Origin of the sequence: Epilithonimonas xixisoli, assembly GCF_004365655.1 — a bacterium.
Taxonomy (GTDB): domain Bacteria; phylum Bacteroidota; class Bacteroidia; order Flavobacteriales; family Weeksellaceae; genus Epilithonimonas; species Epilithonimonas xixisoli.
Genome location: NZ_SOEO01000001.1, coordinates 629,556 through 744,898 on the forward strand (window position 1 = coordinate 629,556; position 115,343 = coordinate 744,898).

Below are 115,343 nucleotides of genomic sequence, written 5' to 3' on the forward strand. Positions count from 1 at the left end.
GCTAAGAAAATTGCTGAAGATAAAGGGGTAGATTTCAAAGCCATCAAAGGTTCTGGGGAGAATGGAAGAATCGTGAAGAAAGATGTTGAAAATTATCAGCCGTCTGCAAAACCAGCAGCTGAAGCTTCAGCTCCGAAAGCAGTTTCTGCTCAGCCAAGTGTAGCATTCACACCGGGAGAAGATTCTGAAACTGTGAATTCTCAAATGAGAAACATCATCGCTAAGAGATTGGGTGAAAGTAAATTTACTGCGCCACATTATTATCTGACTGTTGAAATCAACATGGATAAAGCAATCGAAGCGAGAAAAGAAATGAACGCTGTGCCAGACACCAAAGTATCTTTCAATGATATGGTGATCAAGGCGGTTGCAGTAGCACTTAGAAAACATCCACAAGTGAATTCTTCTTGGGCAGGTGATAAGATCATCCACCACGGGAACATCAACGTTGGGGTAGCAGTAGCTGTTCCAGACGGATTGGTGGTTCCAGTATTGAAGAATACAGACTTTATGTCTTACAACGACATCTCTGCATCTGTAAAAGATATGGCTGGAAGAGCGAAAACAAAAGCGCTTAAAGCTAACGAAATGGAAGGTTCTACTTTCTCTGTTTCAAATCTTGGAATGTTCGGAATCGAGACGTTTACATCGATCATCAATCAACCGAATTCTGCAATTTTATCTGTAGGAGCAATCGTTGAAAAACCAATCGTGAAAAACGGACAGATCGTTGTTGGAAACACAATGAAATTATCATTGGCTTGTGACCACAGAGTAATTGATGGCGCAACAGGAGCTCAGTTCTTGCAAACATTGAGAACTTATCTTGAAAGCCCATTGACGCTTTTATTAGGATAAAAACTTGTTCGAAATATTTTATAAAACCTTTCAATTTTATTGAAAGGTTTTTTTTGTTGACCAACCCCACGTAAGGGATGGTAGTGGTTATCCTTTTTGTCTTTGGATTAATGTCAATTTGGAGAAGAAATGTTCTGGACAAAAAGATAATAGCGGACAGCCCGACCCGCTTGTTTTTTGCTGATTGGAGAATTTCGATAGAATAGCAAAACGTCTGAGCAAAAACAAAGGGATACGCCCAAATATTTATTTTTATCAATTCGGGATTTGATTATATTTGTGACGTGAAAAAGTTAGCGTTTTTATTGGTTCTTTCAGGAAGTTTGGTTTTCGGGCAAGATCATCTTTCTGGTTTTAATATGATGTCTCTGACGTATAAAATTTCTCCGAAATTAATGCTTTATGGGGAAGGACAAATACGTGCGAGAAAGGATTATACCGTGATTGATTACTATGAAACGAAAGGTGGAGTGGGATACAATTATATCAAAAACCATCAGATTTTTGTGGGTGCGGGAAGATATGGAACTTATGAAGAGCGGAAGATTTCACAAGAAGAATTCCGAATTTGGTTGCAATATACTTTTTCTCACAAGATAGGTGATTTGAAATTGGATCACCGAGGAAGAGCGGAAAAACGCTTTTTCTACGCTAGCCAGACGGGAACCAATACAGAAGCTGTGCGCTACAGATACCGATTGAGTGGAACTTTACCAATCAATAATTCCAAAGTGCAAGAGGGAACTTTTTTTTTGAATGCTTTTGAAGAATTGTTTTTTGGTGCGGTAGAACCAAACTTCAAACGGAACAGAAGTTTTGCTGGTTTTGGTTATCAGTTCAACAATTCTTTGTCGGCTACTACGGGCTATATGTTCCAGAGGGAATTCACGCAGAAGCGAAACGAGAACTATCATTTTCTATATTTTGCTTTGAACTTTACGATAGATCCTTCTGATGATGAAAGGGATTTTTCTATTCCGATGGTGGATTAATACTGAAATAATAACATAAAAAAGGTCAAGTAGAAACAATCTGCTTGACCTTTTTGGTTTTAATATTTTTCTATCAGATAAAGATAGGCTTTCAGATATTTGTTGAATCTTTTTAAATCTTTTTCTTCCAGCAATGTGGTGCATCTTGTGAGATCCATATTATCTCGAAGGTCATTTAGTTTTACGGCAATTGCCAATGGACTTTTCTCGATTCTTGCAACGAATGCATCATAATCCAAATGTTCTTCTTCGCGTTTTGTAAGGCTTTCTACAGCTTCCAAAATATAGTCTGGAAATCCTTTTTCTTTTAGATATTCAAAAGAAAATTCTGGATGATCCTCTACGACGTCGTGCAGAACGCCAACGATTTTTTCGTCAATGGTTTTTCCGGCGTTCATCACTCGGAAAACGTGACCGAGATAAGGTGCATCGTATTTGTCGGTTTGTTTTTTGTGTGCTTTGGTAGCGATTTTTATGGCTTTGTAGAGGAGTTCGTGGGTGGACATTTATTTACCTTGAGGTTTTATTTTGTTTAAATTTTGAATTGTGTCAACTTTTAAAGTCTCTACATTTTGTGTTTGATAATTATAGGAAGGTATTATCTTTTTCAGCATTTTGTATTGAGAAGCTTTTTCGTCAGATAGATTTTTGTAAAAGCGACTGTTGGAATCTTCCTTCTTCAAGTCTAAGACTTTTGTTGTGTCAATTTTTGCACTAATATGTGGTGATAGAGGTCTTGTCGGGAGAACTTCAGCCTTTAGTTTTTTTTCTTCTTTTTTAGTTTGTGAAAATAAGCATCCAAAAGAAAATAGGGTAGTAATTAAAAATAATTTTCTCATCTGATAAAATTTTAAATGAAATTACGAAAAGAAATGTAAATAGCGACTAAGTTGATTTGAATTAATATTAAGCACAAACAAAAAAACGCTAAATTAATTTAGCGTTTATATTAAGTTTATCTCCCTTTCAACTCATCAAACAACCGTTCCAAAGAACCAAGGTCAGAGATCAAAACCTCTCTCGCTTTCGCACCATTAAAACCGCCAACTACACCTGCCGCTTCCAGCTGATCCATAATTCTTCCGGCTCTGTTGTAACCTAATTTAAGTTGTCTTTGAAGCATAGATGTTGATCCTTGTTGTGTAGAAATTACGATTCTCGCTGCATCTTCAAAAAGTTGATCTTTCTCGTTCGGGTCAAAAGCACCAACTGTTGAACTTCCTTCGTCACCAGAATATTCTGGAAGAAGGTAAGCGTCAGGATAACCTTTTTGCTCGCCAACAAATTCTGCAATTCTTTCCACTTCTGGCGTATCTACAAAGGCACATTGTAAACGTGTCAAATCATTTCCGTTGAAGTAAAGCATATCACCACGTCCAACCAATTGTTCCGCTCCTGGCGAATCCAAAATTGTCTTGGAGTCAACTCCCGAAATTACACGGAATGCAATCCTCGCAGGGAAGTTGGCTTTGATCATACCGGTAATTACGTTGACTGATGGTCTTTGTGTTGCAACAATCAAGTGGATTCCAATTGCTCTTGCCAACTGAGCCAAACGTGCAATCGGATGTTCAACTTCTTTTCCTGCAGTCATAATCAAGTCAGCGAACTCATCAACAACCAAAACGATGTAAGGCAAATATCGGTGTCCATTTTCTGGATTCAGTTTTCTTTGAGCGAATTTCGCGTTGTATTCCTTGATGTTTTTACAGAAAGCATTTTTCAAAAGATCATAACGCTGATCCATTTCGATACAAAGCGAGTTCAAAGTATTGATTACTTTTGCATTGTCTGTGATGATCGCATCTTCTGTATCAGGCAATTTTGCCAAATAATGTCTTTCAATTTTCGAATATAAAGAAAGCTCAACCTTCTTCGGATCCACCATTACGAATTTCAATTCGCTTGGGTGTTTTTTGTAAATTAATGAAGTCAAGATGGCGTTAATTCCAACCGATTTTCCTTGTCCAGTTGCACCAGCCATCAAAAGGTGAGGCATTTTTGCAAGATCGGCAACGAAAACTTCGTTGGAAATAGTTCTACCAAAAACGATTGGCAAATCCATATCAGCTGACTGGAATTTCGGAGAAGCTACAACCGAACGCATAGAAACCATTGTCGGATTTTTTCTTGGAACCTCAATTCCAATCGTTCCTTTTCCTGGCATTGGAGCGATGATACGGATTCCAAGTGCGGAAAGATTCAAAGCAATATCGTCTTGTAATTTTTTGATTGCAGAAACTCGGATTCCCGCTTCTGGTACAATTTCGTAAAGTGTAACTGTTGGACCAATCGTAGCTTTGATTTCAGAAATTCCAACGTTGAAGGTTTTCAATAAACCAACAATTCTGTTTTTATTTTCTTCGAGTTCGTCTTTATTAATAGTAATTTCCTCGTTTCCGTAATCTTTCAGCAATTCGACAGATGGCATTTGGAATTTAGCCAAATCCAATTTGTGATCGTACAAACCGTGTTTACTAACGAGGTCATCAGATTTTTGTTGCTCGGACGTTACTGGAAAATCTTCATCTTTTTTAATTTCTACATTGAAGGCAAAATCATCTTCAACTTTAGCAACTGGAGTTTGCACCATCGGTTTTTGAGGTTCCGATGGAGTAGAAGAGAGAACGATTGGCTCAGGAATGATTTCCTTGATTGGTTCTATGATTTCTTCTTTGAAAGACGTTTGATTTGGTGTTTTGATTGGTTCAAATTCCTGAGTGACTTTGATATTACTAAAATCATTTTCAGTTTTAGCCGGCGTTTCCTTTACGACTAATTTCTCAGGAACAATTTCTTTTTCAAGTTCTTCGTCTGCGTCAAATTCTTCTTCGGAATTTGGCATCAGACCTTTCAGTTTCCCGAAAGTGTTATCATTAATGTCGTTCAGTTTATTTTTGATAGAGCTTGGTCTTAGATTGAATTCCAAAACAAAATACAAAGCAAAACTCACCAAAAGTACCATCCAAAGACCAACGGAACCAATGTAAGATTTGAGATAATCCATAATCTGATAACCGTAAACACCGCCCAAAACGCCTTCACCATTCGTAACAGCACCAAAGAAAATTGGCGTCCAGCAAATGAAAAACAAACTGTGCGAAATGGTTTTCCAAGGTTTGAAATAATTCTTCTTGAAAACCAATGTTCCGAAAACAAAAAACAAAAATGCCACCACAAATGCCGCAACACCAATACTTTCAAAAATGAAAAGATTACCCAGCCAATCACCGATTTTCCCAAACAGATTGGAAGATTCTACCGTTTTGTCTGCCATAGTTCCGGCCTGGCTTTGGTCAGCTTTCCAATTCATCAGATAAGAAACGAAAGAAAGCGTCAAAACGATTGATAATATAATGAGCGTAACGCCCGAAATAATTCTCGGTTTCGATATGATTTTGCTGGAATTTTGGGTTGTATTTTGTTCGTTGTTCATTTTCAAAAAAGGTCAATAGATGCAAATTTAATGTTTTTTCTCACTGATATAAATTGTTGAGACTTATTTTTATTTTTTTTGAAACATCTTGAATTTTAGAACTCTAATTTTCAGTAAAAAACTCTTTATTAAGAACGATTCAAAATAACGTTTCAGTCTTCCAAAATGACAAATAACAGTTTTTTTTGATGCCGTTGTGGTTTATCATTCTTATTTTTGTGAACTATAAATTTAAGAATGAAAAAGATTCAAGATATTCTCATTTCTACGCGAACGATGGCGGTTTTGCTCTTGGCTTTCGCAATTTCTATGGCGGTTGCCACTTTTATTGAGAACGATTACGGAACACCCACTGCAAAAGCGCTGATTTATGAAGCGAAATGGTTTGAAGCCATTATGTTTTTATTGATTCTCAACTTCATAGGAAACATCGGAAGATATAGACTTTATAAAAAAGAAAAGTGGCCACTTTTGGTTTTTCACTTAGCTTTTGTATTGATTTTCATTGGTGGAGCCATCACACGTTACATCAGTTTTGAAGGGACAATGCACATCCGCGAAGGCGAAACTTCCAACGAAATCATCACAGACAAACATTTCTTCAAAATCAAAATAGAAGAAAAAGGCGAACAGCAAAATTACCACGATGTTCCGTATCTGATGTCGCCACTTCACCACGATTTCCAAGCGACTTATGATTTCCTTGGAAAAGAAAAAATTGTGATTAAGGCATTGGATTATATTCAAAGAAAAAAAGACAGTTTGGTTGCAGGAAAAGCAGGAAAAGAATTCTTGCATTTGGTTTCTACAAGTGATATGGGCGGACGTCAAAATATTTATTTGGCAGAAGGTGACGTTCAAAACATCAACGGAACTTTGGTGAGTTACAACAGAACTGCTATAGAAGGCGCTGTAGAATTCCAGAAGAAGGATGGACAACTTTACATCAAAACACCAACTGATGCCGCTTTTATGACAATGGCAACTCAAGCAACAGGAACAACTAAGAAAGATGAATTTCAACCGTTGGTTTTGAGAAGTCTTTACACGATTGACCAATTAAAATTGGTAATTCCGGAAGGAACAAAGCAAGGAAAACTAATCGCTTACGAAGGCGACAAACAAAAAGACAAAGATGTTCCGGATATGCTGAAAGTTGAAGTTTCGGGACCTAAAACAAAACAAATCGTTGACTTGGTCGTAGAAAGAGGAAATCCGAACAACTACAAACAAATCAAAGTGGATGGATTGGATGTGATGCTTGGATTTGGACCAAAAGTTTATTACACGCAACCTTTCTCTCTCAAATTGGATAAATTTGTGATGGAAACTTACCCAGGAAGTTCTTCGCCATCTGCGTACGAATCTCACGTCAGCATTGTGGACGAAGGTAAGCTAACGCCTTACAAAATCTATATGAATCACGTTCTAAATTATAAAGGTTACAGATTCTTCCAGGCAAGTTTTGACCCGGATAGAAAAGGAACTGTACTTTCTGTAAACCACGATTTCTGGGGAACTCTCATCAGTTATATCGGTTACGGATTCTTGTTTGTTGGATTGTTTGTGACGTTGTTCTGGAAAGGTTCTAGATTCGATAGTCTAAACAAAATGCTGAAAACCATCAGCAAGAAAAAAGCGACTGCTGTCCTTTTGATTCTACTAAGTTTCGGAGTTAATGCTCAGGAAATTGATATGCACGGAAAAGATGGAAGCAACGAAGGACATTCTCATTCAACTGAAGCAAAACCTGCCACTCCCAATAAGAATCCAATGGTTTTGGATGCGGATGAGATGGTGAAAAATATTACAATCAGTAAAGAGCACGCAGATAAATTCGCTTATTTATTAGTTCAGAATTACGAAGGTCGTATTGTTCCTGCCAACACACAGGCTCTTGATATTCTTCATAAACTGACGGGCAAAAGCAAGTTTCAGGATTTGGATGCCAATCAATGGTTTTTGGCAGCGACTATCGATCCGATGTTTTGGGCTCAGGTCAATATCATTAAAATTGAAACCAAAGGCAAAGTTGGAAAAGACCTTAGAGTTAAAACTAAAGCTACAGAAGAAGGTTTTACAAGCTTAATCAAACTATTCCCTGCTGATAAAAATGGAAATCTTCGTTTCGTTTTGGAAGATGATTATAATGAAGCTTTCAGGAAAAAAGCCTCTGATAGAACAAGATACGACGAAGCTGTCATCAAATTAAATGATAAAGTTCAAGTATTGAACGGGATTATGTCTTACCAATATTTCCGAACAATTCCCGTGAAGAATGACTCCAATCACACGTGGAATTCTGTGATGACGCCAACTTTTGAACCAGACGCAGAGGCGCAAGCGGTTTTAGGTCCATATCTATCGAGTGTTTTGTTGGCAACGCAAGGCGGAAGCTGGGCAAAAGCAGATGCAGAACTGAAAAAAGTAGAAGCATATCAACAAAAGTGGGGCAAGAATGTCGTGCCTTCGGAAGCAAAGGTGAACATAGAAGTTTTGATGAACAAGCTGGACATCAACTTAAAATTATTGATGTTCTACACCGTGATCGGAAGTTTATCTTTGATATTAGGTTTTGTAGAATTGTTCCGACCTAGCAGAGTTCTTAATAAGGTTATCAAAGCCATTATTTACATCGGAGCAATTGGTTATATTTTACATTTCCTAGGATTGGCTGCGAGATGGTACGTCTCAGGACACGCACCGTGGAGTAATGGTTATGAAGCGATTGTGTTTATTTCCTGGGTTGGTATTACGGCTGGATATGCATTGTACCGAAACTCGAATGCTTTGATTCCGGCTGCCGGATTTATGGTTGCTGTGATTATGATGGGATTTGCGCACGGTGGATCGGCATTAGATCCGCAGATTACACCATTGGTTCCGGTTCTTAAATCTTATTGGTTAATCGTTCACGTGGCAATCATCACGTCCACGTATGGATTCTTCGGATTATCGATGATTATTGCGATGATTTCCTTATTTTTCTACATCATTGCAAACAAAAAGACTTTCTTAAAACATAATGATACTACATTGAAGGAACTTGTAATCGTGAGCGAAATGTCCTTAAATATAGGATTGTTGACGTGGACGATTGGAAACTTCCTCGGTGGAATTTGGGCAAATGAATCTTGGGGACGCTACTGGAGCTGGGATCCGAAGGAAACTTGGGCATTCATATCATTGATGGTTTATGCTTTTGTAATTCACATGAGATTGGTTCCAGGACTTAGAGGTAGATACACTTTCCACGTGGTGACGATGTTTGCATTTTGCTCAATGGTAATGACTTATTTTGGTGTGAATTATTACTTATCCGGACTGCATTCTTATGCTAAAGGAGATCCAATTCCTTTGCCACTTTGGGTTTACATCAGCATTGGTTATATGATTTTATTGTCAGTTTTGGCTTGGTTCAAGTACAAAAAACTGAATGAAAAACAAGAAAAAAGGACTCAAGTAGAGCCTTAATATATTTGATTATTCAAAATAAAAAAGATCAGTCGGAAGTTAAGACTGATCTTTTTTTTATGTGCAATTTTGATAAACTTAATTCCTAAAATCGGTTCTGCTCATCGGTTTTGTTTCCGGATTTTGCATCTTTCACTTTTTGATTTCCGAAGTTGTATTTCAAATTAATAATAAAATAACGCGTGTCTCGATAATCCTTAAAATATTGATTTTGATTCGCATAATTGGTAGAAATAGTATTCCTGTCTGTCCTGAAGATATCATTGAAAACCAAACCAGCTTCCAATCTCTTGTTGAACATTTTTTTATTAATAATAATATTCGTATTCTGAGAATCGGAAATATTGAAAGATCCCTGGATTGTCTTGGAATTGTAAACGTAACTGATGTTCAAATCCCAGGTTTTCGCTTTGTCCAGCGTGATTTGTGTTGAAAGATTGGCGTGGTAGAAGAAGACATCATTTTTGTAAAGAATGTTGTCCGTTCCCATAAAATAGTTTTGTTGGTATTCTCCCATCGCAAAAATGTTCAGCTTCCAGAAAGATTTGATTGAAAAGCTTTTGGAAAGATTGGCTCCCAAATTTTGCCCGTGATCTATGTTGGTATAGTTGTAAACGGTTTCAAAAGTCTCAGGATTCTGAACCGAGATTTCCATCGATGGATCTTTGATGTAAGTATAATACGTTTCAAAATTCCAATTTTTCACTGTGTAAGTCAAACTTAGATTATGAATAATCGTTGATTTCAAATATGCATCACCCTGAAAATAGGAATACAGATTATAATAAGATTTCGATGGATTCAGAAAATCATAATTCGGTCTGTCGATTCTTTTGCCGTAGGAAAATCCGATTTGCTGATTGTCTTTCAAATTGTACATCAGATAGACAGTAGGGAAGATTCCGGTTCTTGTCGTCTGGTTTTCCACCGCTGGATTGTCTGAATTGGTTTTGATAATGGTAGTTTCGGATCGCAAACCGCCCTTCATTTCCCATTTTCCCCATTTGTATTCGGAAGAAACGTAAGCTGCGAAAATATTTTCTTTATAATTGAAAAGATTGCTTTTCGATAGATCCGGAATTAATTCTCCGCTGGTTCCGTTGAAGAAATTGAGATCATTTTGATTCTTTACAAAACTGTATTTCAAACCACTTTCCAGCGTCAGTTTGTCATTGGAAAAACGATAATCCAATTGCGATGAATAAAGCGAAATATTCTGAATATTGTAGTTCGCAAATCGATTGTTGGTTTCTGGTTGGTCGGCAAAATTGAGCAAAGTCGCAATTTCCTGATTCTCTTTGAATTTTTTCGTGCTGAAATTATTGGTCCAAGTCAAATCATTGTTTCCAAATTTTTTATCAAAAACCAAATAAGAATTAAAACTATTGTTGAACTGGTTTTTCTGATTCGAAGTCAGATAATTGGACTGCAGCTGATTGTTTTCTGTGTTGTAAATATTCGTTGGAATCTTGTAATGTCCGTTGTTGTTTGGCGCATTGTAACCATCAAAACCAAACTGAACGGTAGATAAACTGTCCACAGCATATTGCCCGGAAAAATTGTAAATATGCTGTTCGTGCGCGTGCGTTTTTCTCGTCATATCACTTTCCCAGCGGGTTTTGTCATTTTCAAAAGTCACCACGTCAAAGTTTTTCCGCACATAATCGCCGGTCACAAAATTGTAATTCCCGCTCAACTGCCATTTTCCCGTGTTGTAAGACTGCGAAGTCCCAATCATTCCTTTCGCATAAATCGACTGGTGATATCTGGTCGAGATTCTGCCTTTGTATCCGGACAAAATATTTTTTTTCATTTTGATATTGATGATCGCACTTCCCTCAGCCTCGTATTTCGCTGGCGGATTTGTGATCACTTCTACAGAAGAAACGTTGTTGCCATCGGTGTTTTCCAGAAGTTGTTTCAATTGTTCTTGGGTCATCAAAGTTTTTTTATCATTGATGGTGACGATGATTTGAGAATTTCCGCGCACGCTCAATTCTTCATTTTTCACCAAAACATTCGGGGTGCTTTTCAGAATATCCCAAGCGTTCAGATTTTGAAGTGGCGTGTTGTCGATATTGAACTCCAATCGATCGATTTTCCTTTTCAATAGAGGTTTATTAGCTTTGATTGTCACCGCTTCTATCGATTTAAGAGTATCTTTTTTTAGAATGATATTCAGAGATAAATCGCTTTCTTCTAGCGTCAATTCGTAATCCTGAAAACCAGATTTTTTGATGATTAATGAAACTGGAAAAGTTGCAATGTCATTAATGATAAAATTTCCATTCTTATCCGATTGATAAAGATTTTTGTTATCATTAATCTGAATAATACCTTCAGAAATTGGTTCCTGTTTTTCGTTCTCAATATGACCTTTAATATTCTGGCTCCAGATAAAAATGGGGAACATTAGTAAGATAGTCGTGTAAAATTTCATCTAATTAATTTTCTCCAAAATTGAGACACTTTGGACTCAGGTTTTGTTAATGAACGGTTAATGGAAGGTTAATGGCATTTTTGAAAGAAAATTGATTGTATTTTTGACTTATGAATCGGAAGAGAAACATCACGGTTATTTTGTTTACGTTCAGCCTTATGGTTTTGGTGGCGTTGCAGGCGTATTACATTTACAATTCTTACCGCTTGCAAGAGAAAGAACTTAATAGACAGGCCAGAGCAATCGCAGATTCGGTTTTGGAAGAGATGGAAAAGTTTGAAACCGATGACAACGAGGAAAAATTAGTCGGCGACTTCAAAAGGCTCAAAACCGGAATTACCATCCAAAAAGAAAAAATCACACATCCCGAAAGATTGTACAGTTCCGAAGCTATTTACAACAAAAAATTAGAGAATTTTCTCAAGGAAAAAATTGCAGATTCTGGTTTTGAAATCGCTATGAAAAGTGAGATCTATTCGATTTTTGATGACGTTCAGAAGAAAGAACTTTTGCCAGAAAAACGAACTCTTATTTTGTATCAGACTTTGCAAAAGATGACAAATCCGCTGACAATCAACGAGGGAAAATGGGCCAGCCGACATTCCCGAGAAGATACAGATTTGAAAATTGATGAAAAGGATTATTACATTGTAAAATCAAAATCAACTTTCCAATTATTAAATCTTGATTTTTTGGTTTTCAAAAAAGTAATTCCGTTGATTATCATCAGCTTGTTGATCGTTGTTTTGATTATTTTATTATTCAGAAACAGCATCCGAAATGTAAACCGCCAGGAGAAGAAAATTTCTCAACTTCACACCACCATAGATTCCATTGCCCACGAGCTGAATACGCCGATCACCACCTTGAAGTTTTCTGTCGCCCAATCCTCTGATACAGAAAGCAGGGCATTGCTGGAACGCCAGATCAAACGTCTGGAAAACATTGTTTCATCCATTCATACCTATGATTCTGACGATGATTTGATTAGTAAAGAGGAACTGGAAAATTATTTCTCAGAAATCAGGAAAACTTTTGATCGCATTAATTTTAGAATAAATATTGATTTTACAGAGAATAAAATTTTGTCAAAAAATGACTTCCAACAAATGATGAATAATCTCGTCGATAATTCTTGTAAATATGGCGCAAATCAAATAGATGTTTCTGTTAAAATAAACCAATCTATAGAAATAGAAGTTTCTGACAACGGAATTGGTATTCCGAATGAGGAAAAAAATCACATTTTTGAGAAGTATTACAGAATTACCCGAGGTGAAAATCTCAATGTAAATGGTCTTGGAGTTGGACTTTTTTTGGTGAAGAAAATTGTAGAAAAATACAAAGGCAATATCGAAGTTCATTCGAAAATAAAAGGGGTCTCATTTAAAATCAATATGCCAAATGAAAACTAAAATCCTTTTGGTAGAAGATGATCCGGATCTTGGAATGGTTCTGAAACAATATCTGGAATTCTCAGATTTCGAAGTCACTTGGATCTCAAATCCCGAAGAAATTTTGAAAGATAAAAAATGCGTGGAGAATTTTCAGTTGGCAATTCTGGACGTTATGCTTCCCGTGATGGATGGTTTTGAACTATCCAAAGAAATCAGGAAAATATCTAATATTCCTTTTCTCTTTTTAACGGCAAAAGGTCAAAGTATCGATAGAATCTTGGGTCTGAAATTGGGTGCGGACGATTACATCACCAAACCTTGCGAGCCAGAAGAACTGATTTTAAGAATTAAAAACATTCTCAAAAGAAATGAAACTTCTGAAAAATCTGCCATTCAGATCGGGAATTATTCTTTTATTCCGTCGCAGTTTCAATTGAGTTTTGGAAATGAGATCATTCAACTGACAGAGAAGGAATCGGAACTTTTGCTTTTGCTTTCAAAAAGCAATCAGAAAATCATCAATCGCAAAGAAATTTTGGAAACCCTCTGGGGAGAAAATGATTATTTTCTTGGCAGAAGTCTGGATGTTTTTATGTCAAGATTGAGAAAGTATTTTCAAAAAGATGACCGCATAAAATTTGATTCCATCAGAGGCATCGGTTTCAAAGTTGAGTTTCCTGCGTAAACAATAATTCCCGCTTATTTCTAAACGGGAATTATTTTTTTTAATGATTGAATTATTGTTTTACAATTTTCTGAGTCGATGTTTTCCCATCAGCAAAATCTATTTTCAGAAGATAAACGCCTGCCGGCAATTTTGAAACATTGATTTTGGAAGAAGAATCTTCTAGCAACTGTTTTCCATCTGTAGAATAAACAGTGGTTTTGCTCACTTTGGAATTGGTATTAATATTAATAAAATCTTTCGCAGGATTTGGATAGACTGCTACTTTTTCCAAAGAAGTTTCGCCTGTTGCTAAGATTTGGTTTGTGAAAATTGGACCCGTCCAAAGACTATTTAACTCATTTGTACACTTAGATTTTACATACATTTCGTACGTCCAGTTGTTTGTAAGGTCATTTCTCGTAGCAGTCGGATCGTTACTTAATTGTTGATAAAATTCGCTTGAAAGAGCATAGTTGTTTTTTCTTCCCCACAGAACTTCCCAATCGTTGGCATTTCCTTTTTCAGTCCATTTTAGTTTCACAGTTTTTCCTTGCTGACTTTCTATTGCAAAGTCGCCAGGATTTGCACAAATGATCTGTCCGCTGTCCGCATTTTGAATATACATCGATAGTGGGAAATAGCCTTTTTGGCCATAAAATACGGCATCCGGAACATCTAATTTTATTGTGTGAGTTCCGGCTGAGAGATTACCCAACTTTACCTCTCGATTAGGAATAGCATCACCAGGACACCAGTTGTTCCAAGACAACCAGCGGCGAAGAAGTTGAGGAGCTCCTTGATAGATTCCATTTGCTTGCGTGTTGTATTTTCTAAAATCTTCACAGCTTTTCCCGCCCGGTTTGTATTGATGAACCAATTGATTATCAAAATAAACGAAATGCTCTCTTCTTACATACTCCTCACCATTTTCATCCGCACCGTGGTTTGAAGTTGAAAGATGGAGAACGGCATTTTCAACTGGTTGATCTAGATTAAAAGTGACAATTCTTGTCGTTTGTCCCGGAACGTCTGTTGCATTATAATTATTTAAATTGTCTCGATACGAAATAGGTAGGAAAAAATTTTGCGCAGGAGTTGCAGTTCCGGTCGTTACAAATTCCAGATTTCCGCGAAAAACATCGGTTCTGTCTGCGCAACCAGCAATCTGAGTTCTGGCTGCTTCAGAATAACCATCTGCACGGAACTCAATCCAAAAATCATAGGTTGCAGAGAGTGAACTGTCGTGCAATATTTTCGAGATATTATCAATCTGAAAACTGTACGGAACTTCTTTCAATGTCGCATTTTTGTTCATAAAAGGCGTAATGAAGCGTCCGATTTCGATTCTCTTGATGTCCGATTGATTAAATGTATAAGTCGTGCTACCTTTCGGAACCAACACCAAATTGACACCCGCAATTCTGTCGTAGTTGTCACAAGCAGCTTTTAGCACGATATTCATTTTTACGCTGCTCCCGATAGATGCGATTTCCGTTTCCGTCAGTTTTCGGGAGATGATGTCTTGCTCGTACGCGTGAAGTCTAATGGCACCAACAGGAATTTGGGAAAATGCTTCGGGAGGCATCGTCTGTCCTTCTCCCAAATAGTGGTACATGCTGTAAAAAGGAACATCGTCGAAAACAGAAACATTCTGAGCCAGGAACAATGAATTTGTTAAAAGTCCGGCTGCGACAAAAAGTAGTTTTTTCTTCATATATAGATTTATTATCAGAACAAATTTATAAAATGTTTACTAATAAATCGATTTCGATATGATATTTCTAAAATTAAGTTTTAAAGATTGAATATTGATTAAATTAAAATTCCACTTTGAATTCTCCTGTGAAAAACTTATCTTTAGAAAAATTTACAAATTATGATATTTATTTGGATAACCGCTTTTTTTGGACTTATTGTACTTTTTGCTTCGTTTTTCACGGTAAAGCAGGAGACAGCAGCTTTGGTGGAACGATTGGGAAAATTCCATTCTGCGAGACACGCAGGTTTGCATTTGAAAATCCCTTTCATCGATCAGATCTCTAAAAGAATGAATCTTAGAATCCAACAATTGGATGTCTTGATTGATACCAAAACATTAGACAACGTTTTCGTGAAAATGAAAATCTCTGTTCAGTTTCAAGTCATTAGAAATCAAGTTGCTGACGCTTATTACCGTTTGGAAAGTCCACACGATCAGATTACATCCTACGTTTTTGATGTGGTGCGAGCAGAAGTTCCAAAGTTGAAATTGGATGATGTTTTCCTTAAAAAAGATGATATTGCGGTGGCGGTAAAAGCTGAACTTCAGGAAGCGATGCAAAGTTATGGTTATGACATCATCAAAGCGTTGGTGACAGATATAGATCCGGACGATCAGGTGAAACATGCGATGAACAGAATCAACGCGGCAGAACGTGAAAAAACCGCTGCAGAATACGAATCTGAAGCACAAAGAATCAGAATTGTTGCGGTTGCAAAAGCGGAAGCTGAATCTAAAAAATTGCAGGGACAAGGTATTGCAGACCAAAGACGAGAGATTGCCAAAGGTCTGGAGGAATCTGTGAAAATGCTGAACAGCGTACAAATCGATGCGCACGAGGCCTCTGCATTGATTGTTGTGACGCAACATTATGACACGTTGCAATCCATTGGTGCCAACAACAGATCGAATCTTGTTTTGTTGCCCAACACGCCAACTGCAGCAAGTTCTATGTTGAATGATTTGGTGGCATCTATGGCCGTTTCCAAGCAATTGGATTTGGATGATAAGCCAAGAAAATAATCAATCAAAACCATAAATTAAAGTCCGAGCAATCGGATTTTTTTTATTTTAATCTGTCATTGTAACTTAAATTCGATTTCAAAGACTATTAATAAAAATAATCAGATGGAAAAAATTCTGGAAGTAAAAAACTTAACCAAAAAATTCAAGCAAATTGCTGTGAATAATATTTCCTTCGATGTAGAAAGAGGAAATGTGTACGGACTTTTAGGTCCCAATGGAAGTGGTAAATCTACAACGTTTGGGATGCTGCTTTCTACCATCAATCCAACTTCCGGATCTTGGAAATGGTTTGGAAAAGATGGAACGGATACAGATACGCTCAAAAAAATTGGAGCCATCATAGAGCAACCGAATTTCTATCCGTACCTGTCTGCGGAAAAAAATCTTGAAATTGTTGCGACAATCAAAGGCGTTCCCAATTCCAGAATTGACGAAGTTTTGGAAACAGTCAACCTTTTGGCAAGAAAAAAAGATGCTTTCAAAACCTATTCTTTGGGAATGAAACAGCGTTTGTCCATCGCGTCTGCATTGTTGGCAAATCCACAAGTTTTGATTTTGGACGAACCTACAAATGGATTGGATCCGGAAGGCATTATTCAAATCCGTGATATTATTAATTCTATTGCAAAATCTGGAACTACAATTATCGTTGCGAGTCACCTTTTGGACGAGATCGAGAAAATCTGTTCTCACGTAATCGTCTTGAAACATGGAACTGCAATCTATTCTGGTTCTGTAGATGCGATGAGCAATACGAAAGGTTTCTTTGAATTGAAATCTGACAATTCGGAATTATTGATCTCCGCTTTGACTCAATTAAATGTTTTCTCCAGCGTGAAAGAAAAAGATCAGCTGGTGATTGCTCAGATTTCGGAAGATATTTCTGCTTCGGAACTCAATAGAAGGTTATTCGAAAAAGGAATTTCATTATCTCATCTTCAAAAGAAAAAAGAAAGCCTCGAAACCCAATTCCTAGAACTTGTAAAACAAACCAACTCATGATAAGATTATTAAAATTAGAATATCTCAAGAATCTGAATTACAATCCATTCAGGATATTTGCCGGATTATATTTTGTTGTTTTGACTTTGCTTCTGTTTATCGGTTTGGTAGATTTTGAGTTGGCAGGTTTAAAAGTAAATTTGAAAGAACAAGGAATGTATGATTTTCCAGGCGTTTGGAATTTCACCACTTACATTGTCGGATTGCTCAAGATTTTTCTTGGTTGTATTATTGTTTTCTCCATTTGTCAGGAGTTTAGCAATCGGATGTTCAAACAGAATTTGATTGATGGATTGAGTAGGGAAGAGTTCATTATTTCCAAGCTTTTGACGATTTTTGTTTTCACAGGCGTTTCTACTTTATTTGTATTTGTGATTGGATTTTTCTTGGGCAAAACTTACTCTGCATCGCAAGACAGTGATTTGATTTTCAAAGAAATATACTTCATTGGGAATTACTTTTTGAAGTTGTTTACATTCTTTACTTTCCTGATGTTCTTATCCATTTTGCTCAGAAAATCGATTTTTGTTTTCCTTGCATTTTTTATGGTTTGGTTTGGAGAAGGGATTTTGGCTGGAGTCGAAAAATTTACAATGATGAAAAATTTTGATCCAAAAGATAAAACGACAATTGCGATAGACAAAACTTACATCACAGATTTTCTCCCGTTGGAAAGTATGTCTCAACTGATTCCGAATCCACTTATTAGAACAAAAATGGCAGAAATGTTTGGCATGCAATTCAAGTTCGAATATCCTTGGGAAAGTTTCGTCGCCTGTTTGATTTGGTCAACAGTTTTCGTGACGGGAAGTTTTTGGATTCTGAAAAAGAAAGATTGGTAATCCATTTGAAAAATTATACTTAATTAAAAAATATTCAGTTATTTTTTTGATAACAGAAAAAATAAAAAATCACCACTCGGTTATTTCCGGTGGTGATTTTTATTTTGTAGATTTAAATCTACAAAAAAGCCTTATGAATAAGCAATTTAGCGCCAATTTTTTTAACCCAACTTTAACATTTTGAGTGTTCGTTTTAACAATAAATCGGATAATTTTGTAACAATGAATTTTAGATTTACCACAACCATATTTTGTCTCTTAGTTTCTGCTCAGTTTCTCTTGGCACAAGCAAGTCACAATGCCTTGGTTTATGAAGGTAATAAGAGATTTGATGCTAAGGAATATGATGCTTCGTCCAGCAAATATCTCGAAGCTATCGCTGTAAAAAATGACAGCTACACCGCTCACTACAATCTTGGAAACGCGCTTTACAAAAGCAAAAAATACGAAGAGGCAAGCGCGGAGTACAGCAAAGCGCAGAAATATACCAAAAGCAAATTCGAAAAAGCAGCAGCGCTCTACAATATGGGAAATGTGGCAATCCAGTCCAACAATCCCGAGAAAGCAGCTGATTTTTATAAGCAAGCTTTGAAACAAGATCCTTACAACGAGGCTATTCGTAAAAATTATGAAATCGCGATGCTGAAGGACAAAGAGAAAAAAGAAAAAGAGAAGAAGCAAAATCAGGGGAAAGGCGGCGATAAAGATCAAAAAGAAAAAGACCAGTCCGGCAAAGGAAATCAGAAAAAAGATCAGCAAAATGGACAAGGCGACAACCAAAAGGGGGAAAGCCAAGGGAAACCAAACCAGCCCAAGAAGCAAGAAAATAAAATACCAGAAGAAGCAGAGCGGGAAATCTTGAGAGATATAGAAAATCGGGAGAGAGAAACTGCAAGAAGAATTTTAAATAAAAAATCCAATTCGATGCCCCAAAGCAAAGAAAAGGATTGGTAAATGATAAAGAAAAATTTATACATATTATTAACGCTAGCATCGGTTTTTTCCTTTGCTCAGGTCAATCTTTACTCAGAAGTTAATACCAATGAGGCAAAGATGAACAGCCCTATTATCTTCACCGTAGTGCTGGAGATTTTTGGTGAAGACTTGGTTCAGGAAACGCCCATCAAACTTCCTGATTTTTCAAAATTCAATTACGATTATGCTTCGGAGCAAAATACGTTTATAGATCCTGTAAAAAAAATCCGGATCAATCAACTTGTTTATCAGTTTGCTTTGGATCCCAAACAGGCCGGAAATGTAAAAATTGGTTCGGCTTTGGTAAAGGTAAATGGGAAAATGTACAAAACAGACCCCATAGATATTATGGTGAAGGAGGCTGATAAAAAACCTGCCGTAGCTTATAATCCTGCCAAAAATATGTACCTCAATATGCAGGTAGAGGAGAAAGAAGTTTATAAATATGAACCAGCAGTAGTTGTTCTGAAAGCCTTTTCCAGAAATATTGCCAACTTCCGCCATCTGGAACCTGCAAAGTTTGAACCTGCGAAAAATCTCAGCATTCGTTCCATCGTCAACTTTGACGAGTCAATAGAAGATTCTGAAAATAATTACTCGTCACAAATTGTCGGGATGTTTGTAATCGTTCCAAAAACCACGGGATTGATGGAAGTTCCGCCCGTAGAAGTTCCGTTTACAAACCACAAAAGCGTTTTGGTTTCCAACAAGGTAAAACTAAATGTGAAAAAATTGCCCGAAGGCGCACCGGAAAATTTCAATAATGCAGTCGGCAAATATGATGTGAAAATCGAAATGATAGATAAAGGCAAAGAGAATTTTGAAATCAACAAAGCCTTTAATATCGCGGTGAAAGTTTCTGGAAATGGGAATCTTTCGCCATCAATAGTTCCAAAAATTCTGCCTTCGCCGGATTATGAGTTTTTCGAACCAAAGATTGTGAATAGTTCTACCGCAACTCCCAAAGGTATAGAAGGTGAGATCGAAGCGCAATACGTCATTATCCCAAAAAAAAGAGGCGATTTGAAAATCTCGACCGAGGCATTTTCATATTTTGATCCCAAGGAAGAAAAATATGTGGATCTTGGTTCGCAAGTTTTGACCTTAAATGCCGTGAATGCCCAAGACATTGCCAATGCAAAAACCACTTTGCAAAAAGTGAACGAATACACCAATACCGTTCTGGAAAAAGTTGATTCTCCCGTGATGAGCACAGAGAAACTGAAAGTGAAGCAACACAAAAAAATCAATTGGCTGGTAATTTTTGGAAATCTATTGATTATTGGCGTTGGTGCGGTGATTTTTGTTTATTTTAATAAGCGTTACAGAGATAAAAAAGCACAAAACTTAGAAAAGAAAAAACTGACTTCTCAGCCAATTGTGACGATTGCAGAAACTGAATCATTGTTGCGAAACAGCCAGACATTTGACATCCAATCTCATCTTAATTATCTGCAAAGAACGATCGATGATGGCAATACTGCTGGTTTTTTCCAAGCTTTCGAAGAATTGAAACTGCAGGCAAATCAATATTACAAGAATAAAAATTCACTGGATTTTTCAGATTATCTGAAAACCAATTTTGGATTGAGAGCCGTCGAAAAATACAATCAATTGATAACTAAAATCAATATTGAAAAGTATTCTCCTTTTTCATCTGTAGAAAAACTATCAGAAATTTTAAAAGAAATAGAAGAAGTCTATGATTTGAATTAAGAAATTGTCAAAAATAATTTATATTTTTGCGAAATCTTTAAAACTAGAATTATGGAATTTTTAGAAGAATTTTCTTTCAAAGAAACAATGACCACTTTTATGGTTTTGTTTGCCGTTATTGATATTTTGGGTTCAGTTCCCATTATTGTGTCATTGAGACAAAAATTTGGAAAGATTGAATCTGAAAAAGCGGCGATTGTTGCCGGTTTGTTGATGATTTCATTTTTGTTTATTGGAAATAATATCTTGAAATTCATTGGTGTAGATGTCAATTCCTTCGCAATTGCGGGAGCTTTTGTCATTTTCATTATCGCTGTAGAAATGATTCTTGGAATCGAAATTCATAAAACCAATCAACCGCAGGCGGCTTCCATTGTTCCGATCGCATTTCCATTGATTGCAGGTGCAGGAACACTTACAACCACTTTGTCCCTAAGAGCGGAATATCACGATATCAACATCATTTGTGGCATTGTTCTCAATACGATTTTGGTGTATGTTGTTTTAAGATTAGCGCCTTGGATCGAAAGAAAAATGGGCGAAGGATCGCTACAAGTGTTGCAAAAAGTTTTCGGAATTGTGCTTTTGGCTATCTCTATTAAATTATTTACCGCTAACTTTGCACAACTGTTTCAGAATTATGTTCACTTTTAAATCTTAATAGAAAAATGAAGACATTTTATAAAGTATTTTTAATCCTTTTCATCGTTTTTATCGCGATCAATTTATATGCGATCGATTGGTATTTAGGTTTTCTGAATGATGAAAATACACAATTCATATTCTCTATCTCAGCGGGAGTCCTAGGAATCATCGTTGTTTACATTCTCCATTCGTGGAGCAAGTTGGCAGAGAGAAAATAAAAAAACGTCCCGAAAATATCGGGACGTTTTTTTTAGTTTAATTTTTCCAGTGCATTTTTCAAATTTTCAATACTGGTTTTATTGATTTTATGTTGCAAATGCACATCGTCCCACTGAGACAATATTTCTTCCACCAGTTCGTCTTCGCATTCGTATTTGTTTTCCTCGTCAAACATCACAGTCTTTGCAAACTGCATCAATTCTTCTTTGCTGAGGTCATCGGTAAGAAATCTTTCACAGATTTTTATCAATTCGGTTTGGGTAATAATCATAGATTTTTCTTTATGTGACGTCAATGCATTTCGTTTATTCTGGCTTCAAAGTATTTATGGATAAGCTTTGAAAACGCAAAAACGACTTCAACTTGACAATGCTCCGAAAACTAATTCTCCATATATTTGAGAAATAACTTAATTTGAACGGAAAGCAAAAGTACTAAACGAAAATTTTGAAAGCGTAATTTTTTGCACAAAATTCATAAATAAAACTTTATAGTACGGTATTTGCTTACTCTAAAAATAAAAAATAAACTAGGTTTGAAAAAAATCAACAAAGGAAAAATTCTCAGACGTTTTGTCAGAACCATCATTAGCATTGTGGTTTTTTTTATTTTGCTCATCTTCAGTTTGAGATTGCCGTTTGTTCAGAATCTTATTAAGGACAGAGCCATCACTTATCTCGAAGGTAAAATCAAGACAAAAGTAAGTCTGGAAAAGATTTATATCGGTTTTCCAAGCAGTGTGGTTATTGAAAATCTGCATTTGAAAGGTCAAAATATCGATACACTTTTGGCGGTGAAAAAGTTTGATGTCGGCTTAGATATGTGGCAATTGATGAAGTCGAAAGCAGATTTGACTTCGATAGATTTGGAAGGCGTTCGCGCAAATGTTGTCCGTGATCCAAAAGGAAGATTCAACTTTGATTATATTTTAGATGCATTCGCCACTTCCGAAAAAGAGGAAAGTCCGTCCAAACCGTTTATCATTTCTCTTGATAAAATTAATCTGAAAGACATCGGCGTTACTTTCAACGACCAGCAATCTAAAAATGACATCAAGGTTTATTTTAATTCATTCGATACGCGCGTAAAAACTTTCGACCTTCAAAATAACAAATATGCGGTCAACGACATCAATCTTGATGGTTTAAAATTAAAACTGAAACAAGATTTAATAGAAGAAGTTTCCAAAAATGTTGAAGAAAAAGTAGATTCTCTCAATCAGAAAAAACCAATGCAGTTGGGATTGAGCGGAATCAAACTGACGAATTTCAATATCGATTACGGCGATGATAATTCCAAGACTTTTGCTAAAGTTTTGTTTAAAGAATTAAGCACAAAAATAAATAATCTTGATTTACAAAATAATGCTTTTGACGTTGGAAACGTTTATTTGACGGGCGCAAAAATCAACGCCAACTTATTTCTTCCAGCTTCAAATGCGAATCCGAAAGAAGAAAAAACAACAGAAGTTTCAAAAAATACAACGCAGGAAAAAGCGATGAAAGTACTTCTCGGAAAATTGATTTTCGAAGATGTAAAAGTCGCTTACAACAATACAGCCGTTGCGCCAACCAGAAGCGGAATGGATTTCAACCATCTGAATTTTGGAAAAATGAATATCGACGTTCGTGATTTCAAAATGGAAAACAATGGTTTTGTGGGAAGTGTAAAATCGGCTGAAATTCAGGAATCTCGAGGTTTGGATATTCAAAAATTCAATACGGATTTTGTTTATTCTGACAAAGAAGCTTATCTGAAAGACCTTTATCTACAAACGCCAAAAACGATTTTGAGAGATGAAGTGGTTCTTAATTATAACTCAATCGAACAATTATCTTCGAATCTTGGCGCAGTCAAAATATCGGCAAGCATCAAAGATTCAAAAATCGGTTTTACTGATATTTTGAATTTGGTTCCAACGCTCAGAAACACAGCGCCGTTTAACAAATATCCAAACTCAACATTGAATGTCAATGCCAATGTGAGAGGAACCGTAAACGACCTTTTCATCAATGAACTGAAAGTTTCCGGTCTGGATCAACTTCGAGTGAACGCTTCGGGAAGAATCCGAAATGCTATGAATCCTGACCAATTGTATTACGATTTGAAGATTGGCGAATTGGCCTCATCTGGAAAGACCATTTTCAATTTGGTTCCGAAAGGCACGATTCCATCCAATATTTCTTTGCCTTCGCATTTCAGCATCAAAGGTTTTGCGAAAGGAACGACGAAAGTGGTGAACACGAATTTGAATCTCCACTCAACGCTTGGAAACGCTGGAATCAGCGCTCAAGTTGATATGCGAAGAAAAAACCGTGAGTTGTACGATGTGAAAGCCAACTTGCAGAATCTTCAAATCGGGAAGATGATTCAGAACAAAGATTTGGGCGCAATCACAGCTCAGATTTCTGCAAAAGGCGAAAGTTTCGATTTCAAAAACGCGAATGCAAATCTTGTCGGAAACGTACAATCTGCGACGTACAAGGGTTACCGCTATCAAAATATGAATTTGGTCGGCAAGATCAATCGTGGCGCTTACAATATTGTTCTCAATTCCAAAGACCCGAACGCGAATCTTAATCTGACCGCTTCTGGCGTTTATGATGAGAAAAATCCGACGGTAAAAGTCAATGGAACTATCAATAAATTAGATTTAAATAAACTTGGATTCTACAGCTCGCCAATGATTTTGGCTGGCGCAATTGATGGTGATTTTACAAGTCTTGACCCAGATAACTTAAATGGTTATTTGAATTTGAAAAACTTTGCCATTTCCGATGAAAAGGAAGTTTATCCGATTCAGGAAATGAACTTGTTGGCGGTTTCTACGCCAGATTCTAATCAGATTAAATTTAATTCGCAAATTGCTGACGTAGAACTCAACGGGAAATATAAATTGACTCAGATTTTCGGAGCATTATCGCAAACTGTCAATCAATATTATCAATTCCAAAAACCGAGCAAAGAGAAGATTGATGAAGGACAGTTTTTTACGCTTAATGCAAACATCAAAAATGATGACTTGATCAGAAAATTTGTTCCGGATTTGAAAAGTTTTGAAACCATCAACATCGTAGGAAATTACAACGCAGATTCTCAGAAAATAGAGTTGGACGCAAAGATTCCACAGGTTTTGTATGGCACGAATACACTCGAAAATACAAACATTAAAATCACAAATGAAAACCAGGCTTTGCAATACAATCTGGACGTCGCTTCTTTGAAAAGTGAAAGTTTTGCATTGAACAAAGTCAATATCAACGGCGATGTGGCGGAGAATATCATTAATTATAACATCACGACAAAAGACGATAAAGATGCCACGCAATTTCTGATTGCCGGAAATGCCAAATCGATGAATGACATTACCGAAATCTCTTTAAATCCAAACGGTTTGAAATTAAACTATATGGATTGGACGGTTGCGGAAAACAACAAAATCCAAATCGGAGGTCAGGGAATTTTTGCAGATAATTTCAGATTGTCGAATGCTGGAAGTGAGATTTTGGTTCAGTCCGAAAATTCGTCGCCAAACAGTCCGCTGAATGTTTCGCTTAAAGATTTTAAAATTGAAACCATCACGGAAATCATCAAAAAAGATTCTCTTCTGGCGAAAGGAACGATCAACGGAACAGCACAACTGCGAGATTTAAATAAAAATATGACGTTTATGTCGGACATCGATGTTTCGGATTTGTTCGTTTTCGGAAGTCCGGTTGGAAATCTCGATATCAAAGTTGATAACCAAACGCCCGACGTTCTGAATGCCAATATCGCACTTTCCGGAAACAATAACGATGTGAAAATCACTGGAAATTACAACACATCGGCAAGCAGTTTTGATTTGAATCTGGCAATGAATCAACTTCAAATGCAGACTTTGCAAGGCTTCACGATGAATGCGATTACGAATACGGAAGGTTTTCTGTCCGGCGATTTAAAAATTACGGGAACGACGACTGCACCGAAGATTTTGGGCGATGTAAAGATGAATAATGTCGGATTGATGATTGCGCAAACTGGAAGTGATTTTAGAAATATCAATGATAAAATTGGATTTACAAACCGTGGGATTGAATTTGATAATTTCAAAATCAATGACAAAGACGGCAATTCTCTAAGAATCAATGGTCAGGTTTTAACGCAGACGTATAAAGATTTTGCCTTCAATTTGGACCTTGACGCGAAGGATTTCAAAGTGGTAAATTCTGAGAAATCAAACGATGCAATGATGTACGGAATCTTGGCAATCGACGCAGGATTGAAAGTTCGCGGAAATCTCGATCTACCGAAAGTGGACGGAAGATTGGCGGTTTCTGAAAATACAGATTTTACGTTTGTACTTCCTCAGTCAAGCCCATCGTTGCAGGAAAGAGACGGAATTGTGGAGTTCATAGACCAAGACCAGATTGCATTGAACAAAACGATTAAAACAGATTCTCTGGATTCTCAAACCAACTTCAAAGGAATGGATGTGAGCGTGAATATTGAAGTGAGTAAAGAAGCAAAAATGTCCATCATCATTGATAAAGCGAACGGCGATTTTGTGAAACTCCAAGGTGAAGCAGATTTGACGGGCGGAATTGACCCTTCTGGAAAAACCACTTTGGTCGGTGTTTATCAAGTAGAGAAAGGAAGTTATGATATGTCAGTGAGCCTATTGAAAAGGAAATTTGACATTCAGAAAGGTAGCACCATTACTTGGACAGGCGAACCAACAACTGCAACGCTTGACATTACGGCGGTTTACAAGTCGAATGTTGCGCCAATCGATTTGGTGGAACAGCAGATGACCGATACAGAACTGAACCAATTCAAACAAAGAATTCCGTTCAATACTTTATTGATTTTGAAAGGCGAATTGATGAAACCTCAAATCAGTTTTGATATTACCACAGACGAAAAAAATAACTCGGTTTCATCTTTGGTGACCGAAACGATTGACGGTAAATTGGCGCAACTGCGAGAGGATGAAAACGAAATGAACAAACAGGTTTTTGCGATGCTTTTGCTTAACAGATTCATCGGAGAAAATCCTTTCCAAAGTAATTCTGGCGTTTCTGCGGAGACGATGGCGAGACAAAGTGTGAGTAAGATTTTGTCTCAACAGATTAATAATTTAGCTTCAGATTTGATCAAAGGTGTTGATCTTAATTTTGACCTTGAATCTTCCGAAGATTATTCCACCGGAACTCAAAACACAAGAACAGATTTGAATATCGATGTCAGTAAAAAATTATTGAATGATCGTTTGAAAGTGTCTGTAGGAAGTAACTTCGGAGTGGAAGGCGAAGCAAGACAAAATGAAAACACAACCAATATCGCCGGTGATGTGACCGTAGATTACAGCCTTTCCCGAGACGGACGATATATGCTCCGCGCTTATCGAAAAAATGATTACCAAGTGGCTTTGCAAGGGCAAATCGTGGAAACGGGCGTTGGTTTCATCATCACTTTGGATTATAACAAATTCTCTGATATTTTCCGAAAATCAAGAAGAAACAACAGAGACAGTAAGAAAAAACAAGACAAGGAAGTCGTGGAATTTAAATAATGAAATTGCTGAGAAATAGCGATAACATTTGATTAAAAACAGTTAAGAACTACAAATGAAGATCAATCTAAATACATATTGTAAATATTTTTTAGCATCGGGAATTACGGCATTTGTGATGTCTTGTAGCAACACCAAGTTCCTGAAAGAAGGCGAAATGCTGTATACTGGAGGCGAAGTGAAAGTGGAAAATGACAGCATTTCCAAAAAGGAAAAGAAGGCTTTGAAAAGTGCTTTGGAAGAAAATCTGACACCCAAACCGAACTCATCTTTTTTTGGATTGAGACCAAAATTGTACGCTTACAACGCAACCAAAGAACCTGAAAAGGAAAAAGGATTGAAATATTGGCTCAAGTACAAATTTGGTGAAGAGCCTGTTTTGTTGGGCGATGTTGATAGAGAATTCAACAAAGATATCATCGTCAATTATTCTGAAAACAAAGGTTATTTCAATGCGAAAGCAAAGTACGACACGGTTTCGAAGAACAAAAAGGCGCAAGTCATTTATACCTTGAATCCTGGTAATCAGTATTTGATTAATAAGGTTAATTTTCTTCAAGACTCAACCTTAATCAATCAGGAAATTCAGGCAATTAAAGATAAAAGTTTGTTGAAACCTGGAAATCCTTTTGACCTGGAAGTCATCAAATCTGAAAGACAAAGAATTGATGATGCGATGAAGGACAAAGGTTTTTATTATTTCAGTCCGGATAATATCATTGTTCAAGCCGACAGCACGGTCAGTAAAAATCACAAAGTTGAGTTGAATGTCAAACTGAAAGACAACACGCCAAAACTCGCAACCGAGCAATACACGATTGATAAAGTGGTGGTTTTTCCAAACTACAATCTTCGCGATGCCAAGCGTGGAAAGTACAGCATTCCGATGAATCCAGATTCTCTGAAAGGCTATGAATACAATGACATTTATGTAGTCGATCCAGATAAAAAGTTCAAACCAAGAATTTTTGACCGGGCTTTGTATTTTGATAAAGGCGATGTTTACAACAGAAAAGACCATAATTTATCACTCAATAGATTGATTAGTTTAGGCGTCTTCAAATTCGTTAAAAATGAATTCATCGTATCAGATTCTTTGAATCACAAGTTTGATGCTTATTATGTTTTGACGCCGAGAGAGTTACAATCGTTGCGTTTGGAAGCTTTAGGCAGAACCAACTCTGCAAATTACGCCGGAAGCGAACTGAATCTCAACTGGACCCAACGAAACTTTTTCCGAGGGGCAGAACAATTCAAAGCGTCTGTTTATGGTGCTTTTGATGTTCAGATTGGCGGGCCTGCAGATGCGGAAAATATCTTCCGAGCTGGAACCAATGCGCAATTGTCGATTCCGAGAATTGTGGCGCCATTCAGATTTAATTCGTCAAGTGCGTTTGTGCCTCGAACCAATATTCAGATTGGATATGAGTTCCAAAACAGAACGACTTTGTACACTTTGAATACCTTCAATGCATCATTTGGTTATCAATGGAAAGAAAATGTAAGGAAAGAACACGAGCTGAAATTGATTGATGTTTCATTAATTTCTCCGGCTAATATAACGCCGAAATTTGAAGATTTAAAGAGAAACAATCCATATCTCCAAAGAGTAACGGATAGACAATTGATTTTCGGACCAACGTATTCTTTTACATATTCCACGACGATGCTTCCTCAGAAAAATACTTTCTATTACAAAGGAATGTTGGATTTGGCGGGAAATATCACGGGACTTTTGACTGGCGCAAATTATAAAAATGGAGACATCAAAAATATCTTCGGTGTTCCATTCAGTCAATATGCGAAGATGGAAAATGACTTTAGATTTTATCATAAATTCTCTGAGAAAACTTCCTTTGCTTCGAGGTTCATCGGAGGCGTGGCAATTCCTTACGGAAACTCAGAACACATTCCTTTTTCAAGACAGTTTTTTGTTGGTGGAAGTAACAGTATCAGGGCTTTCCGTGCGAGAACTTTGGGACCTGGAAGTTATGATCCAAGAACTGCCGAAAATACGAGAGCACTTTTTGATCAAGCAGGTGACATTAAACTGGAACTGAATGCAGAATACCGTGTGAACCTCTACAAATTCTTGAATGTCGCCGTGTTTGCAGATGCTGGAAATATTTGGTTGATGAACGATGATATCGACGAAAATGGAATCAACAGCAGACCAGGCGCAAAGTTTACCAGTGATTTTATGAGTGAAATTGCAGTGGGAGCGGGCGTCGGTTTGCGTTTGGATTTCTCAATCTTGGTTTTGAGATTGGATTTGGCGATGCCTCTCAGAGTTCCTTACTATGCAAAAGATGAACGTTGGGTTTTGGATAAAGTTAAATTTGGAGACGGCAGTTGGAGAAAAGACAATTTGATTTTGAATATTGCGATCGGCTATCCTTTTTAATTGTACAATCAGTTTAAATAATACAAGAGTGAACCATTTGGCTCACTCTTTTTTGTTCTTAAATTGTTTATATTAATGAAAAATGGCCGGAACTTTTCCGACCATTCTTGTTACCCGAAAGTAACTTTTAACAAAAAATAACTTAAACTTTATTTATTTCCATCCGCCTCCAAGAGCTCTGTAAAGATCAACAATACTGCTGAGTCTTTGTCTCTTGATGGAAGCCAGATTCAATTCTGCTTGGAGTGAATTTGCCTGAGCTGTTATCACTTCCAGGTAATTTGCCATTCCGCCTTTGTAAAGGAGTTCGGCACTTTTGATTCCGTCTTTCAGCGTCGTCACTTGTTCCGAAGCTTTCACTTCCTGAGCTTTTAAACTTTCATTGGAAACTAATGCGTCAGAAACTTCGCCAACAGCATTCAGAACAGATTGACGGAAAGCCAAAACATTTTTTTCTCTTTGGATTTTCGCGACATTCAAGTCGGTTTTCAATTGCCTTTTTTGGAAAATCGGTTGCGTGATTCCTCCCAAAACAGAACCGAACAACGAAGCCGGAATCTGAAACCAGTTATCAATTTTAAATGAATTCACACCACCATTTGCCGTGATTTTCAACGCTGGATACATACTTGCCTGCGCAATTCCTACCAGAGAATTGGATTCCAACAAAACCAATTCTTGCTGACGAACATCCGGACGACGACTCACCATCGCTGCTGGAATTCCGGTCGAAATATTTTGTGGTAATGATGAATCGGACATTTCAATCGTTCTGCTGATTCTATCTGGATTTTCACCCACCAAAATACTTAATGCATTTTCCTGAATGGCAATATTTTGTTCCAGTTGCGTGATCAAAAGTTCAGTTGATTCTGTTCTGGCTTTCGCCTGCTGAACGCCCAAAGAAGTCGTTTCGCCACCTTTCCAGATTTTCTCTGTGACATCCAAAGTATTTTTGCTGAGTTCCAAGTTAGATTTCGCAACATTCATTTGTTTGTCAAGCATCAGCAAATTGTAATAGCCTTGCGCAATCGCTGCGACAACTTGAGTTTGGATTGCTTTTGAAGCTTCGTAAGTTTGCAGATATTGAACTCTGGAAACTTCCTGCTGCTTTTTAATCTTTCCCCAAATGTCAGCTTCCCAACTTAAATTGAAAGCCGCATTATAATCTTCAACGTGGCTTTGTCCTAAAAATAAGTTAAGACTTTGCCCATTCATACTATTTTTGGAAGGCTTCGAGATTTGTCCCGAAACGCCAAAAGTGATGTCCGGATATTGCAGATATTTTGCCTGAAGTAATCGTTCCTGTGAAGAAGCCACTTGTTTCAAAGCGATTTGCAAATCGTAATTATTTTTGATTCCTTTCTCGATCAAGTTTTGCAAGATCGGATCTTTAAAGAATTGCCTCCATTCCAAATCTGCAACGCTTGCTGTGTCCGCTGTAGCCGTATATTGAAACTGTTCTGGCACATCGGGTTTTACTTTTTCTAAAGCTAATTTTGGCATACAGGAAACTGCACCTCCTGCGACGATGATGGCCACCAAAATATCTTTTATCTTATTTATTGTGTTCATTTATTTTCTTTTATATAATTATTTAGAGCATTGTTTTGAACATAGAATCTCACGCAGCCCGACTTGAACGGAAATCCTTTTTTTGCTTGGGCATTAGCGTTGGCTAAAAAGATTGGGAGTGGAAGGCGGAAAAGCTGCCCAAAACAATGCTACAAATTTTATCAGTTTAAATATAATTCAAAGCTGCTTTTTCCTTTCTAAGTTTACGTTTCTTTCTACTGGGCATTTTCTCGTGCAGATATTGGAAGATCACGTACATCACCGGGATGATGAAAATCCCGAAAACTACTCCTGTAAACATCCCACCAACTGTACTGATTCCAATGGAGTGATTTCCTTTTGCAGCCGCACCTTGCGTCCAAACCAACGGCAACATCCCAATGATAAAAGCAAATGATGTCATCAAAATTGGTCTTAATCTTAACCTCGAAGCTTGAAGCGCAGATTCAATCAAAGTTTTGCCTGCTTTTCGTCTTTGAACCGCGAATTCCACAATCAGAATCGCATTTTTCGCAAGCAATCCAACGAGCATAATCAATCCAACCTGAACGTAAATATTATTATCGATTCCAGCCAAACCTGTGAAAGCATACACTCCGAAAATACCTGTAGGAATCGTTAAAATAATTGCAAAAGGAAGGATGTAACTTTCGTACTGCGCCGCCAACAGGAAGTACACGAACAAAATACTTAGAAGGAAAATGAATCCGGTTTGTCCACCCGTTTTGATCTCTTCACGCGTGATTCCTGTCCATTCGTAACCGTAACCTCTTGGCAATGATTGTTTCGCAGTTTCCTCAACTGCTTTGATCGCATCTCCCGTACTGTAACCAGGTTTCGGCGTTCCATTGATTGTCACGGCGTTGAAAAGGTTATTTCGAGTCACCGTTTCTGGTCCGAAAGTTCTTTTCAAGGTCACCAAAGTTTTCACTGGAACCATTTCGCTTTGGTTATTTTTTACATAGATTCCCTCAAGTGAATTGGCGTCGGTTCTGTAAGGAACATCGGCTTGAGCCATCACACGGTAGTATTTTCCAAACCTGTTGAAATCGGAAACGAAACTACTTCCGTAATAGATTTGCATCGTTTGCATCAGGTCGGTTACAGAAACACCTAATTGATTGGCTTTATCAGAATCAACTTCAATCGTATATTGAGGATTTCCTGCGGCATAAGTTGTGAAAGCAAACGCAATCTCCGGACGTTTCATCAATTCGCCAATGAAAGCCTGAGTTGTAGTTCCCAATTGTTCAAAAGAACCGTTGGTCTTGTCCTGAAGCATAAACTCAAATCCTGAAACGTTACCAAAACCTTGAACAGTAGGGAAGTTGAAGAAGAAGGTACTCGCGTCTTTCACTTGAGAAACTTTCCCTGTTAATGCCGCAGCAATCTGATCTGGATCACTCATTGCGCCTCTTTTGTCCTGATCTTTTAGCTTGATAAAACCTGCAGCGTAAGGCGATGCGTTGGCATTACTGATGAAATTTAAACCGTCTGCTACCCAAAGATGTTTTGTGGATTCTTCTTTGTTGATGATCTTGTCAATTTCTGCAGTGGCTTTGTGCGTTCTTTCCAATGAACTTCCTGGAGGCGTATTCACAGCGAACAAAACAAAACCTTGATCTTCCGTTGGGATAAATCCTGTAGGCGCTTTATTAATTAAGAAAATTGTAAACGCCGTTATCAAGACAAGTCCGCCAACACCGACCCATTTATTTTTAATTAAAAATTTAAGACTGTAAATATATTTTCGAGTCATATTATTGAAGGCCGCATTGAAAGCGTTGAAAAACCTCGCTCCAAAACCTTTTTTCTGACCGTGCTCGCCGTGTTCACCTTGAGGATTACTTAGTAAAAGAGCACATAAAGCTGGACTTAATGTCAATGCATTGACTGCAGAAATTAAAATCGCAATCGCTAATGTAAATGCAAACTGTCTGTAGAAAACTCCTGCTGGACCTTGCATAAAGCCAACCGGAACGAAAACCGCTGACATTACCAAAGTGATGGAGATGATTGCTCCCGAAATCTCACTCATCGATTCTCTTGTGGCTTGCTCAACTGGCAAACCTGTGTGTTCCATCTTGGAATGGACAGCCTCGACAACCACAATCGCATCATCGACGACAATACCAATGGCCAGAACCAACGCAAACAAGGTTAACATATTGATACTGAATCCGAATAAATTAAGGAAGAAAAATGTTCCGATAATCGCGACTGGAACCGCAATTGCCGGAATCAAAGTCGATCTAAAATCCTGAAGGAAAATATAAACCACAATGAAAACAAGTATAAAAGCAATCACCAAAGTTTCCACAACCTGATGGATCGAAGCGTCCAAAAAGTCTTTGGAATTGTACATAATGATCGGCTCCACACCTTTAGGAAGCGTTGTTTTCATTTCTTCAACTTGCTTCTCAATCTCCGTAATGATCTCGTTGGAATTGGAACCAGCCGTTTGTAGAATTGCGAAACCAGCAACTGGTTTTCCATCAACTCTGTTGGATGCGGTGTAGCTGTAAGAACCAAATTCAACTCTTGCTACATCTTTCAATCTCAAAAATGAACCGTCATTGTTGGATTTGATCACGATGTTTTCGTAATCTGTATTTTGGTTAAGTTTTCCTTTGTATTTTAAAATGTATTCGTAAGTTTCCTTACTACCTTGTCCCAATCGTCCAGGCGCCGCTTCAAGATTGCTATTTTTGATGGCAGCAAGAACTTCCTGAGGCGAAAGATTGTTATCAGCTAATCGGTCTGGTTTCAGCCAAACTCTCATCGAGTAATCTCTGGCGCCGAAAACCTGAGCCTGCGCAACTCCGGGAATACGCTGGATTTGTGGAATGACATTGATTTTCAGATAATTCTGTAGGAATAATTCGTCATATTGTTTAGGATCACTACTTGAAAGTCCCATAAACATAATCATACTGTTCTGAACTTTCTGAGTCGAGATCCCAGCCTGAACAACCTCTTGTGGAAGCTGGCTCATGGCTTTGGAAACTCTGTTTTGAACGTTCACCGCAGCATTATCCGGATCTGAACCTTGTTTGAAAAAGATACTCAAAGTCATCGATCCGTCATTACTGGAATTCGATGTCATGTAAGTCATATTCTCCACACCATTCACAGCTTCCTCGATTGGATTGGCAACAGAACGTGCGACAACTTCGGCATTTGCACCAGGATATGATGCAGTTACCTGAACGCTTGGTGGCGCAATGTCGGGGAACAATGTGATCGGCAATTGAAACACCGAAAGTGCTCCCAATAATAATAAGATGATCGAAATAACCGTTGAGAGTACTGGTCTTTCTATGAATTTTTGTAGCATAAGAAGTTTAGTTTTTGTTGAGCCGTTAAACTGTGAATTTGTAAAATCGTTTTTGGATTCAACGATTCAACAGTTTTACAAATCGACAATTTAACGTACTATAAAGGTGTTGCTGTCAATAAGCTGTCAGAAGAGATCATTTTTGGTTTGATGGATACGCCATCTTTTAAGCTACCCAAACCAGTGAAGACAATCTGATCGCCTTTTTTAAGTCCTTCGGAAATGAAGTAATAATTGTCAGTTTTTCCAGAAATTGTGATTGGTTTACTGGTTACTTTTTTGTCTTTTCCAAGAACGTAAACGTAAGTTTTATCTTGAATTTCAAATGTTGATTCTTGCGGAATGACAACTGCATCTGATAATAATTGAGGCATTCTCACTTTTCCGGTGTTTCCACTTCTCAAAGTTCCGTTAGGATTTGGGAAAGTCGCACGAACTGTGATGGCACCAGTACTTTTATCAAATTGACCATCAATCATTTTCATTTTTCCTTTTTCAGAATAGGTCGTGTTATCAGCAATAACCAAATCCACCAAAGGCATATTTCTCATTTTTTCTTCCAGCGTTGCGCCAACATATTTCTTTTGAAATGCAATAAAATCGATTTCACTGATGGAAAAGTAGGCATAAATCTCGCTAATATCAGATACGAAAGCCAGTGGAGTAGCATCAGTTCTGGAAATCAGGCTTCCTTTTTTGTAAGGAATTCTACCAAGATATCCGCTGACAGGCGCTGTAATAGTGGTAAAACCATTAGTAATTCTGGAACCGCTCAAAGATGCTTTTGCCTGAGCTGCTGTCGCCACTGCTACTGCGTAATTGGCTTTAGCCGTTTTTAGCTGAACGTCAGAAACTACTTTTTCAGCAACCAAGGTTGTGAGTCTGTCAACTTCAACTTTCATTTTTTGAATGTTGGCGTTTGCCGCTTGCAAATTCGCGCTTGCCATATTGACTTGTTCGCCGTAAGATCTGGAATCGATTTTGAACAAAGGCTGTCCCGCTCTTACGAAAGCACCTTCCTCAACAAATATTTTATCAAGATATCCATCGACTTGAGATCTGATTTCGACATTGTTTTTTCCTTCCAAAGCGGTTGGGAATTCCTGAAAAGTTGAAGTGTTGGAAGTAATCACCGTATAAACAGGCAATTCCGGAGCTGGTGGTAATGCGCCTGCACCTTCAGCTGCTTTTGTGCAGTTTTGTAAAAGTATGATACCCGATAGAAGTATGATAAATTTTATTTTTGTAATAGTTTTCATTTTGGAGTTTGAATTATAGATTAAGTTAGATATGTTCTTAATAGTTTTGTAGTTATTTTTCCTAACAGTGTTAATAGTTTGTTCAAAAAAATATAACATTCGGTGGCGTTTAAATTTTAGTTTCCATAATAGTTTATTTTAATATTGATTTTTGCTTAAGCTTAAAAATGTTAGTATAACTAACGGTGTTAATATTTTGTGAAAGTAGTTTGATTCATTAATGATTAAAACTACAATAGTTCTAGATTAATTTAATGTTAATTTTCCTAACGGTGTTAATTATAAAGTCAAAAAAAAATTACAATGATTTTATAAACGCAGAAACAGTTTCGTCCAGCGTCGTTTTGTTCATTGTAGAAGGAATATCTGCATTTCTCATCATCATAATAGAAATCAATCCATGAACGGCTGAAAACAAAGCGTGAGAAGAGTGGCAGGCATTATCTGGATTTGAACCTTTTTTATTGATGATTTCCAATGTGCATTCGTAAAGCATATCTTGAAAGGACGAGAATTCTTCCTTCATCATTCCTTTTCCGCTGCATTGCATCCCAAGTCCAAACATCAATTGATAATATTCTTTATTTTTGAAAGCAAATTTCCAGTAAGCATCTACAATTGCTGTAATCTGATCTTCCGGTTCAGAGTGTTTTTTCTGAGCTTTCAGTAATTCGATGTGTAATTGGTGAAAACCATTTAAAGAAATTTCATACAAAATAGCTTCCTTGTTTTCGAAATAATCATAAACTACCGGTGCGCTATATTCAATCGCATCAGCAATCTTGCGGATAGAAAGTGCGGCCCAACCCTCAGTCTTGGCCAAAGTAAAAGCCGCATCCAATATATTGGCGCGTGTAGATTCTTTTTCTCTTTGACGACGTTCGTGTAAGCCCATTATTTTATTTTTCTAACAGCGTTAGCAAAACTACAACTAAAATTTATTAAGTACCAAATAATTTGACAGTTATTTGATTGCAAATCATAATCGTTTTCAGAAAAACGTTTATTAATAGTAAAAATGAGATTTAAATTTATCATTAATTTAATACAGAAAAAAGGATGAACCATTTGATTCATCCTTTAATTTTATACTAAAATATTTATTAAGCCTCAATAAACGCCAAAAGATCTCGATTGATTGTTTCGTCTTCCGTAGTCGGCATTCCGTGAGGGAAACCTGGATAGGTAATCATTTTACCGTTTTTCAACAATTTAATTGATTTCAACGCTGCGTTTGCAATTGGCACAATTTGGTCATCTTCACCGTGAAGTACCAAAACCGGAATATCCACCGCCTTCAAATCTTCTGTCAAATCAGTCTCAGAAAATGCTTTGATGCCGTCATAGTGCGCTACGATGCCACCCATCAAACCTTGTCTCCACCAGTTTCTCTGTACGCCTTCTTTCACGTCTGCACCTTCTCTGTTGTAGCCGTAGAAAGGGAAAGTCAAATCAAAATAAAATTGGTTTCTGTTGTTCAAAGTCTGCTCTCTGATGCCATCAAAAACTGACATCGGAACGCCATCCGGATTCGTCTCACTTTGCACCATCACTGGCGGAATAGCACTTATCAACACTGCTTTTTTTGCTCTTCCGTTCGCATATTTATTCACATAACGGATCACTTCGCCACCACCTGTTGAGTGACCAATGTGGATAACGTCCGTCAATCCAAGGAAATCTACCAATTCCGCTGCATCAGAAGCATATTGCTCAATCGTGTGATTATAAATATCCTGACTAGAACGGCCGTGACCTCTTCTGTCGTGCGTCACCACTCTGTAACCTCTTTGCAAGAAGAAAATAACCTGTGCATCCCAATCGTCTGATGACAATGGCCATCCGTGGTGAAACATCAAAGTTGGTCCCTCGCCTTGGTCTTTGTAAAAAATCTCTGTTCCGTCTTTTAATTTTAGTGTGCTCATAATTTAATTTTTAATGTCATTAATTTATTGTAATATTTTGTTGTCTTAATTCTTTAGCAAATGTAAGGATGGTTCAATTCGATTCTCGTTAATCTAGTTTAATATCGTACATTATTTATAATTTTATTTTTTGGGCAGCTTTATCCGCCTACCACTCCCGCTATTTTTTCCCGAGCTAAATCCTCCTGCAAAAAAAATGAGCTCCGTTCAAGTCGGGCTGCAGATTCAGTGTAAAACAAGGTTCAACCTCAAAAAAAAACTTATGTGTTCTTATATACGCTATAAAAGAAACTTAAAAATAATTGAGTGTCAAAAATCTTTTGTGCCTTTTGTGGTTTCAATTCCCAGTATTCTCCCTCAAAAGCTCAAACAAATCTTTCGCGCCACCATCAAATTTTTTCCCATTCACGAAGAAAGAAGGCGTTCCATTCACGCCGCTCATAATCCCACTTTCAAAATCTGAATCCACTTTTTCTGCCAACTCAGTACTTTCCAAATCCTTTTCAAACTGAGGAATGTTCAGTTTTAATTGTTCCGCCAACTTCATCAGTAAATTTTCATTCAAATCTCTCTGATTTTCATAAATCGCATCGTGCATTTCCCAGAATTTCCCTTGAAGATTGGCCGCTTCTGCTGCGATGGCCGCTGGCCTTGCATATTGGTGCATTTCAGACAATGGAAAGTTTCTGAAAACAAATTTGATTTGACTTCCAAATTCTTTCATCAATTCTTTCAGAACCGGATAAGCAGCGCCACAATAAGGACATTGATAATCTCCGTATTCTACAATCACAAGGTCGGCTTCTAAGTTGCCTTGCGCGTGGTCAGCTTGGCTGATGTTTGGTTTTAGTGACATAATTTATTTTGTGTTAAGGTTTTCTAAAGCGTCTAAAATTCCGTCTGCGCCGGGATTGATGGCGGTTGGTGACAGATAACTCCATTCTATGATTCCGTTTTTGTTGATGACGAAAAGTGCACGTTTACATTCACCTTCTTCATCGTCATAAACACCATATTGTTTTGCGATTTCGCCTTTAGCTTCAAAATCTGCCAACAAAGGAAAATGTAAATTTCGTGATTGCGAAAATGCCAGATGACACCATTTGCTGTCCACAGAAATTCCGAAAATCTCTGCATCGTATTTCTTGAAAAACTTCAAAGTTTCATTGTACAAAGCCATCTGGTCGCTGCAAACCGGACTCCAGTCTGCTGGATAAAAGGCAAGTATGACATTCTTTCCTTTGAATTCTGATAATGTAATTTTCTGGTCTGGCGTTGCGTACAAAGTGAAATCTGGAGCAACATCGTTTTTCTGTAACATAATATTAGTTTTTAGCGTTAATTTTTGAAATCAATATGCCGCAAATCATCAGTAATAATCCTGGAATCATCAAAGTCCATTTTCCAAAATAACCGAGTAGGAAGGGAGCGATAAATGCACCGGATAAAAAACCAATCCACAAAAGCAAAAGATGAATGGCGTTGGATTGATATTCCTTTTTTTCTGCTTTATCTTTGGTCATCGTCAGCATTGCGGTGTTTCTTGCCAAGCTGTTCAGAGTTCCTGTCACGAAATCTGTATTCACTTTTTGCTTTCCTACTGAAGTCACAATCGTGTTCATTATTCCCATTGAAAATCCGACGATTCCGATGGATAATAGAGTATTGATATTTAAGAAATAAGCAAGGATGGTGTATAAAATCAGAATTCCGGAAACCAAATAAAATATCAGTGTTTGGTTCTTTATTCTCTTTGATAATGACAAACACGTTCCTGTATAAATTCCAACTAAAAAACAACTTAGAACGGTGACTGACGTTATGACAATTCCAAAGTTGTCCGTTGAAAGTGACGCTCCCAGTGAAGTGGTATTTCCACTCATAAAAGAGACATAGGTTTTCCATTTTATCAAACCTGTTGCATCAATATATCCTGCAATCAAAGCTAATAATATCGCCAATCTCTCTTGCATCTTAATCGAATCAGATGAAGCGGAAGGGCTTGTTTTGATGACAGAATTATCCATTATTTAGAGAGATTTAATTCTAATCTTATTTCTTAGGCTGAATGAAAACTTTCTCAGTCGGGAATTTTTCTATTTCACCTTCCTTCAAACCAAAGTTCGTTACACCAACATCTTTTGGATTTCCAGCCAGCCATTCGCTTAAATCAATCGATTCATATTTTCCGCTGTTGAAGCCAATCAGAATTCTGCAAACCGTGTCGCCTGTATTTTTAATGTAATGTCCGGCTCCCATTGGAACATAACCAACATCTCCGGCACTGAATTGTTCTGTAACACAAGTAGATTCTGCTAAGAAAACTGACATTTCTGCCTGTCCTGAAATAAAATATTGCCATTCGTCTGCATTCGGATGCCAGTGCATTTCTCTTAAAGCGCCCGGCTGCAATTCCAAAATAGAACCCGACATTGTACTGCTGATGGGAAATTCTTTACTTGTAACCAATCTTTGTAAACCGCCACCCGGAACAATTCTCGGCTGTTGTGAATGCAAAGGATAACGGTGAAAACTCGTTAGTTCAATATCAGATTCATTCGGACGAGCTTCAGCAACGAAAGACATCTCATCCGGAACAATTCCCGCTGCGAAGTAGGCTTCTTTTTGAGGCAAAGCTGCTACTTCTTCTAAAGTTAATCCTAAATTCTGAGCAACAATTTCAGGTGGCACAGACGAAACAAAATCAGTTACGCTAAAAGTATGGTCTTCGGAAAAATTACCGTTATCAAAAATCAAAATAAAATGACATTCTTCTGTTCCTGTTGCCTGAATCGAGTGACCGTAACCTTTTGGGAAATACCAAACATCACCGGGTTCGAAATTATCCGTATAACTTTTTCCATCAGGATGAATAATCGTCGTACGTACCGTTCCCGAAATCACATACGCCCATTCTGCAGCGTTGGCGTGCCAGTGCAATTCTCTCATACTTCCCGGTTGCAATCTCATCGAAACTCCCGCAATACCGATAGAAGCTGGGAAATCTTTTACAGATGCGCCTCTTGTAGTTCCACCGTCATTGGTGCGAGGTGTTTGTTTTTCTAATTCGTATTTGAAACTCAAAGATTCTGTGTTCATAATATTATTTTTTAGTGATTATTAATATGTGTTTGTCTTTATTTCTATTGTAAAATTAGTCCTGAATCAGCGGTTTTTCAGACCTAATTCGATGAACGGGCAAAATGAGTCGTTGAGTTTTATGATGGAGTAGATGATGAATATTTTTAAACCAAAATGAAAATTTTTTAGAGTTACTTAAATCTTATTGAATAGTTATTTTTGTCATTGACTTCGCCGGTTCTTCGATTTCTGAATGGAATTTTGCGAAGCATTATGAATGAATAATCTTTTAAAATCCAAATATTTGAGATTTTTCGACTCCACTTCAGAACTTCGTTCGTTGACTTTCAGTCAATGCTCAAAATGACATCCTTAGAAAATTGAAATTCAAAATTTAAGACGCTCTTGGTCTCAAACAAACTGCATAAAACAAAACAAAAAAATCACTGGAAAACTCCAATGATTTAATAAAATATAATGTGTCGATTCTTTAAAAAGGCTGATTGTATTTGCCTGTCAATGCTTTATTTTCGATGCTTTTTGCAAAGTTGGGCGTTTCTTCGTGGTTGTGAGCATCAGAAGCGGCTTGTCTGGAAGCAGCAGCATCAGCAAGATTCACGTTGTGTTCTTTTAAATATTCGAACATTTCGGGAGTGGCTGTTGCTTGAATTTCGTTGGTGTACAAAGTCGTGTTGTCGTCAATTTTTGTGGCTTTCAGTTCCCATAAAACCTGAACTTTGGTACGGCCGCCTTTGGTGATAGAATCTGAGATGGATAACATTCTGCAGCAATCCGGACGGTGTTCAACGGCAACATAATGCTGAACCATCAAAGCATCTCCGATTGTTTCGACATTTAAAGAAACCGGTTCGCCATCATAAGTTGTAGAAATAGCTGCTCCGATGTGCTGCGTTGAGCATCTTTGATATTCCGCATCGGGAAGATTAAGTAACCAATCTGCGATGTTAACTTTTTCGATTGGGGCGTTGATAATCGCTGTAACTGTAGTGTGAGACAATGCATTTTCTGGTGTTTGTAGAATTTCCATAATTTTTGGTTTAATTGTTTGTATTAATTTGATGATGTAAAGCTACAAGCAACTAAAGTCAGAATCAATTGGTGTTCGATGAACAGGCGGAAACTGTCGTTAAATAAGTGTTGAAATTTATTAATGAATAGAGAGAAATAATAATGACTTTAATACGCATCAAGTTTGTCATTGACTTCGTCGAATCTTCGATTTCCTTAGGAATCAAAATTATTATTTTAAATTCTATGTTGAGATTCCTACGGAATGACAAAAGCGAAAAAATCATCAGTATAAACAAAAAAATCACTGCATTTTACAGTGATTTATAATTATAAAAATTGATACTAATTCAAATCTTAAATTGATTTCATAAACAATTTAGTTTCAAAAAAAGATTTCAGCAAAACATCTTTTACTTCTTCTAAAGCCAGTTGCGATGCAGTATTTTCTTCGGTTGTTAATTCTAAAATATCTAATTTTTCCTCTAATAAAGTGAGTAATCCCATTATCGCCACACTCGATTTCAAATCGTGGGCTCTTAACTTCAGTAATTTAAAATCCTTGTTTTCATAAGCCATTTTCAGTTCCTGCAAATGGGTTGGGACTTTATCTAAAAACTGTTGCGTTACAGTTTTTTCAAAATCCTTGTCTTCATTACTGATAGACTTCAAATAAGTCAGGTCGATGAACTCGTAATTAGAAACGATTTCTTCAGCTTTTGTCTCCGCTTTTTCGTTTTCTTTTAATCCGAAATTAGAAATTAATTTAAACAATTCGTCTTCTTTTATCGGTTTGGAAATGTATTCGTTCATTCCACGGCTCATACATCTTTCGCGTTCGCCTGCCAAAGCGTGTGCGGTCATTGCGATGATTGGCGTATTCAGTTTCAGTTCTTCACGGATGGTTTGCGTGGCGACATAACCATCCATTTGTGGCATTTGAATATCCATTAAAACCAAATCACAATCATTATTTTTGAGAAATTCTACCGCTTCCAAACCGTTGTTTGCAGTTTCAAAATCGATGTTCCATTGTGAAAGGAGATGTTTCATCAGACTTTGATTGATAGCGTTATCATCCACGATTAACACTTTCAAAGGCGCATTTGTTTTATCTTTAAAATAATCAGTATCAACTTTCGGAACTACATTCAGCTGTTCTTTGGCAATCGCATAAGGAATATAAAAATGGAAAGTCGTGCCTTTTCCCTGTTCGCTAATGACTTCGATATCGCCGTTCTGCAACTGAATCAGACTTTTGACAATCGACAGACCAAGTCCGGTTCCTCCGTAATTTCGGGTCGTTGAATCTTCACCCTGATTGAATCTTTCAAAAACTTCAATGAGTTTTTCTTTATCAATTCCGATTCCTGTGTCAGAAACTTTGAAGCCAACAACGAACTCATTTTCTGTCTGTTGTTTATTGTAAATTTCGATATTAATGTTTCCCTGATGTGTAAATTTGATGGCATTTCCGATGAGGTTGACCAAAATTTGAGTCAGTCTCGTAGCATCGCCATTCAAAGTATCAGGAATGGACGAATCTATTTTGCTTGTAATCGTCAATCCTTTTTCTTTCGCCCGTTCCACGAAAAAAGTTTCGACAGAATTCACCAATCCATTGATGCTGAATATGCCTTTGGTAATGCGCATCATTCCGGCTTCGATTTTTGATAAGTCTAAAATGTCATTGATAATCGCCATCAGATTTTCTCCCGAACGTTGAATGGATGAGACAAATTCCTTCGAAGTGTCATCCAAAGGTCTTTTCTGTAAAAGGTTGGTGAAGCCCAAAATTCCGCTCAATGGCGTTCTGATTTCGTGGCTCATATTGGCGAGGAAATTTTCTTTGGTTTGCGCTGCGACCGAAGCTTTTTTCTCCGCAACATCCAACTCCTGAATCAGTAATCGCTGACGTTTGAACTGACGAAGAATATGATAACCAACGATGGAACCGCTTAGAATCAGTAGAATCAAAAGGGAAATATCATAAAATCTGGCTTTTTGTCCCATTTCCTCACTTTGTTTGCTGAGGTTGACCATATCGACTCTGCGTTTTTCATAAATTTTGGCTGTGATATTGGTAATTTCATTCGAGATTTTTCTGGCTCTTGGATTCGCAATCGAAGTTTGGTCATCCATATCACCAATTGTTTTGTGACGCAGAAGAAGTTTCTCTTTCACAAGCTTTTTCTCTAAAGCCAAAACGCTGAGTCTTCGAATCAGTTTTTGTTCCTCAATATCTGCATTGTCTTTGGAGAGGGAATCGAGGAAGTTTTCTACTTCGTCAATTTTCTGGTCAACTCCGTTAAGATGTGTCGTATCATTTGTTGCAATGGAAGCTCGGATTCTGCTTTCAACGCCCAAAATATCACGGTCGATTTCACGCAAATGATTGCTGGAACGCAATTCATTGAGAAGTCGGTTGTTGTTTTGAATGAGCTCTTTGGTATTTTTAGCCGAGTTGATTTGGACTGCTATCAATAGGAGAGAACCCGCAATAAATGTGAGGATGATGAAATAATTGAACCGTCTATTTCCCATTACTGAGGATATTTTTTTCATAAATGTTTTTCTTTGTTTTTAACGCAAAGTCCGCAAAGATTAAAATATTAAGTTTGTCATTCCGTAGGAATCTCAACAAAGTATTTAAAAGAATAATTTAGATTCCTACAGAATGACAAAATACTGTTTTTATGTTGGCACTTCTTTTACGCTGAATCTGCAGCCCGGCTTGAACGGAGCTCTTTTTTGTCATTGCGATTGCTGTAAAATTCAACGAATTCTAAAGTTTGTTCGCAATGACAAAAAAAGCGGGAGTGGAAGACGGATTAAGCTGCCCAAATCATTAATAGTCAATTAGAAAACATTCATTCTCGTGTTGAGTGCTTTTCTGTACGCATCTGCGACGGGAATGAATTTTCCGTTGATCATAATTCCGCCGTCCTGAAGTGTGTCTATCTTGCCGACAGAAACGATGTAAGACCGATGAACCCTGATAAAATCATCTTTTGGCAAACGTTCTTCAGCTGTTTTCATCTTGCCGTGAATGGCGAACATTTTTTCTCTCGTATAAAACTTGACATAATCGCCCATTGCTTCCGCATAAAAAATATCATCGAGCTTCAAACGCCTTGTGATATTGGAATCTCTCACGAAAAGGAATTCGTCTTTGGTGACTTCCACATCTTCTTTTCGGCTTTCCAGAATCGATTGCGCTTTGCTCACGGCTTGTAAAAATCTTGCTGGCATCACGGGTTTCAGGATGTAATCTGCGATGTTCAGTTCGAAAGCTTCGAGTGCGTAATCTTTTTTGGATGAAGTGAAAATGATGATGGTTTCTTTCCCTGATAAAGCTTTTGTGAGCTCGATTCCAGTCATTTCAGGCATTTCAATGTCCAAAAATATGAGGTCAACGTGATTGTTTTGCAGGTGGTTGTAAGCCTCCACCGCATTGTCGTATTCCTTCACAATCGTCAGATTCGGAACTTGTTTTGCCAAATGTGCCAATGTGGTTCTAGCAATATCATTATCATCAACGATTAAGGCTTTCATAGTGATAGTTTATTATGGTTGACACAAATATAATTATTCCTTTTCTTATTTTCTTTAATTTCTGAAGTAAGAACGTATCATCCACGCCATTTCTTCGTGTGTTTCTATCAGGCTTGTGATGAAGTCGCTGGAACCGTAATCTTTGTATTTTTCAGCAAAAGGCGTCACGTTTCCTCTTAGAAAATCGATAATACTTTCGTGGTCTTTTAATAAATCTTTCATATAACCCAAACCGTCATTGGTTCTGTCGCTGTATTCTGTAAGATGCGTCAATTCAAGATAGATTTTCATTGTGGCGGGTGCGTAATGACCGATTTTTCGAAGACGTTCTGCAACGCTGTCAATCAAGTCATCAATCTGTTTGTACTGCTCTTCAAAGAAAATATGATTGGCGTGAAAGTTGTCTCCGGTCACGTTCCAGTGGGCATTTCTGGTTTTGATGTAAAGTAAAGTTTCGTCTGCCAAAAGTTTTGCCAATTGTTCCGCAACAGCTTCTGCGTTTTGCTCTCTAAGTCCGATGTTTGTTTTCATAATTTTAAGATTTAAGTGGAGCGGTATTGCTCTTATTTCTGATGTAAAGTTCAGGATGAATCTTAAAAAAATGATGGATTTTTCGGTGAATGGGCAAAAGGAGTCGGTGAAATTGTTCTGACGATACTTTAAAGTTAATTTACGGGAGGTGGAGGTACAGTCGTCGTTTGCTGTAATTTTTTAGGTTCATTTTGATCTTCGTATTCTGTGAAGCCATTGTATTTGTAAGACTTTTCCGAACCTTCACCACAAGTTGTAAAGAATAAGCTTTTGCTCGAAAGATTGTTTTTGTTAAAGCTTTTATCTATGTTGGTTTGACCTTCCACTTTCATATATTTTCGCAAATACCGATTGTCATTGTATTCATCGTTTCGGAAATAAGCCTCGTTGTCTTTGGCGTTTTTGCTAATGTATTGATTGGATTTCTTGTCCAAACTGTAAGCTGAACTTTCTGGCGCTGGAAAATTGTGGTAATGTTTGTTGAAGAAAATGCCGTTTTTGCTGTCTTGTTTCGCTTGGTCATATTCCGATTTCATTGCGAGGATTTCTTTCCAATTGTTGTCATTTTTGTCCTCGTTGCTTTTCGTGAAATATCGGTCGTACATCGAGATGTTTAGGATTTTCGATTTCCCTTCGGATTTTACCATTCCGGTGAAGTTTTCCTCATATCGGCTTGGTTTGTTATGGACTATGGCGAGGTCGTTATATTCTTTTGGAATTGCAAATTTGCTTTGATGCAAAGTGCCATCAATCAAACCTGAAAGGATAATTTGCGTTGGTTTTGCCTTGGTTTCATAAACGTATGGCGAAGCAAAACAATTGGCATCGTCATTGAAAACTGGTTGTGCTTTTTGATTGTCAAACTGCACAAAACTTTCATCCCGCTCAAATCCCGAAAAATAGAGTCGTGTCGAATTGCCAATCGTCGGATTCTGACTTCCGAAAATCATAAATAATTCCTGTTGGTCGGGATAAAAATTAATATAATCTTTCTCAAAAGTATAGGTTCCAAAAATCGCTGTTGCATAGCCGTAAAGCATATATTTTCCATCTTCGAACAGGCAGATGCCGTCGTTTCCACCATATCTTCCAGCGATTTCCTTATACCGTTTATCCGAGTTTTGTTGACCAAACAGAAAAGTACTGGCAAACATTATCAGCATCAAATATTTTTTCATAATTATTTTTTTTAAATTAATCTGGAGAATGGTTAACATTCACTTTTACATTATCTTTTTCTTTCTTAAAATTAATGATGGTCACGCCACCGGGAAACAAGATTTCAACCTCCAGAATAGTCTGTTTAGGATAAGTGTAAGTTACAGAAATTGGATAATCATTAAAACCGGCGGTATGTTTATCGATAGGCATTTCCTTTTCCAAAAATTTCCCATCGTCATTGGCTTTGTTCTTTTCTCGGAAAGCTTTGTAAGCCTTTTCCAAATTATGGTTTTTATAAAGACATTCAGTCACGAAACCATTTTCCATATTGCCACCTTTGTCTTTGCATTCCAGATACTTTGGCGGAAAACAATTGATGATATTATCTGGTGTTTCTGGTATTTTGACAGGAATTATAACTTGAGGTTTTGGCGCCTTTACAGAATCACCAGTTGATTTTTTTATCTCGCGAGTTGTAAGGTTTTCTTTAGCTTGAATAGTTTGGTTTTGTTGAGCGACATTAGTTTTCACTTGCTTTTCTTCGCAGGAAAACATCAGAATAATCAAACCTAAAAGCAATATTTTTTTCATCGATTCAAATTTTATTGTTTAATGAAATTGCTGTTCAACGCATCGCTGAATTCGTAGCGCTTGTCATTGGGATTGAGAATCCGTTTCAAAGTCTCGTCGGTTTTCTGAAATTTGAGGCCTGTAAAATCTGCAAAACCCCAATAAACTCTCGTGAAAAAGTGGAAAGATGAGTAAGGGATTTTGTTAAAATCAAAAAGGAAACTTTCACTTCTCAAACCTGTGATTAGCAATTGATTATTCGCCGGTTTTTCAATAATCAAGTAATGAAAGAGAAAGAAATTACCATCTTTGGTTGTCACCAATTTCGATTCTTCCAACTCTTTTCGCTCGATTATTTTTAATGATTTTAATTGATTGTTGATGATGGTGAAAGCTTTGTAATCTTCAATGTCTGCAATATTGTCAAAGTAGATTTTCACCTGATTTTGATTCGCTTTTTCATCAATCGGATAGATGTAGGAGAATTTGTTTTTCGATATTTCCTCGGGCGTCAGTCTGTGCGTGTCATAATCCAATTGAGAATTGTCTGGCATATCCGAATATAAAATCAAAGTGTCCTTGTCCATTTTGAATCGACCTTTGGATTCTGTTTCATAACCTACGTCATCGCCTGGCTTCATAATGTATTTCTCGTGATACGTGTAAGTAGAATCTTTGTAATCGAGTTTTAGATGCGTGTTGGTTCTTTTATCCTCGCTTTTGTAAGTTTCTGATTTTGAAAATATTTTTGTTAGCTCAGGAGTTGGATTGCCGGAATTTGTTTCGGAAAGCAAAGCCGTGTAAGACAACGCGCCAATTAGAATCAGCACAAGAATAATGAATGTAAATAACGTGAGTTTCTTTCTCATTTTGTTTTATTTATTTGTATTCCTTTCCGTTGAATTTCAAGTACTTGATGCTGTTTTTAGTCGTCACTTTCTCTTCACAATTGTCACCGATCAGAAAACTTTTTGTGTGTTTTATTTTACTTTTAATGATTAGATTTTTAAAACCATTCGTTGTGTTTTTATCAAGATCAATACTTCCAGTGCTTTCATCAAATTCGCCTGCACATCTTGTGTCCCATTCACCACCGGCTCTGTCGATCTGGTAATTTTTCAAGACTCTTTTCATTAGATTATTCTGAACGATAAACAAAGATAAATCCGAGTAATAATAAGGATTCGGATTACTGCTTCCTCTGTAACTCACACGGATTCCAAAGGCTCTATCTTTTTCATTAAGCTGATAAAGTCCTGTATCAATCGTGATTTCCGAGAGAACCATTGCGTCAGAAGTCCACGCTTCTTTTTCTACATATTTGCTGAGAATTTTTCCCGTTGCATTGTCAGCCACAACGATGTAAGCATCAAAAACAAAGAAATTATGTCCGTATTCATTAGTTTCATTAATGTTATATTTGGGAATGACCAAAACGCTATTGGAATTTTTATTAGGCAAAACCTTAGACCTAAACAACGGCTCGTGAATATCTTTTTTATTAAGTTTCAGTTGCGTCAAAACTTTATTCAGCAGAAACTCATTTTGCTCCTGAGAATAAGCATTAACAAAGAAAAATATGAATAATAGAAAAGCAAATAGTTTTCTCATAATTTGGTTTTTAATTTAAAATAATTGATTACAAATAATGACCATCAAATTCCAAAGAGTAGATATCGAAAGTTTCAATATTGGGCAAATTCATCGGTTTTTTAATGCCTTCCTTTTTGTTGGATTTTGGTAGATCTTTATTATTGTCCCAATTCTCATAAGTTGAGATGTATTTCCCCGTACTCAGATTGTAATCGATGCCGGAATAATAGGATGCGTCACCCGTTCTGCTTTCCACACCAATCAAATAAAAGCCACCATTTTGATAGCGGTATTTGTGCACAGATCCACCGCGGATATAGTCGTGGTTGATGATGAGCAAACCTTTTTTGATTTCCAAGCCAGAGAAATAGATATTGTTCATACTTTCGCCTGCCACAGCGCCTTTGCTTTCTGCCACCAACTGATAATTTCCGTCACTTTGTTTTAATAAAATTCTCAAAGTTCTTTCCGGACTGTTCTCTTTTTTCAAGAGTTTTTCTGGTTGATAGACCATCACGAGGTCTTCCAATCCGTCTTTGTTGAGGTCGCCAGTCGTGATGGTGTCAGATTTTTGTCCTTTTGGCAAGAAATCTTTCCAATTTTTGGAGTGCAATTCCCGGTAATTGGTTTTGTCCGTCGGCGCATTTTCTTTTTTAGATTTTGCCAGATTGTAATTCTGAAATTGCTTTTCTGCAACAGCTTTGTAGGCTCTCAGTTCTTGCAAATATTGATCGTAAACGGTTTCCGACAGTGAGTTTTTCAGTTCAGATTCTCCTGGTTTATAATAAGTGAAACTACGTTTGATCGTGCTTCCAGAACCGTCTTCGTACAGAGACGTTTGGCTCGTCCAGTTTTTATTGTCGTCGTAGGTGTATTTGAAATGGGTGATGTAAGTTTTACCACGATCGCTATCTTCCGTTCTTTTGATGCAGTCGCCATTATCGTTGTACGTGTAGAGATTCCTTTGCAGAAATTGATTGGGCAATTGATTGAAGTAGCCATAATGGTCGCTTTTCAGCTTTCCATCGGCATTGTAAACATAGCGGTGCCCAAAATCTGAAATGTCATTGACTCTATAAATATAGCGTTCCTCAATCTTTTTACCATCTTCAAACCGATGCCAATAGCCTTTTCCGGCATCATAAACATCAGCACCGTTGTACTGGAAAGTGACGCGGTTTTTCGGATTGTTTTTCTCTACAAATTCAAAAACGACATTGTGTTCGTATTGATTGGATGTGTAATCTCTGCTTTTTTTAATGATGCCAGACGAGCGGTTTCGGTCCCAGTCAAAAGGGACAAATCCTGCTGGAATATTGTATTTGCTCAGATCCATCGTTTCCTCCGTTTTCTCCAGATAGATCTCGCCATCGTTGAACCATCTGATTTTGTGAAGTTTTGCTGTGTAATCGTGGATGTAATAATAAAGCCAGTTTCCATCTTTGTAGTTCCCACTCAGAAGCATTTGTCCAGCCTTGTTTTTATCTTCGATCTCGATGCTTTGTTCTTTGGAATTGTCAGTTCGGTACCATTTTTTTAAAGCTGGTTTTTGGTCAGATTTGATGAGGTAGAAGTAATCGGTGTTGGAGTTGTAAGGCGAAATTTCCTTCAGTTTTCTCTGATTTTGATCGTATTCGTAAACGCTTTTTAGTTTTTTATTTTTATCGCTGGCGTTCTTTTTTTCCACCGTCATCGTCTTCACCTTGCCTTTGAAAGCAAGCTCCTGATCATAAGCCTGAGCCTTCACAAAGCTTGAAAAGGTAAACATTAAAATAAATCCAATCCGTAAAAATCGTTTGTGTTTTTTCATCATAAAAATCGTTTATTTTCAAACTTAATGGAACTTGAAATCAAAGTATTAAGGGCTCTAGAGTGACTTAAGTATTAAATCTTACAAAACCTCATTCTTAAAATAATCTGCCGTAAACACATTATCTTGTACTTTCTCTGTATATTTTTTCACCCACTCGGGATAGTAATAAGTCGCCTGCAGAACGTTATTTCTCAGCGTGAACTTTGCAAATGGCTTGCCAATCACAGGCACTTTTTTCAGTCCAAAAGTTTCGTTTGTCCCGTTATCAAATTTACAGTCCATTTCTCGCGCCCAAATCATCTCAAATTCCGTCTCACTGATTTTGCGAATCGGGTAGAAGTACATACATTGCCCGTGGTATTCGAACGCAAGACCGTCATCGCTAATATGCAAAATGACCATCCCATTGTTCCAATTTCCGGGAATGGTTTTCGAAACCGCTGGCGATTCTTCCCGATTGATGAATTGGATGTCGATGATTTTCCAATGGTTGTTTTCTTTCTGCAAAATGACTTTGGAAAGTGGTTCATCTTTTCCTCCATAATTCAGATAAATGTCAATTGAAGCATTATTTTCATCAATTTGCTTGATGTTTTTTACCGAGAAATTGTTTGGTCTTTCCTGACTTTTAATCCAGTACATATAATACAAATCCGGACAGTAATCAGCAAAGTCATAAGCGTCGGCAGAATTATAGTCGTCATAATATTTGGTCGCCAAAAACTTGGAGCAAGTCAAAAGTCTTTCTTTTTCTTTATGGATGAATTTCTCCGAGATTGTTCCAATACTTCTCAATTTTTTGAAATAAGTTGCAGTGTCCAAAAGTGCTTTTCCATCTTTGTTTTTGACGATGTCATACTCATCAAATTCGTTTTTAAAATACCAATCGTAGAAGGAAGAACCGACTTTTTTGATGGTTTCTAAGTCGTCCTTAGTTTCAATTTTGATTGAATCTTTCTTTTCAGACTTCGGCGTTTCTACCGGCTCTGGTTTGTCTTTGCAACTGAAAATTGTGCTTGCTGTGATGATTAAAATGAATAAGATTCTCATTGTGTTTTTATTTAAATTTTTAGCCCGACTAAATTTCTCCCTTTAGGGCTGGGGAAAAATTTTAACCTGCAATCACCAATCGTATGAATTCCAGTCGCTTGTTTTTCAATTCAAATTGCCAGTTGTACATAAACTCAGTTTCCGAATGATAGTCCGAGAACTCGTCAAAACCCTCAATGATTTTGGAATGCGTCATATAGTTGTAGTACAGATTCACGGATTGATCTTCCAAAGACACTTCATAAAGGATTTGCACAAAGCCGTTGTCCACTTTTACGGAATGCAGGCCTTTGTTTTTGTAATAATTAACATCATCCAGATTAATTTTCGAAAACACTTCCTTCAAAAGCTTTGAATTTTCTTTTCCATCTTGAGGATTATATGTAAAGTTGAATTGTGTTTTCAGCTCATTGGTTTTGTCGGCAAGAACCAAAGCTTTAAAAGATTTTAATTGATTGATGATGAGATCTTTTTCCGCTTTCAGGATTTTGGTTCTGGATTGGAGCAATGTGGTATTTTGCTTTTCGATGGCGTTGAGACTGATGCTTTTGTTGTTTTTCTTGTTGCTGTACCAAGGTTTGGATTCGAAGTATTCTTGGAATCTTCCATTCTCAAATTCGTAGCCGTTTCGGGCGTAGATTTCGTTGGTCAGGATGCGGATTTCTTCCAGATTCAGTTCACTGATTTGTTCTGGTTTAATGAGCCTTGTAGCGCAATCGGAGCAGTTTTTCAAGGTCTGAGCTTTATGAAATGGCGCAAAAAGCATTAGAATTAAACTTATTAAAATCGTGTTTTTCATCATTGATCAAATTATTTCTAAGTGTTTTTTAATTTAAAATACAAGATATTAATTAAAATCATAACCAACGAGATTCCGCCCGCAATCATCGAAAACATCTGAAAAAACGCTTCCGAAAAAGCCCTTGATTCCGCATCACAGTCAATTGTACTTCCCCAAATATCAATTCCTTTTTCGCCCTCAAACATCGCATCATTACAAGCAGAATATTCCGGAATGATGAGCAACAAGTAAATCAACAGAATCGGAATCAAAAAGATAACCAACAGAATATTGATGAATTTTAGGATTTTAAGTTTCTGCGCAACAGTCATATTTTAATACAATTGATTTTCAAACGGCACAAAACCCTGAAGTTTCGGTAACGGCTTCACCATTATTTTTTTCTTTTCCAAGACTGTGACTTCATCAGAACCCAATTGCTGAGATTCCACAGAATAATTTCCTGTGACCAAATCAAACTTGGTTTCCGTCGTCGTGTTTTTTCCATCCCAGATCACATTAAAATAATGAATCAGTTCAAAATTCCCACTCTGAAATTTGAATTGATGTTGCGAATGATTACCGTTTCGTTCGGTTAATATTTTCAAAATGCCATTATCGATTTCAATGTCTGGAATCACATTCCCAGCGTATTTCCCATCCTTGTGATATTGTGGCGTTAGAAGTTTTGTAGAGGAAGTTACTAACTTGTACTTCGAATCCTTTTGCTGAAAGAAAATCTCCAGTTGCAAAGGTCTGGTGACGTTAGCGGTATCCATTGTGATGGTAACTTTATCCGCCAATCCATCGCCATTCAAATCCCCATTTTCTTCCCGAACCAAAGCCGTGAATGAACTCTTCGAAGTTTGGGTTTGCGCATTGGCAAAAATGGAAAATCCCATTAAACTAATAATGATAAACTTTCTAATCATCGGAAATATGGTTGTGTGAATCTTCTTCATTATTTAATTTTCTTCAGCGTCACCAAACCATAGTGAAGCCAAATCCCAAAGATGCCACTTTCCGTTTTAAAAGGTTTCTCGCCTTTCGGTTCAACGGTAGAGTTGGGTTCTGTTTGGCAGATGAAGAAATGCCCGCCGTCGATGCAGTTCATTTTGCCTGCTTTGTGAAGCGCAGTCCATCCGAATTCCTTGTACTCATAATCTTCCTCACTCTGCAAAAACCGTCTGACCAGGATCTCATCTTTCTTCGCGTCCCTTTTGGAACCAATAGTCCATCTCGCCAAGTCTGCTTCAAGCTTTGCAGGCACATCATCTGGCTTCAAATCTTTAGAACGTGAAATCACCAATGTATCTTGTATCACTGCATCGTTGTTGGGATGCACGCTGTAATTCCCAGACCAAATATCAGCTTCTTTCTTTTGGGAAAATGCATTGATGGAAATTAAGATTAAAATAAATAAAAAAGAGATTCTCATTGTTTGAGTTTTAAATTTTATAATAAAGGATTCTAGAATTATGTTTCTATTTGGTTTCATATATTGCCCCAATCCGCTTCCGAAACACTAAAAATTGAACCCCGTTAAAAATCAAATAAACAACTGCACAAACAAGAAACGTCGTAAAAATATGACTCCCCGCAGAATACAAATCTAAGCTTGCCATCAAAGCAAAAACCACCACACCAATTGGAATTGCGACAAAACTCAACAGTGATAAATAATATCGGTTTCTAATCTCATCAATCAAATTAAGAAAAAAGGTGAGCGAACCAATCAACATTCCAATGAGAAAAGCGAGCGAATAACCAAGATTGATAAGAATGTCTAGGATATTCATCACCGTGTCAAACCAAGTGTCGCTGTCATAATCTCTTTCAGAAATCACCAAACGATAAATTATGAATAGAACGATGCTGAACAAAACATTCGCTCCCCAGAATTTAAAGATTAGTTTTTTCATAAGGAAAGATTTGGGGTATTGTTTTTACTAATGATTTCAGTAGTTTGAAGTTTTTTACATACTAATCATCGGTTCCAGACATTTCCCTTTTTTGTAGAGGTGATTCTGTTCGTCTTTCAGATGGAGAAGGGTCTGCGTTTTCGTCTTGTTCACAAGCTTGAATCGGCGGGGCTCAAATTGATCCTTTTTGTTGGGTGTCATCGTCAAAGTTCCTTTTTCAATGGTGTATTTTCCTTCTATGAACTGCAATTGCTGGGTTTGCGCAAGCGTTTCGCCAGAGCCACTCAATTTCTTTTTTACTTCGGGATCGTACTGGTAGGTGGTGATGACCATTCGGGCATTGCTTCCAGAAGGAAAATATTCCAGCAGATTCTCCGTCACATTCACCATCGAATCTTTCGTGACTTCATTCACATACACAAAACACTTTTTGGCATCGTCTTGTATGGCTAGACTTTGTGGTGGTTCAACTTTTTTAGGCATTACGATAGGTGGTGGCGGGAGAATTTTGGCAGGTTTCTTTTTTTGACCATATCCAAGACCACTGCTTGCAACAGCAAGCACAACGAGCAGATTTCTCATAGTTTTATAATTTGTACCAATAATCCAGCAAATTCACCGCCAATGTCATCCATCTCATTCAATTTCCCAAAACATTCACTGATTAATCAATAAAAACACATTACACTTTCTGAATAAATTAAAATCAAATTCCCACCACATTGTCCTGCTGAGGCTCTCGAAGCACCACAAAACAAACCAAAATCGTCAGATTTTACCTTAATAAATCGACAGAGCCACAATTTCACAAATCCCCAATAAATTTTGGCAACCCCTTTGCTACCCTCAAACCAACTAATAACTTCCACTATGCTCTACAAATTTCGTTACCTGTTTTACGGATTGTTTCTTTTTGTTTTCGTGATGATGTTTGCGGTGATGTTCATCTCGCTTTCAGACAAGGGCGATCCCATAGGCTACGGTGCCGACAAAACCGACCTCAACGGTGTTTTCACCCGCTTCGAGGGAAAGATCTACGCCTCGGTGCCGAGCAATGGTGATTATGAAGTCATAGACGCCGATCCCGCCAGTTTCAAGACCATTCCAGACACTTATGCAGATGCTCACATCGGCTATGACCGCAAGCACGTCTATGCCGGGAATATGATTTTGGAAGGTTTAGACCCTGCCAAGCTGAGAGTCATTGGTAACAATTATTACACCGATGGCAACACCACTTACTACTGTGCCCGCAACTCTGAGAAAAATGAATCTCTCAGCGCCGTCGGCTTTATCATCCGGTTGGGCGCGCAGGGTCTGGGACTTGCGGGCAAACCACAAAATTACTGGTATCCATTCAAGAAACTTCCTGATGGCAGGGCATACCGTTCCGGGCAGGGCTTTGCCATCGCCGTCAATGATGAAGTTGCTTTTTTCAAAGGCCAGGAACTGAACGCTTCCAATCCCAACACCATCCGCCCAATCAAAACCCAGTATTGGGATGGCGATGTGCGGGACAGCGATGCCTATTTCACAGACGGCAAAAATGTCTATTATCAGAATGATCAACTGCCATTGAATTATAATGACAAGATCCATCAGCTGGGCATTGAGGGCGATATGCCGTCCCGAAGTGCCTATCTCATCAATCCTCAAAACGGAATGGTCTATGTGGATGGGCAAGCGTTTGACGAATCCAAAGCGCCCTACCGACAGTTGGGAATCAATCTGGAACATGCCTACCAAGCCCTATTCGTGTCCAAAGACGGACTTTATTTCTACGACACCGAAGCTGAAAAAGTGGTGCGGGCAGGCGATAACCCGTTTGCAGACAACCAGTTTAAGGAGCTGGCACCCGATGTGTGGAGCAGTGGCAACAAAGTTTATTTTTTGAAGGCCACCGAACAGTGGGGCAGAAAGAGCGGTTTGCAGAGCAGAACCACCCACCTCTTGGCGCTCAAAGGTGTGCAGGCTTCTAGTCTCAGAAAGATCAGCCACCCCGATTCTTACAAAGGCAGTGTTTGGCAGGCTGGTAACCGCTATTTCTATTTTGATGACCTCGGCAGTTCCCAGTTGATGCCTACCTCGATTTATGAAATCAAAGATACCAATGCCCTCAAATCTTTGGCGGGTACTGACCCCTTGGGGACAGACGCCATCAGAGCGCTTAGCAGAAACAACAAGATCACCGAGGCAGAGGGCGACACCATCCTAAAAGCCGTGACCGACAGCAACAATGAATGGTACAAGTCCTATTGGATGATCTTCGGTGCGGTGATTCTGGTGTATGCCCTCTCATTTTTATTCCGCAATGTGAAGGTGCATCCATTCCTCATCAAAGACGGTTACCTCATCGTGAACAATTTGCTTTTTAAAAAATACAAAATAGAAGACATCGAAAAAGTGGTCTTTCGCTCGGTGAAATCCAATCCCAAAGTCGGTGGCTACGGTGGTACGATGCGCATTGACCTGAAAAATGGAACATCCAGTCGCAACAGCCTCTTCACCACCCGAATGACCTTTGTTTCCGAAACTGACACGCAGGTCATCACCTACATCCGCGAATTGCAAAAGATTTTGAAAGAGGCAGGGATTGAGAGTGAGTTGGCGAATTAGAAGTGCCATTAAACATTAAATATAGAGTGATCCAGATTGGGATGTGTGAATCAATGCCTCGATTTCTGAACATAAAAAAGACAAAAGCACAGAGTGTTCTGTGCTTTTGTTTTGATTTTAAATGCTTCCCAGGTAGAGGGAGTTGCAAGCGTTTGTTTCATCTTCGTTTTTGAAAGCCAGCCATACATGGAGCTGTTTGCCCTGCAGATGCGCGGGGAGTGTGACTTGGTATGTCGCATCCTGTCGCATACACGCATTTTCTATAAACAAAGTGTTGAGATCATCCTCTGCGGCAATGAGAATCTGAGCCAGATCCGCTTCGCGCAGAACGTTGCCACCTGAATTGTCCTGCCAAGAAATGTCCAATGTTGCCGCTGTAGGAAGTGCCAAGGGATTGCCAATGACTCCGAGCAAATTCCCTTTTGAGAAGAATATGCCCGGATAGTGTGGCGTGATGGTATTTGCCACATAATCAATGTTGAAGTTGCTCAGCAGATTGGTCATTGCCAAATTGTATGACGACTTCATTCCCATGCGGTGTCCGAAATAATGACAAGCATAGCTTCGGTACGACTGCATAAATGTTGCGCAGTTGATCATCCTGTCTTGAATGAGCTTCTGTTTTGCACTCGGCTCTTTGGTTCTTTTTCTTGGTCGAATCTTGGTGTACTCGTTTCCAAAGACATTGGCTACCACTATACGTCCTGTGCGTCCTGAGGTGCCTGAAAGTAGGGAGTCATAAAGTTTACCCATGGTATTTATTTTTAAGGGTTAATGATGTAAAGTTGGGTAGAATTTTGATCCATACGACCTATATGACCGACTTTGCCAAACAATACCTAATTATTCTTGTAGTAGCATTTTATTGATCCTATATTGCCATCATTTGCAGATTGCTGCAACGATTCTTTGTTACAGAATAGTTGTTAATGATTATTTTTAAGATTGTTGTTTATCTGTTTTTTGACTTTTGTAAATGTTTTGTTTATGCTGTGTATATGGTATGTTCGATGACTGTTCGATGGGTGAGGTGTCGGTGGGAATTAACCACCCCCGTCAATTCGCTATGGCGAATTGCCTCCCCTCCAGAGGAGGGGAATAGGTTTCAGGAAAGCGGTGGATGAGGTTGAGTAGGTGAATTGATGTGTGTTGGAATTAAAAAAAGCAGACTCTGTAGTCTGCTTGGAGGGTGGTTACATTTTAATCGTTGTAGATTTTTAGGATGTCGAGCATCAAAATTTTTTTGAGGTATAAGGTTTTGCTTCCCATTTTGAAGTAGGAGATCAGACCTTTCTTCCTGTGGTTTACCAGCGTTCGGTAGGAGATTCTGAAAATCTCGGCTACCTGCTTGTCATCATAGACATCTTTTGTGAGGTCTATGTCTTCCAAATTAATTGGATGTCCATAATCTAAACTGGAAAGTGCTATTTTTTTAGCCTCTTCCGATTGTAGTTGTTTTTTCATACTATTTGATTTTTGGAGAAATAAAGTTAATAATTAAATTTAAAACAAAGAATAATTTTGGTTTTAATTTTATTTCAAAAGATTATATTTTTTATAAATGTTCTAGTTAAAGGCATTTTGACGTATAAAATTATTTGATGTTATTTAAATAGTTATTTTATTTGAATTATTTTTTTTAAAACTATTGTATCAATGGATATTTTTTTAAATTTATATCAATTAAATAGGGCTTAACCGATAATTTCAACTTATGTTTTGGAAGGGGTGCCAATGGTCAACTGATTGAATTAGATTACAAGAACTTTTTAAACTCAAAAAGTCATGATATATCAACATAATGGTCTTGCGGTTAATCTTTACAGCCTGAAAGTCATCAGGATAGAAAAGACAGAAGAAGGTGGTTATCTGGTCTTCGAGTTTGACAACGCCATCATTGCTGTCCTTAAGGATGAAACCGATGAATTGTTGGATGGCTCTTATCGAAATGAGCCTTTTTCGCAATATTACGAAGATATTGGAGCTTTGGAAGCGGATTTCAAAATCTGGGTTGATGCATGGAATGAAGCTGTTGTCTCTTAATTCTCCTTAATTTTTCTAATTATCTATTCATTTTTTAAACTTAACGTTATGGTCTATGAACATGGTGGTCTTGCACTCAATCTTTTTAAGCTGAAAGCTATTAAGATGGAAAAGGATAAGCATGGCGGGTATCTGGTTTTTGAATTTCATAATTTTGTAAGAGAAATCGAAGTGAAGAAGGGCAGTGGGATCTGGGAAGACCGTTCTTATGAAAATTCGCCCGTCAGCCAGTATTTTGACAACTGGGCAGATCTTGAACTTCATTATCATGAATGGACAGGGCTTTGGTTTGAGTGGACGGGCTATATCCAGCGTGGAGACGAAGCTCTGTGGCGAAAACAAAATGGATTTGAAGATGGGTGGTGGGATGAAGCCCAAGAGGAAGAAAGGAAAAAGAGGCAATAACAAAGAATCAAGAGGGAAGAGGCGAGAATCAAGATTACTCTCATTAAATAAAGATTTGTTATTGGAGTACGGAAAACCGTATTATTGGGATGTGGTTTTTTGGCTATATTTGGAATTGAAAAACTAATAATATGGCTACACAACGATTTTTAGATATCCTTGAAGATATTAATAAAAATGATTCTCAATATGAAATGACTCCTAAGGAACTTTTAAATTATTTTAATTGTGAGAAAAGAACAAGTGGTAATACTTGGTATATCAATAGTTTTTTGGATAAGAATAATTTAGAAGTAATACCACATTACGAAGATGTATATTTGTACTCAACGGTTGTGCTCAAACATAAGGTAAAGGCAAGAATTCATAAAGATGATAAAAATCTAAAGAATTATGATCCTGTCAATAGAATCAGTTTTTTACCTTCAGCTAATACTAAACCTTTGATAATAAAACGAGATGCTGATTTATCTGAAGCTATAACAGTAATGATGATAAATGATTACTCTCAATTGCCTGTAATGAATAATGATAGAGATATTGATGGAATGTTAACATGGAAATCAATTGGCGAAGCATTAATTCATAAGCAGAATGGAAAAACGGTGAAAGACTTTATGTCCAAGAATTATGAAGTCATTGAATATGATAAACCTTTATTTGAAGCAATAAAAAAAGTGATTGAAAGTGAGGTTGTAATTATAAGAAATAATGAAAAATGTATATGTGGCATTGTAACCGCAACAGATATTAATCAGCATTATTTAAAATTGACAGAACCATTTTTATTATTAAAAGAAATTGAAAATCATATAAGAATTATTTTAGATGGTAAGTTTACCTTAGATGAACTTCGAAAATTTGCAAGCTCTCCTGATAATAACACAGATATAAATTCTATTTCAGATTTGACTTTTGGAGAATATACAAGAATAATTGAGAATCCTACAAAATGGGAAAAATTAAAACTTAAAATTGATAGAACTACTTTTGCAAAAAGATTACACGAAGTAAGAGGTATAAGAAATAATGTTATGCATTTTCACCCAGATGGTATAACTGAAAATGAAGAAAGAACTTTAAGAGACACCGCCTTATTTTTTAAAAGAATAAGCGAATTATCATAATTAATTAAAAATATTAAATGGCAAAAACCGATAACAGTACTTTTGAACAAAAACTGTTTAAAGCCGCAGACAAATTGCGTAAGAATATAGATGCAGCAGAATACAAGCACGTTGTATTGGGGCTTATCTTTCTAAAATATATTTCAGAATCTTTTACCGAGTTACACGACAAATTGAGAGCGGACGAATATTCCGATCCCGAAGATCGAGACGAATATATTGCTGCTAATATTTTCTTTGTTCCAAAAGAAGCTCGATGGAGTCACATCCACGCCAATGCTAAGTTGCCAAATGTAGGACAAACTATTGATGAGGCAATGGACGCCATAGAGCGTGAAAATAAAGAATTAAAAAACGTCTTGCCACAGGTGTATGGAAAAGCCAATCTTGACAAAACATCTCTAGGCGAATTGATTGACTTGATTTCTAATACTGAGTTGCAGGCAGAAAACCAAAAGTCAAAAGATCTTTTTGGTAGAGTCTACGAATATTTCTTAGGAGAATTTGCCAATGCTGAAGGTAAAAAAGGCGGACAGTTCTATACCCCAAAATCAATTGTTAAATTGATGGTAGAAATGATAGAACCTTACAAAGGCAGAGTCTACGATCCGGCAAGTGGCAGTGGTGGAATGTTTGTAATGAGTGAGAAGTTTGTTACAGAACATCGTGGGAATATTCAGGATATTACTGTTTATGGGCAGGAAAGTAACCAAACAACTTGGAAGCTATCTAAAATGAACTTGGCGATACGCAACATCAACTCTAAGTTTGTAGCTTGGAATACAGAAGGAACTTTCCTGAAAGATGTACACCCAGATTTGAAAGCCGACTTTATTCTTGCCAACCCACCTTTTAACCAAAGTGAGTGGGGTGTAAATATCTTGCAGGAAGATGGTCGTTGGAAATATGGTGTACCTCCAAGCGGGAATGCCAACTACGGTTGGTTGCAACATATGCTGTATCACCTATCGCCTCGTGGCGTAATGGCAACTGTGTTATCTAACGGTTCGCTTAGCAGTAATACTTCTGGCGAAGGCGAGATTAGAAAAAACCTGATTACCAATGATTTGGTAGAATGTATTGTAGCGCTCCCAAAGCAACTGTTTTACAACACAGGCATACCCGCTTGTATATGGATTATGCGTCGTGAGAAAACTCAACATCACAGAGAAGTATTGTTTATTGATGCCAGTGAAATGGGCTTTATGAAAGACCGTGTGCACCGTGATTTGGCAGATGAGGATATTGACTTAATTACAGAAACTTACCATAATTGGCGCAAAGGTGAAAATTATGAAAACAGAAAGGGCTTCTGCATGAGTGCTACGCTTGACGAAATAGAAAAGCACAGCCACGTATTGACCCCAGGGCGATATGTAGGCATTACTGATGTAGAAGATGATGGTGTTTTGTTTGCCGACAAAATGCAGGAATTAACCACTACGCTTAAGGAACAAATGGACAAAGAAGTGCAACTGAATGATGAGATTGCAAAACAGTTGGCTAAAATTGGGTTTGCATTATGATGGAAGTGAAAAAGATACCGGAAGGTTGGATAGAGACTACTTTAGGTAATGTAATTAATATTTCAAGTGGAAAATCAAGACCTAAGAAACAAGGTTTGTTTCCTGTATATGGAGGAAATGGTATTTTAGATTATGCCGATAGTTACAATTATGAAAATGCAACAGTAATTGTTGGTAGAGTTGGTGCTTATTGTGGGTGTGTTTATTATGAAGAGAATAAATTTTGGCTTTCAGATAATGCGTTAGGAATAAAATCAAATGAAAATTCTGAAATTAGATTTCTTTATTATTTTTTATTAAATGAAAATTTAAATAGAATTGCTATTGGAGGAGCGCAACCACTGTTAACACAAGGGCTTTTAAATCAAATTGAAATAATAGTTCCTTCTGATATAAAAGAACAAAAATCCATCGCCCAAATCCTTACTTCTTTTGATGATAAAATAGAATTGCTACAAGCACAAAACAAAACTCTTGAAGCTTTGGCGCAAACGGTTTTTAAAGAATGGTTTGGGAAATATCAGGTTGGGGATGAGTTGCCTGAAGGGTGGAAAACTGCAAAGATAAATGATTTTATAGAAATTTCATTAGGAGGAGACTACGGCAAGGAAGATATTGAGGATGAATTTGACCAAAAAACACTTTGTTTAAGAGGAACCGATTTACCAGATATGAAAATGGGAACTCCTGAAAAAGCACCTATCAGATTTTTAAAAAAATCAAAATTGGAAAAATGCAAGCTTATCAATGGAGATATTGTAATAGAAATTAGTGGCGGAACAGAAAATCAATCTACAGGCAGAGTAATGTATATCAACGATATCATTATTCAAAACTCAAAATTACCAATGACTTGTGTCAATTTTTGCAGAATAATTAGACCAAGTAAGATTGAATATACTTATTTTTTGTATTCTCTTTTTGACAATTTATACAATAGAAGAATTTTCTTTAATTGGGAAAATGGTACTACAGGTATAAAAAATCTAAATCTTAATGCGTTTCTTAATGGTTTCGAATTAATTATTCCTGCAGATAAAAATAAAATCATAAAATTTGATGAGTTGGTTAAAAGTAAATTTGTTAAAATACAAACTAATAACATTCAGATACAAACCCTCACAAAAACCCGTGATGAATTATTGCCAAAACTGATGAGTGGTGAGATAAGACTTGAAGAATTTAAAAACTAAAGTATGAAAGAGAAAGTAATCTTTGATACAAACACAATTAGAAATACTGATATTAATAACTTTTTTGGAGGCAGAAAAGAGTTAGAGCAATTTGAAAATGATGCAGATATCATTGTTCCATACACAGTGATAGAAGAAATAAAAAGACAGAAAAAAGTAATTTTAAAAAGTAAAAAAGATAGTTTCTTATCTAATCCGCTTCATAGGATTATGGGAATAGATGAAGACAATACGAAAGCCTTTGATGTAGAAGCCTATATTAAAAAATTAGAAGATGATGAAACAATAGTATTTGAAGTTATAGATTTAAAGGCTAATGATGTTTTACCACAAATAAAAGAATTAGCATTGCTAAAAAAACCACCATTTGTAGAAGCTGATGATAGTGATAAAGGTTTTAAAGATGCATTGATTTATTTTTCAGTATTAGAATATGTTCAAGAAATACCAAATAAATATGTATTTGTTTGTACAAAGGATAACTTATTAAAAAGAGCATTTCTAGCGCACTCAAATATTGTTGTTGTTGAATCTTACACAGAATTTAAAGAGCATAGTGTTTCGCAGTTTTTTGACGATTACTTTATTCAAAAAGTAAATGCAGAACTTGGAGTTGAAATATCTAAAGAAAATATTAAAGAATATTGGTACAACATTAACGACAACAAAGTAGTACTTGTTGGATTAGAGGAACAAGAGTATGTCATAGAAACGGATTCGGGAGAAATTATCAGCACTTGTAATCGCAGTCAATTTCAAATTAACACTCTTATCAACTCTTCGAGTTTTAGGATGACACATCGGAGTATAAATGAACTTGAAAATTACACACATTTTTTGTCTAATGATGAAGTCAAAATAATTCTTGAGGCATCGTATAGTAACCAAGAAATTAGACTAATAATAAATGATAGTGATGTAAAAGAATTTTTAGCTAGTTTGTATAATACAAATATGATTGAGGATAATGATGCAAAAAACTTTTTGAAAGAAATATTCGAGTAGTGGAAAATTAACAAGTAAGAAATAAAGGTGACTATGAGAAAAATCGGATTGTTTTTTTTATCAATGTGGTTGTTTTTTGCATTAACAATAATCATAACTGGTCATATACCGCTTTACTATAAAAGTGATTGGGCATTTATTGGTTGGGAGGAATTACTATGCAAAAACATTATACCATTACTTTGTCTGGCAGGTATTCTAATTGGTATTTATTCCTATTTTGATTTTAGATTTTCTTTAAAAGACGCAACTAATATGCCTTTTACCATAAAGAAAATTGAAGGTATTAATTATGAGCATCTCACATTTCTAACAACTTATATTGTTCCTTTAGTCTGCTTTAATTTTGATAACACAAGGTATCAAATTGTTCTTTTGTTTTTATTAATTGTCATTTGTGCAATATACGTGAAGACAGATCTTTTCTATGCCAACCCAACCCTAGCATTGTTAGGATTCAAAATTTATAAGATAGATGGAAATTTTGAAGATGGCGCAAGAGAAGGAATAATATTAATCAGTAAAGAAAACTTATCAAAGGATATACGATGTGATTATATAAAACTTGACGAAAGAATATATTATGCTAAAATAAAACAAAATGACCAGAACACAACTAATTAACTCTTTAAACACTGTATTAAACCAGGGCAATCAACTTTCTACTGTTGTATTTGCTGTGATGAAAGAATCATTTGAAATTAAAAAATTAAACATTGATAATAATGAAATCTCTACCATTCAAGAAATGTTCCTCCGAAGTATAAGAGAAAAAATTATTAATGTTGAAGAGCAAACAATCATAAAAGTTTCAGAAGCTGACAATAGAGCAAATACTGTTTTTCATTATGATCTTGATTTACCTACAGGATTGGACTTCTACAGCTCACCACTAACCGATGGTATTGCTAATTTTTCTTTTGCAAATGATGATTTGGGAAAAATAGATTCATTAATTATAAAGATTGGTACAGAAACAAATCAAATCAAAATTTTCAAAAAACTGTCACCTGTTGAGGTATTAGGTAGAGGTGGTTTTTTACTTAGAAAAGCCCGTACTCAACTAGAAAGATTCACTGAGAAAATTTTAAATCTGACACCAAGTTTTAATGCTGTTTTTGTTGGGGATACGTATATTTTTCTTGATCTGAAACTTTTGGAAAACAGCTACGGTTTTCACGATGTTATTGTGAGGGAAGCTAATAATAGTGTTCAACTTATACAAGCATTACAGATTTTAACTACAACAGAAGGAATCGTAGAGCTATTGGGAAAAACTAGCTTCGCCAGAAAAGTAGTTAAAATAAAGAATTCACCAGTAATTCTTAAACAAATACCTAACGCTCAAATTATTACCTTTACCCAACGTCATCCATCATTAGCTAATAAGATGAGGTATAGTGATGATGGCACACAAATAATTTTACATACTAAAAAATCGAGAGAACTTTTTATAAAGATGCTTGATGATGCTTATTTGACATCAGAGCTTACAGAGCAATACTACGAAAGTTCTGCTAAAGATGTCGTAGAAGGAGAAGAAGATGCAAGTAATAATCAAGAAGAAACTCAGAATTAATAATCATAAAAACTAATATGGCAATAGAAGTAACAGGTAAGCAAATAGCAAGCGATAAAATAACAATAAAAGATGTTTTTGGTGAGGATATGTGGTTTACAATACCAGATTATCAAAGACCTTACGTTTGGGGAGAAGATCAGATAAGTACATTATTGGATGATGTTTCACACGCTGCTGTTAATACTCCTGAAAGTCAATACTTTTTAGGTTCTTTGGTTCTACACTGCCAGCCAAAGTCATTAAATGGTACTGTTTATCAGGAAAACAGTGTTTTGGACGGGCAACAAAGACTGACTACTTTGTATATTCTGCAAGCAGTTATCAGAGATATTACAACGGTTGAAAAAAGAAAAAAAACTTGTGCTGAAGCTATTTTTCAAGAAGGAGATCCTGATGATGGAATCCCAGAACGCTTGAGAATTGAGTTTGCTATCCGTAAAGAAGTTGAAGTTTTTATAAACAACTACATCAAAAAAAATGGTGGAACACAACAGTCTAATGAATTACAAGCGTTGGCGAGTAATTCTGATAATGTTTCTATCAGAAATATGGCAAATGCTATCCTTATTATTTCGAAATGGTTTGCTAATGATGATAATTTGGATATTGATACTTTGTTTCCCTATCTGCGTCAATATGTCATCTTAGTATATGTTGCAAGTAGTGAATTGGAAGATGCTTTTCGTCTATTTACAGTTTTAAATGATAGAGGAATTAAATTAAGAAACAGTGACATTTTAAAGGCGCAAAATCTTAAAGAAGTTAGCACAGAACAAAAGCAAAGTGAATATGCAAAATATTGGGAAGAGCTTGAAGGCGAATTAGGAGAGGATTTTGACTTGTTTCTTTCCTATATCAGAACAATATTAGTAAAAGAAAAAGCAAGACATAATCTTTTAAAAGAATTTGAAGATAATATTTATAATCCTACCAAATTTAATTACAGTACTAAAAAACAAGAAAGTGCGACTCCACTTCTAAAAAAGGGTGATGAAACTTTTGATTTGATTAAAGCCTATAAAGTTCACTACGATTCAGTCTTTAGCGGGAATAATTATCACATCAACAACAATTGGGCTTTTGATAATCTGATAAGTGTGTTGAATGATACTGCATTATCCGATATTTGGATTCCACCATTATTGGTTTATCGCCATCATTTTGGAGATTATAAAATCTTTGATTTTTTAAAATTATTAGACAACAAGTTTTCTGGTGATTGGATTGGAAGAGAAACACCCACTACAAGAATTGAAGCAATGAATACAATAATTAAAAAAATTGAAGAGTATTCAAAAAAAGAAGAACTAAGTAAAGATCAAAAATTGATTCAATTGTTTTCAGACAATGCTTTCATATTTAATTCTGCATTCTTCTTGTCAGACTTAGATGAAAGTTCAATCTATGGACGAAGATTTGCCCGTTACAAATTAAGAAAAGTTGACTTTTTATTAGATGCTCCATTATATTCAGAAAAACGCAATTCCTATAATGAAATGACTGTTGAGCATATTCTTCCACAAAATCCGCAAGAAGGAAGCCAATGGACAAAAGACTTTGCACAAGAGGAAAGAGAAGAATGGACACATAAATTAGGTAATTTGGTTCTTATCAGCCGTAGAAAAAATTCAGGACAAGGTAGATTAGATTTTACGGATAAAAAAATAAAGTATTTTACATCCAGCATAGAGTCTTTCCCTAATTCATTAAGAATAATGCTGAAACCGCAATGGACAATGACTGAGTTGAAAGCTAATCATAACGATTTGATTGATAAAATTAAATTACACTATAATATATAAAGTATGTTATCGGAAAATACCATCGAACAATCACTTGTTGAACAACTCGTATCCCAAGGTTATACCTATCATTTCGGACCATCGATAGCGCCTTACAGCGACAACCCTCAGAGAGAAAATTTTAGTTCGGTTATTTTGGAAAGTCATTTTAAAGAATCTTTAAAACGACTAAATCCAACTTTGCCAGAATCGGCAAGAGCTGAAGCTTTTCAAAAAGTTATCAATTTAGGTACAGAAGATATTATGGAAAACAATGAACGTTTTCATACTTATATTACTGATGGTGTCACTATTGAATACAACAAAGACGGCAACACAATTGGCATTCCAGTGACTTTGTTGGATGTTGAAAAACCTGAGAATAATAGTTTTTGGGTTGTCAATCAATTGGTTGTTAAGGAAAGTAATAGTGAGAAACGTTTCGATGTTGTTATCTACATCAACGGTTTACCATTAGTTTTTATAGAACTTAAAAACGCTACTGACGATAAAGCTACCTTACAAAAAGCTTATCAACAGATACAGAATTATAAAAAAGCAGTGCCAACTGTTTTTTATTATAATTCGCTTTGTATTATTTCTGATGGTATTGATGCAAAAACCTCAAGTGTTTCGGCACCACTTTCAAGATATCTTGCGTGGAAAGCACCAAAAGAGGCAGATACTGCAGTACAGACAGATTTACAGATTCTAACAGAATATATGTTAGACAAGAAAACATTGGTAGAGTTGATTCGTTATTGCACCGTTTTTGAAAAAGAAGAAAAGAAAGATTCTGAGACAGGACTAATCTCACAGGTTAAAATAAAGAAAGTTGGGGCTTATCATCAGTATTATGCGGTTCAAAAAGCCGTAACAGAAACCATCAGAGCAACGCATTCTACAGATGGGGATAGAAAAGTAGGTGTGGTTTGGCATACACAAGGTAGTGGAAAATCACTTTCTATGGTCTTTTACAGCGGTCAAATTATTACGCATCCCCAGATGGAAAATCCGACCATTGTCATCTTAACCGACCGTAATGATCTTGACGACCAATTGTTTAGTACTTTTGGTAACTGCGTAGGATTATTGCGTCAAAAGCCGGTGCAAGCAGAAAATAGAGAACATATTAAAGAGCTTTTGAAAGTTTCTGGCGGTGGTGTTATTTTTACGACCATTCAAAAGTTTTCTCCAGAAAGCGGGAATGTTTATGATACATTATCTGAAAGAACCAATATTGTGGTAGTTGCTGATGAAGCCCACCGAAGCCAATATGGTTTTACAGGTAGAGAAGTAGAGACAGAAGAAGGTTCGGAGATAAGATACGGAAACGCAAAATATTTGCGTGATGCATTGCCAAATGCTTCTTACATTGGTTTTACAGGAACACCCATTGAAAAAGAAGATAAATCTACACCAGCAGTTTTCGGAAATTATATTGATGTTTATGACATCAAACAAGCTGTAGATGATGGAGCAACAGTTCCTATCAGCTATGAATCTCGTCTAGTTAAAATAAAATTGGATGGGGAAATAGCAGCCACTATTGATGCAGAGATTAATGCCATTTCAGATGTTACAGAAGAACAGCTAGAAAAGGCTAAAAAGAAAACAACCACCATTGACGCGGTTGTTGGGCAAAAAGACCGATTACAGGATATAGCAAAGGATATTGTTTTTCATTTTGAAGAAAAGCAGAAAGTAATTGAAGGCAAAGCAATGATTGTCTGTATGACACGTACAATCTGTGCAAAGCTGTATGATGAACTCATTAGTTTACGACCAGATTGGCATCATACTGATCTTGATAAAGGAAAGCTGAAAGTGATTATGACCAGTTCATCAGATGACGATGCTTTGCTCCAACCACATCATACCACTAAAAAACAGAGAAAAGAATTAGCGATAAGAATGAAGGACGCTAATGATGAATTGCAAATCGTTATCGTACGAGATATGTGGCTTACAGGTTTTGATGCACCGAGTATGAATACAATGTACATTGATAAAAAAATGCAAGGTGCAAATCTGATGCAGGCTATTGCAAGAGTGAACAGGGTTTACAAAGAAAAACCAGGTGGATTGATTGTAGATTATATAGGGATTGGACAAGACTTGCGAAACGCAATGGCAGTTTATTTACAGAGCGGAGGTGAAGGCAAGCCTATCTTAGATATTAGTGAAGCCATAGCAGGAATGGTGGAAAAGTTTGAAATCATAGAGCAAATGTTTAATGGATATGATTTTAGAAAATATTTTTCATCTGAAACGGCTCAGAAATTACAAGTACTCTTAGGTGCACAAAACTTTATTTTGTCAACCGAAACTTTAAAAGATCGATTTTTAAAAGAAGTAACCTTACTATCAAGATTGTTTGCTTTGTCAATTCCAAGTAAAGAAGCAGAAATGATTAAAGATGGAGTTGCCTTTTTTCAAGCAGTAAAATCGAGAATTAATAAATTTTCAAATAACGGAGTAAAATCTGATTATGAAGTAGAAACAGCAATAAAACAAATTGTAGACAAAGCTTTATCAAGTGATGGCGTAATTGATATTTTTGAAGCAGCAGGCATAAAAGCTCCATCTGTCAGTATTTTATCGGATGAATTTTTGTTGGAAGTGAAAAATATGCAACAAAAAAATCTTGCGTTTGAATTACTCAAAAAATTATTAAGTGACGAAGTAAAAGTTCGTAAAACGAAAAATCTAGCTCAAGCTAAAAAGTTCTCTGAAATGCTGGAATCTGTAGTTACAAGGTATCACAACAATCAAATAGATTCTGCTCAAGTATTACAGGAATTATCTGAGATTGCAAAGGAAATGCGCTTGGATGATAAAAAATCGGCTGAGTTGGGATTAAGCCCAGAAGAATATGCATTTTACAGTGTACTTAAAGAAAACGATTCAACGACATTTTTAGCTGATGATAAAATGAAAGAATTAATTCATACGATTGTAGACGTTGTTAGAAAAAATGCTACAGTGGACTGGAGTAAGAGAGACGATGTGAGAGCACAGCTAAGATTGACTGTTAAAAAGATTTTAATACGTTATGGTTATCCTCCAGATGTAGCAAAAATGGAAGCAGATAGGGTTCTTGCTCAGAGTGAGTCTCTTGCTAATGTTTTTTCTAAAGAATAAAATGATTTATGAAAAAAACTAATATTACCGAAATTACTTTTTCTCAATTTTTATCTGATGTAGAATCTCTGGCAGAATTTAACAGTATAACAGGAAGAAATTATAGAGTATTATTTTTAGAAGATGAGATTCTTCATTTTGTAAGAATGTCTAGTGATAAGAATTGGAAAATGGATCTAAGAAAAGTTTATCAAGCTTATCAAGAATTATCTGATTTTAAAGTTGCAAATTTCAAAAACTATTTACCTCGAACACAATCTCCTGCATTAGGTTTGCTTATATCATTAAATCTGATAATTAATTAATGACTCACACCTACCGCATCGCCCTCCTAGAAGACAACTTCAAGCAACTTGATAAGCTGGAATCCTATCTCAGTCAAATCCCAAATGTTCAAATCGTATTGAAAAGCAGAGATTCTGATCATTTTTTCCAAGAGCTTCCCAATATTAATGTAGATATATTAGTGGCAGACCTAGATCTCGGCAATGACAGTATGACAGGCATGGAGGTGGCGCAGGAAGTGAAGATTCCGGTTTTCTTTGCCAGCGTAAACACGGCTGATTACATAGAGGATATCGAAAATCTGAAACGGGATGCCGAGATTTGTGTTGACCATATTACCAAACCGTACAAAGAAGAACAGTTTGTAAAGAGTTTCAAACGCTTTTTGCAGGAGGTGAATTTCTTTTCGCCCCCGCAATATGTGTCTTTGGACTTCAACAAAAAGAAGAACAGGATCCTTATCGATGATATCGTGTATCTCTGTGCCAATAAGAATGAGTCTAATAACAAGCAAATCTATTTCATCAACAGGGCACCTGCCAGTCTGATTGATTTTTCATTTACCAGAATGGAAGAGAGTGGCCTGCTGAAGTCACAGTTTATTACGGTTCATAAATCTTTTCGTGTGAACAAGAAACATATCAAATGCTACGATCCCAAAACTGAAAAGATAGAGGTCAGCATTTTTGACGGACATAGCAAAACGAAGTCCGACTACATAAAAGTGGCAGAAAACTACCAGCCTGTCATTAGAAAAACTTTTGGCTAACCGCTTTTGGTGCTCCATAAAAAGCTTTTGTTCCTGCGCTTCCGATGTTGTTTTCGGAAGCGCATTTTTTTTGATTTTTGGATTTGAGTTTGATGGATAATTAATGTCGACAAATTAAAATGCGGAATCCGAAAAGCAGAGAGAGTAGGTAATTAAAAAACAATTAAAAAAACAATTAAAAAAATGAGTAATTCAAAATCTGATTTAGACAACCATTCAAATCAATTAAATCCTAACAATGATTCTTATTGGCAATCAAGAGGTCTGGATGAAAGGCCAGATGATTGGGATGACAATGATTCAAATTCTAACAATTCCAATTATGATAATTCCGATGATTATTGGGATGATGATGCATATGAACCTTTCGGAGATTCGGGTGATTATGATTGATGAAGTTCTTATACTAATAAAATGGAATTTAGGAATATAGTAAGCTTATTTTGAGTGTAGATGTCGAACTCAATTACAATTATCAGAATTTTATAAATAGGAAAGGACTTTACAACTGGAAATAGTAACCATTATTAACCAATTAAAATAAAAACAATGAAAAACAAAATCACACCTGCGCAGAACCAGGCAAACATTCAGAACTCAAACAGGGGAACATCTGGAACCAACAGACAGTATGACCAGAACCAAGGTAACCGGGGCAAACAGCTGAACCCTAATAACAAAAAATAATCTATTAGAATAAGCCTGACCAATTGTCAGGCTTTTACTATTTTGAACTTTAACTAAGCTCCAGCAAGGATGTGAAACATTGTGACAAGCAAAAATCAATTCAAAAACCCACCACCAATCCTCACACAACTCTCACTCCCCAAATAAAGCGGATTCCCATGCTTCTCCGACCAAAATCCATCCAAAGTATCCTTATTAATACAACGGTAAACTGCCACACCTTTGTAAACCATCTGGTCATCACCTTTATAATTAAAATTGATGACCAGAATCTGATCTTTAAAAAAGCCCGTCCCGTTCTGGATATGATCGCCAATAATCCATTGCGCAATAATCCGTCTGTTCTCATCCAAAGTCAAGTGGAGCACCCCATGATAAGCCACGCCAAGCCCATCCTGATTACTGCCTTCCACACTATAACTACCCACCAAATCCTCTATTGTCATTTGTAATTGTTTTAAACTCCACAAAATTAAGAAATCATTCCCTCAACTTACATTAACCGCTTTCTCAAATTTTCTCCAACCACAGTACCTGCAACGCATAACAGAAAACCTTACACCTTTAACAAACTTTATCATCTCAATTCCCTGCACGGCATCATATTTTCTTAGCATTAGGCATACTAATCACAAAAATAAAATCTTATGTCAAAGAAAATTGCAATATTAGCCACCCACGGCTTCGAAGAAAGCGAATTGAGTTCTCCCAAAGAACATTTGGAACAGCAAGGCTGGACAGCACATATTGTCAGCCCTCAGGACGGCAGCATCAAGTCTTGGTCTGGAAAAGACTGGGGCAAAGAATACCAAGTAGATGTGACGCTGGATGAAGTGTCGGCAAGCGACTATGATGCGCTGGTGTTGCCAGGCGGTGTTATCAATCCCGATAAACTGAGGATCAACCACGCTGCTTTGTCGTTCGTACAGGATTTTTTCAAACAACACAAGCCTGTGGCTGCCATTTGTCACGGTCCTCAAATCCTCATCAGTGCAGGTGCTACGGAAGGCAGAAAGATGACTTCGGTAGAATCCATCAGTATCGACCTGCAAAACGCGGGCGCCATATGGGAAGACAGTGAAGTAGTGGTGGACAATGGCCTGGTGACAAGTCGAACACCAGAAGATTTGCCAGCTTTCAATGCCAAATTGGTAGAGGAAATCAACGAAGGAAAACACGAAGATCAGAATCTGTAAACCAATCCTCACTAAATAAAAACAAGACCTAAGAATTCCTTAGGTCTTGTTTTTTTTATTGAATGCGCCATTAATCTATTGATTAAAATACATCTAAGTCACAAATATTGGAAAGCGAATCTGAACCGTAGTTCCTACATTTTCTTTAGAATTCACAATCAATTCGCCATTGTGTATCTTAATAATATTTCGAGCCAAAGGTAGTCCGATGCCGTAGCCCTCGTAATTCTTGGTGTTGGATGCCCGGAAAAAAGGATCGTAGATTTTATCGAACTCAGAGTCCGGAATCCCAATGCCATTATCCTTGACTATGATGTAAACGTGATTGTCTGTGGCGCCAAGGGAAACCTTCACCTGCTGGAAATTGGAGTATTTGCAAGCGTTGTTGACAATATTGGCCATTGCAAGGTGCAAAAGCTGCTCATTACCCTGGACTTTCAGTTTCTTTGGATTATCCGGAAGCATGCTGATGTCCATATAGACATTGTTTTTAGAATTAATTCGGGTTGCCGTTTCTATCACATCCCAAAGTAGCTGATCCATCCGTACTTTGTCCATTTTCTGGATTTTTCCGTCGAAACCGGTTTGGGCAATCATCAGTAGTGCTTTGATTTTTTTATCCAGTTTTTCGGCTTCGTTTAAGATGATTTGAAGCGTCTCCTGATAATGCTCTTCCGATCGTCTGATAGAGAGCGCCACATCTGCCTCTCCCATAATCGACGTGAGCGGTGTGCGAAGCTCGTGCGAGACATTCCCAATCAAATGATTCTGCGTTTCAAACGAAGTCTCTACACGGTTTAGCATATCGTTGAAGGTTTCCACCAGCTCATTCAGTTCCTTGTTTCCGGGCTGAGGTTCCAATCGCAGGTGCAGGTTTTCCGAACTGATTTCTTTTACTTTGCTCGTGATTTTTAAGATCGGCTTAAAAAGTGTTTTCGAGAGATAAAAAGAAAAGATCATTGAAAAGAAAAGTGCCAAAATCATACAGGTAATCAACGTTCTTTTGAGATACCCCAAATAATAAACCACATAATGGTTTTTTGCCGAGGCTATGGCAATGTAATCTCTGTTGTTGGATCGGAACGTCTGGCCAATGTAGTAATCCTCTTTGTCCTTATAATTGGATTCTCCATTCTTCACAAGACTTCTGAAAAACGATTCTGGAAGATGGATTTGATGTGATATCTTTTTATAATTGGAATCTTTCGGAATTTCAAATACGTAGTCTTTTTCCAACGGCAATTCCTCTGCCTGATTGAGGTTGCTGATGATTTCGGTCGTAGAATCATTGATTTGTGATTTGCTTTTCTCAATCTGTACAATCGTTGTCGCCCGGATTTTCAGCAATTCGTAAAAACGCTGGTGGGAAAAATTAACAATAGAAAAATAAACCAAACCACTGAAAAGCAATATGACAACGGAGAAAACCAGCATCAAAAGAAGCATCGTTTTGGTTTGATTGGTAGAAATTTTACTCAGCATAGTTTAAGGTTTTTTGAGGACGTAGCCCATCCCGATGACGGTGTGAATAATTTTGGAATCATCCTGACTGTCGAGTTTTTTGCGGAGATAATTCACATAGACATCCACCACATTGGTTCCCAATTCATAATTCACACCCCAAACGGCTTCCAGAATTTCTGATCTGGAAATGACCTTTTCGGGATTATTAAGGAAATAAAGAAGCAACTTATATTCCGTGGAGGTCAAGGATATTTCGTTTCCGTTTCGGACAACTTTTTTCGTGTAATCGTTCACGGTAAGGTCAGCAAACTGATAGGTGTTCTCGTCATTTTCAACTTCGTTGAGGTCTGTGCCGTTGCTGTGTCCGCTTCTTCTAAGCAAAGATTTGATTCTCGCCACCAACTCAATAAATTTGAATGGCTTTACCAGATAGTCATCGCCGCCACTTTCCAATCCCAAAACAATGTTTTCTGAAGAATCCAAAGCCGTGAGAAAGAGAATGGGAACTGTCTTGTTTTTCTTCCGGATCTCCTTACAAACCTCCAAACCATTGATGTCTGGCAGCATAATATCGAGAATAATCATATCAAAATCGTTGTTTTCCACCAGTTTGATTCCTGTAGATCCGTCCAAAGCAACCGAGATCTCGTAATCCAGTTCCTGCAGACCTTTTTTGATGAAGGATACGACGCTGGACTCATCTTCAATCAGAACAATTTTTTTCATAGATAGTAAAATTCAGAATATATGTAGATTTTCAAAAATAACAATTTAAAATTGAAGTCTGATAGCTTATTTTCATAATTTAGCGTTGTGAGAAACTTGATTTATATTTTCATAGGCGGTGGTTTTGGCAGTGTGATGCGCTTTCTGATTTCGGAGTACACACAGAAGTTTTGGAAGATGAATGCTTTCCCGATGGGAACTTTTGTGGTCAATATCACGGGTTGTTTTCTGATAGGACTGCTTGCTGCTTATTTTCTTAAGATTGATAATTCTCTCAAATACTTATTCATAACCGGTGTTTGCGGTGGCTACACTACCTTTTCAACATTCTCGGCAGAAAATTTTTCACTTTGGCAGAATGGCAATTATTTCATTCTGATTTTATATGCATTTCTGAGTCTGATTGTGGGGTTATTAATGGTTTTTCTTGGATTTAATTTGGTTCGGAATTAATTTTTCTCTTTGATAATTAAAGTTTTAAAATAAATTGTAAAAAATAATTTGGTCATAAGCCAAAAGCTTTCTATATTTGCACCACTGAAAACGAGAGATCGTAGCAAGTAAGGAGAAATGGCAGAGTGGTCGATTGCGATAGTCTTGAAAACTATTGACTGTAACAGGTCCGGGGGTTCGAATCCCTCTTTCTCCGCAAACGGAAAGATTTTAAAAGCTGTAATTCAATTACAGCTTTTTTTTGTTTTGTATTCTCTCATAAATTAGATTTCTTTTGTAAATCAACAGATGTAATTCTCGATGATTATTAAACAAAAAAAAGACAGCTTAAAAGCTGTCCCTTCTCATCATTAGCATTTGGTGTATTATTATTTTTTGATCACTTTAAACGTTTTAGCTGTCCCATCATTCAGTTTGATGTTTACAATGTAAACGCCTTGGGAAAGTGAAGATAGATCAAGAACTTTCGCTGGTTTCAGTGTTTTTATCAATTTTCCAGAGTTGTCATTAATGCAAACCGAAGTTACAGAATCCACATTCGAAATATTGATCACATTCACAAAAGGATTAGGATAGACGTTGATTGTGTTTTTACTGAAATTAGCTACAGCCAAAGTTGATCCTGTTGTAAAAGATGATTCTGCGCAGCCAATCGCTGTATCTGTAGAACTGTCCGGAACTATCTTTACATAATAGGTCGTGTTCTCTGATAATCCTTCTAGTGCAAAACTTGTAGTAGAGACATAGGTCGAAGTTACAACATCATAATTTCCGGGAGAAGTACCTACAAAAACTTTGTAAGCATCGGCGCCATTAACGGCTGACCAGCTTGCTTTGAGTTCCTCGGAGAGTGGTGTTCCATTGCTTGGTAAAGTAACTGTAGCACAGGATATTGGCGAAACATATTGTGGACAAGAATTCCCCGTTACGATTGGCGAAGATAGTAGCCAATTGGATTGGGTGCCCGTCAGAGCAAAGTTGTTCAAAGTGACAGAAGTACTGTTTCCTGTTTCATCTGTCAATGTCGTAACAGCATTATTATCCGCTTCATTATTTCCTTGGTTGAATTTGAAATAACTCACGAGTCCATCTTGAGATCCTGGATTTGCCACTTCACAACTTGTGCTGTTTTTTAGCTCATTTTCGCTTAGTGCTCTGTTCCAAACTCTGATTTCATCGATATCGCCTTCAAATAGTTCATCCATACTATATCGATAACTGGCTCCGATATGAAATTGTGACCCGACAATATTAAGATTGTTAAGTACATCTTGTTTTACAAGTGTGCCATCTGCATATATTTTTATGAGATTATTTTTATAGGTTATAGCAAGGTGGTGCCATTTGTTGTCATTTAACTGAACATCGCTTACAACGCCGTGTCCATCTCCCATAAATGTTAGTTTACCACCAAAAGATAACATACAAAATCTGTTGAATGGAGAAAAGCTGCCAAAATCGAATATTGAGCCTGTTTTATCAGAAGATGTTTTTACCACGGCTTCTATCGTCACTTCGCTAGTGCCTTGCGGTAATTGGCTGTTGGTTCCTGAGATATAATCATCTATCCCGTCAAAATTAAGAGATGTTGCGGCAGGTGCGTCAAGATATCGGATTTTTCCTCCCCAAGCGTCAGAAATTAGGATGCGACCGTTTTTCGTAACAAAGGTTGATGTCGGCGCATTAAGGATGGTGCCTGGAAAAGTTGTTAGCACTTGTCTATCAGCAGATAGTTTTTTGATTGTATTCCCTTGTGCGTCTGCAATGTACAGGTTGCGAGAAGCGTCTAATCTCAAATTGTGTGGATTGTTGAAGCCTGTGGCTAATGTTTTTTTGTCTGTCCCATCTTTCTTTAAAGAAAAAACATGGTCAGAACCCATCTCTGCGTAGTAAAAGATGTCTAAAATTGGATCGTGAGTAATTCCCATTGGGAGGCTTAATCCTGTGATAACTACAGAATGATCTGTGCCATCTTCTTTTACTCTTTGGATGTTGTTGCCACTCTGGCTTGTGTAATAGATATATCCATCATTGGCAGCTGTAATATAATAAGATCCGCTAGCCGGTGCTATTATTGTAGCATCTGATCCATCAAGATTCATTCTGTGCAAACTTCCTCCTGACAAAGCAAAAAGATAATTAGCATTGATTAAAATACCATAAACTGGATTTCCAAAATTTTTAACCGTGGTAAGATTATTTCCGGTGTAATCTGTTTTTACAATTTTGTTATTTAAAGTCTCACTTACATAGACATCGCCCTGCTCATCTGCAATTACATCGTAAGGAGAATTCATATTCTCGATCAATACAGTTTGTGAAGACATCAAGGTGCTCATAAATAATGCCAGAGACCCCAATGCAAATTGGATAAAGTTTTTCATAATCGTTTATTTTTATTAATTCCGGAAACAAAAATAACGACCTCTATTTAACATAATATTAAATTGGGACGAAATGCAAAACTTTGTATATGAAATAGGCGAGGACTACAAATTAGCTCGAAAATTACGCGAAACAGGCAGTCGCAAATCCTTAATCCAAACTTCATCGGACGTTATTTTCTCAATCAAACCCGTGTTTACAATGATGGATCTGTGGATTTGTTTGAAAGAAATTGGTAGCTGTCTGCAGAATTCTTGTAGTGTTTTTCGGACGGTCACTTTTCGATCCGTGAGGTAGATGTCCAGATAGTTTTTGTCCACTTCTACATAGATGATGTCTTGTAATTTCAGTTTGATATCATCGTATCCGTCTTTCACAAAAAGATATTCCTTTTGTTTTTTATTAATGATGATTTTAAGAGCCGCAATCAGTTCTACCTCCCGTATCGGTTTCGTAAGATAGGAGTCGGGAGAACTGTCCAGCGCTTCTTCGATCATTCTGGAATCCGATTGTCCTGTAATGTAAATGATGGCTGTCTCGCTACTTTTTTCTCTGCCTAGTTGTATGCCTTCAAAATGCCCTTCCAGATTGATATCCATCAAGATGATGTCTGGTTGCAAGATGTGCATTTTCTCTCGGGCTTCCGAAACAGAATGGGCCATATGGATATTTTTGAAGCGATTGATTTCCAATGTTTCCTTGATGTAATCTGCAATCAAAACCTCGTCCTCGATGATTAAAATTTTAATAAAATCCACAATATTATAATGTCATTTCGTAGTTAAATTTGAAACCGTTTTCTGTGTCTATACTGTACTGTATCCGTAGTTGTCGGCAAAGTTTTTCTATGAGATTCAGTTTTGTGATTTTGTTGCCCGCATTTCCATTATTAGAATATTCAAAATACATTTTGCCGTCGTCTGTATGGATTTTGAGTTTTATTTCTTTGATTTCTTGGTTTTGAAAAGCATGTTTCAAAGAATTGACGCAAAGTTCTGTCACCAAAAGTCCAATGTACATCGCACTATTTGCAGGAATCGTCAGTCTTTGTATGTCAAAATCCACTTCTATTTTATTTTCTGAAAACAAGAAATCTAGGTTTTTTTTAACCTCTTGCAAAAATTCATTGAGGTTCAAACTTTTCTTATCCTCATTTTGGTACAATTGCCGATGCAGTATTCCCAGAGATTCGATTTTGGCAATGATTCGCTTGTCGCTGATGTCGTCGGAATTTGGATTTTTTTTCAGTTCATTACCAATCAGGATAGTGATGAGTTGAAGATTGTTGTTGATCCTATGATGCGTTTCGGACACCAAAAATTCGTTTTGTTCCGAGACTATGGATAGTTTTTTATTCTGTTTTCTGATGATTTTGATGTAATTGAGCAAAATCATACTGAAAATGATGATGGCAGTCAATCCGAAAAGAATAAAATATTTTATTAGGTTTTGACGCTTGATTTCTTCCTCTTTTAGCGCAATTAGTTTTTTGTTTTCATCAATTATTTTTTGTTTTTCTGCCGCTTTAAATTTTTCTTCGTACTCCAACACCTTATTGTCATAGAGTTTGTGGTAATAATCCTCGGTCAGATTTAATCGGATCAGTAAATATTTGTGGGCATTTTGATAATCTCCAATTTTTCCATAAACCATTTGCAAATTATCCGCAAACAAGAGTTGATTGTAATTCAGTTTGTTCTTTTCGGCAATATCAAATCCAAATAACGAAACCTTGATCGACTCTTTGTAATTTTCCACACGATTCAGATTCCTCGACAGATTTACCATTGCATCACATTGAACTTGGATGTTCGAATTTTGCTTGGCGAGAACAATGATTTTGTGGAGTTGCCGAATAGCTTCTTTGTGGTTTTTTTTGCCCTCGTATATATTTGCAATTTCCATTAGAGAAACCAACTCGCTTTCTCTGTCTTTCAGCTTCTGAGATAATGTCAAAGATTTTTTTGAATAGACAATGGCGCTGTCCTCGTTGTTCTTGTATTCAGAAAAAAGAGCCGCTTTTCTACTGTAGAATTTCATCAAATAAACATCCTTAATCTTCTCTTCTTTCTTAATCTTCTCGCATAATTTTAGGTATTCTTCCGCTTTCGAAAATAGTCTCCGATACCTGTAAAATTCAGCCAAATGGGTGTAAACATAGAATTCTTCTTGTGGAAATTGTTTGCCTTTTAAAATTTGAAGTGATGTTTGATAGGCTTCAAGGGATTTATTATAAGCTTGCTTCAGTTTATAAGCATTTCCTAATTCTACATAGAAAAACGCCTTATCAACTTGTGATTCAGTACTTGAAATCTGTTGATTGATGAAAATAATCGCCGAATCTATTTTGTTTTGCCGAATCAGGTTGTGAGAATGTTGGAGTGGGTTTTTATCATTACCATTTACCAAAACAAAACTTAGCAATAGCCATAATCCAAATCGTTTTATAAATATATAAAAATTTGGAATTATTTTTTTCATTTTGGTAATGTTGAAATCAAAATACAAAATAAAGATATTTTGCCGAAAACAAAGTTATTTATCAGAATGAGTTACTATTTTATTTCAATCAAAATATGAGTAACTACGTTTTTGGAAACTATTTCATTTATATAATATCAGGTTTTAGCAATAGAATGATACTGTCTTGATTTTTATAAAATACTGATAATCAATAATCAATTGTTCTGGTAAAAATATTGCGAACTTAAGAGGTGTAGAAGCATTTGTAAATATCAAACAATTAGATGTTCATAACAATCAACTTGCAAGTTTGGATATTAGAAATAACATAGCGTTGGAAAGCTTAAAGGCTAATCAAAATCTTCTGATAGAACTAAATTTGAAAAATGGACATAATGCACAATTGTCAATGTTGAATGTATTGGATAATCCCAATTTATATTGTATCCAAGTAGATGATATTGCTTTTGCAAACTCGAATACCAATTGGCTGAAAGATGGAACAGCAAGTTACTATGAAAGCTGCTACGTCAATATTCCAGATGTTAATTTTAAAGACTATTTGGTAAGTAATTCTCAGATTAATACCGATGGAGATGGCGAAATTTCTTTTTCAGAAGCTATTGCTTACGCTGATACAATTGATTTATATCATAAGAATATTTCAGATTTGACAGGCTTAGAAGCATTTGTCAATATTACAGGTTTCCTTTCCTCAAACAATCCAGTATCAAATGTTGACTTAAGTTCTAATGTAAAATTGACTTTGTTACGGTTTACTAGCTCCCAATTGACAGCCTTAGATTTAAGTGCTAATATTAACTTGCGAGAACTTTACTTGTATAGTGGCCAGTTGACAAATTTGGATCTTTCTCATAATGTTTTTCTCACGGAATTAGATGCAAGTTCTAATCAGTTTGCAAATATCGATATCAGTAAAAACAAAAATTTGCAATTCTTGTATCTCAGTGATAACAATCTAACGGAGCTGGATTTGAGCAATAACCCATTGTTGGTTGATTTGGAGTTAGAAGATAATCAATTGACAAACCTCAATTTGGACAAAAATTTGAATCTCAAGTATTTTTCTGTTTATAACAATAAATTAACAACGATAGATTTATCGAAAAATTTAGCCTTGGAAGGTTGTAATTTTGATACTAATCAATTGTCGGTTTTAGATGTAAGTGCAAATAAGATGTTGCGAGAAGTATATTGTAATAATAATGCTTTACTAACTCTTAATCTTAAAAATGGGAAAAATGATAAACTTCAATACGTGAATGCAGAAAATAATCCCAACTTATTCTGTATCCAAGTAGATGATCTTGATTTGGCTAATTCTAAAACAAATTGGACAAAAGATGCTGTGGCGAGTTATAGTGAAAATTGTGGCTTCCCGGTTTACATTCCGGATGTTAATTTAAAGGCTCATTTGGTTGCTGATTCTCAAATCAATACGGATTCGGACAGCGAGATTTCCTATGCAGAAGCTGGAGCTTTTACAGGAGCAATAGAGGTTTCTAATAAAAACATTGCAAACCTGAAAGGACTAGAAGCTTTTGAAAATATCATCAAGTTGGATGTTCAAAACAATGCATTGACGACTCTGGATATTAGTAAAAATATCAAACTCGAAACCCTGATTGCAGATCAAAATAATTTAACTGATGTAAACCTGAAAAACGGAAGCAATAACATATTAATGATAATGAATGTGCTGAATAATCCGGAATTATCTTGCATACAGGTAGATGATCTTGATATGGCAAACAGTTATACAGAATCTGGCGCTTGGAAAAAAGATGTGACTGCAAGCTACAGCGAAAATTGCAACCCGCCAGTTTATATTCCAGATGCAAATTTCAAGGCTTATCTGATAAGTCATTCTGATATTAATACCGATGGAGATAATGAAATTTCTTATTCAGAAGCAAGATCTTACGGAGGAGAGATTAGACTGAGTGATAACATTCCGAGTCGTATCAATAGCCGTGTATCCGATCTTACAGGAATCGAAGCGTTTGTAAATATTATTGGATTAGATGCACAAAGTCAAGATTTGACGACAATAAACATCAGTCAAAATAAAGTTTTGAAAAACTTAATCTTGCCTAATAATCAATTAACGAGTATAGATGTATCCAACAATACCGAGCTGCAGGCTCTAATTTTGGATGATAACAAGTTGACAAGTATTGATGTAAGTAATAATACAGAATTGTTTGGTATCTCGGTTATCAATAACGAACTTCTTACTAGTCTTAATGTGAAAAATGATAATAATGCAGGACTAATTCATATGTATGCGACTGGTAATCCACTTTTGACTTGTATCCAAGTAGATAATCCGATATTATCAAACTCTTATTCAAATTGGCAAAAAGACGTTACAGCCAACTACAACGAAAACTGTGGTCCAGTGATGGCAACGGCGGATGCGCGTACAAAGGCAATCAGAATCTATCCAAATCCTGTGAAAGATGTTTTAAACTTTGCAGGACAAGATAAAATTAATAAAGTGGTGGTAATCTCTATAGATGGAAAGAAAATAACGGAAAAGACTATGAATGGAGAAAGAACAATGGATGTTCAGAGACTTTCTCAAGGAACTTATTTTATTCAAATCTTCACAGACCAAGGTGTTGAAACAAGTAAGTTTATAAAGAATTAATATCATCTTTAAATTTCAAAATAAAAACCACTGCAGTTTTGCGGTGGTTTTTTTGTGTATTATTTTCTTTAAAAAAGAAGCGACTTTATTTGGAATCAATAATCTTTGTCTGATTTAAAAATATAGCAACTGAAGCCAAAACCAAGATGGGCAAAGCGGAATAATGAAGAACGTAATAGATTTCTTCGTCAAAAAGAAAAGTACTCCAAGAAGATTCTCTCTCGACGAAAATGCTGTAATCCCAGAAGAACCATATAGAAATCAAAAGCAAAAATTGAATTCCAATTTTGAAAATCCTATTCATTCCCGAAGGTAAAATGGCAAAAATAATGGCAAGAAAAATCGCACTTATAATTGATATCATGAAGACATCTTCCAAAAACCAACATTCCAAACAAGCGCTAGACATACTTTCTGAAAGATGTCCCATTGCCCAATAGAACTGCAAAAAGCTAGAAAAGAAAATGATAATTCCGATAATGGAAATTTTCTTCAATAGAGACACAGCTTTAGCTTTTGTCATTTGTATGATTTTTTCAAGTATAATTTTTCAACACGTCTAACTCTCAAAAGTTTTGAAGTCACGCCCAAATTACTGTCTTCGTGAAATCAATTCTTCCTCAAAATCAAGAATTACGTTAGATTAGTAATGAATATTTCGATCAATGATTCTTAGAACTTCCTGCTTTTCAAGACTTTTGATGGTTCTAATGACAGTTTCCACGCGCAATCCTGTGATGGCAGCCAGCTGTTGTCTGGTGAGTGGGATTTTGTATGAGTAAGAAGTTTGATCCGGACTGAAGCTTTTGTGATAATCCAGGACACCTTTTATCCGCACTTCTGGCAGTAAGGATGAATTGTTTTCCAACATTACAAATTTGTGATATAGCCTTTCCGAAAGGAACTTGTTGATGTCTCTCGAAACATTCGGATGGTCGTCCAGCATTTGGATGAAGCTCGCTTTCGAAAGTTTCAGAACCGTGCTTTCTTCTATCACTACAGCATTCACAGGGTATTTTTTATCAATGAAAAGGAGAAGCTCGCAAACGCTCAGTCCTGGTTCCAAAATAGCAAGAATCAATTCTTTTCCTTCTTCGTTGTAATGGTTTAGTTTCACTCTTCCGGTCAGGATTTGGTAATAATTTTTTGGGGTGTCGCCCTCGTCGAAAATAATATCGCCTTTTTTAAATTTTTCATATTCGGCGCCATAGGATAGCAGAAGTTTTTCTTGGATCATTTTCTTGGTGTATAGTCTATGCAAGTTAAGTTTTTTGAGAAGAAAAAAATGCCATTGTAAACAATTTTTTTTCTGGAAATATGTAAAAGTGTGCTTCTTTTTCAAATCAAAAAAACTGAAACATAATTATTTATGATGCAAAAAATAATTTTTAATAGATAAAATCATAAGCTGTGTTCAATTAATTTTTGTTTTTTTGCAAATTCTAATTTAAAATCCAGATATGTCCAAGTTTGATGCAATCAGACCTTTTGAAGATGAAGAAGTAAATGATGCTTTGAAAAGTATCGCCAAACATCCTATGATGAAGGCGATGATGCAATTTACTTTTCCTGGCAGAAAGGAGGATTTTTGGATAGATAAGTTTAAGGAAATCCATTCCATCAGAGATTTTCAAACTCAAATTATTGCGCAGACGGTTCGTCAGATTTTGGAAAAAAGTTCAGAAGGTCTCTCTTTTTCCGGTTTTGAAAAGCTGGATAAAAATGCGTCTTATCTTTTTATTTCCAACCACAGAGATATTATTTTGGACACATCTCTGTTGAATTTGGTTTTGTTGGAAGGTGGATTTGTAATGACGTCTTCTGCGATTGGCGACAATCTTGTGAAGAAGGATTTTTTGCATATTTTGGCAAAGCTCAACCGTAATTTTTTGGTAGAAAGAAGTCTCTCTATCCGTGAGCAGCTGGGAAGTTCCAGACTTTTGTCGGAATATATTGTGACGCTTCTGCAGAAGGAAAACCGTTCCGTCTGGATGGCGCAGCGCGAAGGTCGTACGAAAGATGGAAATGATGCCACACAGCAAGGTCTTTTGAAAATGCTGGCAATGGCAGCCGACAACGAACCTTTGATTGATTTTTTCAAAAATCTTAAAATTGTTCCACTTTCCATTTCGTACGAGTACGATCCTACCGATATGCTGAAAATGCCACAATTGATGGCGCAATCCCGAAATGAGCAATACGTGAAAAGTAAAAATGAAGATTTCAACACAATGCTAAGTGGTGTTTTGGGGCAGAAAAAAAGAATTCATCTGCACGCGGGTTCTGTTCTCGGTGAGGAACTGGATTTGCTGGATTCTCCTTCTGAAAATAAGAACAAATTGCTTCAATCCATTGCTCAATTGATAGATCAATCCATCATTAAGAATTATAAATTGTGGCCTACCAATTATATCGCTTACAATCTGATGCACCAAACCAATAAGTTTGAAAATCATTACACAGGGGAAGAAAAACAATTGTTCATAAGACGATTTGAGATGAGGCTAGATGCTTCCAGCTCTGCTGTGAAACAAAGTTTTCTGGCGATGTACGCCAATCCTGTCATCAATCAAATCTCTCTCGGAAATTAATTTTCTATTTAGGATTTTAATTTGACTAATTTTCTTGCATTAATTTAGTCATAATCCATTATTGGTAAAGAAATTGCTTAGTGAAAAAGAAATTAATATTTCTAATTTCTAAAATTTAAGGCTATGAATATTTCTTACTACGATTTTAAAAATTTACCAGATCAGTCTCAGCGTGATATTGTTGTAAATCAAGGTCTTTTGATGAACGAAACCATTAAGAATAAACTTCGGTTTTCGCTCTATGAATTGTCGTCCTTTTCTGTAGAAGTGGTTTACAATACTTCTGATAATCGGATTACAGGTCTGAATGTTTTCCAAAACAAGTCCGCTTATTCCAACTAATAATTTTTTTTATTGATTTAAATTTACTTTCAACTATTTCTCGGTATCATTTTTTATTAAATTAATTGCTCAATATTAATTTGTGATAATTTAATTATAAATAATTATCAATCAGATGTTTTAATGTAATTTGCATTTTTCATATAGATATTGTCAAAATAATAATCTGTTTTTTAAAAATTTGTGAGTAGTTTTGATAGCTGAGGAAAGCATAATTCTTATTCAGATTATTTACCCGTTATGATTTTAATTGTCGATGATAACCAGAACAACATCTATTCACTCAAAAAACTACTGGAATCCAAAGATTTTCCTGTAGATACAGCCAGTTCTGGCGAAGAAGCATTGGGTAAAGCCCTCAAAAATGATTATGCACTCATTATTCTAGACGTTCAGATGCCAGGAATGGATGGTTTCGAAGTCGCAGAAACATTTACGGGATACAGCAAGACCAAAGATATTCCCATTATTTTCTTATCTGCGGTCAACACAGAGAAGCAATTTATCACGCGAGGTTACGATTCTGGTGGGATGGATTACGTTACGAAACCAATAGATCCCGAAATCCTTCTTCTGAAGGTCAAAACATTCTACAACCTTCAGGAAAACAACATTGCGCTCAAAAAATCTCAGCAAAGCCTAGAGTTGGAAGTCAAAGGCAGGAGAGAAGCACAGGTTTCTATGCGATCCGAGATCGATCATTTTCATTTGATGTTGGAAGCGCTTCCCCAAATTGCCTTTACCTTGGATCAAAATGGTGTAGTGACTTTTGTGAATAGAAAATGGTTTGACTATTCCACATTGGAACAGAAATTCCCAGAAACGCATCCCGATGATTTGGATATTAATGAAGAATTCGAACGTTGCAGGAAAAAGGGAAAAGCCTTGGAATTGGAAATCCGAATTAAAAATTTAAATTCCGGCGAGTTCCGCTACCATCTTCTGAGAATGTCCCCCGTGCATCAAAATGAAAAAGTGAAAAACTGGGTCGGAACTTTCACAGATATTGACGATCAGAAGAAAGTCGAAAAAGAAAAAGACGAGTTCCTCAGTATCGCCAGTCACGAACTCAAAACACCGCTTACCAGCATCAAAGCTTATATGCAGCTTTTGGATCGTAAGCTCAAAAATAATTTAGAAAGCAAAGAAGGAACATTCGTTATCAAAGCATTAGACCAAATCGAAAAACTGAACAGCCTTATTAGTGATTTGCTGGATGTCTCAAAAATCGATAACGGGAAACTCAGAATCAACAAAAAACCTGAGGATTTGGAAAAACTCATCCACAACACCATCGATACCATCGTACAAACCCACGAAAATATCAATATCAAAATCGACCGCCATATCGCTAAAATCGATCATTTGATTCCTTTTGATGCCATCCGCATAGAGCAGGTTTTGATTAATTTTCTTACCAACGCAATCAAGTATTCTCCGGACAATCACCAGATTATCGTTACCACTTTTGTAGATGAGGAGGAGGTGAAAGTAAGCGTTACGGATTTTGGAATCGGGATTCCAGATTTCAAGCAGGATTCTGTTTTTCGCAAGTTCTACCGTGTCGAGGAATCGTCTGTTCAATTCCAAGGGATGGGAATCGGTTTGTACATCTGTTCAGAGATCATCAAGCAGCACCACGGAACCATTGGATTATCCAGCAAATTGGAAGAAGGTTCCACATTTTACTTTACATTACCATTAAACTAATTTTTCTATGCCGAAAAAAGTAATCAGAAATCTACAGTTCGGAATCGGATTTTCATTATTTATATTAATAGCAAGTTCCGTCGCATCCTACTGGAGCATCAAAAATCAGATGCAACACCGAGAGAATGTCTCGCAAAGCAGACGTTCGGTCACGGCAGTCAAAGATGTTCTCATCGCACTTTTGGATGCAGAAACAGGAAACAGAGGTTATCAACTTACGGGTAGAGAAAGCTTTCTGGATCCGTACAACAAGAGTTTGGCAGAATATTCCAAATCTATGGATTATGCTAAATCTCTGGATATCAAAGAACCGGAACAATTGGCAAGACTGAAGCAATTGGAGAAAAATGTAGAAGTCAATATCAAAAATCTAAAACAGTTTGTAGAAAACAAAAAGCGTGGCTTTGAGATGACTCAGTATCAGATCGAGCAGAGCAAACTGTATATGGATACTTGTCGTACGTTGGTTCTGGACTTTGTAAAATCCGAAGAAGTAGGATTGGAGAAGAAAAACAAAGATCTGGACAGCTCTTCCAGTACGACGGTTTGGTTTATCATTTTTTCATCTTTGGCAGCCATTGCAGTTACCACATTTTTTTACATTAAACTGAAAAATGATTTACTCAGAAGAGACAAACTGGAGAAAGAACTGAAACAAAAAGATTTCGAAATTTCGCAACGTCTTAGTATGATTCAGCAGGTTGCAAATCGGGTTTCAAACGGCGATTATGGACAGAAGATTACAGAGGTCTATGACGGCGATTTGGGCGATTTGGTAGATTCTCTCAATCATATGACAGAGTCTCTCAAGATTTCTTTTGATGAGATTAATAAAAGTGATTGGCGACAAAAAGGTTTGGCTTTGCTGAATGAAGCGTTGGTTGGAAACAAATCGGTGAAACAAGTCACGAAAGATTCACTCAATCAATTGATTGATTATGGAAATTGTACCAATGGCGCAGTTTATTTGATTGAAGACGGAACATTGAAACTTCAGGGTTCCATTGGTTTGGAAAGCAATATGAAGCAGTTTTTTGAACCTGGCGAAGGAATGGTAGGGCAAGTGTTTCTCAACAAAAAAGCGAAAGCTTACAATGATTTGGATGATAAAGATTTTGCCGTAAGTTTCGCAAGCAGCAAGATTAAAATCAATGCCATTTTGTTGCTGCCGATAATGTCGGATTTGCAGATTGTAGGCGTTTTGGAATTGAGTTCGGATCATAATTTTGATGAAGACAGAATCGAGTATTTCACCGAAAGTGTAAGAAATATAGCCATTGCCATCCGTGCTGCAAGAGGTCGTGAAAAAGAACAGCGTTTGCTGGAGGAAACTCAGGCGCAGTCAGAGGAATTACAAGTTCAACACTCCGAACTGGAAAATCTGAATACCGAACTGGAAGCACAAACCCAAAAACTGCAAGCTTCCGAAGAAGAACTGAAGGTACAACAGGAAGAATTGATGCAAACCAATACAGAACTGGAGGAACGTTCCAAATTGCTGGAAGAGAAAAACCAACTGATTGCAGAACGAAATATTGAGATTCAAAGAAAAGCCGAAGAGCTAGCCCTCAGCACACAATACAAATCCGAATTTCTGGCCAATATGTCGCACGAATTGCGAACGCCGCTTAATTCAATTCTACTATTATCAAGATTAATGGCGGAAAATCCGGACGAAAATCTGAACGAAGATCAGATAGAATCAGCAAAAGTGATTCAAAGTTCGGGAACAAGTCTATTGACTTTGATTGATGAAATTCTAGATCTTGCCAAGATCGAATCCGGGAAAATGTCTTTGGAATATCAGGATGTTGTGATTGCAGAAGTGGTTCACGATTTGAAAAATCTTATCAATCCTTTGGTCAAAGAAAAAGGCATCGATTTTAATATCAATATCGATGAAAACCTCGAAAAAACCATAGAAACGGATCGCCTTCGATTGGATCAGGTTCTTAGAAATCTGATGTCCAACGCGCTGAAATTTACTAAAGAAGGAAGCGTTGAACTCAATATCAAAAAGTATCCGAAAAATAAAGATTTCATCATTTTCTCGGTTAAAGATAGCGGCATCGGAATTCCGGAAGAAAAACAAAAAATCATCTTCGAAGCCTTCCAGCAAGCGGACGGATCTACGCAACGCAAGTTTGGCGGAACCGGTTTGGGATTGTCGATCAGTCGGGAAATTGCCAAATTATTAGGTGGACATCTTGAGCTTGAAAGCAAAGTAAATGAAGGAAGCGAATTCAGTTTGGTTATTCCAATCAATGAGAAATTCAAATTTACAAACAGTCATTCGGATCAGAATTTGGTGGAGGTGATTCTGGAAGATGTGGAAGTCATTAAACATATCATAGATGAGGATTCTGCCGCGTCAAATTCTAAAACCTTGGAAATCCCGGCAGGAGTGGAGGATGACAGAAACGATATTTCCCAAGATGACAAAGTGATTCTCATCATAGAGGATGATACCAATTTTGCAAAAGCATTGTTGAAATATGCTAGGCTCAATAGTTACAAAGGAATCGTGGTTGTGCGTGGCGACGAGGCTTTGTCTGCCGCTTTGGAATATCATCCTTCAGCAATTTTGCTAGATGTACAGCTTCCTGTGAAAGACGGCTGGCAAGTGATGGACGAGCTGAAAAGTAATCCGCAAACCAAACCAATTCCAGTTCATATGATGTCTTCTCTTCACGTGAAACAAGAAAGTTTGATGAAAGGTGCGATTGATTTCATTAATAAACCTGTGGCCCTGGAGCAGATGACAGACGTTTTCAAAAAGATTGAAGATGCGCTTAAAAAATCACCTCAGAAAGTATTGATTGTAGAAGAGAATGCGAAACACGCTAGTGCATTGTCGTATTTCCTGAGCAATTTTAATATTTCACTTTCTGTGGAAGACAATGTGGAAGACAGCGTTCGTGCTTTCAATACAGATCAGGTAGATTGCGTGATTTTGGACATCGGACCCAACCGTAGAAATGCCTACAAAATCATCGAATCGATTAAAAGTTATGAAGGTTTGGAAAATCTTCCGATCATTATTTTTACCGAAAGAAATCTTTCTACTTCAGAAGAATTGAAGATCAAACAATATGCAGATTCTATAGTTGTGAAAACGGCGCATTCTTACCAAAGAATTTTGGATGAGGTTGGTTTGTTTTTACATTTGGTAGAGGAAAAAAGCAGTTCTGTAGAAACCATCAGAAACAAAACATTAGGTTCTTTGACGGAAGTTCTCAGCGGGAAAAAAATCCTGATTACAGATGACGATGTCCGCAATATTTTTTCATTAACCAAAGCTTTGGAAAAATACAAAGTGGAAGTCGTATTGGCGATGGATGGCGTACAGGCATTAGAACAAATCAAGTTGAATCCCGACATCGATGTGGTTTTGATGGATATGATGATGCCAGAGATGGACGGCTACGAAACCATTCAAGAAATTAGAAAAATGCCACAATTCAGAAGACTTCCCATCATTGCGGTGACGGCAAAGTCTATGATTGGAGATCGTGACAAATGCATACAGGCAGGCGCTTCGGATTATATTACAAAACCTGTGGATATAGATCAGTTGCTGTCTCTGCTTCGGGTTTGGTTGTATGAAAGTTAAATCATAGAATTTTTATGATAAAGAAAATTTTGATTGTGGACGATGATCCACGAAATATATTTGCTCTGAAACTAACTTTGAAAGCGCGTGGCTACAAAATTGTAAGTAGTACAACGGGAAAAGAAGCCATCCAAATTTTGGAACAAGATTCGGAAATCGGATTGGTTTTGATGGATATGATGATGCCAGAGATGGACGGTTACGAAGCTGTGAAAATCATTCGTCAAATGCCAGCTGTACAAGATATTCCCGTGATTGCCGTCACAGCGCAGGCAATGGAAGAAGACCGGCAGAAATGTCTGGATGCCGGCGCGCAGGATTATGTGAAAAAACCAATTGATGTAGATCAATTATTAATTGCAATAGAAAAATGGTGTTAGAGCCAAGTATCATAAAAGACGAAGAAATCGAATTTCTGATCAAAGATGTGTACGACTTGTACGGATACGATTTTTCTTTGTACAGCAGAGCTTCTTTCAAACGCAGAGTCAACAGAATCTGTCTCATAGATCGTTTTACGAGCTTTGCAGAATTGCGATACACCATCATTAATGATCCCGATTATCTCAAACATTTCATCGAAGAAATTACGGTAAACGTGACGGAAATGTTTCGTGATCCTCAATTTTTCAAAAAATTGAGAGAAGAGATTTTGCCACAATTGGGAACTTATCCCTTGATTAGAATCTGGGTTGCTGGCTGTTCTACGGGCGAGGAAGCTTACTCGATTGCAATTTTATTAAAGGAAGCGAATCTGTATCACAAATGTCTGATTTACGGAACCGACATCAATCCTTCTGTTTTAGAAACTGCAAGAGGAGGCGTTTTCCCGATGCATCAAATGAAGATTTATTCGGAGAATTATATGTTGTCTGGTGGAAAAAAGGATTTTTCCGATTATTACACCGCCAATTATGACAGCGTAAGATTTGATAAAAGTCTGCAGGAAAAACTGATTTTGTCCACGCACAACTTGGTAGCAGACAGTTCTTTCAACAGTTTTCAATTGATCATTTGCCGCAATGTGCTGATTTATTTTGAAAAGTCTTTGCAGGAAAGGGTTTTTAATCTGTTTGATGCGAGTTTGGAAAACTTAGGATATTTGGCTCTCGGGACAAAAGAAACATTGAGATTTTCAAATTTAGAGAAGTTTTATCATCAGATTGGCGATCAGAAAATTTGGAAAAAAGTTGATCATAATTAAGATTTGAAACGATGTCATCAGAAATCAATCCGACCGAATTAATTGTCATTGGAGGCTCCGCTGGAAGTCTTCAGGTCATTATGGAATTGATTAAAAATCTGAACGAAAATCTGAAATTTCCAATCCTAATCGTGGTTCATAGAAAAGCATATTCTACAAGTATTCTTCCCACTTTGTTACAACAATTCACAAAAATGAAAGTGGAGGAAATTGAGGATAAAACGGAGATCTTGAGCAACAGAATTTACATCGTCCCGGCGGATTATCATCTCTTGTTTGAGAGTAAAAATACGGTTTCTCTGGATGGTTCGGAAAAGATGAATTACTCGAGGCCTTCTATAGATGTGACTTTCAAATCTGCTGCAGAAATGTTTGGAGAAAGCCTTGTAGGAGTTCTTCTTTCCGGCGCCAATGCGGATGGAGTAGAAGGTTTGCAGTATATCAAAAAGAATAATGGAAAAGTCTGGATCCAGGATCCGGAAACGGCGGAGGTAGATTATATGCCAAGGCGTGCGACTGAAGAAGTGGATTTTGATTTGTTGATTTTGCCGAAAAAACTGGCAGATTGCATTAATCAATTATAAAAAAATATAAAACAAGAAACTAACTATAAAATGAAAAAGCTATTAATATTTGATGATGATAAAAGCATTCTGGAAGTCATCAGCATTATTTTCGAGGAAAATGGATACAAGGTAGAGATCTCAGAAACATCGCACGATATTATCCAAAAAGTGACAGAATTTCAACCAGATGTAATTTTGATGGACAATTGGATTCCCAATATCGGAGGTGTAGAAGCAACAAGATTACTCAAGAATCACGAAGATTTTAAACACATTCCTGTCATCTATGTTACCGCGAACAATGATATCGAGATGCTCGCACAAAAAGCCAGCGCAGATGATTTCGTTGCAAAACCTTTTAATTTGGAGGATTTGGAAGAGAAAGTGGCGTATCACATGAATTCCTGAAAAATTAAAAAACCAATGTTTCAAAAGCATTTGTAGATTGTAAAATAAAGAAAAATAGATTAATTTTAAATCAGAAAGATTAACATAAGTTAATCAAAATAGTAGGATCCAATTAATTATATTACCTTTGTTTTATTATTTATAATTGTGAAGCTGCTGAATTATTGTATAGTTCAATTGCCATTCGTTTCACATTATTTTTTTGTTGCAATAATGGCTTGCAGCGTTTTTTTATCTCTCAAACTATTATGAATGCACTAGCATTGGATTTACCTACAGATTCCTACACGGAGTTTCTAAACCGCTTCAAGACCTCGTTGTCAGCTCTTTTTCAGAAAGAAAATATAGATCAGCTTAGCCTTTCGCGAGGTTTGCCGGCTAATGTCTGGAAAGAGATTTTCAATTTGAAGCCGTTATCTGTTGCTATTCCTACAGAGTTTGGAGGGAGAGGCGTGAAGGTGAAAGAATGTTTGGGAATCCTGTCCGCTGCATCTTATCAGTCTTTGCCTTTGTCTTTGACCTTTGGGATCAATATTGCACTTTTCCTAGAGCCATTGGCTAAATATGGAAACGAAATCATAAAAGGAGATATTTTCAAACATTTTCTGGATTACGGCGCAATGGGCGGTTTGATGATTACAGAACCAGACTACGGTAGCGATGCTTTGAATATGAGAACTCAAAATCAATTGATTGATAATGAATATCATGTGAAAGGAACAAAGCATTGGCAAGGTCTTACAGGATTGGCGAATTATTGGCTAATCACTTCCAGAAATATGAATGCTGAAGGCAATCTTGCCAGAGATGTTGATTTCTTCATTGCGGACACCCATCAGCCGAATCAAAATATAGAAGTTACAGAATATTACGACAACGCGGGATTGTATATGATTCCTTACGGTCTTAACAAAGTTGATATCAAAGTTCCGGAACAGAACAAATTAATTCCAGAGTCTACAGGATTAAAACTAATGTTAGACGTTCTGCACAGAAGCAGATTCCAATTTCCGGGAATGGGAATGGGATTCCTGAAAAGAATGATGGACGAGGCTACGACGCATTGCAAAGAGCGAATCGTAGGTAATTCCAACCTTTTTTCTTTGGATCAGGTTCAGTTTCAATTGGCAAAGATGCAGTCATTTTTCACGCTTTGTTCTGCAATGTGTGCGAAGAGTTGCAAAGTGAGCGGGATTGATAACGATGTTTCGGGAAGCGGTATTCATGCCAACAGTATGAAAGCTTTAGTAACAGATATGATGCAGGAAGCGGCGCAGATGTTGGTTCAGCTTTCCGGCGGAAAAGGCTACCGATTGAGCCACATCGGTGGACGTGGAATTATGGACAGCCGTCCTTTCCAGATTTTCGAAGGTTCTAATGAAATGCTTTACACGCAGATTTCTGAAGGGATTTTGAAAGATATGAAGAAGAAAAAAACGGATAATCTGGGAGAATATCTTGCAATCAATGAATTGACTGTCAACGCTTCAAAGCTTTATAAAAAAGAATTTGATTTCGCAATTGGAAGCCCAATTTCTCAGAGAAAAATGATAGATCTTGGAAAAGTGATTGCAAGAGTTGTAACGGTAAATGATTTATTAGAACTTAATAACGATGGTTTTAGCCAGCAATTGACGGATAACTCTATCGAAATGGTAAGACAGGAGATTGTAACTTTGCTTGCATCTTTGCATCACCACCAAAACATCAGCGCATTGGAAGATCTTGGAAACAGCGATTGGATGGCGTTTGCATAATCTTTTCGAATAAAGTAGGAAGACCTCAAAGCAACTTGTTTTGAGGTCTTTTTTTTATTAATAATTTTTTAAAAATATTTCGATATAATATTAATTTGAAAATCAATTATTTAAAAAGATGAATGTTTGATAAATTTGTTGTATATTTGCATTATAATTTATAAAACAGGTCTCTGCCCTTGCTTTTTCTGCTACAGTTAAGAATACCCAATTTCTCTCTCTCAGTTTTCGCTTTCAGTACCAAATTTTTAAATTTTAATTTTTAGAATTAAAATAATTTGCTGACCTTTATTATTAAATTAGAAACTCTAATTAAGGTAAATCCAAGTTAGAAACATTCAATTATTACATTAATTAAATAATCAAATACTAAAATAATTTATGGCAGATTCTTTCTCCAAAAAAGAAAATTTTAAGAAAAAAATCGCAAAACAAAAAGAAAAAGCTATTCGTCGTGAAGAGCGCAAAACCAACAATGACAAAGGCAAAGAGTCTGAGTTCATGTATGTAGATGCCTACGGAAGATTGACTTCTACACCTCCAGAGGAGAGATTGGAAGTGGATCTGGACAACATCCAGCTTGGTGCAGCGCCGATAGAAGCAGAAGAATTAGTGAAAAAAGGAATCGTGACGTTCTTAAGTGAAAAAGGTTACGGATTCATCACAGAAGATAACAACAAAGAAAATGTTTTCTTCCATAGCAACAACTGCGCACAGCCAGTAAAAAAAGGAAACAAAGTCTCTTTCGAAAAAGAGAGATCGCCGAAAGGTTATTCCGCCATCAATATTCAACTTATCAAATAGATAAATATCAACAACAATTTTTAATACCATTACAATGCAAGAAGGCACAGTAAAATTTTTCAACGAAACAAAAGGTTTCGGATTTATTTCTCCATCAGCAGGAGGAGACGACATCTTTGTACACTCAACAGGTTTAGTTAGCAGAAACATTCGCGAGAATGATAAAGTTACTTTTGAAGTGCAAAAAGGACCAAAAGGACTAAACGCTGTGAATGTAAAACTTGCATAATCATACAGTTATTCCTATAATCAATAAGCTCCAGTTTGGAGCTTATTTTTTTTGGCTTTATTTTGGTTGATTGGATTAATAAAAATATGGATGAAAATGTATTAGGATTAATAGCAGGCGGTTTGACATCCGTAGCCATGATGCCTCAACTCATCAAAGTTTTAAAAGAAAAAAACGCAGAAGATATTTCTATCTTGATGCTTTTAGTCTTGATTTCCGGACTTTCGCTCTGGGTTTGGTACGGAATCTTGAAAAACGAATTACCGATTATTTTATCCAATGGATTTTCAGTCTTGGTCAATTTAACCTTATTGATTTGCTGCTTTATCTTCAAAAAGAAGAATTAGATTTCATAGATTTCAGAATCTGTGAATACAAAGTAAGTTCCTTTTTTAGGAATATTTTTCGTGTCCAATCCTGTAAATTCACTGAAAGCCGGCAACAATAATTGCTTGGAAGTCTGAGCAAAACAAGGCAGTTTTATCCGTTTCACAGGCGAATTGATGACAAAGCCAGGATGAATGTGTCCTGTAATCTGAAACTTAGAATTCGAACGGTCAAAGTCGTGAACAAAAGCGATATCATCGATTTCTAAAGAAGCACTTCTAGAATCTAAACATAATTTCTTTTCTAAAGTTTTGGAAATTTTATCGTGATTTCCTTCCACCAAACAGAACTTGATATCTGGATATTGATTTTGCCAAGCACAAAATTCATCCACATCAGAATTATTTCCTGCGTGCAATAAATCGCCCACGATAATGAATTTTTCGGGCTGAAAATTTTCAATTAAAATAGATAACCGTTCCAAATCATTTTTCATAATATGATTTGCCAAAGCAATTCCGTTTTTCCTGAAATGGGCTGTTTTACCGATGTGTAAATCAGAGAAAATCAAGGCTTTTTCCTTTTCCCAAAATAATGCACGTTGGTTGGTGAGCGTGAAAATTTCATTGTGTATCGTAATGTCTTTGGTTGCTATATTCATAATAAGGTTGGAAGATGGAAGTTTTTATTCGTCCTTAATATTTCTTCCGGATTGCTTAATTAATTTCTGAATTCTCGCATCCAGATTTTCACTCGTCAAAGTCTGTCTCAAACTGTCAACTTTAATAGGAAAACTTAAAGGCGTAAATTTATCTGAAAATTTTAAAATAAACTTCGATTTTTCAATTCTTTTAAAAGCTTCAACTAATCTTTGCTCCTGCAATTGCATATTAAAAACCTCCGTGTAAGCCTGTCTTACAAGAAAATGATTTGGATCGTAATCTTCCAACACTTTAAAAATCAATCCGGCAGAACTTTGAAGTGATTTATTAGAACGTTGCTGTCCCGGAAAATTCTGTACCACCATTCCTGAAATTACTGCAATATCTCTGAATTTACGTCTCGCCATTTCTGCCGAATTAATACTCGAAATCACATCGACCATCAGATTATCTCTGGTCAGAATTTTAGCTAAATTATCTTCATTCAGCGGAATTTCTTTATCACTAAAAAGTTCAAAACCATAGTCATTCATCGCCATTGAAAAAGAAATCGGAGCAAGTTTTGAAATTCGGTAAGCAATTAATGCAGCCATTACTTCGTGCACCAAACGTCCTTCAAATGGATACATAAATAAGTGATAGCCTTCACGGTTTTTAATTAATTCAACTAAAAATTCATCCTCTCTCGGAATGTGAGAGCGCTTCTCCTGATTGGCTAAAAGCGGATGCAGAAACTTCAATTCTTTCTCAGAAGCCTTTGGGTTAAGTGCTCCGGACAGTTTCTCTCTTAAAAAATGCCCTAAATTTGAACTCAAAGGCAATCTTCCACCCAAATAACTCGGAGCCTGAGCTTTACCTTTTGAAGCCCTCACGAAAACCGTCATATCCTTAATCATTGCCACTTCCAGAACCCGACCAGCCAAAATAAATTTTTCTTCTTTTTTCAGCCTCGAAATAAAATATTCCTCCACCATTCCAATGTAACCGCCGGAAATAAATTTCACTTTCAGCATTGCATCGCTTACGATTGCGCCCATATTCATCCGGTGCAACACCGCGATTTTTCGGGAAGTGACTTTGTGCAGTCCATCTTCCATCACGACGACTTTATGATATTCTTCATAGCTTTTCAATGCACTTCCGCCAATCGTGAGAAAATCAATCACCCCTTTCCATTCTTCATCTCTGATTTCCTGAAATGTGTAGACTTTTTTAATTCTTTCATAAACTTCAGCAGGGAAAAATCCGTCGCCAACCGCCAAAGTCATTAAGAATTGAACCAAAACATCAAAACATAAAACCAAAGGTTCACGAGGCTCAATGACTTTCTGTTTTACAGCTTCCTTCAACGCTGCAACTTCAATTAATTCCAAAGAATGCGTCGGAACACAGAAGATTTTTGAAGTTTCAAAAGGGGAGTGGCCGCTTCGTCCCGCACGTTGCAAAAATCTCGCAACACCTTTGGCAGAGCCGATTTGAATGACTGTGTCAACAGGTTTAAAATCAATTCCCAAGTCCAAAGATGATGTGGAAACAACCGCTTTCAGTTTTCCCGAACTTAAATTTTCCTCAATCCAGATTCTCAGATGCGCATCAATCGAACTGTGGTGAATAGCGATTTGTCCGGCAAAATCTGGGTAGGCGTTGAGCAAAAGCTGATACCACATTTCGCTCTGACTTCGGGTATTTGTAAAAACAATTGTCGATTTAGATTCCAGAATAATCGGAACGACTTTATCGGCTAATTTCTGTCCGAGATGCCCTGCCCACGGCAACAGTTCAACTTCATCAGGAAAAACAGATAGAATTTCGATTTTCTTCTGTTCTTTAGCTGTGATTTTCGTCTTTTTAATATCAAAAGGAATCAAAACATCCATCGCTTCCTCCAAATTTCCGATGGTCGCTGTAATTCCCCATATCTTTACTTTTGGAACATAATGTACGAGCTGCGAAATGCCCAATTCAAGCATCACACCACGTTTTGAGCCTAATAATTCGTGCCACTCATCCACCGCCACGCAATGCATATCCGTAAAAAACCGCTGATGATTTTTCTGTCCTAAAAGCAGGTGCAGACTTTCGGGCGTCACTACCAAAATTTCAGGCATATTTTTTACCTGCTGCTGACGGACTTTTGGGTCGGTATCGCCGTTTCTGACGCCAACTGTCCAATCCAATCCAATCTCGTCAATCGCTTCCTGCATTGCTTTTGCGATATCTTTTGCGAGTGAACGAAGTGGCGTAATCCAAATCATTTTCAGTCCATTTTTATACTTGTCAGGATAAGTCAGGAAATCTGAAATCAAAGCTAAAAATACCGAAAAAGTTTTCCCAAAACCCGTGGGAGCCACAACCATTCCACTGTAGCCATTCCCGAATTTCTGCCAAGTATCCACTTGAAATTTGAATGGAGAATTGCCTTTTTCCATCATCCAATTCTGAATGATTTTAAAGCCTTCGGTATTTTCGTAGTTGCTCATTTTTTTTACCACATAATATTTTTACCACAAAAGTCACAAAAGATGAGTTTTATGTATGACTTTCTTAAAGTTCAAAAAAGGTAAGTCTCCATTTTTTTACCAAATAATATTCTTACCAAAAAAGTTATAAAAGAAAGGCTTTAATTATAATTTTTTATAGTTCATTAAAGGAGATACTTATTTCCACTTCATATTTTTTACCACAAAAGTCACAAAAGAAAAGCTTTAATTAATACTTTTAAAAGTTCAAAAAAGCCCTTTGTATAAGCTTTTTTGAACTTCTGATTTTCATTAATCAAAACAATTACAAAAACTTTTGTGACTTTTGTGGTTGATATTTTTTACTGTATCAATTTCTTAATCTCTTCAATATCATCAATTTCATCCACTTTTTTATCTTTTCGCCATCTTAAAATTCTTGGGAAACGCAATGCAACACCGCTTTTGTGACGGTTGCTGAAACCAATTCCTTCAAAGGCAATTTCGAAAACCAATTCAGGTTTCACGGTTCGAACAGGTCCAAATTTTTCAATCGCATTTTTATTCACAAACTTGCTGACTTCCATTATTTCTTTGTCGGTCAATCCTGAATAGGCTTTGGCAATGGTTACCAGTTTATCGCCACTTTTCACAGCAAAACTGTAATCGGTATAGTAGGCACTTCGTCGGCCGCTTCCTTTCTGAGCGTAAATCAAAACCGCATCAATCGTCAGCGGACTGATTTTCCATTTCCACCAATCGCCTTTTTTTCTTCCGGAATGATAATGGGAATTTTTCTGTTTCAGCATCAGACCTTCGCTGTTAATTTCCCTTGAATTTTCTCTGATTAAATCCAATCTGCTCCAATCATCAAAATCAATCGCCTGAGAAATTTTAATTTTTTCAGGCGCTTCATTCAGCAGTAATTCTTCCAACATTGCTCTTCTTGCAGAGATTGGTTTTTCCCTTAAATCGGTTCCTTCAAGCTCTAAAATATCGTAAGCAAAAACTTCAATTGGAATTTCTGCAAGCATTTTTTTGGTTAAAGTTTTACGGTTTAATCGTTTCTGTAATTCATTAAAATTTAAAACGTTACCTTCCTTTACCGCAAGTATTTCTCCATCAATAACGAAATTTCCTTTCATATTCTGAACCACTTCTGCAATTTCAGGAAACTGTTCTGTCACCAATTCTTCTCCACGCGACCAGATGAAAACTTCATCGTTTCTTCTGATAATTTGTCCACGAATTCCGTCCCACTTGTATTCAATCAGCCATTCATCGGGATTACCGAGTTCTTCCAAATCTTTTTCCAAAGGATAAGCCAGACAAAAAGGGTAGGGTTTTGAATTGTCGGGATTGATATTTTCAGCCGAAATCAGTTCCTGAAACGAGACTTCATCCGGTTGCCATTTTCCCATCAGACTGTGCATCAGCGTGCTCGCTTCCTGTCCGGAAAATTTAGTCAGAGAATTAATTAAAGTCTTAGATGATACCCCAATTCTGAAACTTCCGCCCAGTAATTTATTGAAAATCAACCGTTCTGTATAATCCAAACCATTCCAAGAGTTGAGAACAAATTCTTTTTTCTCGGCTTCGGTTTTTGTTTTTAAACCAATAATTTCCGTCATCCATTCAGACAAAGTTTTTTCGATTTTTTCCGTTGGTGGCGGGAGAATCAAAGAAATCGTCTCGCCCAAATCTCCAACCGAAGAATAACTTTCCTGAAACAGCCAAAAAGGCAATTGGATAATCTCCAACGCCCATTCTTTCATATAATTAGTGTTGATATTTCGCTTTGGTCTCTTACCCGTAAACAAGGCGATAAACCACAATTTATCGTCATCCGGTGCACGCTCAAGATAATCGATGATGGCATCGATTTTAGCATTGGTTTTATTGGTGCTCTCGAGGGCGTTGATGAGTTCTGCGAAATTTTTCATCGGACTGATTTTCGGATTGAAAACTGGAATTTAGTTTCAAGAAAGGCTCAGATTATAAAATCCAAGCCTTAATATTTTACTTAAAAAATTGTGGCAATTGACCACAAAATAATTTTAGTGGGTAGCGTTTTGAACGTCTGTTTTCACTTCTTCAGCTTTGTTTTTGAATTGGTCAGCTGTTTCAGTCGCTCTATCTTTCAGCTGGTCTGCTGTTTGATTTGCTTTGTCCTTCAGGTCATTTCCGAATTTCGTCAGATTTTCCTTTGCAGTGTTGAAGGTATCTTTCACCTTTTGTTGATCTTCCGGAGAAGATTTTTTGTATTTCCACCACGCCAAAGCGCCAACTCCTAACAATGCCAATAGGCCATTTGTTTTATTTCCCATTTTTGTAATTTTTTGTAGTTAATAAACTGATTTGTAAAGAGAGTAGAAAATTTTGTGCCAACAATCCAAGATTTGCATATTTTTTTGGGCGTGCCCCTCTCCAGCGCTAAGGCCAATGCTCGGGTCGGGCTGTCCATTACAATCTTTTTATTTTTTAGAACTTTGGTTTTCCAAATATAATTTTCAACAAAAAAAATAAAAAGGATTTCCACTACCATCCCTCACGCGCTTCGCAAAGTACAACTTTTTGTCATCCAATTATCGTTTCAAATCCGTTAGAAGCTGAGCCAATTTCTGAGTCAATTCTTTCCGACTGAATTCATTAATATTCGCAGAATTCTCTATCGATTTTCCAGATTTCCAATCGTTATAAAGTGACAAAATAAAATCAGAGATTTCCCCACTTTCCGAATAATCGAAATGTTTACCGGCTTTCGTTTTATCAAGTATGGTTTCCACATCCGCATCTTTCGGACCGAATGAAATAATCTGTTTTCCTGTCGCCAGATATTCAAACAATTTTCCTGGAATAATGCCATTCGAACTTTCATTGGGAAAATTAGTAATCAATAGCAAATCAGAATTTTCCATTTCTTTCACAGATTCGTCGTGCGCCAAATAACCAAGATTCTTGATATTATTTTTAAGAACAGAATTTTCAATATTATTCAAAATTTTATCATCAATTCGTCCGACAAATTTCAATTCAAAATCATTAGCAAAATCTGGTTGTTTTTCGCAAAGTTCCTTCAACGATTTCCAAAGATTTTCGGGATTTCTCAATTGTTCCAAAATGCCAACATAACTTAATGTGAATTTTGCAGAATCGTGGATTTGTAAAATCGAATTCTCAATATCATTTTTTACAATTTTACGATTTAACGATTCAACATTTTCATCAAACCCATTCGTCACACAAAAAGCATTCGCTCCATTTTTCCTGAAATTTTCTGCATCCGTGTAACTTGTTGCCAAAGTCAAATCGGCATTTTCGAAAACAGATTTTTCAAGCTGTCTGTGTTTTTTGTCAGAGCTTGAGGTGAGTTTTAAATGTTTGTAATAAGAAATTTCTGTCCACGGATCGCGGAAGTCGGCAATCCATTTTAGATTAGGTAATTCCTTTTTCAGTCCAAGTCCAATCAGATGCAAACTGTGAGGCGGACCAGTTGTGACAATTGTATTAATCTGATTTTCAGTTAAATATTTTTTTAAAAATTTAATCGAAGGTTTTATCCAAAATTTCCTTGCATCCGGAATGAAAAAATTTCCTCTGATGAAAATTGAAAGTTTAGAAATAAAAGATTGATTCTTACCAACATCAAACTGTCCACCTTTAAATTTCTTATTGCTCTTACTGAATTTCTCAGCAATCTGATAAGGTTCCCAAATATTGGTTTTCACGATTTTCAGATTTTTTGGAACTTCTTTTGTCAAAGTCTCATCCACCAAAGGATAACTCGGATTTTCCGGCGTGTAAATAATTGGTTCCCAACCAAATTCCGGCAAATATTTTGCAAACTTCAACCAACGTTGTACGCCAGGTCCGCCAGCTGGAGGCCAATAATATGTGACGATTAAAACTTTTTTAGAATTTTCCATTTAAGAATTTCGGCTTCATCAAACTATTCAGTAAATTTATCTGTTTTTTCGAAAGGTCTAAAATAGGACTTTTACAATTCGCTTCAAAACCAAAATCAACAAAAACATTAATTTCTATTTTCCAGACCAATGAACTATTTCTCTGACCAAAAATTCACAAAAATCAAAATTGAAAAAGCGGATTATGAAAACTGTATTTTCACCGAGTGCAACTTTGCCGGTCAAGATTTATCAGATTTCAAATTCTCTGATTGTGATTTCAAAGATTGTGATTTAAGCAATGCAAAAATCCATCGAACTGCTTTCCGAGAAGTGGTTTTCAAAAATTGTAAAATGATTGGGCTTAATTTTGACGAGGCGCATTCCTTCAATATATCTTTCAAATTTGAGGATTGTCTGCTCAATCATTCTTCGTTTTATCAATTGGATATCAGAAAAACAACGTTTAAAAATTGCAGTTTGAAAGAAGCTGATTTTGCAGAAGCGAATCTTTCAAATTCATTTTTTGATCAATCGGATTTGACAAATGCTGTTTTTGATCGAACGATTTTAGACAATGCAAATCTCAAAAATGCCATCAATTTTTCCATCGATCCGAATAAAAATCAACTCAAAAAAACCAAATTTGCAAAAGATAATCTCGCCGGATTATTGGAGCAATTGCCAATCATTATTGATTAGTATCTAACTTTGTCAAAGTTCCAAATCTTTGACAAAGTTTTTCATCATTTTTCAAATTTGGGATTTAAATTATACTATTAAGACAATGAAAAAAATACTATACACAAGTTTCCTTTTATCCATAACGGTTTCTGCACAATATACAGACATTAACATCATAAAAGAAGTCAAAGTAAAGAACAAGGGCGTCGTGGTTTCTGCACACCCGTTGGCGAGTGAAGCCGGTGCAAAAATCCTAAGACAAGGCGGAAATGCGTTTGATGCAGTGATTGCGACACAGTTGGCTTTGGCGGTTGTCTATCCTCAAGCCGGAAATATCGGAGGTGGTGGATTTCTGGTGGCGACGACTGCGGAAGGGAAAAAAATCGCTTTAGATTATCGGGAAACTGCGCCTTCCAAAGCTTCTTTCGATATGTATTGGGACAAAGAAGGCAATGCAAACGTAGATCTTTCTCAAAACGGACGATTGGCGGTTGGCGTTCCGGGAAGTATTTCGGGGATTTTCGAAACTATGAAATATGCAAAATTGCCTTTCTCAAAATTAATAGAACCAGCGATTGATTTGGCTGATAAAGGTTTTGCGATTACAGAGCAAGAAGCCGGATTGTTGAATTCCCACAAAGCAGATTTCCTCAAAAATAACAAGAACAAAACGGTTTTTGTGAAAGATGCAGATTGGAAAATTGGAGATTTGTTGATTCAGAAAGAATTGGCGGAGACTTTAAAACGGATTCAGAAAGGTGGTGAGAAGGAATTTTATCAAGGAAAAACAGCAGATTTGATTCTTGCTGAAATGAAACTTGGAAACGGAATTGTACAATCTCAAGATCTTAAAAATTACAAAACGAAAGAAAGAAAACCACTTGTTTTCGACTACAAAGGTCATCAGATTGTCTCGATGCCTTTCCCTTCCAGTGGTGGCGTTTTGTTGGCGCAAATGCTGAAAATGTCTGCTTATGAAGACCTTTCAAAATATCAGCAAAATTCGACTGAGGCGGTTCAGATTATGGTTGAAGCAGAGAGAAGAGCCTTTGCCGATAGAGCAGAATATATGGGCGACCCAGATTTTATTCAAGACAAAACTGCAATGCTAACCTCCGATGAATATTTGAAAACCCGTTGGAAATCTTACAACCCAAAATTGGCGACGCCAAGCAAAGACGTTGGGAATATCATTAATCCAAATCAAAAGGAAAGTACCGAAACAACGCAGGTTTCTATTTTTGATAAGTTCGGAAATGCGGTTTCTGTGACCACAACTTTGAATGGACTCTACGGAAGCAAAACTGTAGTTTCCGGCGCTGGATTTTTCTTGAATAACGAAATGGACGATTTTTCAATCAAACCTGGCGTTCCCAATATGTTCGGCGCAGTTGGCGGAGAAGCGAACAAAATTGAGCCAGGAAAAAGAATGCTTTCTTCTATGACGCCGACTTTGGTTTTGAAAGATAACAAAGTGAAAATCGTAGTTGGAACGCCTGGTGGAACTACAATTCCAACGTCAGTTTTTCAAGCAATTGTTGGCGCGATTGATTTTAAGCAAAATACGAATTTCTCTGTCAACGCTCCGAAATTCCACCACCAATGGTTGCCTGAAACGATTAAAGTTGAAAATAATTTTCCTGAGACAACCATCAAAGCTTTGGAAAAAATGAATTACAAATTTGAAAGAGTCAAACAAATCGGAAGAACAGAAATGATTTTGATTGATGATAATAAAACCGTTCACGCCGTTGCAGATGGGCGAGGAGATGATTCTGTGGGAGTGGAGTAAGTTTTTTTTTATTAGAAGTAATTATGAAGTCAAAATTCTCAATTTTATTTCTGATTCTAATTTTACTTTTCTCTTGCTCTAAAGATGAAATTCAATATATAGAACTTACAAGTGGACGTGAAATGGATCGTCGCAAAGAAAGATTTGGGGTTAAAATTAAGTCAGATAACTACATTTATTTTTGTAAAGAGATAATGGATGTTAATCCGGATAACTATGATTATCATAGCGGAAAGTATAGTTACTATAAATCAATTTCAAAAGTTGATTTTATGGAATATCAAGCTTTAGTGTTCAATAATTTTTCAAGAGATAAGGTAGAAGTATTTAATCCTATTCCAGATGAAACGGCATTTCAAATAAAATTTCAATTCACAAATGCTCAGGAAAAATTGACTTTCTATCCCGAGTATTTGAATGAAAAACAAATTTTTATTTTTGAAATGCTGGAAAGATTAAAGTATAAGAAATTTAAACCGATAGATTCAATTGAATTTTCGAAAGATTTGTTGCAAGAGAAACTTCCAGAGCCACCAAAATTTTAAACAAAACAAAAGGCTTCCAAAATCTGGAAGCCTTTCATTATTATATCAAACTGAAAATTATCTCGCGATATTCACAGATCTTGTTTCTCTGATAACAGTTACTCTTACTTGTCCAGGGTAAGTCAATTCGTTTTGAATCTTCTCAGAGATGTCGTAAGATAGTTGGTGTGCATTTTCGTCATTCACTTTTCCGCTTTCTACCATTACTCTAAGTTCTCTACCAGCTTGGATTGCGTAAGCGCTGGAAACGCCGTCAAAACTCAAAGCGGCTGCTTCCAAATCTTTCAATCTTTGGATGTAAGATTCCAAAACTTGTCTTCTTGCACCTGGTCTTGCACCTGAGATTGCATCGGCAACCTGGATGATTGGAGATAGGAGAGATGTCATTTCGATCTCGTCGTGGTGAGCACCGATGGCATTGATTACTTCTGCATTTTCGCCATATTTTTCTGCCCATTGCATTCCAAGAAGTGCGTGTGGCAATTCTGATTCCTGCTCTGGAACTTTCCCGATATCGTGTAGTAAACCAGCACGTTTCGCTAATTTTACATTTAATCCTAATTCTGCGGCCATAGTTGCTGCGATGTTCGCAACTTCTCTTGAGTGTTGAAGAAGATTTTGACCGTAAGAAGAACGGAACTTCATTCTACCAACCACTTTTACCAATTCTGGGTGAAGACCGTGGATTCCAAGATCGATGATAGTTCTCTTACCAACTTCAATGATTTCTTCCTCAATTTGTTTTCTTGTTTTTTCAACCACTTCTTCAATTCTAGCTGGGTGGATTCTACCATCCGTCACCAATCTGTGAAGGGACAATCTTGCAATCTCTCTTCTCACAGGATCGAAACAAGAAAGAAGAATAGCTTCCGGCGTATCATCAACAATGATTTCTACTCCAGTTGCAGCTTCCAATGCACGGATATTTCTACCTTCACGTCCGATGATTCTACCTTTGATCTCGTCGGATTCGATATTAAATACAGACACCGAGTTTTCAACAGCTTGCTCTGTTCCGATTCTTTGGATGGTTTGGATAACGATTTTTCTGGCTTCGTTTTTCGCATTCAATTGCGCTTCTTCCATAATGCTTTGAACGTGTGCGGATGCTTTGGTTTTCGCTTCTGCTTTCAAAGATTCTACCAATTCTGTCTTAGCTTCTTCGGCAGAATAGTTGGATATTTTTTCCAACATTTCTACTTTTTGAGCCGTTGCAACTTCTAGATCTTGTTGTTTTTTCTGAACAACTTCTAGTTTTTTGTTGTAATCGCCAACTTGTCTTTCAAGGTCTTTTTCAAGTTTTCCGGCTTTGCTAAGCTCGTCGTTCAGTTTGTTTTCTTTGTCTTTGGTGCGTTTTTCAGCTTCCTGCATTTTTCTCTCGCGAGATTGTATGTCAGAATCGTGCTGAGATTTCAGTTCCAAAAACTTTTCTTTTGCCTGAAGGTGTTTTTCTTTTTTTACAGCTTCGGCTTGTACATTGGCTTTTTCTATAATGTTTTCGGCTGTTTTTTTAGCATCCTCTACCACAAACTGCGCTTTTGTATTCAGAGAACTTTTTCCGAAGATAAGTCCTGCAACTGCGCCTATGATAAGTGCAACAACACCGATAATAATGGTAATTGTGTCCATAAAATTTATATATATTGAGTTTTAAATTGTCTCTTTTGTTTTGTAAAAAAGTATAATGTACAATGTACGTTGACTTTCTTTATTTTAATCTTAATTCTTTATACATTTTACTTTGTACATCGTACATAAAAAAAACCTACAACAGTTCAGATATAGAGTAAACTCCATAAAAACACGATTTGAACTGATTTTCACTCTCTGTAATCTGCGCAAGGCAGCACGCCATCAAGTGAACTTTCGTCCGGTAATTTTTAATTGTTGAGTTTACTTCTTTGTGTTAGAACTATTGTAGGTAGCTTGTCAATTCAGAAAAATAATTATTTTTCCAATTGGTTCAGGAGTGCGTTGATTTTCACTACGCGCTCGTTTGTATTTTTAATATTTTTCTCATTGTTTAAAGAATATACTTCTGCATTGGTCCCGAGTTTCAAAACGCACATTGCGAGTGCATCTTGTTTGTCCCTCACATCGAAACTGGCTTCGAAGTCCTTAATCATACTTTCTACCTGCTTACCAACTTTCCTCAGAGTTTCTTCCTCGGCTGCTGGCACATTCAGTGGATAGTTTCTTCCGGCAATAGTTATAGTTATTCTTCTGAAATCCATAGTTATAAGCCGGTGTTTTGTAATTCAGAAACGCACATATCTATTTCTTTTACCAATCTGTTGATGTGATTTTTCATCAGGCGGTTGTGTTCTGCGTTTCCGGATATTGCTGAATAAAGTTTTAATTCTTTGTTTTCTTCTACTAAGATCTGGTTTCTGCGTTTCTCCTCCATATATTCCTCCTTCAACTTTTGTAGCTCCTCAGACGTTTCTGCGTGTTTCTCCGAAAGATTCTTAAACTTCTTATAAAGATTGAGAATCTTTTTTTCTAAAACAGAAAAGTTGTTTTCTAATTCGCTTAACATGACCAGAATTAAATTCTAACTTTTACAAAAATAGGAAAAATTAATGATGATTTAACACGATATTTCTGTTTTGTGAAATCGAAATTGCTTCTGTTTGATTTTTAATGATTTAACTTGAAGTAAGTCATCAAAATGATTAAGAATGAAAGCTTTGAGATTGAATTAATTTGAAATTTAAGCAAAAAAAAGAGCTTCGTAAAAAGCTCAATTTATATTTTATTCAAATTTCAGAACCAGCATAAAGGCTCTGGATTGCATTGTCGAAATTGCTGGTGTCCAATAGGGTGGCGTGGTGGCATTATCAGAAACCAATTCATTGTTTGTGAAGAAAGTTCCACGGATGGCTGGTGTCAGTTTAAATCTGCTGAAGTAAAGCTGAATCCCAATTTCTGCACTCCATCCGAAGTTGTGAGTTGTCGTTCGGAAAACATTTTGCAAATTGTCGTCTCCCGAGGTTTGGTTGGATTGTAGATTCACCAAATAATTAATCCCAGCCGCCGCGTAAGGACGAGAATTGTACCAACGATCACCGTGAACTTCCAGCAAAACCGGAATATCAATGTAAGTAGATTTTACGACTTTTTTTGTGTAAGTGTCATTCAGTTCTGTGATGACTTCCGAATTAGTTCCATCCGGCAAAGGGATTCCGCCAGGGAAGAGGTCATTGATATGATTAAATGTATTGAACGTCAAATCTCTTTGTACAAAGTGCAAACCTGGCTCAATTCTCAGATCAAGAAACTCATTCAGTCTCATTTTTCCAATCAATCCAGCTCCGAAACTGTACGTTGATTTGGATTCTACCAAACTCTGGTTGCCATCCATCCCAAAAGTTGGGTTCAAAACCATTTTGTAATCGAAATTGTTGGCGGCAAGATAAAATCCGTAACTGAATTTCTTCAAATCAAAGTCTTCCAAATTGTCCATTCTGTCTTTGGTTCGGAACAAATTGTTGAAAGTCTGAGCCTGTAGATTACTGCTCAGAAGTACTGCAAATGATAAAATCTTGATAAGTCGCTGCTTCATCCTATTTCGTAGCTTTATAAATGGTGGCTATTCCTAAACTAAGTTTTGTGTATTCTACTTTTTTGAAACCTGTCTTCAGAAGAATGTTTTTCATCTTTTCTCCAAAAGGAAACGCGTTTACAGAATCCGGAAGATACGTGTAAGCACGGTTGTCTTTGGAAACCAGACGCCCAATTGCAGGCAAAATGTTCTTAAAATAAAACATATAAAATGGTCCCAAAAATCCTTCTACTTTGGAGAATTCTAAGATATAAATACTTTTGTTCTCCTTCACAACTCTTCTTAATTCTGATAATCCTTTTTCCAGATTTTCAAAATTACGCACTCCAAATGCAACGGTTACGCCATCAAATTTATTGTCCTCAAACGGAAGTTGTTCCGCATCGCCTTTTTGCATAGAGATTTTCCCGTCCAGATTTTGCTTTCTGATTTTCTCGATTCCAACGTTCAACATTTGTTGAGAAAGGTCCAATCCTACAACGTCTGCGCCTGTTCCTTTTTGTACGGTAATTGCCAAATCTCCGGTTCCAGTTGCAACATCCAACACCAATTCTGGTTTGTCTTTAGAAAGCATCTTAACCAATTTGTTTCTCCAAAGCACATCAATTTTCATTGACAGAACGTGATTCAAAAGATCATATTTTGGCGCAATATTGTCAAACATATCTTCTACTTGACTTTTTTTGCTGTACTCGGAGTTGTATGGTGTTACGTTGTTGTGTTCCATTTTTTATGAATGATAGTTGATAAATGATTTTTGATAATTAATTTCAAAATCATTTAAAATTGTAGTAATTTTTGTAATAATTGATGAAATCCTGCTTTCTGAAGATTTTGGTTCGGCTTTCTACCTTTGCCACGTTTTTTACGATTTTGTCATAATCCTCGTCCAAATTGTAGTAGAAATCTTCTGTGTAGAGTTTGTTGGTTTTCTTCACATCGCCCAGATATTGCTTTTTATCAATTTCAATTCCCGCTTTTGCAGCCATCAGAGAATCTCTGTTCAAACCATAACCGTAATATTGGTTGTTGACGTAATAATCTTTATTTGTGATGTTTAGCAATCCTCGAGCTTTGTTTACAGTGAACGCAGAATCGTAAAGCATTGTTTTGTTTTGGTCAAAAACCTTGATGTTGTTTTTACCTTTTTGCAAATCTACTTTAAGAAATTGTCCTGCAGAAAGTATCTTTTCCTCACCATTGTTGAGCTTAAAATAATAAGTTTCCGGCGTCGGATTATCCACCAAATAGTAGTTGGGTTTTGACAGAAACACGAAGTAAATCGCAAACGCAATTCCCATTGTCAAAAGAGAAATAATCAAACCTTTAATAGATGGACTCAGATTTTTCATAAATAGATTCATTGTTTTTCGAGTCTGGAATTGTAATTATTAAACGACAGTTTCTGGACTTAGAAAATCAAATTAAAGGTGCGAATTTACGGATTTTTTTCCGAGCGTTGATTTTTATAATTCTGATATTAATCAAGACTTTGATTCCTGAAAAACAAAACCTCGCAATCTCTCAATTTTTCTGTTTTTTCTGGACGGAAATCGAAAGTTGGCGCTTTGGTTCCATTTTCAAGATTCAGATTTGGATTTTTGAAGATCAAAGCTTCGTCCCAAAGATTTTGGTCGATGAATTGTTGCAAAGTAAATCTTCCACCTTCGATAATCACAGACTGGATTTGCAATTCATACAACTTTTCTAAGATTTGATTTAATGAATTTTTTTTTTCTATTTTAATGAATTTCAGGTGTTTATCTTCAATGTTTTTAATTGAATTGAAGATAATCGTTTCCGCGTCATTATTATAAATATTAAAATTCTCAGGAACATCAAGATTAAAATCAATCAAAATTCGAATAGGATTTCGACCTTCGATTTCTCTCACCGTCAAGCTTGGATTGTCGTGAAGTGCGGTGTTTTTCCCAACGAGAATTGCGTGTTCTTCACTTCTCATCTGATGAACAAACTGCTTGGAAAGTGAATTGCTAATTTGCGTCGGTTTGAAATCTTTGTCCATAAATCCATCCGAAGATTGCGCCCATTTCAAAATGATGAACGGTCGTTTCTTCTCGTGGTAAGTGAAAAATCGTTTGTTAAGTTCTCTGCATTCATTTTCTAAAACGCTGGAAACAACTTCAATTCCTGCATCGGTAATGATTTTTTTGCCTTTTCCATTCACTTTGTCGTGGCTGTCCATTGCGCCAATCACGACTTTTTTGAAACCAAGTTCCACAATCTTCAAAGCACAAGGTGGCGTTTTCCCAAAATGCGCACAAGGTTCCAAAGAAACATAAATTGTAGATTCCGTAATCAGATGTTTGTCTTCATATTTTACGGAATTTATGGCATTTATTTCTGCGTGCGGTTCGCCAGCCTTTTTATGAAAACCCTCACCAATAATTCTGTCATTATGAACAATCACAGAACCTACCAAGGGATTTGGATAGGTCTTTCCCAGAGCTTTTCCTGCTAATTCTATGCAACGTTTGATGTAATATTCTTGATTCAAAAAATTAAATGATTAAAAAATTAGATTAATAAAAAAATCTGACAACTATCAACTAAAAACCGTCAACCAATTACTTCTTCGCTTCAACTGCAGTTGGTTTGTAAGTTATGGGCGGAATTGCCATTGTAATGATGGCTTCCATCAATCGGCTTCTTTCTTTTGATAACGATTTTGATGCGTATTTCAAATCGCCGACAAGTCTTTTAGAATATGAGAAAATAAGGAAAGATTTTTTGCCTCCAGCGTCAAAATTTTTGAATCGGTCAATGTTATATTCAGCGTAAGATTCGCCTTCTTTTGGAACTACGGTCACGAGATAATCTACGACAATCTCTTTTCCATCGGGACTTTCGGTCACATTGACGAAAGAATATTTGTCCTGCGTTCTTTCTTTTCGTTTTTCAACATATTCCACTTTTTGTTTTACAGCAGTTTCAATGTCGATTTCTTTGTCGAAGTAAGAAAGATTGATGAGTTCCTTATAATTATTAAAATCATCATCGCGCAAAATGTATTGCTGTTGCGCCCAAGTTGCAGAATTTTGTTTGCTCCAAGTCAAAATGTATTCATTTTCATAAAAATTTAAAGGACCAGGAATATTGAGTCTGTCAATCACTTCAACAGGCGCAGAAACAGGAGTTTCTTCAACTTTTGTTTCTTGTGAATGAAAAACCGATGTGAATGTAAAAAGACTTAGAGCAGAAAGTAGAATTTTATTTTTCATAAATTATTTTTTTTGATGTCTTGGATCTTATGTCTTGTTTCTTTAATCTAATTTCAATTCTTCAGGGATCTCACAAACCGGAATTGGATTCATCTTATGTTGCGTCGCTCTGTTGAATCTCAAATAGATGCTCATCACTTCTTTTTCTCGTCCCTCGAAATCAGCTTCAGTTTTTCCAACTTTCTGCTGTTCCATTGCCCATTCCAATTCTGGATAAGTCGCACCAATTTGATCTTCATCCGTTCTTTCCACTTCCCAAAGTCCATCTGTAGGTTTAGCTTTTTGAATGCTTTCAAGAACGCCTAATTCTTTGGCGATTTCATAAATTTGAGTTTTGTAAAGGTCAGCGATAGGAGAGATGTCCACACCTCCGTCGCCATATTTTGTAAAAAATCCAACGCCAAAATCCTCCACTTTGTTTCCAGTTCCAGTCACAAGAAATCCATTGATTTGACCATAATAATAAAGTGTCACCATTCTCAATCTCGATCTTGTGTTCGCTTCTGCCAGATTTTTGCTCGGCGAATCATCTTTATAACCTTCTGTTGTTTTTTCGAAACTTTCAAAAGTTGGTGTCAAATCAACACGGAAACCTTCTACGTTTGGGAAATTAGCTTTCAGAAAATCTATATGACCTTGAGCTCTGTCCACCTGATCAGCTTTTTGACGGATTGGCATTTCCAAAACCAAAACCGGCAATCCCGTTTTCGCCACCAAAACAGAAACCACTGCAGAATCGATTCCACCTGAAACACCGACTACGAAACCTTTTGAGTTCGCTTTGGTCGCATAATCTTTGAGCCAGTTAACGATATGATCTATTACT

At 36.7% G+C, this 115,343-nt stretch carries 102 protein-coding genes and 1 tRNA gene (2 of these 103 cut by a window edge); 48 read left to right on the forward strand and 55 right to left on the reverse strand.

Features of this window, described 5'->3' with window-relative positions; translation table 11 throughout:
• Together B0I22_RS02985 and B0I22_RS02990 are read left to right on the forward strand one after the other, a co-directional pair.
• Window positions 1-858, forward strand: partial view of a pyruvate dehydrogenase complex dihydrolipoamide acetyltransferase gene (locus tag B0I22_RS02985; protein WP_133943141.1) — the 3' portion only. 777 nt of this gene lie to the left of the window's left edge; the window shows 858 of its 1,635 coding nt (coding positions 778-1,635); the start codon falls outside the window, past its left edge; its stop codon occupies window positions 856-858.
• A 284-nt stretch (window positions 859-1,142) separates the two neighbouring features.
• The gene (locus B0I22_RS02990; RefSeq protein WP_246022130.1) at window positions 1,143-1,850 is read left to right on the forward strand and encodes a DUF2490 domain-containing protein; all 708 of its coding nucleotides are present in this window, start codon (window positions 1,143-1,145) and stop codon (window positions 1,848-1,850) included.
• Between the two features lie 59 nt (window positions 1,851-1,909).
• Here B0I22_RS02990 and B0I22_RS02995 read toward each other — a convergent pair whose 3' ends face one another.
• The 3 genes from B0I22_RS02995 to B0I22_RS03005 all read right to left on the reverse strand — a co-directional run bounded on the left by B0I22_RS02995 (window position 1,910) and on the right by B0I22_RS03005 (window position 5,286).
• A complete protein-coding gene (locus B0I22_RS02995) occupies window positions 1,910-2,356 on the reverse strand; it encodes a phosphohydrolase (protein WP_133943143.1) in 447 nt (148 codons plus the stop codon).
• On the reverse strand, window positions 2,357-2,689 hold the full coding sequence (locus B0I22_RS03000) for a hypothetical protein (protein WP_133943145.1): 333 nt from the start codon (window positions 2,687-2,689) through the stop codon (window positions 2,357-2,359). It abuts the gene before it with no gap.
• A 116-nt stretch (window positions 2,690-2,805) separates the two neighbouring features.
• Complete coding sequence (locus B0I22_RS03005; RefSeq protein ID WP_133943147.1) at window positions 2,806-5,286, reverse strand: FtsK/SpoIIIE family DNA translocase; 2,481 nt, start codon at window positions 5,284-5,286, stop codon at window positions 2,806-2,808.
• Between the two features lie 237 nt (window positions 5,287-5,523).
• Here B0I22_RS03005 and B0I22_RS03010 point away from each other — a divergent pair, with 237 nt between their 5' ends.
• On the forward strand, window positions 5,524-8,760 hold the full coding sequence (locus B0I22_RS03010; RefSeq protein ID WP_133943149.1) for a cytochrome c biogenesis protein CcsA: 3,237 nt from the start codon (window positions 5,524-5,526) through the stop codon (window positions 8,758-8,760).
• 85 nt (window positions 8,761-8,845) lie between these two features.
• On the opposite strand, the gene B0I22_RS03015 is transcribed toward B0I22_RS03010, so the two are convergent.
• Window positions 8,846-11,173 carry an outer membrane beta-barrel family protein gene (locus B0I22_RS03015; protein ID WP_166668166.1) on the reverse strand — a complete coding sequence of 776 codons (2,328 nt, stop codon included), beginning with the start codon at window positions 11,171-11,173 and terminating at the stop codon, window positions 8,846-8,848.
• Window positions 11,174-11,310: 137 nt separating this feature from the next.
• Here B0I22_RS03015 and B0I22_RS03020 point away from each other — a divergent pair, with 137 nt between their 5' ends.
• A complete protein-coding gene (locus B0I22_RS03020; RefSeq protein ID WP_133943153.1) occupies window positions 11,311-12,615 on the forward strand; it encodes a sensor histidine kinase in 1,305 nt (434 codons plus the stop codon).
• Entirely contained in the window at window positions 12,605-13,282 is a 678-nt protein-coding gene (locus tag B0I22_RS03025; protein ID WP_133943155.1) for a response regulator transcription factor, read from the forward strand. The genes B0I22_RS03020 and B0I22_RS03025 overlap by 11 nt, the downstream gene beginning before the upstream one ends.
• A gap of 52 nt (window positions 13,283-13,334) precedes the next feature.
• On the opposite strand, the gene B0I22_RS03030 is transcribed toward B0I22_RS03025, so the two are convergent.
• The gene (locus B0I22_RS03030; RefSeq protein ID WP_133943157.1) at window positions 13,335-14,978 is read right to left on the reverse strand and encodes a peptide-N-glycosidase F-related protein; all 1,644 of its coding nucleotides are present in this window, start codon (window positions 14,976-14,978) and stop codon (window positions 13,335-13,337) included.
• A 162-nt stretch (window positions 14,979-15,140) separates the two neighbouring features.
• Here B0I22_RS03030 and B0I22_RS03035 point away from each other — a divergent pair, with 162 nt between their 5' ends.
• The 7 genes from B0I22_RS03035 (at window position 15,141) to B0I22_RS03065 (ending at window position 21,447) form a co-directional block, all read left to right on the forward strand.
• Complete coding sequence (locus B0I22_RS03035; RefSeq protein WP_133943158.1) at window positions 15,141-16,046, forward strand: SPFH domain-containing protein; 906 nt, start codon at window positions 15,141-15,143, stop codon at window positions 16,044-16,046.
• Between the two features lie 105 nt (window positions 16,047-16,151).
• Window positions 16,152-17,051 carry an ABC transporter ATP-binding protein gene (locus B0I22_RS03040; protein WP_133943160.1) on the forward strand — a complete coding sequence of 300 codons (900 nt, stop codon included), beginning with the start codon at window positions 16,152-16,154 and terminating at the stop codon, window positions 17,049-17,051.
• On the forward strand, window positions 17,048-17,893 hold the full coding sequence (locus tag B0I22_RS03045; protein ID WP_133943162.1) for an ABC transporter permease subunit: 846 nt from the start codon (window positions 17,048-17,050) through the stop codon (window positions 17,891-17,893). Before B0I22_RS03040 ends, B0I22_RS03045 begins: the two co-directional genes overlap by 4 nt.
• A gap of 222 nt (window positions 17,894-18,115) precedes the next feature.
• Window positions 18,116-18,847: a tetratricopeptide repeat protein gene (locus B0I22_RS03050; protein ID WP_133943164.1), complete on the forward strand. Its 732-nt coding sequence runs from the start codon at window positions 18,116-18,118 to the stop codon at window positions 18,845-18,847.
• Entirely contained in the window at window positions 18,848-20,584 is a 1,737-nt protein-coding gene (locus tag B0I22_RS03055) for a BatD family protein (RefSeq protein WP_133943166.1), read from the forward strand.
• A gap of 51 nt (window positions 20,585-20,635) precedes the next feature.
• A complete protein-coding gene (locus B0I22_RS03060) occupies window positions 20,636-21,238 on the forward strand; it encodes a MarC family protein (RefSeq protein ID WP_133943168.1) in 603 nt (200 codons plus the stop codon).
• Window positions 21,239-21,252: 14 nt separating this feature from the next.
• Window positions 21,253-21,447, forward strand: coding sequence for a hypothetical protein (locus tag B0I22_RS03065; protein WP_133943169.1), 195 nt, complete (start codon window positions 21,253-21,255; stop codon window positions 21,445-21,447).
• A 32-nt stretch (window positions 21,448-21,479) separates the two neighbouring features.
• Here B0I22_RS03065 and B0I22_RS03070 read toward each other — a convergent pair whose 3' ends face one another.
• Window positions 21,480-21,719, reverse strand: a complete 240-nt coding sequence (locus tag B0I22_RS03070) for a hypothetical protein (RefSeq protein ID WP_133943171.1) — start codon at window positions 21,717-21,719, stop codon at window positions 21,480-21,482.
• 264 nt (window positions 21,720-21,983) lie between these two features.
• Between B0I22_RS03070 and B0I22_RS03075 the strand changes: the two genes are divergently transcribed.
• Window positions 21,984-27,002, forward strand: coding sequence for a translocation/assembly module TamB domain-containing protein (locus B0I22_RS03075; RefSeq protein WP_133943173.1), 5,019 nt, complete (start codon window positions 21,984-21,986; stop codon window positions 27,000-27,002).
• A gap of 55 nt (window positions 27,003-27,057) precedes the next feature.
• The gene (tamL, locus tag B0I22_RS03080) at window positions 27,058-29,406 is read left to right on the forward strand and encodes a translocation and assembly module lipoprotein TamL (protein ID WP_133943175.1); all 2,349 of its coding nucleotides are present in this window, start codon (window positions 27,058-27,060) and stop codon (window positions 29,404-29,406) included.
• A 153-nt stretch (window positions 29,407-29,559) separates the two neighbouring features.
• On the opposite strand, the gene B0I22_RS03085 is transcribed toward tamL, so the two are convergent.
• The 25 genes from B0I22_RS03085 to B0I22_RS03205 all read right to left on the reverse strand — a co-directional run bounded on the left by B0I22_RS03085 (window position 29,560) and on the right by B0I22_RS03205 (window position 55,170).
• Window positions 29,560-30,981 carry an efflux transporter outer membrane subunit gene (locus B0I22_RS03085; protein WP_133943177.1) on the reverse strand — a complete coding sequence of 474 codons (1,422 nt, stop codon included), beginning with the start codon at window positions 30,979-30,981 and terminating at the stop codon, window positions 29,560-29,562.
• A 166-nt stretch (window positions 30,982-31,147) separates the two neighbouring features.
• Window positions 31,148-34,318: an efflux RND transporter permease subunit gene (locus B0I22_RS03090; RefSeq protein ID WP_133943179.1), complete on the reverse strand. Its 3,171-nt coding sequence runs from the start codon at window positions 34,316-34,318 to the stop codon at window positions 31,148-31,150.
• Window positions 34,319-34,416: 98 nt separating this feature from the next.
• On the reverse strand, window positions 34,417-35,577 hold the full coding sequence (locus tag B0I22_RS03095; protein ID WP_133943181.1) for an efflux RND transporter periplasmic adaptor subunit: 1,161 nt from the start codon (window positions 35,575-35,577) through the stop codon (window positions 34,417-34,419).
• 298 nt (window positions 35,578-35,875) lie between these two features.
• Window positions 35,876-36,472 (reverse strand): TetR/AcrR family transcriptional regulator, encoded by a 597-nt coding sequence (locus tag B0I22_RS03100; protein WP_133943183.1) that lies wholly within the window; start codon window positions 36,470-36,472, stop codon window positions 35,876-35,878.
• Window positions 36,473-36,680: 208 nt separating this feature from the next.
• Entirely contained in the window at window positions 36,681-37,502 is an 822-nt protein-coding gene (locus B0I22_RS03105; protein WP_133943184.1) for an alpha/beta fold hydrolase, read from the reverse strand.
• Between the two features lie 337 nt (window positions 37,503-37,839).
• Complete coding sequence (locus B0I22_RS03110; RefSeq protein ID WP_133943186.1) at window positions 37,840-38,358, reverse strand: DsbA family protein; 519 nt, start codon at window positions 38,356-38,358, stop codon at window positions 37,840-37,842.
• A gap of 3 nt (window positions 38,359-38,361) precedes the next feature.
• Complete coding sequence (locus tag B0I22_RS03115) at window positions 38,362-38,823, reverse strand: redoxin domain-containing protein (RefSeq protein ID WP_133943187.1); 462 nt, start codon at window positions 38,821-38,823, stop codon at window positions 38,362-38,364.
• A 4-nt stretch (window positions 38,824-38,827) separates the two neighbouring features.
• Complete coding sequence (locus B0I22_RS03120) at window positions 38,828-39,529, reverse strand: YoaK family protein (protein WP_133943189.1); 702 nt, start codon at window positions 39,527-39,529, stop codon at window positions 38,828-38,830.
• Between the two features lie 25 nt (window positions 39,530-39,554).
• Window positions 39,555-40,601, reverse strand: coding sequence for a cupin domain-containing protein (locus B0I22_RS03125; RefSeq protein ID WP_185145333.1), 1,047 nt, complete (start codon window positions 40,599-40,601; stop codon window positions 39,555-39,557).
• A gap of 472 nt (window positions 40,602-41,073) precedes the next feature.
• Window positions 41,074-41,631 (reverse strand): hypothetical protein, encoded by a 558-nt coding sequence (locus B0I22_RS03130; RefSeq protein ID WP_133943193.1) that lies wholly within the window; start codon window positions 41,629-41,631, stop codon window positions 41,074-41,076.
• 338 nt (window positions 41,632-41,969) lie between these two features.
• The gene (locus B0I22_RS03135) at window positions 41,970-44,177 is read right to left on the reverse strand and encodes a hybrid sensor histidine kinase/response regulator (RefSeq protein ID WP_133943194.1); all 2,208 of its coding nucleotides are present in this window, start codon (window positions 44,175-44,177) and stop codon (window positions 41,970-41,972) included.
• A gap of 294 nt (window positions 44,178-44,471) precedes the next feature.
• The gene (locus tag B0I22_RS03140) at window positions 44,472-45,167 is read right to left on the reverse strand and encodes a LytR/AlgR family response regulator transcription factor (RefSeq protein ID WP_133943195.1); all 696 of its coding nucleotides are present in this window, start codon (window positions 45,165-45,167) and stop codon (window positions 44,472-44,474) included.
• 54 nt (window positions 45,168-45,221) lie between these two features.
• Complete coding sequence (locus tag B0I22_RS03145) at window positions 45,222-45,698, reverse strand: Dps family protein (RefSeq protein WP_133943197.1); 477 nt, start codon at window positions 45,696-45,698, stop codon at window positions 45,222-45,224.
• Window positions 45,699-45,832: 134 nt separating this feature from the next.
• Window positions 45,833-46,876, reverse strand: coding sequence for a hypothetical protein (locus B0I22_RS03150; RefSeq protein ID WP_133943198.1), 1,044 nt, complete (start codon window positions 46,874-46,876; stop codon window positions 45,833-45,835).
• A gap of 16 nt (window positions 46,877-46,892) precedes the next feature.
• Window positions 46,893-47,450, reverse strand: a complete 558-nt coding sequence (locus B0I22_RS03155; protein WP_133943200.1) for a hypothetical protein — start codon at window positions 47,448-47,450, stop codon at window positions 46,893-46,895.
• An 11-nt stretch (window positions 47,451-47,461) separates the two neighbouring features.
• Window positions 47,462-48,298, reverse strand: coding sequence for a hypothetical protein (locus B0I22_RS03160; protein WP_133943201.1), 837 nt, complete (start codon window positions 48,296-48,298; stop codon window positions 47,462-47,464).
• A 10-nt stretch (window positions 48,299-48,308) separates the two neighbouring features.
• Window positions 48,309-49,040 (reverse strand): PA3715 family protein, encoded by a 732-nt coding sequence (locus B0I22_RS03165; protein WP_246022131.1) that lies wholly within the window; start codon window positions 49,038-49,040, stop codon window positions 48,309-48,311.
• 28 nt (window positions 49,041-49,068) lie between these two features.
• Window positions 49,069-50,835, reverse strand: a complete 1,767-nt coding sequence (locus B0I22_RS03170) for a hypothetical protein (protein WP_166668167.1) — start codon at window positions 50,833-50,835, stop codon at window positions 49,069-49,071.
• 78 nt (window positions 50,836-50,913) lie between these two features.
• The gene (locus B0I22_RS03175) at window positions 50,914-51,885 is read right to left on the reverse strand and encodes a hypothetical protein (protein ID WP_133943204.1); all 972 of its coding nucleotides are present in this window, start codon (window positions 51,883-51,885) and stop codon (window positions 50,914-50,916) included.
• Between the two features lie 61 nt (window positions 51,886-51,946).
• Window positions 51,947-52,687 (reverse strand): YARHG domain-containing protein, encoded by a 741-nt coding sequence (locus B0I22_RS03180; RefSeq protein ID WP_133943206.1) that lies wholly within the window; start codon window positions 52,685-52,687, stop codon window positions 51,947-51,949.
• Window positions 52,688-52,701: 14 nt separating this feature from the next.
• A complete protein-coding gene (locus tag B0I22_RS03185) occupies window positions 52,702-52,998 on the reverse strand; it encodes a hypothetical protein (RefSeq protein WP_133943207.1) in 297 nt (98 codons plus the stop codon).
• A gap of 3 nt (window positions 52,999-53,001) precedes the next feature.
• Complete coding sequence (locus B0I22_RS03190) at window positions 53,002-53,628, reverse strand: hypothetical protein (protein WP_133943209.1); 627 nt, start codon at window positions 53,626-53,628, stop codon at window positions 53,002-53,004.
• Window positions 53,628-54,104 (reverse strand): phosphate ABC transporter permease, encoded by a 477-nt coding sequence (locus tag B0I22_RS03195; RefSeq protein ID WP_133943210.1) that lies wholly within the window; start codon window positions 54,102-54,104, stop codon window positions 53,628-53,630. The genes B0I22_RS03190 and B0I22_RS03195 overlap by 1 nt, the downstream gene beginning before the upstream one ends.
• A 46-nt stretch (window positions 54,105-54,150) precedes the next feature.
• A complete protein-coding gene (locus B0I22_RS03200; RefSeq protein ID WP_133943212.1) occupies window positions 54,151-54,588 on the reverse strand; it encodes a hypothetical protein in 438 nt (145 codons plus the stop codon).
• Between the two features lie 54 nt (window positions 54,589-54,642).
• Window positions 54,643-55,170: a hypothetical protein gene (locus B0I22_RS03205; RefSeq protein WP_133943213.1), complete on the reverse strand. Its 528-nt coding sequence runs from the start codon at window positions 55,168-55,170 to the stop codon at window positions 54,643-54,645.
• 288 nt (window positions 55,171-55,458) lie between these two features.
• Here B0I22_RS03205 and B0I22_RS03210 point away from each other — a divergent pair, with 288 nt between their 5' ends.
• Window positions 55,459-57,204, forward strand: coding sequence for a DKNYY domain-containing protein (locus B0I22_RS03210; protein WP_133943215.1), 1,746 nt, complete (start codon window positions 55,459-55,461; stop codon window positions 57,202-57,204).
• Between the two features lie 117 nt (window positions 57,205-57,321).
• Here the strand turns inward: B0I22_RS03210 and B0I22_RS03215 are convergent, their stop codons facing one another.
• Entirely contained in the window at window positions 57,322-57,957 is a 636-nt protein-coding gene (locus tag B0I22_RS03215) for a DUF6266 family protein (RefSeq protein ID WP_133943216.1), read from the reverse strand.
• Window positions 57,958-58,404: 447 nt separating this feature from the next.
• A complete protein-coding gene (locus tag B0I22_RS03220; RefSeq protein WP_133943218.1) occupies window positions 58,405-58,668 on the reverse strand; it encodes a helix-turn-helix domain-containing protein in 264 nt (87 codons plus the stop codon).
• 321 nt (window positions 58,669-58,989) lie between these two features.
• On the opposite strand from B0I22_RS03220, the gene B0I22_RS03225 reads away from it, so the two are divergent.
• From B0I22_RS03225 to B0I22_RS16060, 14 genes are all read left to right on the forward strand, one after another.
• Entirely contained in the window at window positions 58,990-59,247 is a 258-nt protein-coding gene (locus B0I22_RS03225) for a hypothetical protein (protein ID WP_133943219.1), read from the forward strand.
• A 48-nt stretch (window positions 59,248-59,295) separates the two neighbouring features.
• Window positions 59,296-59,652 (forward strand): hypothetical protein, encoded by a 357-nt coding sequence (locus tag B0I22_RS03230; protein WP_133943221.1) that lies wholly within the window; start codon window positions 59,296-59,298, stop codon window positions 59,650-59,652.
• 131 nt (window positions 59,653-59,783) lie between these two features.
• Window positions 59,784-60,779 (forward strand): CBS domain-containing anti-phage protein, encoded by a 996-nt coding sequence (locus B0I22_RS03235; RefSeq protein WP_133943222.1) that lies wholly within the window; start codon window positions 59,784-59,786, stop codon window positions 60,777-60,779.
• A gap of 17 nt (window positions 60,780-60,796) precedes the next feature.
• Entirely contained in the window at window positions 60,797-62,305 is a 1,509-nt protein-coding gene (locus tag B0I22_RS03240; protein WP_133943223.1) for a type I restriction-modification system subunit M, read from the forward strand.
• Window positions 62,302-63,498: a restriction endonuclease subunit S gene (locus tag B0I22_RS03245; protein WP_133943224.1), complete on the forward strand. Its 1,197-nt coding sequence runs from the start codon at window positions 62,302-62,304 to the stop codon at window positions 63,496-63,498. Before B0I22_RS03240 ends, B0I22_RS03245 begins: the two co-directional genes overlap by 4 nt.
• A gap of 3 nt (window positions 63,499-63,501) precedes the next feature.
• Window positions 63,502-64,503, forward strand: a complete 1,002-nt coding sequence (locus tag B0I22_RS03250) for a PIN domain-containing protein (RefSeq protein ID WP_133943225.1) — start codon at window positions 63,502-63,504, stop codon at window positions 64,501-64,503.
• Window positions 64,504-64,536: 33 nt separating this feature from the next.
• Window positions 64,537-65,127 carry an anti-phage protein KwaA gene (kwaA, locus tag B0I22_RS03255; protein ID WP_133943226.1) on the forward strand — a complete coding sequence of 197 codons (591 nt, stop codon included), beginning with the start codon at window positions 64,537-64,539 and terminating at the stop codon, window positions 65,125-65,127.
• Window positions 65,105-66,082, forward strand: a complete 978-nt coding sequence (kwaB, locus tag B0I22_RS03260) for an anti-phage protein KwaB (protein WP_133943227.1) — start codon at window positions 65,105-65,107, stop codon at window positions 66,080-66,082. The genes kwaA and kwaB overlap by 23 nt, the downstream gene beginning before the upstream one ends.
• A 17-nt stretch (window positions 66,083-66,099) precedes the next feature.
• Window positions 66,100-67,887, forward strand: coding sequence for a DUF262 domain-containing protein (locus B0I22_RS03265; RefSeq protein ID WP_133943228.1), 1,788 nt, complete (start codon window positions 66,100-66,102; stop codon window positions 67,885-67,887).
• A gap of 3 nt (window positions 67,888-67,890) precedes the next feature.
• Window positions 67,891-71,010, forward strand: a complete 3,120-nt coding sequence (locus B0I22_RS03270) for a type I restriction endonuclease subunit R (RefSeq protein WP_133943229.1) — start codon at window positions 67,891-67,893, stop codon at window positions 71,008-71,010.
• Window positions 71,011-71,018: 8 nt separating this feature from the next.
• Complete coding sequence (locus B0I22_RS03275) at window positions 71,019-71,315, forward strand: hypothetical protein (protein WP_133943230.1); 297 nt, start codon at window positions 71,019-71,021, stop codon at window positions 71,313-71,315.
• Window positions 71,315-72,064, forward strand: a complete 750-nt coding sequence (locus tag B0I22_RS03280) for a LytR/AlgR family response regulator transcription factor (protein WP_133943231.1) — start codon at window positions 71,315-71,317, stop codon at window positions 72,062-72,064. The genes B0I22_RS03275 and B0I22_RS03280 overlap by 1 nt, the downstream gene beginning before the upstream one ends.
• A gap of 183 nt (window positions 72,065-72,247) precedes the next feature.
• Window positions 72,248-72,457 carry a hypothetical protein gene (locus B0I22_RS03285; RefSeq protein ID WP_133943232.1) on the forward strand — a complete coding sequence of 70 codons (210 nt, stop codon included), beginning with the start codon at window positions 72,248-72,250 and terminating at the stop codon, window positions 72,455-72,457.
• 156 nt (window positions 72,458-72,613) lie between these two features.
• On the forward strand, window positions 72,614-72,751 hold the full coding sequence (locus B0I22_RS16060; RefSeq protein WP_166668168.1) for a hypothetical protein: 138 nt from the start codon (window positions 72,614-72,616) through the stop codon (window positions 72,749-72,751).
• A gap of 95 nt (window positions 72,752-72,846) precedes the next feature.
• On the opposite strand, the gene B0I22_RS03290 is transcribed toward B0I22_RS16060, so the two are convergent.
• The gene (locus tag B0I22_RS03290; protein ID WP_133943233.1) at window positions 72,847-73,197 is read right to left on the reverse strand and encodes a hypothetical protein; all 351 of its coding nucleotides are present in this window, start codon (window positions 73,195-73,197) and stop codon (window positions 72,847-72,849) included.
• A gap of 201 nt (window positions 73,198-73,398) precedes the next feature.
• On the opposite strand from B0I22_RS03290, the gene B0I22_RS03295 reads away from it, so the two are divergent.
• Complete coding sequence (locus B0I22_RS03295) at window positions 73,399-73,947, forward strand: type 1 glutamine amidotransferase domain-containing protein (protein ID WP_133943234.1); 549 nt, start codon at window positions 73,399-73,401, stop codon at window positions 73,945-73,947.
• Between the two features lie 93 nt (window positions 73,948-74,040).
• Here B0I22_RS03295 and B0I22_RS03300 read toward each other — a convergent pair whose 3' ends face one another.
• Both B0I22_RS03300 and B0I22_RS03305 read right to left on the reverse strand, forming a co-directional pair.
• Complete coding sequence (locus B0I22_RS03300; protein WP_133943235.1) at window positions 74,041-75,429, reverse strand: sensor histidine kinase; 1,389 nt, start codon at window positions 75,427-75,429, stop codon at window positions 74,041-74,043.
• Between the two features lie 3 nt (window positions 75,430-75,432).
• A complete protein-coding gene (locus tag B0I22_RS03305; protein WP_133943236.1) occupies window positions 75,433-76,137 on the reverse strand; it encodes a response regulator transcription factor in 705 nt (234 codons plus the stop codon).
• A gap of 87 nt (window positions 76,138-76,224) precedes the next feature.
• On the opposite strand from B0I22_RS03305, the gene crcB reads away from it, so the two are divergent.
• Window positions 76,225-76,590 carry a fluoride efflux transporter CrcB gene (gene crcB, locus B0I22_RS03310; protein ID WP_133943237.1) on the forward strand — a complete coding sequence of 122 codons (366 nt, stop codon included), beginning with the start codon at window positions 76,225-76,227 and terminating at the stop codon, window positions 76,588-76,590.
• Window positions 76,591-76,701: 111 nt separating this feature from the next.
• Window positions 76,702-76,786, forward strand: a tRNA-Ser gene (locus B0I22_RS03315).
• A 172-nt stretch (window positions 76,787-76,958) separates the two neighbouring features.
• On the opposite strand, the gene B0I22_RS03320 is transcribed toward B0I22_RS03315, so the two are convergent.
• The 3 genes from B0I22_RS03320 to B0I22_RS03330 all read right to left on the reverse strand — a co-directional run bounded on the left by B0I22_RS03320 (window position 76,959) and on the right by B0I22_RS03330 (window position 81,456).
• Window positions 76,959-78,974 carry a LamG-like jellyroll fold domain-containing protein gene (locus tag B0I22_RS03320; protein WP_133943238.1) on the reverse strand — a complete coding sequence of 672 codons (2,016 nt, stop codon included), beginning with the start codon at window positions 78,972-78,974 and terminating at the stop codon, window positions 76,959-76,961.
• A 105-nt stretch (window positions 78,975-79,079) separates the two neighbouring features.
• Window positions 79,080-79,733 carry a LytR/AlgR family response regulator transcription factor gene (locus tag B0I22_RS03325; RefSeq protein WP_133943239.1) on the reverse strand — a complete coding sequence of 218 codons (654 nt, stop codon included), beginning with the start codon at window positions 79,731-79,733 and terminating at the stop codon, window positions 79,080-79,082.
• A gap of 4 nt (window positions 79,734-79,737) precedes the next feature.
• On the reverse strand, window positions 79,738-81,456 hold the full coding sequence (locus B0I22_RS03330) for a tetratricopeptide repeat-containing sensor histidine kinase (RefSeq protein ID WP_133943240.1): 1,719 nt from the start codon (window positions 81,454-81,456) through the stop codon (window positions 79,738-79,740).
• A 316-nt stretch (window positions 81,457-81,772) separates the two neighbouring features.
• Here B0I22_RS03330 and B0I22_RS03335 point away from each other — a divergent pair, with 316 nt between their 5' ends.
• Window positions 81,773-84,112 (forward strand): T9SS type A sorting domain-containing protein, encoded by a 2,340-nt coding sequence (locus tag B0I22_RS03335; protein WP_166668169.1) that lies wholly within the window; start codon window positions 81,773-81,775, stop codon window positions 84,110-84,112.
• An 85-nt stretch (window positions 84,113-84,197) separates the two neighbouring features.
• Here the strand turns inward: B0I22_RS03335 and B0I22_RS03340 are convergent, their stop codons facing one another.
• A complete protein-coding gene (locus tag B0I22_RS03340) occupies window positions 84,198-84,635 on the reverse strand; it encodes a hypothetical protein (RefSeq protein WP_133943242.1) in 438 nt (145 codons plus the stop codon).
• Window positions 84,636-84,755: 120 nt separating this feature from the next.
• Window positions 84,756-85,349: a Crp/Fnr family transcriptional regulator gene (locus B0I22_RS03345; RefSeq protein WP_166668170.1), complete on the reverse strand. Its 594-nt coding sequence runs from the start codon at window positions 85,347-85,349 to the stop codon at window positions 84,756-84,758.
• A 223-nt stretch (window positions 85,350-85,572) separates the two neighbouring features.
• Here B0I22_RS03345 and B0I22_RS03350 point away from each other — a divergent pair, with 223 nt between their 5' ends.
• From B0I22_RS03350 to B0I22_RS03405, 12 genes are all read left to right on the forward strand, one after another.
• Window positions 85,573-86,703 (forward strand): 1-acyl-sn-glycerol-3-phosphate acyltransferase, encoded by a 1,131-nt coding sequence (locus B0I22_RS03350; protein ID WP_133943244.1) that lies wholly within the window; start codon window positions 85,573-85,575, stop codon window positions 86,701-86,703.
• Window positions 86,704-86,826: 123 nt separating this feature from the next.
• Window positions 86,827-87,045, forward strand: coding sequence for a hypothetical protein (locus B0I22_RS03355; RefSeq protein ID WP_133943245.1), 219 nt, complete (start codon window positions 86,827-86,829; stop codon window positions 87,043-87,045).
• Window positions 87,046-87,285: 240 nt separating this feature from the next.
• Complete coding sequence (locus B0I22_RS03360) at window positions 87,286-88,755, forward strand: hybrid sensor histidine kinase/response regulator (RefSeq protein ID WP_133943246.1); 1,470 nt, start codon at window positions 87,286-87,288, stop codon at window positions 88,753-88,755.
• Window positions 88,756-88,762: 7 nt separating this feature from the next.
• Window positions 88,763-92,368, forward strand: coding sequence for a hybrid sensor histidine kinase/response regulator (locus B0I22_RS03365; protein ID WP_133943247.1), 3,606 nt, complete (start codon window positions 88,763-88,765; stop codon window positions 92,366-92,368).
• Window positions 92,369-92,382: 14 nt separating this feature from the next.
• Window positions 92,383-92,748, forward strand: coding sequence for a response regulator (locus B0I22_RS03370; RefSeq protein WP_185145334.1), 366 nt, complete (start codon window positions 92,383-92,385; stop codon window positions 92,746-92,748).
• Complete coding sequence (locus B0I22_RS03375; protein WP_221411211.1) at window positions 92,739-93,572, forward strand: CheR family methyltransferase; 834 nt, start codon at window positions 92,739-92,741, stop codon at window positions 93,570-93,572. Before B0I22_RS03370 ends, B0I22_RS03375 begins: the two co-directional genes overlap by 10 nt.
• 11 nt (window positions 93,573-93,583) lie before the next feature.
• On the forward strand, window positions 93,584-94,156 hold the full coding sequence (locus B0I22_RS03380; protein ID WP_133943249.1) for a chemotaxis protein CheB: 573 nt from the start codon (window positions 93,584-93,586) through the stop codon (window positions 94,154-94,156).
• A 30-nt stretch (window positions 94,157-94,186) separates the two neighbouring features.
• Entirely contained in the window at window positions 94,187-94,546 is a 360-nt protein-coding gene (locus B0I22_RS03385; protein ID WP_133943250.1) for a response regulator, read from the forward strand.
• A gap of 248 nt (window positions 94,547-94,794) precedes the next feature.
• Window positions 94,795-96,303, forward strand: a complete 1,509-nt coding sequence (locus B0I22_RS03390; RefSeq protein ID WP_133943251.1) for an acyl-CoA dehydrogenase family protein — start codon at window positions 94,795-94,797, stop codon at window positions 96,301-96,303.
• 381 nt (window positions 96,304-96,684) lie between these two features.
• Window positions 96,685-97,107: a cold-shock protein gene (locus tag B0I22_RS03395; protein WP_133943252.1), complete on the forward strand. Its 423-nt coding sequence runs from the start codon at window positions 96,685-96,687 to the stop codon at window positions 97,105-97,107.
• A gap of 34 nt (window positions 97,108-97,141) precedes the next feature.
• Window positions 97,142-97,336: a cold-shock protein gene (locus B0I22_RS03400; protein WP_133943253.1), complete on the forward strand. Its 195-nt coding sequence runs from the start codon at window positions 97,142-97,144 to the stop codon at window positions 97,334-97,336.
• An 86-nt stretch (window positions 97,337-97,422) separates the two neighbouring features.
• The gene (locus B0I22_RS03405; protein WP_133943254.1) at window positions 97,423-97,683 is read left to right on the forward strand and encodes a SemiSWEET transporter; all 261 of its coding nucleotides are present in this window, start codon (window positions 97,423-97,425) and stop codon (window positions 97,681-97,683) included.
• Here B0I22_RS03405 and pdeM read toward each other — a convergent pair.
• From pdeM to B0I22_RS03430, 5 genes are all read right to left on the reverse strand, one after another.
• Complete coding sequence (gene pdeM / locus B0I22_RS03410) at window positions 97,680-98,324, reverse strand: ligase-associated DNA damage response endonuclease PdeM (RefSeq protein ID WP_133943255.1); 645 nt, start codon at window positions 98,322-98,324, stop codon at window positions 97,680-97,682. The two genes, B0I22_RS03405 and pdeM, sit on opposite strands and share 4 nt — an antisense overlap.
• A 24-nt stretch (window positions 98,325-98,348) precedes the next feature.
• Window positions 98,349-100,805, reverse strand: a complete 2,457-nt coding sequence (locus tag B0I22_RS03415; RefSeq protein WP_133943256.1) for a ligase-associated DNA damage response DEXH box helicase — start codon at window positions 100,803-100,805, stop codon at window positions 98,349-98,351.
• Window positions 100,806-101,146: 341 nt separating this feature from the next.
• Window positions 101,147-102,727: an ATP-dependent DNA ligase gene (locus tag B0I22_RS03420; protein WP_133943257.1), complete on the reverse strand. Its 1,581-nt coding sequence runs from the start codon at window positions 102,725-102,727 to the stop codon at window positions 101,147-101,149.
• A gap of 114 nt (window positions 102,728-102,841) precedes the next feature.
• Window positions 102,842-103,111, reverse strand: a complete 270-nt coding sequence (locus tag B0I22_RS03425; protein ID WP_133943258.1) for a YtxH domain-containing protein — start codon at window positions 103,109-103,111, stop codon at window positions 102,842-102,844.
• A 258-nt stretch (window positions 103,112-103,369) separates the two neighbouring features.
• Entirely contained in the window at window positions 103,370-104,710 is a 1,341-nt protein-coding gene (locus B0I22_RS03430) for a glycosyltransferase family protein (protein WP_133943259.1), read from the reverse strand.
• Window positions 104,711-104,839: 129 nt separating this feature from the next.
• On the opposite strand from B0I22_RS03430, the gene B0I22_RS03435 reads away from it, so the two are divergent.
• The 3 genes from B0I22_RS03435 to B0I22_RS03445 all read left to right on the forward strand — a co-directional run bounded on the left by B0I22_RS03435 (window position 104,840) and on the right by B0I22_RS03445 (window position 107,710).
• The gene (locus B0I22_RS03435; protein WP_133943260.1) at window positions 104,840-105,391 is read left to right on the forward strand and encodes a pentapeptide repeat-containing protein; all 552 of its coding nucleotides are present in this window, start codon (window positions 104,840-104,842) and stop codon (window positions 105,389-105,391) included.
• Window positions 105,392-105,476: 85 nt separating this feature from the next.
• The gene (gene ggt, locus B0I22_RS03440) at window positions 105,477-107,165 is read left to right on the forward strand and encodes a gamma-glutamyltransferase (protein WP_133943261.1); all 1,689 of its coding nucleotides are present in this window, start codon (window positions 105,477-105,479) and stop codon (window positions 107,163-107,165) included.
• A gap of 23 nt (window positions 107,166-107,188) precedes the next feature.
• A complete protein-coding gene (locus tag B0I22_RS03445) occupies window positions 107,189-107,710 on the forward strand; it encodes a hypothetical protein (protein WP_133943262.1) in 522 nt (173 codons plus the stop codon).
• A gap of 57 nt (window positions 107,711-107,767) precedes the next feature.
• Here B0I22_RS03445 and rny read toward each other — a convergent pair whose 3' ends face one another.
• The 9 genes from rny to nadE all read right to left on the reverse strand — a co-directional run.
• Complete coding sequence (gene rny, locus B0I22_RS03450; protein WP_133943263.1) at window positions 107,768-109,339, reverse strand: ribonuclease Y; 1,572 nt, start codon at window positions 109,337-109,339, stop codon at window positions 107,768-107,770.
• 317 nt (window positions 109,340-109,656) lie between these two features.
• Window positions 109,657-109,944: a cell division protein ZapA gene (locus tag B0I22_RS03455; protein ID WP_133943264.1), complete on the reverse strand. Its 288-nt coding sequence runs from the start codon at window positions 109,942-109,944 to the stop codon at window positions 109,657-109,659.
• A 2-nt stretch (window positions 109,945-109,946) separates the two neighbouring features.
• Window positions 109,947-110,249, reverse strand: a complete 303-nt coding sequence (locus tag B0I22_RS03460; RefSeq protein ID WP_133943265.1) for a hypothetical protein — start codon at window positions 110,247-110,249, stop codon at window positions 109,947-109,949.
• A gap of 216 nt (window positions 110,250-110,465) precedes the next feature.
• Window positions 110,466-111,275: a type IX secretion/gliding motility protein PorT/SprT gene (gene porT, locus B0I22_RS03465; protein ID WP_133943266.1), complete on the reverse strand. Its 810-nt coding sequence runs from the start codon at window positions 111,273-111,275 to the stop codon at window positions 110,466-110,468.
• Between the two features lies 1 nt (window position 111,276).
• Window positions 111,277-112,002, reverse strand: a complete 726-nt coding sequence (ubiE, locus tag B0I22_RS03470; protein ID WP_133943267.1) for a bifunctional demethylmenaquinone methyltransferase/2-methoxy-6-polyprenyl-1,4-benzoquinol methylase UbiE — start codon at window positions 112,000-112,002, stop codon at window positions 111,277-111,279.
• A gap of 49 nt (window positions 112,003-112,051) precedes the next feature.
• Complete coding sequence (locus B0I22_RS03475) at window positions 112,052-112,627, reverse strand: hypothetical protein (protein ID WP_133943268.1); 576 nt, start codon at window positions 112,625-112,627, stop codon at window positions 112,052-112,054.
• A 128-nt stretch (window positions 112,628-112,755) separates the two neighbouring features.
• On the reverse strand, window positions 112,756-113,793 hold the full coding sequence (ribD, locus tag B0I22_RS03480) for a bifunctional diaminohydroxyphosphoribosylaminopyrimidine deaminase/5-amino-6-(5-phosphoribosylamino)uracil reductase RibD (protein WP_133943269.1): 1,038 nt from the start codon (window positions 113,791-113,793) through the stop codon (window positions 112,756-112,758).
• Between the two features lie 70 nt (window positions 113,794-113,863).
• On the reverse strand, window positions 113,864-114,517 hold the full coding sequence (locus tag B0I22_RS03485) for a hypothetical protein (RefSeq protein ID WP_133943270.1): 654 nt from the start codon (window positions 114,515-114,517) through the stop codon (window positions 113,864-113,866).
• Window positions 114,518-114,559: 42 nt separating this feature from the next.
• Window positions 114,560-115,343 carry the 3' portion of an NAD(+) synthase gene (gene nadE / locus B0I22_RS03490; RefSeq protein WP_133943271.1) on the reverse strand. It continues 14 nt past the right edge of the window, so the window shows 784 of its 798 coding nt (coding positions 15-798); the start codon falls outside the window, past its right edge; its stop codon occupies window positions 114,560-114,562.

Bases quoted from the DNA above. Each gene is read 5' to 3' on its own strand.
- B0I22_RS03285 (WP_133943232.1), top strand. From the start codon at position 72,248: ATGAGTAATTCAAAATCTGATTTAGACAACCATTCAAATCAATTAAAT.
- B0I22_RS03015 (WP_166668166.1), bottom strand. From the start codon at position 11,173: ATGTTCCCCATTTTTATCTGGAGCCAGAATATTAAAGGTCATATTGAG.
- B0I22_RS03290 (WP_133943233.1), bottom strand. From the start codon at position 73,197: ATGACAATAGAGGATTTGGTGGGTAGTTATAGTGTGGAAGGCAGTAAT.
- rny (WP_133943263.1), bottom strand. From the start codon at position 109,339: ATGGACACAATTACCATTATTATCGGTGTTGTTGCACTTATCATAGGC.
- B0I22_RS03040 (WP_133943160.1), top strand. From the start codon at position 16,152: ATGGAAAAAATTCTGGAAGTAAAAAACTTAACCAAAAAATTCAAGCAA.
- B0I22_RS03185 (WP_133943207.1), bottom strand. From the start codon at position 52,998: ATGACTGTTGCGCAGAAACTTAAAATCCTAAAATTCATCAATATTCTG.
- B0I22_RS03020 (WP_133943153.1), top strand. From the start codon at position 11,311: ATGAATCGGAAGAGAAACATCACGGTTATTTTGTTTACGTTCAGCCTT.
- B0I22_RS03225 (WP_133943219.1), top strand. From the start codon at position 58,990: ATGATATATCAACATAATGGTCTTGCGGTTAATCTTTACAGCCTGAAA.
- B0I22_RS03175 (WP_133943204.1), bottom strand. From the start codon at position 51,885: ATGAGAATCTTATTCATTTTAATCATCACAGCAAGCACAATTTTCAGT.
- B0I22_RS03295 (WP_133943234.1), top strand. From the start codon at position 73,399: ATGTCAAAGAAAATTGCAATATTAGCCACCCACGGCTTCGAAGAAAGC.
- B0I22_RS03115 (WP_133943187.1), bottom strand. From the start codon at position 38,823: ATGTTACAGAAAAACGATGTTGCTCCAGATTTCACTTTGTACGCAACG.
- kwaA (WP_133943226.1), top strand. From the start codon at position 64,537: ATGAGAAAAATCGGATTGTTTTTTTTATCAATGTGGTTGTTTTTTGCA.
- B0I22_RS03030 (WP_133943157.1), bottom strand. From the start codon at position 14,978: ATGAAGAAAAAACTACTTTTTGTCGCAGCCGGACTTTTAACAAATTCA.
- B0I22_RS03170 (WP_166668167.1), bottom strand. From the start codon at position 50,835: ATGATGAAAAAACACAAACGATTTTTACGGATTGGATTTATTTTAATG.
- B0I22_RS03420 (WP_133943257.1), bottom strand. From the start codon at position 102,727: ATGAAAAATTTCGCAGAACTCATCAACGCCCTCGAGAGCACCAATAAA.
- B0I22_RS03120 (WP_133943189.1), bottom strand. From the start codon at position 39,529: ATGGATAATTCTGTCATCAAAACAAGCCCTTCCGCTTCATCTGATTCG.
- B0I22_RS03165 (WP_246022131.1), bottom strand. From the start codon at position 49,040: ATGAGAAAACTATTTGCTTTTCTATTATTCATATTTTTCTTTGTTAAT.
- B0I22_RS03205 (WP_133943213.1), bottom strand. From the start codon at position 55,170: ATGAGAAATCTGCTCGTTGTGCTTGCTGTTGCAAGCAGTGGTCTTGGA.
- B0I22_RS02995 (WP_133943143.1), bottom strand. From the start codon at position 2,356: ATGTCCACCCACGAACTCCTCTACAAAGCCATAAAAATCGCTACCAAA.
- B0I22_RS03095 (WP_133943181.1), bottom strand. From the start codon at position 35,577: ATGAAAACTATTACAAAAATAAAATTTATCATACTTCTATCGGGTATC.
- B0I22_RS03140 (WP_133943195.1), bottom strand. From the start codon at position 45,167: ATGAAAGCCTTAATCGTTGATGATAATGATATTGCTAGAACCACATTG.
- B0I22_RS03245 (WP_133943224.1), top strand. From the start codon at position 62,302: ATGATGGAAGTGAAAAAGATACCGGAAGGTTGGATAGAGACTACTTTA.
- B0I22_RS03350 (WP_133943244.1), top strand. From the start codon at position 85,573: ATGTCCAAGTTTGATGCAATCAGACCTTTTGAAGATGAAGAAGTAAAT.
- B0I22_RS03435 (WP_133943260.1), top strand. From the start codon at position 104,840: ATGAACTATTTCTCTGACCAAAAATTCACAAAAATCAAAATTGAAAAA.
- B0I22_RS03010 (WP_133943149.1), top strand. From the start codon at position 5,524: ATGAAAAAGATTCAAGATATTCTCATTTCTACGCGAACGATGGCGGTT.
- B0I22_RS03215 (WP_133943216.1), bottom strand. From the start codon at position 57,957: ATGGGTAAACTTTATGACTCCCTACTTTCAGGCACCTCAGGACGCACA.
- B0I22_RS03135 (WP_133943194.1), bottom strand. From the start codon at position 44,177: ATGAAAAAAATATCCTCAGTAATGGGAAATAGACGGTTCAATTATTTC.
- B0I22_RS03150 (WP_133943198.1), bottom strand. From the start codon at position 46,876: ATGAAAAAATATTTGATGCTGATAATGTTTGCCAGTACTTTTCTGTTT.
- B0I22_RS03340 (WP_133943242.1), bottom strand. From the start codon at position 84,635: ATGACAAAAGCTAAAGCTGTGTCTCTATTGAAGAAAATTTCCATTATC.
- B0I22_RS03160 (WP_133943201.1), bottom strand. From the start codon at position 48,298: ATGAGAAAGAAACTCACGTTATTTACATTCATTATTCTTGTGCTGATT.
- B0I22_RS03065 (WP_133943169.1), top strand. From the start codon at position 21,253: ATGAAGACATTTTATAAAGTATTTTTAATCCTTTTCATCGTTTTTATC.
- B0I22_RS03390 (WP_133943251.1), top strand. From the start codon at position 94,795: ATGAATGCACTAGCATTGGATTTACCTACAGATTCCTACACGGAGTTT.
- B0I22_RS03035 (WP_133943158.1), top strand. From the start codon at position 15,141: ATGATATTTATTTGGATAACCGCTTTTTTTGGACTTATTGTACTTTTT.
- B0I22_RS03265 (WP_133943228.1), top strand. From the start codon at position 66,100: ATGGCAATAGAAGTAACAGGTAAGCAAATAGCAAGCGATAAAATAACA.
- tamL (WP_133943175.1), top strand. From the start codon at position 27,058: ATGAAGATCAATCTAAATACATATTGTAAATATTTTTTAGCATCGGGA.
- ggt (WP_133943261.1), top strand. From the start codon at position 105,477: ATGAAAAAAATACTATACACAAGTTTCCTTTTATCCATAACGGTTTCT.
- pdeM (WP_133943255.1), bottom strand. From the start codon at position 98,324: ATGAATATAGCAACCAAAGACATTACGATACACAATGAAATTTTCACG.
- B0I22_RS03090 (WP_133943179.1), bottom strand. From the start codon at position 34,318: ATGCTACAAAAATTCATAGAAAGACCAGTACTCTCAACGGTTATTTCG.
- B0I22_RS03250 (WP_133943225.1), top strand. From the start codon at position 63,502: ATGAAAGAGAAAGTAATCTTTGATACAAACACAATTAGAAATACTGAT.
- B0I22_RS03345 (WP_166668170.1), bottom strand. From the start codon at position 85,349: ATGATCCAAGAAAAACTTCTGCTATCCTATGGCGCCGAATATGAAAAA.
- B0I22_RS03360 (WP_133943246.1), top strand. From the start codon at position 87,286: ATGATTTTAATTGTCGATGATAACCAGAACAACATCTATTCACTCAAA.
- B0I22_RS03305 (WP_133943236.1), bottom strand. From the start codon at position 76,137: ATGAAAAAAATTGTTCTGATTGAAGATGAGTCCAGCGTCGTATCCTTC.
- B0I22_RS03070 (WP_133943171.1), bottom strand. From the start codon at position 21,719: ATGATTATTACCCAAACCGAATTGATAAAAATCTGTGAAAGATTTCTT.
- B0I22_RS03385 (WP_133943250.1), top strand. From the start codon at position 94,187: ATGAAAAAGCTATTAATATTTGATGATGATAAAAGCATTCTGGAAGTC.
- B0I22_RS03060 (WP_133943168.1), top strand. From the start codon at position 20,636: ATGGAATTTTTAGAAGAATTTTCTTTCAAAGAAACAATGACCACTTTT.
- B0I22_RS03130 (WP_133943193.1), bottom strand. From the start codon at position 41,631: ATGGAAATTCTACAAACACCAGAAAATGCATTGTCTCACACTACAGTT.
- kwaB (WP_133943227.1), top strand. From the start codon at position 65,105: ATGACCAGAACACAACTAATTAACTCTTTAAACACTGTATTAAACCAG.
- B0I22_RS03210 (WP_133943215.1), top strand. From the start codon at position 55,459: ATGCTCTACAAATTTCGTTACCTGTTTTACGGATTGTTTCTTTTTGTT.
- B0I22_RS03365 (WP_133943247.1), top strand. From the start codon at position 88,763: ATGCCGAAAAAAGTAATCAGAAATCTACAGTTCGGAATCGGATTTTCA.
- B0I22_RS03270 (WP_133943229.1), top strand. From the start codon at position 67,891: ATGTTATCGGAAAATACCATCGAACAATCACTTGTTGAACAACTCGTA.
- B0I22_RS03300 (WP_133943235.1), bottom strand. From the start codon at position 75,429: ATGCTGAGTAAAATTTCTACCAATCAAACCAAAACGATGCTTCTTTTG.
- B0I22_RS03320 (WP_133943238.1), bottom strand. From the start codon at position 78,974: ATGAAAAACTTTATCCAATTTGCATTGGGGTCTCTGGCATTATTTATG.
- B0I22_RS03425 (WP_133943258.1), bottom strand. From the start codon at position 103,111: ATGGGAAATAAAACAAATGGCCTATTGGCATTGTTAGGAGTTGGCGCT.
- B0I22_RS03355 (WP_133943245.1), top strand. From the start codon at position 86,827: ATGAATATTTCTTACTACGATTTTAAAAATTTACCAGATCAGTCTCAG.
- B0I22_RS03180 (WP_133943206.1), bottom strand. From the start codon at position 52,687: ATGATGAAAAACACGATTTTAATAAGTTTAATTCTAATGCTTTTTGCG.
- B0I22_RS03230 (WP_133943221.1), top strand. From the start codon at position 59,296: ATGGTCTATGAACATGGTGGTCTTGCACTCAATCTTTTTAAGCTGAAA.
- B0I22_RS03145 (WP_133943197.1), bottom strand. From the start codon at position 45,698: ATGAAAACAAACATCGGACTTAGAGAGCAAAACGCAGAAGCTGTTGCG.
- B0I22_RS03000 (WP_133943145.1), bottom strand. From the start codon at position 2,689: ATGAGAAAATTATTTTTAATTACTACCCTATTTTCTTTTGGATGCTTA.
- B0I22_RS03025 (WP_133943155.1), top strand. From the start codon at position 12,605: ATGAAAACTAAAATCCTTTTGGTAGAAGATGATCCGGATCTTGGAATG.
- B0I22_RS03050 (WP_133943164.1), top strand. From the start codon at position 18,116: ATGAATTTTAGATTTACCACAACCATATTTTGTCTCTTAGTTTCTGCT.
- B0I22_RS03430 (WP_133943259.1), bottom strand. From the start codon at position 104,710: ATGGAAAATTCTAAAAAAGTTTTAATCGTCACATATTATTGGCCTCCA.
- B0I22_RS03330 (WP_133943240.1), bottom strand. From the start codon at position 81,456: ATGAAAAAAATAATTCCAAATTTTTATATATTTATAAAACGATTTGGA.
- B0I22_RS03475 (WP_133943268.1), bottom strand. From the start codon at position 112,627: ATGAAAAATCTGAGTCCATCTATTAAAGGTTTGATTATTTCTCTTTTG.
- B0I22_RS03485 (WP_133943270.1), bottom strand. From the start codon at position 114,517: ATGAAAAATAAAATTCTACTTTCTGCTCTAAGTCTTTTTACATTCACA.
- B0I22_RS03370 (WP_185145334.1), top strand. From the start codon at position 92,383: ATGATAAAGAAAATTTTGATTGTGGACGATGATCCACGAAATATATTT.
- B0I22_RS03100 (WP_133943183.1), bottom strand. From the start codon at position 36,472: ATGGGCTTACACGAACGTCGTCAAAGAGAAAAAGAATCTACACGCGCC.
- B0I22_RS03155 (WP_133943200.1), bottom strand. From the start codon at position 47,450: ATGAAAAAAATATTGCTTTTAGGTTTGATTATTCTGATGTTTTCCTGC.
- B0I22_RS03275 (WP_133943230.1), top strand. From the start codon at position 71,019: ATGAAAAAAACTAATATTACCGAAATTACTTTTTCTCAATTTTTATCT.
- B0I22_RS03445 (WP_133943262.1), top strand. From the start codon at position 107,189: ATGAAGTCAAAATTCTCAATTTTATTTCTGATTCTAATTTTACTTTTC.
- B0I22_RS03005 (WP_133943147.1), bottom strand. From the start codon at position 5,286: ATGAACAACGAACAAAATACAACCCAAAATTCCAGCAAAATCATATCG.
- B0I22_RS03395 (WP_133943252.1), top strand. From the start codon at position 96,685: ATGGCAGATTCTTTCTCCAAAAAAGAAAATTTTAAGAAAAAAATCGCA.
- B0I22_RS03280 (WP_133943231.1), top strand. From the start codon at position 71,315: ATGACTCACACCTACCGCATCGCCCTCCTAGAAGACAACTTCAAGCAA.
- B0I22_RS03085 (WP_133943177.1), bottom strand. From the start codon at position 30,981: ATGAACACAATAAATAAGATAAAAGATATTTTGGTGGCCATCATCGTC.
- B0I22_RS03455 (WP_133943264.1), bottom strand. From the start codon at position 109,944: ATGGATTTCAGAAGAATAACTATAACTATTGCCGGAAGAAACTATCCA.
- porT (WP_133943266.1), bottom strand. From the start codon at position 111,275: ATGAAGCAGCGACTTATCAAGATTTTATCATTTGCAGTACTTCTGAGC.
- B0I22_RS03375 (WP_221411211.1), top strand. From the start codon at position 92,739: ATGGTGTTAGAGCCAAGTATCATAAAAGACGAAGAAATCGAATTTCTG.
- B0I22_RS03460 (WP_133943265.1), bottom strand. From the start codon at position 110,249: ATGTTAAGCGAATTAGAAAACAACTTTTCTGTTTTAGAAAAAAAGATT.
- B0I22_RS03045 (WP_133943162.1), top strand. From the start codon at position 17,048: ATGATAAGATTATTAAAATTAGAATATCTCAAGAATCTGAATTACAAT.
- B0I22_RS03055 (WP_133943166.1), top strand. From the start codon at position 18,848: ATGATAAAGAAAAATTTATACATATTATTAACGCTAGCATCGGTTTTT.
- B0I22_RS03195 (WP_133943210.1), bottom strand. From the start codon at position 54,104: ATGAGAATCTCTTTTTTATTTATTTTAATCTTAATTTCCATCAATGCA.
- B0I22_RS03125 (WP_185145333.1), bottom strand. From the start codon at position 40,601: ATGAACACAGAATCTTTGAGTTTCAAATACGAATTAGAAAAACAAACA.
- B0I22_RS03105 (WP_133943184.1), bottom strand. From the start codon at position 37,502: ATGAGCACACTAAAATTAAAAGACGGAACAGAGATTTTTTACAAAGAC.
- B0I22_RS03200 (WP_133943212.1), bottom strand. From the start codon at position 54,588: ATGAAAAAACTAATCTTTAAATTCTGGGGAGCGAATGTTTTGTTCAGC.
- B0I22_RS16060 (WP_166668168.1), top strand. From the start codon at position 72,614: ATGAAAAACAAAATCACACCTGCGCAGAACCAGGCAAACATTCAGAAC.
- B0I22_RS03190 (WP_133943209.1), bottom strand. From the start codon at position 53,628: ATGAAGAAGATTCACACAACCATATTTCCGATGATTAGAAAGTTTATC.
- B0I22_RS03405 (WP_133943254.1), top strand. From the start codon at position 97,423: ATGGATGAAAATGTATTAGGATTAATAGCAGGCGGTTTGACATCCGTA.
- B0I22_RS03110 (WP_133943186.1), bottom strand. From the start codon at position 38,358: ATGTCACTAAAACCAAACATCAGCCAAGCTGACCACGCGCAAGGCAAC.
- B0I22_RS03240 (WP_133943223.1), top strand. From the start codon at position 60,797: ATGGCAAAAACCGATAACAGTACTTTTGAACAAAAACTGTTTAAAGCC.
- B0I22_RS03415 (WP_133943256.1), bottom strand. From the start codon at position 100,805: ATGAGCAACTACGAAAATACCGAAGGCTTTAAAATCATTCAGAATTGG.
- B0I22_RS03235 (WP_133943222.1), top strand. From the start codon at position 59,784: ATGGCTACACAACGATTTTTAGATATCCTTGAAGATATTAATAAAAAT.
- B0I22_RS03220 (WP_133943218.1), bottom strand. From the start codon at position 58,668: ATGAAAAAACAACTACAATCGGAAGAGGCTAAAAAAATAGCACTTTCC.
- B0I22_RS03380 (WP_133943249.1), top strand. From the start codon at position 93,584: ATGTCATCAGAAATCAATCCGACCGAATTAATTGTCATTGGAGGCTCC.
- ubiE (WP_133943267.1), bottom strand. From the start codon at position 112,002: ATGGAACACAACAACGTAACACCATACAACTCCGAGTACAGCAAAAAA.
- B0I22_RS03400 (WP_133943253.1), top strand. From the start codon at position 97,142: ATGCAAGAAGGCACAGTAAAATTTTTCAACGAAACAAAAGGTTTCGGA.